The organism is Pseudomonas sp. NFPP12, from assembly GCF_900103205.1.
Lineage (GTDB): Bacteria > Pseudomonadota > Gammaproteobacteria > Pseudomonadales > Pseudomonadaceae > Aquipseudomonas > Aquipseudomonas protegens.
The window spans coordinates 461109-575330 of record NZ_FMWW01000006.1; the positions used below are offsets into that span (position 1 = coordinate 461109).

The 114222-nt window shown below is 64.1% G+C and carries 101 protein-coding genes and 1 tRNA gene (2 of these 102 running past the window's edge); 62 read left to right on the forward strand and 40 right to left on the reverse strand.

Annotated features, from left to right (window positions below; translation table 11 throughout):
* Nucleotides 1–823, forward strand: partial view of a BBE domain-containing protein gene (locus tag BLS75_RS26910; RefSeq protein WP_072452117.1) — the 3' portion only. The gene continues 809 nt to the left of window position 1, outside the view; 823 of the gene's 1632 nt are visible here — the last part of the coding sequence; its start codon lies off the left edge, out of view; the stop codon is at nucleotides 821–823.
* 383 nt (nucleotides 824–1206) lie between these two features.
* Here BLS75_RS26910 and BLS75_RS26915 read toward each other — a convergent pair whose 3' ends face one another.
* Nucleotides 1207–2790, reverse strand: a complete 1584-nt coding sequence (locus tag BLS75_RS26915; RefSeq protein WP_053155970.1) for a zinc-binding metallopeptidase family protein — start codon at nucleotides 2788–2790, stop codon at nucleotides 1207–1209.
* Nucleotides 2791–3073: 283 nt separating this feature from the next.
* On the opposite strand from BLS75_RS26915, the gene BLS75_RS26920 reads away from it, so the two are divergent.
* The 9 genes from BLS75_RS26920 (at nucleotide 3074) to BLS75_RS26960 (ending at nucleotide 13652) form a co-directional block, all read left to right on the forward strand.
* Nucleotides 3074–3991, forward strand: coding sequence for a LysR substrate-binding domain-containing protein (locus BLS75_RS26920; RefSeq protein WP_053155967.1), 918 nt, complete (start codon nucleotides 3074–3076; stop codon nucleotides 3989–3991).
* A 149-nt stretch (nucleotides 3992–4140) separates the two neighbouring features.
* Entirely contained in the window at nucleotides 4141–5232 is a 1092-nt protein-coding gene (locus tag BLS75_RS26925) for an ABC transporter ATP-binding protein (protein ID WP_019093895.1), read from the forward strand.
* Nucleotides 5233–5317: 85 nt separating this feature from the next.
* Entirely contained in the window at nucleotides 5318–6430 is a 1113-nt protein-coding gene (locus BLS75_RS26930; protein ID WP_072452118.1) for an ABC transporter substrate-binding protein, read from the forward strand.
* 10 nt (nucleotides 6431–6440) lie between these two features.
* Nucleotides 6441–7277 carry an ABC transporter permease gene (locus BLS75_RS26935; RefSeq protein ID WP_011058710.1) on the forward strand — a complete coding sequence of 279 codons (837 nt, stop codon included), beginning with the start codon at nucleotides 6441–6443 and terminating at the stop codon, nucleotides 7275–7277.
* Nucleotides 7278–7284: 7 nt separating this feature from the next.
* Nucleotides 7285–8100 (forward strand): ABC transporter permease, encoded by an 816-nt coding sequence (locus tag BLS75_RS26940; RefSeq protein WP_072452119.1) that lies wholly within the window; start codon nucleotides 7285–7287, stop codon nucleotides 8098–8100.
* A 404-nt stretch (nucleotides 8101–8504) separates the two neighbouring features.
* Complete coding sequence (locus BLS75_RS26945) at nucleotides 8505–8981, forward strand: formate dehydrogenase subunit gamma (RefSeq protein ID WP_019093898.1); 477 nt, start codon at nucleotides 8505–8507, stop codon at nucleotides 8979–8981.
* A complete protein-coding gene (locus tag BLS75_RS26950; RefSeq protein WP_072452120.1) occupies nucleotides 8981–10540 on the forward strand; it encodes a formate dehydrogenase beta subunit in 1560 nt (519 codons plus the stop codon). Before BLS75_RS26945 ends, BLS75_RS26950 begins: the two co-directional genes overlap by 1 nt.
* Nucleotides 10537–13434, forward strand: a complete 2898-nt coding sequence (fdhF, locus tag BLS75_RS26955) for a formate dehydrogenase subunit alpha (RefSeq protein ID WP_072452121.1) — start codon at nucleotides 10537–10539, stop codon at nucleotides 13432–13434. Before BLS75_RS26950 ends, fdhF begins: the two co-directional genes overlap by 4 nt.
* Entirely contained in the window at nucleotides 13431–13652 is a 222-nt protein-coding gene (locus BLS75_RS26960) for a formate dehydrogenase subunit delta (RefSeq protein ID WP_072452122.1), read from the forward strand. Before fdhF ends, BLS75_RS26960 begins: the two co-directional genes overlap by 4 nt.
* Before the next feature lie 53 nt (nucleotides 13653–13705).
* Here BLS75_RS26960 and BLS75_RS26965 read toward each other — a convergent pair whose 3' ends face one another.
* Nucleotides 13706–14350, reverse strand: a complete 645-nt coding sequence (locus tag BLS75_RS26965) for a hypothetical protein (protein WP_011058704.1) — start codon at nucleotides 14348–14350, stop codon at nucleotides 13706–13708.
* 198 nt (nucleotides 14351–14548) lie between these two features.
* Here BLS75_RS26965 and BLS75_RS26970 point away from each other — a divergent pair, with 198 nt between their 5' ends.
* The 10 genes from BLS75_RS26970 (at nucleotide 14549) to BLS75_RS27015 (ending at nucleotide 23910) form a co-directional block, all read left to right on the forward strand.
* On the forward strand, nucleotides 14549–15934 hold the full coding sequence (locus tag BLS75_RS26970) for a sodium:solute symporter family protein (protein ID WP_072452123.1): 1386 nt from the start codon (nucleotides 14549–14551) through the stop codon (nucleotides 15932–15934).
* Between the two features lie 29 nt (nucleotides 15935–15963).
* Nucleotides 15964–16920, forward strand: coding sequence for an agmatinase (speB, locus tag BLS75_RS26975; RefSeq protein WP_011058702.1), 957 nt, complete (start codon nucleotides 15964–15966; stop codon nucleotides 16918–16920).
* A 113-nt stretch (nucleotides 16921–17033) separates the two neighbouring features.
* Nucleotides 17034–17109 (forward strand) — tRNA-Thr (locus tag BLS75_RS26980).
* Nucleotides 17110–17373: 264 nt separating this feature from the next.
* Complete coding sequence (locus BLS75_RS26985) at nucleotides 17374–18357, forward strand: helix-turn-helix domain-containing protein (RefSeq protein ID WP_011058701.1); 984 nt, start codon at nucleotides 17374–17376, stop codon at nucleotides 18355–18357.
* Nucleotides 18358–18518: 161 nt separating this feature from the next.
* Complete coding sequence (locus tag BLS75_RS26990) at nucleotides 18519–19553, forward strand: DUF1254 domain-containing protein (RefSeq protein WP_053155951.1); 1035 nt, start codon at nucleotides 18519–18521, stop codon at nucleotides 19551–19553.
* 213 nt (nucleotides 19554–19766) lie between these two features.
* Complete coding sequence (locus BLS75_RS26995) at nucleotides 19767–20618, forward strand: MipA/OmpV family protein (RefSeq protein WP_072452124.1); 852 nt, start codon at nucleotides 19767–19769, stop codon at nucleotides 20616–20618.
* 35 nt (nucleotides 20619–20653) lie between these two features.
* Nucleotides 20654–21481, forward strand: a complete 828-nt coding sequence (locus BLS75_RS27000) for an acid phosphatase (RefSeq protein ID WP_072452125.1) — start codon at nucleotides 20654–20656, stop codon at nucleotides 21479–21481.
* Between the two features lie 13 nt (nucleotides 21482–21494).
* Complete coding sequence (locus BLS75_RS27005; protein WP_011058697.1) at nucleotides 21495–22289, forward strand: hypothetical protein; 795 nt, start codon at nucleotides 21495–21497, stop codon at nucleotides 22287–22289.
* Nucleotides 22290–22368: 79 nt separating this feature from the next.
* A complete protein-coding gene (locus tag BLS75_RS27010; RefSeq protein WP_011058696.1) occupies nucleotides 22369–22755 on the forward strand; it encodes a c-type cytochrome in 387 nt (128 codons plus the stop codon).
* Nucleotides 22756–22779: 24 nt separating this feature from the next.
* On the forward strand, nucleotides 22780–23910 hold the full coding sequence (locus tag BLS75_RS27015) for a lysozyme inhibitor LprI family protein (RefSeq protein ID WP_072452126.1): 1131 nt from the start codon (nucleotides 22780–22782) through the stop codon (nucleotides 23908–23910).
* Nucleotides 23911–23982: 72 nt separating this feature from the next.
* Here the strand turns inward: BLS75_RS27015 and BLS75_RS27020 are convergent, their stop codons facing one another.
* Both BLS75_RS27020 and BLS75_RS27025 read right to left on the reverse strand, forming a co-directional pair.
* Nucleotides 23983–24678: a tetratricopeptide repeat protein gene (locus BLS75_RS27020; RefSeq protein ID WP_053148549.1), complete on the reverse strand. Its 696-nt coding sequence runs from the start codon at nucleotides 24676–24678 to the stop codon at nucleotides 23983–23985.
* 5 nt (nucleotides 24679–24683) lie between these two features.
* Nucleotides 24684–25349, reverse strand: coding sequence for a hypothetical protein (locus tag BLS75_RS27025; protein WP_232643933.1), 666 nt, complete (start codon nucleotides 25347–25349; stop codon nucleotides 24684–24686).
* 136 nt (nucleotides 25350–25485) lie between these two features.
* Between BLS75_RS27025 and BLS75_RS27030 the strand changes: the two genes are divergently transcribed.
* On the forward strand, nucleotides 25486–26334 hold the full coding sequence (locus tag BLS75_RS27030; RefSeq protein ID WP_041774032.1) for a hypothetical protein: 849 nt from the start codon (nucleotides 25486–25488) through the stop codon (nucleotides 26332–26334).
* A gap of 80 nt (nucleotides 26335–26414) precedes the next feature.
* Here the strand turns inward: BLS75_RS27030 and BLS75_RS27035 are convergent, their stop codons facing one another.
* The 3 genes from BLS75_RS27035 to BLS75_RS27045 form a co-directional block, all read right to left on the reverse strand.
* Nucleotides 26415–27698, reverse strand: a complete 1284-nt coding sequence (locus BLS75_RS27035; protein WP_072443798.1) for an OprD family porin — start codon at nucleotides 27696–27698, stop codon at nucleotides 26415–26417.
* Nucleotides 27699–27936: 238 nt separating this feature from the next.
* Complete coding sequence (locus tag BLS75_RS27040) at nucleotides 27937–28326, reverse strand: nuclear transport factor 2 family protein (RefSeq protein ID WP_011058690.1); 390 nt, start codon at nucleotides 28324–28326, stop codon at nucleotides 27937–27939.
* Nucleotides 28327–28353: 27 nt separating this feature from the next.
* Nucleotides 28354–29049, reverse strand: a complete 696-nt coding sequence (locus BLS75_RS27045) for a DsbA family protein (RefSeq protein ID WP_072452127.1) — start codon at nucleotides 29047–29049, stop codon at nucleotides 28354–28356.
* A gap of 262 nt (nucleotides 29050–29311) precedes the next feature.
* On the opposite strand from BLS75_RS27045, the gene BLS75_RS27050 reads away from it, so the two are divergent.
* Nucleotides 29312–31411, forward strand: coding sequence for a TonB-dependent receptor (locus BLS75_RS27050; protein ID WP_072452128.1), 2100 nt, complete (start codon nucleotides 29312–29314; stop codon nucleotides 31409–31411).
* A gap of 82 nt (nucleotides 31412–31493) precedes the next feature.
* Here BLS75_RS27050 and BLS75_RS27055 read toward each other — a convergent pair whose 3' ends face one another.
* The 4 genes from BLS75_RS27055 to BLS75_RS27070 all read right to left on the reverse strand — a co-directional run bounded on the left by BLS75_RS27055 (nucleotide 31494) and on the right by BLS75_RS27070 (nucleotide 37113).
* Nucleotides 31494–31694, reverse strand: a complete 201-nt coding sequence (locus BLS75_RS27055; protein ID WP_011058687.1) for a hypothetical protein — start codon at nucleotides 31692–31694, stop codon at nucleotides 31494–31496.
* A gap of 244 nt (nucleotides 31695–31938) precedes the next feature.
* A complete protein-coding gene (gene aguA / locus BLS75_RS27060) occupies nucleotides 31939–33045 on the reverse strand; it encodes an agmatine deiminase (protein WP_011058686.1) in 1107 nt (368 codons plus the stop codon).
* Nucleotides 33046–33050: 5 nt separating this feature from the next.
* Nucleotides 33051–33929, reverse strand: a complete 879-nt coding sequence (gene aguB, locus BLS75_RS27065) for an N-carbamoylputrescine amidase (RefSeq protein WP_011058685.1) — start codon at nucleotides 33927–33929, stop codon at nucleotides 33051–33053.
* A 265-nt stretch (nucleotides 33930–34194) separates the two neighbouring features.
* The gene (locus tag BLS75_RS27070; protein WP_072452129.1) at nucleotides 34195–37113 is read right to left on the reverse strand and encodes an aminotransferase; all 2919 of its coding nucleotides are present in this window, start codon (nucleotides 37111–37113) and stop codon (nucleotides 34195–34197) included.
* A 232-nt stretch (nucleotides 37114–37345) separates the two neighbouring features.
* Between BLS75_RS27070 and rfbB the strand changes: the two genes are divergently transcribed.
* The 7 genes from rfbB to BLS75_RS27105 all read left to right on the forward strand — a co-directional run bounded on the left by rfbB (nucleotide 37346) and on the right by BLS75_RS27105 (nucleotide 44537).
* Nucleotides 37346–38428, forward strand: coding sequence for a dTDP-glucose 4,6-dehydratase (gene rfbB / locus BLS75_RS27075; protein WP_072452130.1), 1083 nt, complete (start codon nucleotides 37346–37348; stop codon nucleotides 38426–38428).
* Nucleotides 38425–39300 (forward strand): glucose-1-phosphate thymidylyltransferase RfbA, encoded by an 876-nt coding sequence (gene rfbA / locus BLS75_RS27080; RefSeq protein WP_072452131.1) that lies wholly within the window; start codon nucleotides 38425–38427, stop codon nucleotides 39298–39300. The genes rfbB and rfbA overlap by 4 nt, the downstream gene beginning before the upstream one ends.
* The gene (gene rfbC / locus BLS75_RS27085; protein WP_072443790.1) at nucleotides 39297–39842 is read left to right on the forward strand and encodes a dTDP-4-dehydrorhamnose 3,5-epimerase; all 546 of its coding nucleotides are present in this window, start codon (nucleotides 39297–39299) and stop codon (nucleotides 39840–39842) included. The genes rfbA and rfbC overlap by 4 nt, the downstream gene beginning before the upstream one ends.
* On the forward strand, nucleotides 39839–40720 hold the full coding sequence (gene rfbD / locus BLS75_RS27090) for a dTDP-4-dehydrorhamnose reductase (protein WP_015633783.1): 882 nt from the start codon (nucleotides 39839–39841) through the stop codon (nucleotides 40718–40720). Before rfbC ends, rfbD begins: the two co-directional genes overlap by 4 nt.
* 34 nt (nucleotides 40721–40754) lie before the next feature.
* Nucleotides 40755–42563 (forward strand): sensor histidine kinase, encoded by a 1809-nt coding sequence (locus BLS75_RS27095; RefSeq protein ID WP_011058679.1) that lies wholly within the window; start codon nucleotides 40755–40757, stop codon nucleotides 42561–42563.
* A 74-nt stretch (nucleotides 42564–42637) separates the two neighbouring features.
* Nucleotides 42638–44044: a sigma-54-dependent transcriptional regulator gene (locus tag BLS75_RS27100; protein ID WP_041115218.1), complete on the forward strand. Its 1407-nt coding sequence runs from the start codon at nucleotides 42638–42640 to the stop codon at nucleotides 44042–44044.
* 37 nt (nucleotides 44045–44081) lie between these two features.
* Nucleotides 44082–44537: a YiiD C-terminal domain-containing protein gene (locus BLS75_RS27105; protein WP_011058677.1), complete on the forward strand. Its 456-nt coding sequence runs from the start codon at nucleotides 44082–44084 to the stop codon at nucleotides 44535–44537.
* A gap of 141 nt (nucleotides 44538–44678) precedes the next feature.
* Here BLS75_RS27105 and cysQ read toward each other — a convergent pair whose 3' ends face one another.
* A complete protein-coding gene (cysQ, locus tag BLS75_RS27110) occupies nucleotides 44679–45506 on the reverse strand; it encodes a 3'(2'),5'-bisphosphate nucleotidase CysQ (RefSeq protein ID WP_072452132.1) in 828 nt (275 codons plus the stop codon).
* 11 nt (nucleotides 45507–45517) lie between these two features.
* On the reverse strand, nucleotides 45518–46084 hold the full coding sequence (gene nudE, locus BLS75_RS27115; RefSeq protein ID WP_011058675.1) for an ADP compounds hydrolase NudE: 567 nt from the start codon (nucleotides 46082–46084) through the stop codon (nucleotides 45518–45520).
* A 224-nt stretch (nucleotides 46085–46308) separates the two neighbouring features.
* Between nudE and yrfG the strand changes: the two genes are divergently transcribed.
* Nucleotides 46309–46971 (forward strand): GMP/IMP nucleotidase, encoded by a 663-nt coding sequence (gene yrfG / locus BLS75_RS27120; protein ID WP_015633779.1) that lies wholly within the window; start codon nucleotides 46309–46311, stop codon nucleotides 46969–46971.
* 68 nt (nucleotides 46972–47039) lie between these two features.
* Here the strand turns inward: yrfG and lysM are convergent, their stop codons facing one another.
* Nucleotides 47040–47480 (reverse strand): peptidoglycan-binding protein LysM, encoded by a 441-nt coding sequence (gene lysM, locus BLS75_RS27125; protein ID WP_011058673.1) that lies wholly within the window; start codon nucleotides 47478–47480, stop codon nucleotides 47040–47042.
* 136 nt (nucleotides 47481–47616) lie between these two features.
* Here lysM and BLS75_RS27130 point away from each other — a divergent pair, with 136 nt between their 5' ends.
* From BLS75_RS27130 to BLS75_RS27140, 3 genes are all read left to right on the forward strand, one after another.
* Complete coding sequence (locus BLS75_RS27130; RefSeq protein ID WP_072452133.1) at nucleotides 47617–48504, forward strand: LysR family transcriptional regulator; 888 nt, start codon at nucleotides 47617–47619, stop codon at nucleotides 48502–48504.
* 281 nt (nucleotides 48505–48785) lie between these two features.
* Complete coding sequence (locus BLS75_RS27135) at nucleotides 48786–51134, forward strand: FdhF/YdeP family oxidoreductase (RefSeq protein ID WP_072452134.1); 2349 nt, start codon at nucleotides 48786–48788, stop codon at nucleotides 51132–51134.
* 299 nt (nucleotides 51135–51433) lie between these two features.
* Nucleotides 51434–51907, forward strand: coding sequence for a YMGG-like glycine zipper-containing protein (locus tag BLS75_RS27140; RefSeq protein WP_011058670.1), 474 nt, complete (start codon nucleotides 51434–51436; stop codon nucleotides 51905–51907).
* Between the two features lie 174 nt (nucleotides 51908–52081).
* On the opposite strand, the gene BLS75_RS27145 is transcribed toward BLS75_RS27140, so the two are convergent.
* From BLS75_RS27145 to BLS75_RS27165, 5 genes are all read right to left on the reverse strand, one after another.
* On the reverse strand, nucleotides 52082–52516 hold the full coding sequence (locus BLS75_RS27145; protein ID WP_072452135.1) for an acyl-CoA thioesterase: 435 nt from the start codon (nucleotides 52514–52516) through the stop codon (nucleotides 52082–52084).
* A 67-nt stretch (nucleotides 52517–52583) separates the two neighbouring features.
* Nucleotides 52584–53810 carry a 3-hydroxyacyl-CoA dehydrogenase gene (locus BLS75_RS27150; RefSeq protein WP_072452136.1) on the reverse strand — a complete coding sequence of 409 codons (1227 nt, stop codon included), beginning with the start codon at nucleotides 53808–53810 and terminating at the stop codon, nucleotides 52584–52586.
* Between the two features lie 104 nt (nucleotides 53811–53914).
* Nucleotides 53915–55849, reverse strand: a complete 1935-nt coding sequence (locus tag BLS75_RS27155) for a RecQ family ATP-dependent DNA helicase (protein ID WP_072452137.1) — start codon at nucleotides 55847–55849, stop codon at nucleotides 53915–53917.
* Between the two features lie 168 nt (nucleotides 55850–56017).
* Nucleotides 56018–57148, reverse strand: coding sequence for a polysaccharide deacetylase family protein (locus BLS75_RS27160; RefSeq protein WP_072452138.1), 1131 nt, complete (start codon nucleotides 57146–57148; stop codon nucleotides 56018–56020).
* Between the two features lie 67 nt (nucleotides 57149–57215).
* Entirely contained in the window at nucleotides 57216–58373 is a 1158-nt protein-coding gene (locus BLS75_RS27165; RefSeq protein ID WP_072452139.1) for a YfaP family protein, read from the reverse strand.
* Nucleotides 58374–58606: 233 nt separating this feature from the next.
* Between BLS75_RS27165 and BLS75_RS27170 the strand changes: the two genes are divergently transcribed.
* Both BLS75_RS27170 and BLS75_RS27175 read left to right on the forward strand, forming a co-directional pair.
* Nucleotides 58607–58960, forward strand: coding sequence for a DUF1493 family protein (locus BLS75_RS27170; RefSeq protein WP_072452140.1), 354 nt, complete (start codon nucleotides 58607–58609; stop codon nucleotides 58958–58960).
* 40 nt (nucleotides 58961–59000) lie between these two features.
* Nucleotides 59001–59855, forward strand: coding sequence for a DMT family transporter (locus BLS75_RS27175; protein ID WP_176876777.1), 855 nt, complete (start codon nucleotides 59001–59003; stop codon nucleotides 59853–59855).
* Between the two features lie 115 nt (nucleotides 59856–59970).
* On the opposite strand, the gene BLS75_RS27180 is transcribed toward BLS75_RS27175, so the two are convergent.
* A complete protein-coding gene (locus tag BLS75_RS27180; protein WP_011058662.1) occupies nucleotides 59971–61515 on the reverse strand; it encodes a phosphoenolpyruvate carboxykinase in 1545 nt (514 codons plus the stop codon).
* A gap of 179 nt (nucleotides 61516–61694) precedes the next feature.
* On the reverse strand, nucleotides 61695–62597 hold the full coding sequence (gene hslO / locus BLS75_RS27185) for an Hsp33 family molecular chaperone HslO (protein WP_072452142.1): 903 nt from the start codon (nucleotides 62595–62597) through the stop codon (nucleotides 61695–61697).
* 98 nt (nucleotides 62598–62695) lie between these two features.
* Between hslO and BLS75_RS27190 the strand changes: the two genes are divergently transcribed.
* Nucleotides 62696–63508: a phosphatase PAP2 family protein gene (locus BLS75_RS27190; RefSeq protein ID WP_011058660.1), complete on the forward strand. Its 813-nt coding sequence runs from the start codon at nucleotides 62696–62698 to the stop codon at nucleotides 63506–63508.
* 38 nt (nucleotides 63509–63546) lie between these two features.
* On the opposite strand, the gene BLS75_RS27195 is transcribed toward BLS75_RS27190, so the two are convergent.
* On the reverse strand, nucleotides 63547–63951 hold the full coding sequence (locus BLS75_RS27195) for an RNA-binding S4 domain-containing protein (RefSeq protein ID WP_011058659.1): 405 nt from the start codon (nucleotides 63949–63951) through the stop codon (nucleotides 63547–63549).
* A 115-nt stretch (nucleotides 63952–64066) separates the two neighbouring features.
* Between BLS75_RS27195 and BLS75_RS27200 the strand changes: the two genes are divergently transcribed.
* From BLS75_RS27200 to rimK, 3 genes are read left to right on the forward strand one after another with little or no spacing between them, the layout of a single operon-like run.
* On the forward strand, nucleotides 64067–64846 hold the full coding sequence (locus BLS75_RS27200) for a S6 modification regulatory phosphodiesterase RimA (RefSeq protein ID WP_011058658.1): 780 nt from the start codon (nucleotides 64067–64069) through the stop codon (nucleotides 64844–64846).
* A gap of 16 nt (nucleotides 64847–64862) precedes the next feature.
* Entirely contained in the window at nucleotides 64863–65345 is a 483-nt protein-coding gene (locus tag BLS75_RS27205; protein WP_007931742.1) for a retropepsin-like aspartic endopeptidase RimB, read from the forward strand.
* A complete protein-coding gene (gene rimK / locus BLS75_RS27210) occupies nucleotides 65342–66247 on the forward strand; it encodes a 30S ribosomal protein S6--L-glutamate ligase (RefSeq protein WP_007931744.1) in 906 nt (301 codons plus the stop codon). The genes BLS75_RS27205 and rimK overlap by 4 nt, the downstream gene beginning before the upstream one ends.
* Nucleotides 66248–66322: 75 nt before the next feature.
* Here rimK and BLS75_RS27215 read toward each other — a convergent pair whose 3' ends face one another.
* Nucleotides 66323–67636, reverse strand: coding sequence for an ATP-binding protein (locus BLS75_RS27215; protein ID WP_011058657.1), 1314 nt, complete (start codon nucleotides 67634–67636; stop codon nucleotides 66323–66325).
* A gap of 105 nt (nucleotides 67637–67741) precedes the next feature.
* Complete coding sequence (gene ompR, locus BLS75_RS27220; protein WP_011058656.1) at nucleotides 67742–68482, reverse strand: osmolarity response regulator transcription factor OmpR; 741 nt, start codon at nucleotides 68480–68482, stop codon at nucleotides 67742–67744.
* A 359-nt stretch (nucleotides 68483–68841) separates the two neighbouring features.
* Here ompR and BLS75_RS27225 point away from each other — a divergent pair, with 359 nt between their 5' ends.
* The 7 genes from BLS75_RS27225 to tauD all read left to right on the forward strand — a co-directional run bounded on the left by BLS75_RS27225 (nucleotide 68842) and on the right by tauD (nucleotide 77248).
* Entirely contained in the window at nucleotides 68842–71166 is a 2325-nt protein-coding gene (locus BLS75_RS27225; RefSeq protein WP_011058655.1) for a Tex family protein, read from the forward strand.
* Entirely contained in the window at nucleotides 71166–71549 is a 384-nt protein-coding gene (locus BLS75_RS27230; RefSeq protein WP_011058654.1) for a PaaI family thioesterase, read from the forward strand. Before BLS75_RS27225 ends, BLS75_RS27230 begins: the two co-directional genes overlap by 1 nt.
* 215 nt (nucleotides 71550–71764) lie before the next feature.
* The gene (gene gshA, locus BLS75_RS27235) at nucleotides 71765–73348 is read left to right on the forward strand and encodes a glutamate--cysteine ligase (protein WP_026020196.1); all 1584 of its coding nucleotides are present in this window, start codon (nucleotides 71765–71767) and stop codon (nucleotides 73346–73348) included.
* A gap of 173 nt (nucleotides 73349–73521) precedes the next feature.
* On the forward strand, nucleotides 73522–74499 hold the full coding sequence (gene tauA, locus BLS75_RS27240) for a taurine ABC transporter substrate-binding protein (RefSeq protein ID WP_011058652.1): 978 nt from the start codon (nucleotides 73522–73524) through the stop codon (nucleotides 74497–74499).
* 27 nt (nucleotides 74500–74526) lie between these two features.
* Complete coding sequence (tauB, locus tag BLS75_RS27245; protein ID WP_011058651.1) at nucleotides 74527–75321, forward strand: taurine ABC transporter ATP-binding subunit; 795 nt, start codon at nucleotides 74527–74529, stop codon at nucleotides 75319–75321.
* Nucleotides 75318–76157, forward strand: coding sequence for a taurine ABC transporter permease TauC (gene tauC / locus BLS75_RS27250; protein WP_053148493.1), 840 nt, complete (start codon nucleotides 75318–75320; stop codon nucleotides 76155–76157). The genes tauB and tauC overlap by 4 nt, the downstream gene beginning before the upstream one ends.
* A gap of 251 nt (nucleotides 76158–76408) precedes the next feature.
* Nucleotides 76409–77248, forward strand: a complete 840-nt coding sequence (gene tauD, locus BLS75_RS27255; RefSeq protein WP_072452143.1) for a taurine dioxygenase — start codon at nucleotides 76409–76411, stop codon at nucleotides 77246–77248.
* 57 nt (nucleotides 77249–77305) lie between these two features.
* On the opposite strand, the gene lpdA is transcribed toward tauD, so the two are convergent.
* The 8 genes from lpdA to BLS75_RS27295 all read right to left on the reverse strand — a co-directional run bounded on the left by lpdA (nucleotide 77306) and on the right by BLS75_RS27295 (nucleotide 86082).
* Nucleotides 77306–78760 (reverse strand): dihydrolipoyl dehydrogenase, encoded by a 1455-nt coding sequence (gene lpdA, locus BLS75_RS27260; protein ID WP_072452144.1) that lies wholly within the window; start codon nucleotides 78758–78760, stop codon nucleotides 77306–77308.
* Nucleotides 78757–79518: an alpha/beta hydrolase gene (locus BLS75_RS27265; protein ID WP_169892889.1), complete on the reverse strand. Its 762-nt coding sequence runs from the start codon at nucleotides 79516–79518 to the stop codon at nucleotides 78757–78759. Before BLS75_RS27265 ends, lpdA begins: the two co-directional genes overlap by 4 nt.
* Before the next feature lie 202 nt (nucleotides 79519–79720).
* Nucleotides 79721–79918 (reverse strand): rubredoxin, encoded by a 198-nt coding sequence (locus BLS75_RS27270; RefSeq protein ID WP_011058646.1) that lies wholly within the window; start codon nucleotides 79916–79918, stop codon nucleotides 79721–79723.
* Nucleotides 79919–79955: 37 nt separating this feature from the next.
* A complete protein-coding gene (locus tag BLS75_RS27275; RefSeq protein WP_015633761.1) occupies nucleotides 79956–81935 on the reverse strand; it encodes an alpha/beta fold hydrolase in 1980 nt (659 codons plus the stop codon).
* Nucleotides 81936–81953: 18 nt separating this feature from the next.
* Complete coding sequence (locus tag BLS75_RS27280; protein ID WP_011058644.1) at nucleotides 81954–82274, reverse strand: acyl carrier protein; 321 nt, start codon at nucleotides 82272–82274, stop codon at nucleotides 81954–81956.
* 52 nt (nucleotides 82275–82326) lie between these two features.
* A complete protein-coding gene (locus BLS75_RS27285) occupies nucleotides 82327–83283 on the reverse strand; it encodes an acyl-CoA desaturase (protein WP_015633760.1) in 957 nt (318 codons plus the stop codon).
* Between the two features lie 31 nt (nucleotides 83284–83314).
* Entirely contained in the window at nucleotides 83315–84223 is a 909-nt protein-coding gene (locus tag BLS75_RS27290; RefSeq protein WP_015633759.1) for an acyl-CoA desaturase, read from the reverse strand.
* Nucleotides 84220–86082: a fatty acyl-AMP ligase gene (locus BLS75_RS27295; RefSeq protein ID WP_239690693.1), complete on the reverse strand. Its 1863-nt coding sequence runs from the start codon at nucleotides 86080–86082 to the stop codon at nucleotides 84220–84222. The genes BLS75_RS27290 and BLS75_RS27295 overlap by 4 nt, the downstream gene beginning before the upstream one ends.
* A gap of 290 nt (nucleotides 86083–86372) precedes the next feature.
* Between BLS75_RS27295 and BLS75_RS27300 the strand changes: the two genes are divergently transcribed.
* On the forward strand, nucleotides 86373–87419 hold the full coding sequence (locus BLS75_RS27300) for a GlxA family transcriptional regulator (protein WP_011058640.1): 1047 nt from the start codon (nucleotides 86373–86375) through the stop codon (nucleotides 87417–87419).
* A 14-nt stretch (nucleotides 87420–87433) separates the two neighbouring features.
* Here the strand turns inward: BLS75_RS27300 and BLS75_RS27305 are convergent, their stop codons facing one another.
* Complete coding sequence (locus BLS75_RS27305; protein WP_011058639.1) at nucleotides 87434–89029, reverse strand: DHA2 family efflux MFS transporter permease subunit; 1596 nt, start codon at nucleotides 89027–89029, stop codon at nucleotides 87434–87436.
* A 77-nt stretch (nucleotides 89030–89106) separates the two neighbouring features.
* Between BLS75_RS27305 and BLS75_RS27310 the strand changes: the two genes are divergently transcribed.
* A complete protein-coding gene (locus BLS75_RS27310) occupies nucleotides 89107–90294 on the forward strand; it encodes an HlyD family secretion protein (RefSeq protein WP_072452145.1) in 1188 nt (395 codons plus the stop codon).
* A gap of 95 nt (nucleotides 90295–90389) precedes the next feature.
* Here the strand turns inward: BLS75_RS27310 and mgrA are convergent, their stop codons facing one another.
* The 3 genes from mgrA to BLS75_RS27325 all read right to left on the reverse strand — a co-directional run bounded on the left by mgrA (nucleotide 90390) and on the right by BLS75_RS27325 (nucleotide 95307).
* Nucleotides 90390–91427, reverse strand: coding sequence for an L-glyceraldehyde 3-phosphate reductase (mgrA, locus tag BLS75_RS27315; RefSeq protein WP_072452146.1), 1038 nt, complete (start codon nucleotides 91425–91427; stop codon nucleotides 90390–90392).
* Between the two features lie 149 nt (nucleotides 91428–91576).
* Nucleotides 91577–92905 carry an LLM class flavin-dependent oxidoreductase gene (locus BLS75_RS27320; RefSeq protein ID WP_011058636.1) on the reverse strand — a complete coding sequence of 443 codons (1329 nt, stop codon included), beginning with the start codon at nucleotides 92903–92905 and terminating at the stop codon, nucleotides 91577–91579.
* Nucleotides 92906–93048: 143 nt separating this feature from the next.
* On the reverse strand, nucleotides 93049–95307 hold the full coding sequence (locus BLS75_RS27325) for a TonB-dependent receptor (RefSeq protein WP_072452147.1): 2259 nt from the start codon (nucleotides 95305–95307) through the stop codon (nucleotides 93049–93051).
* A 205-nt stretch (nucleotides 95308–95512) separates the two neighbouring features.
* On the opposite strand from BLS75_RS27325, the gene BLS75_RS27330 reads away from it, so the two are divergent.
* Nucleotides 95513–96559: a LacI family DNA-binding transcriptional regulator gene (locus BLS75_RS27330; RefSeq protein WP_072452148.1), complete on the forward strand. Its 1047-nt coding sequence runs from the start codon at nucleotides 95513–95515 to the stop codon at nucleotides 96557–96559.
* Nucleotides 96560–96704: 145 nt separating this feature from the next.
* Here the strand turns inward: BLS75_RS27330 and BLS75_RS27335 are convergent, their stop codons facing one another.
* The gene (locus BLS75_RS27335; protein ID WP_011058633.1) at nucleotides 96705–97595 is read right to left on the reverse strand and encodes a LysR family transcriptional regulator; all 891 of its coding nucleotides are present in this window, start codon (nucleotides 97593–97595) and stop codon (nucleotides 96705–96707) included.
* Between the two features lie 133 nt (nucleotides 97596–97728).
* On the opposite strand from BLS75_RS27335, the gene BLS75_RS27340 reads away from it, so the two are divergent.
* Both BLS75_RS27340 and BLS75_RS27345 read left to right on the forward strand, forming a co-directional pair.
* Nucleotides 97729–98469, forward strand: coding sequence for an SDR family oxidoreductase (locus tag BLS75_RS27340; RefSeq protein WP_019094920.1), 741 nt, complete (start codon nucleotides 97729–97731; stop codon nucleotides 98467–98469).
* Between the two features lie 52 nt (nucleotides 98470–98521).
* Nucleotides 98522–98779, forward strand: a complete 258-nt coding sequence (locus BLS75_RS27345; protein ID WP_015633747.1) for a hypothetical protein — start codon at nucleotides 98522–98524, stop codon at nucleotides 98777–98779.
* 9 nt (nucleotides 98780–98788) lie between these two features.
* Here BLS75_RS27345 and betT read toward each other — a convergent pair whose 3' ends face one another.
* Nucleotides 98789–100750 (reverse strand): choline transporter BetT, encoded by a 1962-nt coding sequence (gene betT / locus BLS75_RS27350; RefSeq protein ID WP_161466434.1) that lies wholly within the window; start codon nucleotides 100748–100750, stop codon nucleotides 98789–98791.
* Nucleotides 100751–101136: 386 nt separating this feature from the next.
* Entirely contained in the window at nucleotides 101137–102063 is a 927-nt protein-coding gene (epsC, locus tag BLS75_RS27355) for a serine O-acetyltransferase EpsC (protein WP_011058630.1), read from the reverse strand.
* A 189-nt stretch (nucleotides 102064–102252) separates the two neighbouring features.
* On the opposite strand from epsC, the gene BLS75_RS27360 reads away from it, so the two are divergent.
* From BLS75_RS27360 to BLS75_RS27410, 11 genes are all read left to right on the forward strand, one after another.
* Entirely contained in the window at nucleotides 102253–103248 is a 996-nt protein-coding gene (locus tag BLS75_RS27360) for a D-cysteine desulfhydrase (RefSeq protein WP_072452149.1), read from the forward strand.
* Between the two features lie 273 nt (nucleotides 103249–103521).
* A complete protein-coding gene (gene tcyJ / locus BLS75_RS27365) occupies nucleotides 103522–104319 on the forward strand; it encodes a cystine ABC transporter substrate-binding protein (RefSeq protein ID WP_011058628.1) in 798 nt (265 codons plus the stop codon).
* Nucleotides 104319–104984 (forward strand): cystine ABC transporter permease, encoded by a 666-nt coding sequence (gene tcyL, locus BLS75_RS27370; RefSeq protein ID WP_015633746.1) that lies wholly within the window; start codon nucleotides 104319–104321, stop codon nucleotides 104982–104984. Before tcyJ ends, tcyL begins: the two co-directional genes overlap by 1 nt.
* Nucleotides 104985–104988: 4 nt before the next feature.
* Nucleotides 104989–105750, forward strand: a complete 762-nt coding sequence (gene tcyN, locus BLS75_RS27375; RefSeq protein ID WP_011058626.1) for an L-cystine ABC transporter ATP-binding protein TcyN — start codon at nucleotides 104989–104991, stop codon at nucleotides 105748–105750.
* 601 nt (nucleotides 105751–106351) lie between these two features.
* Nucleotides 106352–107593 (forward strand): SfnB family sulfur acquisition oxidoreductase, encoded by a 1242-nt coding sequence (locus BLS75_RS27380; RefSeq protein WP_072452150.1) that lies wholly within the window; start codon nucleotides 106352–106354, stop codon nucleotides 107591–107593.
* A gap of 39 nt (nucleotides 107594–107632) precedes the next feature.
* The gene (locus BLS75_RS27385) at nucleotides 107633–108832 is read left to right on the forward strand and encodes an SfnB family sulfur acquisition oxidoreductase (RefSeq protein ID WP_072452151.1); all 1200 of its coding nucleotides are present in this window, start codon (nucleotides 107633–107635) and stop codon (nucleotides 108830–108832) included.
* Nucleotides 108832–110199 (forward strand): LLM class flavin-dependent oxidoreductase, encoded by a 1368-nt coding sequence (locus tag BLS75_RS27390; RefSeq protein ID WP_072452152.1) that lies wholly within the window; start codon nucleotides 108832–108834, stop codon nucleotides 110197–110199. Before BLS75_RS27385 ends, BLS75_RS27390 begins: the two co-directional genes overlap by 1 nt.
* A 112-nt stretch (nucleotides 110200–110311) precedes the next feature.
* Nucleotides 110312–111121 (forward strand): MetQ/NlpA family ABC transporter substrate-binding protein, encoded by an 810-nt coding sequence (locus BLS75_RS27395; RefSeq protein WP_072452153.1) that lies wholly within the window; start codon nucleotides 110312–110314, stop codon nucleotides 111119–111121.
* A 1-nt stretch (nucleotide 111122) separates the two neighbouring features.
* A complete protein-coding gene (locus tag BLS75_RS27400; protein WP_072452154.1) occupies nucleotides 111123–112247 on the forward strand; it encodes a methionine ABC transporter ATP-binding protein in 1125 nt (374 codons plus the stop codon).
* Nucleotides 112237–112881 carry a methionine ABC transporter permease gene (locus BLS75_RS27405; RefSeq protein WP_015633738.1) on the forward strand — a complete coding sequence of 215 codons (645 nt, stop codon included), beginning with the start codon at nucleotides 112237–112239 and terminating at the stop codon, nucleotides 112879–112881. The genes BLS75_RS27400 and BLS75_RS27405 overlap by 11 nt, the downstream gene beginning before the upstream one ends.
* 152 nt (nucleotides 112882–113033) lie before the next feature.
* Nucleotides 113034–113660, forward strand: a complete 627-nt coding sequence (locus tag BLS75_RS27410) for a class I SAM-dependent methyltransferase (protein ID WP_072452155.1) — start codon at nucleotides 113034–113036, stop codon at nucleotides 113658–113660.
* 105 nt (nucleotides 113661–113765) lie between these two features.
* Here BLS75_RS27410 and BLS75_RS27415 read toward each other — a convergent pair whose 3' ends face one another.
* Nucleotides 113766–114222: the 3' end of an efflux RND transporter permease subunit gene (locus tag BLS75_RS27415; RefSeq protein WP_011058618.1), read on the reverse strand. It continues 2630 nt past the right edge of the window; only the last 457 of its 3087 coding nucleotides appear in the window; its start codon lies beyond the right edge, outside the window; it ends in the stop codon at nucleotides 113766–113768.

The window sequence follows — 114222 nt, forward strand, 5'->3', positions numbered from 1 at the left end:
GGTTGGCAATGGTGGATTGTTCACCCTGCTGAAACTGAACCATGTGGATACCTCCGACCATGTGGTGCTGGCGATCCAATACACCGGTCCCAATGGCCTGGTCGGCGGCGCAAACGATGTACCGCTCAACGACTTCATCAGCAAGATGAATGCCGCGGCGGGCATCACGCCGACTATCCATGACGGTTTCATCGCACCCAACATTGCACCGCTCAGGCACCCGCTTGCCGGCAGGAAGTTCAAAGGGGCGGTGGCTGAACACACGGCGATGGATTGGCTGTACGTCACTCAAATGATCAACGGCTCGGGCAACAACCAGCGGGGCAAATACAAGTCTGACTATCAGGTCGAACAGTTCTCCGAGCAGGCCTGCAACGCGTTGCTGACGCACTTGACCGAAGCCACGCCAGACAAACGCTTCAGTCAGTCGCTGGTACAGATCGACTCCTACGGCGGGGCGATCAATAAAAAGGGCATGGGAACAACTGCCGTTCCTCAAAGAAGCTCACTGCTTAAAGCCCAATACCAGACGTACTGGACCAACGCTGCCGATGACGCGGTGCAAATAGCCTGGATTCGCAACATCTTCAATGCCGTACACGGCGGCAAGCCGAAAAGACCCGCCTACGATGGCTGCTACATCAACTACCCCGATGTCGATATGAAGTACACCGCTACAGGCGCTGTAGACCCCGACTGGTTGAACTTGTACTACGGCTGGAACACACCACTCATCAACACACTTTGCAACCTGAAGGCCTCAATTGACCCCAACAACCTGTTCCGTCATGAAATGTCCATCCCGGCCACAAAGGCGGAATAGGTTCCGACCCGGGCACAGCACAACGGCATAAGCACAGCGTGCTCGATTGAGCCTCCAGGCGTCCGTGCGCCATTGGCTCGATGAGCATGCTGTGCGCTTGTGCGACAGGCTGTCGCGACCTGTGGATAAGTCTGTTGATGGAATTCTGGAAAAGCCTTGGATTGCTTGGCTTTGGACGACCTTCACGGACTGGTCATTTTTTGTTCACAAAATAAAATCCCGAAAAAACAGCCAGTTGCATAAAGATGAGAACGGCTCCACAAATTCGACACTTCTCGGCGCTGGCAACCCATCCGTTGTGCATAAACACCTTAGCGAACGGGCATAACGCCATTCGCCCAGGTGCCATGGGACGATCTCAGGCAAGGGCCTGATAGCGGCGGCTACTCATCGGCCCGCGCCGGAATCCACCATTCTTCGCCCCGGGCCGTGCTGATGTACTCCGGCCAGCGGAAATCGTGGGGCACCTTGAAGTCCTCGGGCAGCAGTGGCGCCTGCCAGCGAGTGCCGCCGATACCGCCACCGGTGCGCTCGACAAACTCGGCCTTGGCCGCACTCAACAGGGCTTCGTCGGTCAGCAGGTCCACCAGGGTCGCGGCAATGGTCTTGGCCGCCACTTCGATCATCGGGTCGATGGTCTGGCGGATGCCGCCCAGGGCGTTGGACACCCAGTCCGGATAGACCGTGCCAGCTGGCGCGCTGAGCATCGGCCGGGCCACCAGCAGGCGCACGGTGGGGCAGTGCCAGGTGTATTCCGGGTAGTCATCGGAGGTCAGGTAGTTCTGCCAGGCGGGCATTTGCAGGCGCATCTGGCGCTCGCACTCCTGGGGTTCGATCAAGGCTTCGGTGGCTGGCAGAAATGGCCGCTCCATGGCTTCGAGGCCAAGGTTGCGCTGGATTTCCCGAGCGATCTCCCGGGCTTCTTCGTCCCACTGTGGAGCGCCCACCGCCGCCAGGTTGTCGTAGGTGGCCTGGGCCATGACGTGGTTGGGCAGGCCGCCCCGGGACTTGCACACCCAGGTCTTTTTCCAGCGGCAGCCGGTGGCCATGGCGGCCGCTGCGGCGTTGTTGTCCATGACCTGGGAGATGGTCTCGGCCTGCTCGATGGAATCGCAGCGCAGCAGGTACTGGATCTGCGACAGGTGCGGCGGCAGGTTGTCCGCGGTGGCCTGGCCGGCGGTGAGAATCGCCTCGTTGTAGCTCCACAGGCCGGTGAACGGCAGGGTCGAACGGCGCAGGCTTTCGTTCAGGGTGTAGAAATGCACCAGGGCGTCGTTGGCCCCGGGCGCCCGGGCCGCCAGATGGTTCTGCGGGATCGGGCTGTAGCGATCGGCGGCGATCCAGTTCTGCGGATCCTCGCAGGTAAAGCTGTAGATGTAGGCGTAGGCGATGCCGCAGTGGGTGTCCCAGGTGGTGGTGTTGTTCAGCGGCAACATGTAGGTGGGGTGGAAGCTGATGGCGGCATCCAGGTCATCGTAGTAGCCCTTGGCGGCGTGGACCGGCTTGGAGGCGCGGAGCTTTTCCGCCGGCTCGCCGAAGAACCTGATGCTGCCCTGCAGGCCGAATTCCACCATGGTCGCCTTGGCCGCCAGGGCCCCGCCGAGGGCGCTGATGCCCAGGGCCGAGTGCGGGTCGGTGTGCCCCGGAGCGAAGCGCGACAGGCCATCGCGCGGCTGCTTGCGGGTAGTGGCCGCCTGGCAGTTGCCGGGCACCGCGTCGTATTCGCCGTAGGTAGCCAGCAGCGGTCCCTGGCCCTGGGTGAAGGTGGCGCAGAAGGCCGTGGGCATGCCACCGCTGGCGCGCTCGACGGTGAAGCCCTCGGCTTCCAGCAGTTGCACGTACCAGGCGCTGGACTTGTATTCACGAAAGGCCGGCTCGGCGTAATGCCAGATGATCTGGTGCCAGTCCGACAATTGCTGGCGGTGGCGTTCAACCCAATCCATGGCGAATTCTTTGTAACGGGACATCCGCGGCACTCCTGGTTATCCAGGTTCCGGCCGGCCGGCGCCAGGACGCCACAGCGCCCCCACTCGGCCTGCGGGACCTCTTGTTGTTATTAGGCTTGTCCGGTCGGCTAAAGGCCGGATCGAGGCTCAGTATTGGTGAAGCGCCGATTACATCAATCGAATTTTTTAGGCGGCAATGTCAAAGTAAATTGACCAGTTTGCCGAGAGGTCGGCCCATACTGCGCCGCACTATGTGCGGAACACGAACGCCGTCGAACACAGGTTCCCTTGACCCGGAGGTTGTATGCGCTACCCCTCGATCACCGCCCTGCGCGCCCTCGACGCGGTCGCCCGGCTGGGCAGCGTCACTGCTGCCGCCCAGCAACTGAGCCTGACCCGCAGTGCCATCAGCCACCAGATCATCAGCCTGGAACAGAGCCTGGGTTTTGCCCTCACCGAACGGGTGGGACGCGGCATCGGCCTGACCTACCAGGGCCAGTGCTATGCCCGGGAAGTGCGGCGCATCCTGGCCGACATCCAGGACGCCGGACGGCGCTTCGACGGCCTGGCGGTGTCGGGCAAATTGCGCATCAGCTGCAACCCGGGGTTCGCCAGTTTCTGGCTGTGCAACCACATCAACGGCTTCCTGCGCCAATACCCCCAGGTGCAGCTGCAGGTGGTCAGCCCTCGGGCCCAGGACGACACCAGCGACGCCGAAGCCGACCTGTTCATCGCCTATGGTATCGGCGACTGGCCGGGGCTGCTGGTGGAGCAGATCGTTACCCTGCGCTTCTCGCCGGTGTGCAGCCCGCGCCTGATCAACGCCATCGGCGGCCTGAAGACCCCACTGGACCTCAAGGACTTCCCGCTGATCCACATGAGCGACACCAGCGACTGGCGGGTCTGGCTGGCAGCGGCGGGCGCCAGCCAAGTCAACGCCGACAGCGGCATCACCTTCTCCGACGCCCATTGCGCGCAGTCCGCCTGCATCGCCGCCCAGGGCGTGGCCATCGGCGACAACCTGCTCAGCGGCGATGCCCTGGCCCGGGGGCTGCTGGTGCGCCCGTTCGACATCAGCATCAGCGCCCTGCGCGGTTATTTCCTAGTGATCGATCCGGCCAAGGCCGAGCGCTCGGTGGTCCAGGCCTTCAGCGCCTGGTTGAAGAACCAGTTGCAGACCAGCGCCCAGCACATCTCGGACGCCCCCTCCGGCGAACCCTGAGGCGCTCGCGACTGGGAAATTTCACTCACCAATGAGACAAAAATTATTCCATTGATGTGGCGTTGCTTTTCACAATAATGAGCCGACCGCCTGCTGTTCCGACAATAAAAATTCCATAGCGCAGGCCGGCTTTGCGGGAGATCTCCGTAGTGTCCAGCAGTCCCTCGACTCAACTCAGCGCCCAAGGAATCAGCCAGTTCTACGGCAACTTCACTGCCCTGGACGGCATCGACCTCGACGTTCGCCAAGGCGAATTCCTCACCCTGCTCGGCCCCTCGGGCTCCGGCAAGACCACCCTGTTGATGATCCTCGCGGGCTTCCTCACCCCCAGCGCCGGCAAGCTGCTGGAGCGCGGTGTGGACATCAGCCGGCGCCCGGCGGAAAAACGCAACTACGGCATGGTGTTCCAGGGCTACGCGCTGTTTCCCCACATGAGCGTGGCCGACAACGTCGCTTACCCGTTGCGCATCCGAGGCGTGAAAGCCGAGGAGCGCCAGCGCCGGGTCAAGCACATCCTCGAGGTGGTGGGCCTGGGTGCTCACCTGAACAAGAAGCCATCCGAGCTTTCCGGTGGCCAGCAACAGCGCGTGGCCATTGCCCGGGCCCTGGTATTCGAGCCGGACATGTTGCTGCTGGACGAACCGCTGTCGGCCCTGGACAAGAACCTGCGCGAGCAACTGCAGACCGAGCTGCAGCGCATTCACCGCCAGGTCGGCACCAGCTTCGTCTTCGTCACCCATGACCAGGGTGAAGCCCTGGCGCTGTCGACCCGCATTGCCATCTTCAACCAGGGGCGGCTGGCACAGATCGACACCCCGGAAACCATCTACGACCGCCCGCGCAACCGCTTCGTCGCCGAGTTCCTGGGCAAGATGAACCTGTTCCCGCTGCAGGGCATTTCCCGCAACGGCAGCCAGGCCAGCGGACGCTTTGGCGACAGCCCGCTGCAGGCCACCACGTCCGGGGAAATCAGCAGCCAGCCGCAATTGCTGGCGGTACGCCCGGAACACATGACCCTGCACACCGAGCGCCCGCAAGCCGGCGAGCACAACGTGCTGCCCGCCTGCCTCGGCGAGCGGGTGTACCAGGGCTCCAGCACCCACCTGGCGCTGAACATCAGCCCGGAACTGGCACCGGTGAACCTCTCGGTGCCCGGCGACCACCCCGGTGCCCGATTGCCCAGCGGCACCCCGGTGTGGCTGAGCTGGCCGGTACGCCACAGCTTCCTGCTGGAAGCCTGAGCCGGCCGCTTCCCCATCGCGCACAGCTCTCCCATAACAATAATCGGCCGGCGCGCCCTGCACCGGCCTCGCGAGGACTTGCCCCATGAGCCAGCACCATCAACGCGACTGCATTGAAATCCTCATCGAAAAAGCCCGCGGCGGGCAGGTTAGCCGCCGCACCTTCCTCCAGGCCATGGGCCTGCTGGCGGCGGTGCCCCTGGCATTGCGCAGCGGTATCAGTTGGGCCGCCGACAAGCCCCTGGTGGTGGTCAACTGGGGCGGCGACGCACTCAATGCCTTTCGCAGCGCCTGGACCGACAGCTTCACCAAGAGCACCGGCATCCCGGTACGCATCGACGGCGCCGGCCCCACCGAAGGGGCCATCCGTTCGCAGTTGGCCAGCGGCCGGCCGAGCTGGGACGTGGTGGACGTGGACAGCTACAGCGCCATGACCCTGGGCCGCGACAAGGTCCTGCAACCCCTGGACTACAGCGTGGTGCAGCGGGACCTGGTGGCGCCGTCGCTGTCCCACGAGCACGGCATCGCCGGCTACCTGTTCAGCTACGTGATCGCCTGGGACAGCCAGAAGTTCGGCGACAACGGTCCCAAGGACTGGGCGGATTTCTGGAACGTGGAGAAATTCCCCGGCAAGCGCACCCTCTACAAGTGGATGAACGGCATGCTCGAAGCCGCGCTGCTGGCCGATGGCGTGGCCGCCGAGCAGTTGTACCCGCTGGACGTGCCCCGGGCCTTGCGCAAGATCGATGAGCTCAAGCCCCATGTCCTGTCGTTCTGGGGTTCGGGTGCGGAAAGCCAGCAGTTGATGATCGAAGGCGAAGCCTCCATGGGCGCCATCTGGCACACCCGCGCCACCCTGCTCCACGAAGACAGCGGCGGCCGCATCAAGTGGGGCTTCGACCATGCCTTCCTCAACGCCAGCAGCTGGGGCGTGCTCAAGGGCAACCCCGCGGGCACCGCACCGGCCATGCAGTTCATCCAGCACGCCTTGCAGCCGGCCGGGCAACTGAAGCTGTTCGAGGCCCTGGGCAACGGCCCGTCCAACGCCGCCACCCAGCAACTGATGAGCGCCGAACAGCGGGAGATCAACTGCGCCTCCGAAGCCAACATGAAGAAGCAGATCTTCCTCGACACCCAGTGGTACGCCGACCACTACTCCAGCACCCTGGAGCAGTACCTGACCCACCTGTCCAAATGAGCCGCCGACCATGAGTGCAACCCGAACCGCACGCCTGGAACGCAGCCTGCTGCTGTTCCCGCTGCCGCTGCTGCTGGTGGTGTTCTATCTGTTGCCGTTCTTCGGCGTGGTGAGCTGGAGCTTCACCCTGCCGGAGACAGGCTTCGGGCAGTACCAGCGCATCGCAACCGATCCGGCGATCCACGACATGCTCCTGCGCACCCTGCGCCTGTGCCTGACCGTGAGCCTCTTGGCCCTGGTGATCGGCTACCTGCTGGCCTACTGCTGGGTGTTCAGCCCGCCGTTCTGGCAACGCATGGTGGAGATCTGCGTGTTCATCCCGTTCTGGATCTCGGTGCTGGTGCGGGCCTTCGGCTGGCTGATCGCCCTGCGCAGCAACGGCGTGGTCAACGACAGCCTGCTGTCCCTGGGCTGGATCGATCACCCCTTGCAACTGACCCGCAACGAACTGGGGGTGGTGATCGGCATGCTGCACTTCATGATCCCCTATGCCCTGTTCCCTCTACTGTCGAGCATGCGCCAGCTGGATCAACGGGTGTTGCTGGCCTCACGCGGCCTGGGGGCCGGCGCCCTGCGCACCTTCTGGCAGGTGCTGCTGCCGCAGACCCTGCCGGGGCTGCTGGGGGCCTTCATCATGGTCTTCGTGTTCTGCCTGGGCTTCTTCATCACCCCGGTGCTGCTGGGTGGCGGGCAGACGGTGATGATTGCCGAATACGTGTTCCTGCAGATGTTCCAGACCAGCAACTGGGGCCTGGGCGCGGCCCTGAGCCTGGTGCTGCTGACCCTGGTCAGCGCGCTGATCTGGCTGCTGATGCGCATCACCCGTGTCAATCGACTGGTGGGTTGAGGTCACTATGAATACACATCGCACTGCCCTGAGTACCCGGCTGATCGCCGTGGTCGCCATGGCCTTCATGCTGTTCCCGCTGCTGACGGTGATCCCGGTTTCCTTCACCGCCAAACGCTACCTGTCGATGCCCGACGGCCACTGGTCGCTGCGCCACTACGAGGCGCTGCTGAGCAACCCCGACTGGCTGTCGAGCATCGGCCAGAGCCTGGCCATCGCCAGCGCCACCAGCCTGATCGCCACCCTGCTGGCGGTGAGTTTCAGCCTCGGCATCTGGTACCTGCGTTCGCGCCTGGCAACCCTGCTGATCGGCCTGGTGCTGCTGCCCATGGCCATTCCGCCGGTGATCTCGGCGCTGGTGCTGTACTTCATGGAAACCAACCTCGGGCGCATCGCCCCGGGCTGGGGCTACGACACCCTGCCCGGGGTGGTGATCGCCCATGTGGTGATGGTGGTGCCCTACGGCGTGGTGACCATGCTGGTGGCGCTGAGCCAGGTGGACCGGCGCATCGAACTGGCCTCGCGCAACCTGGGGGCGAGCCTGATGCAGACCACCTTCCTGGTGATGTTGCCGAACCTCAAGCTGGGGATCTTCTCCACCGCGCTGCTGAGCTTTGCCCTGTCCTGGGAGGAAGTGGCGGTGACCCTGTTCATCACCAGTGTCGACGTCAACACCCTGCCGCGGCGGATCTGGAGCGGCCTGCGCGATAACGTCGACCCCAGCGTGGCGGCGATCTCGGTGCTGCTGATCGGCCTGACCCTGCTGGTACTCGTGGGCCGCCTGGCCTTGCAGTACGCCGCCCAGCGCCGCGCCCGCTCCTAGCGCCTGTGGCGAGGGAGCTTGCTCCCTCGCCACGGGGCCCACCCTACTCCCTGGCTATTCGCTTCCGAGCTGACCGAAGTCATCCCTCACTCCCCGCGTTTTATCCGATAGTGCCCCGCTCGCCCACCCGGTTGCCCAGGCTCTTCTAGACTCAATGGGTGGTCGTAGATGGAACCGAACAAGTCGCTTTCGTGCAGATGAACCAGAAGCAGCGTGTCAAGCTGCCCTTTATGCCCTGAACAGGTGCGGCAACGACCGCGCCGGGTACAACAAGATGCCCATTCAGGGTGCATGGCCAACGGCCTGAAACGCCGCGCTACCGTGACGCGGCAACCAGCGCCGCAGCCGACACTTTCGGACAGCCGACAACCACCAGGTGTGTCCGTGACCGTGAGGAATGCTGTATGCCTGATGAAACACTGCACCTGCCTCTGATCCACCGCCTGCTGGAGCGCCACAAAGACTCCCCGGGCGCGCTGCTGCCGATCCTCCACCAGATCCAGGAAGAGCTCGGCTACATCCCCGATCCCGCCATCCCGGAAATAGCCCACAGCCTCAACCTGAGCCAGGCCGAAGTTCGCGGGGTAATCAGCTTCTACCATGACTTTCGTACCTCGCCGCCGGCGCGGCACATCCTGCGCCTGTGCCGCGCCGAATCCTGCCAGAGCCGCGGCGCCGAGCAACTGGCGGCGCAACTGCGCGAGCGCCTGCAACTGGACGACCACGGCAGCAGCGCCGATGGCAACATCAGCCTGCGGCCGGTGTATTGCCTGGGGGCCTGCGCCTGCTCGCCCGCCCTGGAGCTGGATGGCCAGTTGCATGCACGCCTGAGCGCCGAGCGCCTGGACGCGCTGCTCGACAGCTGCCGGGAGGACGCGTGATGCCCAGCCTCTACCTGCCCTGTGATTCCCTGGCCCGCGCCGTGGGCGCCGATGAAGTGGCCAAGGCCATCGCCACCCAGGCCGAACAGCGCCAGCTGCCGCTGCAACTGCAACGCACCAGCTCCCGTGGCCTGTACTGGCTGGAGCCGCTGCTGGAAGTCGATACCCCGGACGGGCGCCTGGGCTTCGGCCCGGTGGGCGCCGCCGACGTACCGGCGCTGCTGGACGCCCTGCAAGGCGATGCCGCAAGCCATCCCCTGGCCCTGGGCCGGGTCGAAGACCTGCCCTACCTGAAGAACCAGCAACGCCTGCTGTTCGCCCGCGCCGGCATTACCCGGCCGCTGTCCCTGGCCGACTACCGAGCCCACGGCGGCTTCGAGGGCCTGACCCGCTCCATCGCCCTGGGCGGCGAGCAGACCGTGGCCGCGGTGCTCGATTCCGGCCTGCGCGGCCGTGGCGGCGCGGCCTTCCCCGCCGGGATCAAATGGCGCACCGTGCGCGACACGCCGCAGCAGCAGAAGTACGTGGTGTGCAACGCCGACGAAGGCGACTCCGGCACCTTCGCCGACCGCATGCTGATGGAGGGCGACCCGTTCCTGCTGATCGAAGGCATGGCCATTGCCGGCATCGCAGTCGGCGCCAGCTACGGCTATATCTACGTGCGCTCGGAATACCCCCAGGCCGTGGCCACCCTGCGCGAGGCCCTGGACATCGCCCGGGATGCCGGTTATCTCGGGGCCAATGCCGGCGGTAGCGGCCAGGCCTTCGACATGGAAGTGCGGGTCGGTGCCGGGGCCTATATCTGCGGCGAGGAAACCGCCCTGCTGGACTCCCTGGAAGGCAAGCGCGGCATCGTCCGCGCCAAGCCGCCGATCCCGGCGCTGCAAGGCCTGTTCGGCCAGCCGACCCTGGTGCACAACGTGCTGACCCTGGCCTCGGTGCCGCTGATCCTGGAAAAGGGCGCGGCGTTCTATCGCGACTACGGCATGGGCCGGTCCCTGGGCACCATGCCCTTCCAACTGGCGGGCAACGTGCGTCACGGCGGCCTGGTGGAACGGGCCTTCGGCCTGACCCTGCGCGAGCTGGTGGAAGGCTATGGCGGCGGCACCGCCAGCGGCCGGCCACTGAAGGCTGCGCAAGTCGGCGGCCCGCTCGGCGCCTGGGTACCGCCTTCGCAGTTCGATACGCCGCTGGATTACGAAGCCTTCGCCGCCATGGGCGCGATGCTCGGCCACGGTGGCGTGGTGGTGGCCGACGACAGCCTGGACCTGGCCCGCATGGCGCGCTTCGCCCTGCAGTTCTGCGCCGAGGAATCCTGCGGCAAATGCACCCCGTGCCGCATCGGCTCGACCCGCGGCGTGGAGGTCATCGACCGCCTGCTGGCCGCTCCCGATCAAGGCCGCCGCGATGAGCAGGCGCTGATCCTCAAGGACCTGTGCGACACCCTGCAATACGGCTCGCTGTGCGCCCTGGGCGGGATGACCTCCTACCCGGTGGCCAGCGCCCTGAAGCACTTCCCCGCCGACTTCGGTCTGGCGCCCTCGGAGGCCGAGCAATGATCACTCTTTTCGACCCAGCCACAGATATCGATCTCAATGCCGTGGACTTCGGCACCCCGGCCCGCGACAGCCAGGTGCAGGTCAGCCTGAACATCGACGGGCGCAGCATCAGCGTGCCCCAGGGCACCTCGGTGATGCGCGCCGCGGCCCTGATGGGCACCACCATTCCCAAACTCTGCGCCACCGACAGCCTGGAAGCCTTCGGCTCGTGCCGCATGTGCCTGGTGGAGATCGACGGCATGCGCGGCTACCCGGCCTCCTGCACCACCCCGGTCAGCGAAGGCATGGTGGTGCATACGCAAACGCCGAAACTGGCGACCCTGCGCCGCAACGTGATGGAGCTGTACATCTCCGACCACCCCCTGGACTGCCTGACCTGCTCGGCCAACGGCAACTGCGAACTGCAGACCGTCGCCGGCCAGGTGGGCCTGCGGGAAGTGCGCTACGGCTATGACGGCGCCAACCACCTGCAGGATCAGAAAGACACCTCCAACCCTTACTTCGACTACGACCCGAGCAAGTGCATCGTCTGCAACCGCTGCGTGCGCGCCTGCGAGGAAACCCAGGGCACCTTCGCCCTGACCATCAGCGGCCGGGGCTTCGAATCCCGGGTTGCGGCGGCCGGTGGCGACAACTTCCTGGACTCCGAATGCGTGTCCTGCGGCGCCTGCGTGCAGGCCTGCCCCACCGCCACCCTGATGGAAAAGAGCGTGGTGCAGATGGGCCAGCCGGAGCGGGCGGTGATCACCACCTGCGCCTACTGCGGCGTGGGTTGCTCGTTCCGCGCCGAGATGAAGGGCGACCAGCTGGTGCGCATGGTTCCGGACAAGAACGGCCAGGCCAACCACGGCCACTCCTGCGTCAAGGGCCGCTTCGCCTGGGGCTACGCCACCCACCCGGACCGCATCACCAAGCCGATGATTCGCAAGCACATCAGCGACCCGTGGCAGGAAGTCAGCTGGGACGAAGCAGTGACCTACGCCGCCAGCGAACTGCGGCGCATCCAGTTCAAGTACGGCCGCGACTCCATCGGCGGCATCACCTCCAGCCGGTGCACCAACGAGGAAACCTACCTGGTGCAGAAGCTGGTGCGGGCGGCCTTCGGCAACAACAACGTCGACACCTGCGCCCGGGTCTGCCACTCGCCCACCGGCTACGGCCTCAAGCAGACCCTGGGAGAATCCGCCGGGACCCAGAGCTTCGACTCGGTGATGCAGGCCGACGTAATCCTGGTGATGGGCGCCAACCCCAGCGACGCGCACCCGGTGTTCGGTTCCCAGCTCAAACGGCGCCTGCGTGAAGGGGCCAAGCTGATCGTCATCGACCCGCGGCGCATCGACCTGGTGGACTCGGTGCACGCCCGCGCCGAGCTGCACCTGGCCCTGCGCCCGGGCACCAACGTGGCCATGCTCAATGCCCTGGCTCATGTGATAGTCACTGAAGGGCTGGTCGACCAGGAGTTCGTCAGCGCCCGCTGCGAGCCCGAGGCCTTCGCCCTGTGGAGCGCCTTCGTCAGCCGCGCGGACAACTCGCCGGAAGTGCTCGGCGCCATCTGCGGCGTGCCCGCCGCCGATATCCGTGCCGCTGCCCGCCTCTACGCCACTGGCGGCAACGCGGCGATCTACTACGGCCTGGGGGTCACTGAGCACAGCCAGGGCAGCACCTCGGTCATGGGCATCGCCAACCTGGCCATGGCCACCGGCAACATCGGCCGCGAAGGGGTGGGCGTGAACCCGCTGCGAGGGCAGAACAACGTCCAGGGTTCCTGCGACATGGGCTCCTTCCCCCACGAGCTGCCGGGCTATCGGCACATCTCCAACCAGGTGGTGCGCCAGCAGTTCGAGCAGGCCTGGAACGTCACCCTGCAGGCCGATCCCGGGCTGCGCATTCCCAACATGTTCGAAGCAGCCCTGGGCGGCAGCTTCAAGGGCCTGTACTGCCAGGGCGAGGACATCGCCCAGAGCGACCCCAACACCCAGCACGTGACCGCGGCCCTGTCGGCCATGGAATGCGTGGTGGTGCAGGACATCTTCCTCAACGAAACCGCCAAGTTCGCCCACGTGTTCCTGCCGGGCAGCTCGTTCCTGGAAAAGGACGGCACCTTCACCAACGCCGAACGGCGCATCTCCCGGGTGCGCAAGGTCATGGAACCGCTGGGCGGCAAGGCCGACTGGGAAGGCACCCTGGCCCTGGCCGCGGCCCTGGGCTACCCGATGCACTACAGCCATCCCTCGGAAATCATGGATGAGATCGCCCGCCTGACCCCGACCTTCACCGGCGTCAGCTACGCCAGCCTGGACCGCCACGGCAGCCTGCAATGGCCGTGCAACGACGCCGCGCCGGACGGCACGCCGACCATGCACATCGACGAGTTCGTGCGTGGCAAGGGGCGCTTCATGCTCACCGGCTACGTGCCCACCGACGAGAAGGTCAACGGTCGCTACCCGCTGCTGCTGACCACCGGCCGCATCCTCAGCCAGTACAACGTCGGCGCCCAGACCCGGCGTACCGACAACGTCGCCTGGCACGCCGAGGACCGACTGGAAATCCACCCCACCGATGCCGAGAGCCGGGGCATCAACGAAGGCGATTGGGTGGGCATCGGCAGCCGCGCCGGGCAGACCGTGCTGCGGGCCCGGGTCACCGAGCGGGTGGCACCGGGGGTGGTCTACACCACCTTCCACTTCCCCGAATCGGGGGCCAACGTGATCACCACCGACAACTCCGACTGGGCCACCAACTGTCCGGAATACAAGGTCACCGCGGTGGAAGTCAGCCGCGTCTACCACCCTTCCGAATGGCAGAAGCGCTACCAGGCATTCAGCGAAGAGCAGCATCGCCTGCTGGACAAGCGTGGCCGCTCCCGGGGCGGCAAGGCGGAGGTGCGCCGATGAGCACCGCCAACCTGATCAAGATGGCCAACCAGATCGCCTCGTACTTCGCCAATGAGCCGGACCAGGTACAGGCCGTGCTCAACGTGCGCAACCACATGCAGATGTTCTGGACCCCAGGCATGCGCAAGGAACTGCTGGCCTGGCAGACCGAGCAGCAAGGGGCCGAATTGCATCCACTTGTGCAACAGGCGGTGCGCGACGCGGGCTGGGAGGCCTAGACCTGCCCTCACCCCCGGCCTGCTACCCCAGGCCGGGGCTACCGTCCAACGGCTCAGCTACCCGGGCACTTGCTGTCCACCGGCGGCTTGGCCTGGACCGCCATCGGCATGACCGCTCCCGGCTTGCCCAGGGGCAACAACTGGTACACCGCAAAGGCACACATGGCTGCGGTTTCGCCGTTCGCCTGGGGGATGTAGTTCAGGCCGACATAGGCCTCGTAGCTCTTGCCCGGCTCGAACAGCACCACCTTCCTCACCTCGGGGCAGGTGCTGTAGGTGCTGCCATAGCCACCTGCCGCCACGCCCCCGCCTTCCAGCAGGAAAGGCCGGCCCGCCGGTACCCGGTACTCGGTGGCGATCTCGTTGTAGGCGCCCTCGCCCCTGCGGATCGCCCCTGCGTAGGCCGGCAGTTTCGGCGCGAACCTGGGCAGCATGTCGATCTGCCGGGGCTGCACCGGGAACTGCGGGTAGTTGATGTTGGCCTGTTGATCGCTGCCGAAACGCCCGGCCTTGGCCAGGCGCTTGCTGTCCCCCAGGCACCCGGCATAGGCGTCCCCGCGCACCTCGCCGTTGGTGATCACCCGCAACTGCGCGGTCGGCACGCTCAGGGGCGGTTCCGAATAGGGCTGTACCGGTTTGACACTGCAAGCGCCGAGCAACGCCAACGCGGCCAGCAGGGTCGGAGTTGCGAGATTCATCACTGAAGTTTCCTTTGACTGAGGCGGCCACCGGGCCCGCACAGGCTATCGGCCGAGAGCCCGCAGCCTTCACTGCCACCCAGGCACTTTCCACAAAACACAAGCCAGCTTGTGCCTGCCGGGATGTACCCGGCAACCCCTGCCACCTACGCTGCGCCGACCTGCCTTCAACAACAAAAACAAAAGGAAGCGACGGTTATGGCACTCGATTATCTGGTAATGGCGATCTACGTCCTGCTGATGGCCGGCCTCGGCTGGTGGGGCATGCGCAAAGTGAAAAGCCAGGATGACTTTCTGGTGGCCGGGCGCCGCCTGGGCCCGGCCCTGTACCTGGGCACGCTGTCGGCAGTGATGCTCGGCGGCGCTTCCACCATAGGCTCGGTGCGCCTGGGCTACAGCTACGGCATTTCCGGGCTGTGGCTGGTGTTCATGCTGGGCCTGGGGATCATCGTGCTGAGCCTGGTGTTCTCCCGGCAAATTGCCCAGTTGCGGGTCTTTACCGTGACCCAGATCCTGGAGCAGCGCTATCAGGCGTCCTCGCGGCTGATCGGTGGCTGCGTGATGGTCGCCTACGACCTGATGGTGGCGGTGACCGCCACCATCGCCATCGGCTCGATCACCGAAGTGGTGTTCGAGATCCCGCGGATCACAGCGATCCTCTGCGGAGGCGGCCTGGTGATCTTCTACTCGGTGATCGGCGGCATGTGGTCGCTGACCCTCACCGACATCATCCAGTTCGTGATCATGACCCTGGGGATCTTCGGCGTCCTGCTGCCCATGAGCCTGGGCCAGGCCGGCGGCCTGGAAGCCTTGCAGGCCAACCTGCCGGCGGGCTTCTTCGAGCTGGGCAATATCGGCCTGGACACCATCCTCACCTACTTCCTGCTGTACTTCTTCGGCGCCCTGATCGGCCAGGACATCTGGCAGCGGCTGTTCACCGCCCGCAGTGAAAGCGTGGTGCGCTACGCCGGGCTTGGCGCCGGGATCTACTGCATGTTCTATGGCGCCGCCTGCGCCCTGGTGGGGGCCGCCGCCAAGCTGCTGTTGCCGGACCTGGCGGTGGCGGAAAACGCCTTCGCCGAAATCACCCGCAGCGTGTTGCCCGCCGGCCTGCGCGGCTTGGTGGTGGCCGCTGCCCTGGCCGCCATCATGTCCACCGCCAGCGCCTGCCTGCTGGCTTCGGCCACGGTGCTCAAGGAAGACATCTACAGCCGCTTCCTTACCCGGGGCGGGGAAAACCACCTGGCCAGCAGCCGCTGGATCACCCTCGGGCTGGGGGCGGCGATGCTGTTGATGGCGTGCCTGGTGAACGACGTGATCGCCGGGCTGAGCATCGCCTACAACCTGCTGGTGGGCGGCCTGCTGGTGCCGATCATGGGCGCGCTGCTGTGGCGCCGCGCCTCGGCCAGGGGCGCCATCGCCTGCATGCTCACCGGCAGCCTGACGGTGATCGCGTTCATGGTCCGCGACGGCATTCTCGCCAACACCCCGATCTACTACGGGCTTGGGGTCAGCCTGCTGACCTTTGTCGGCGTCAGCCTGACAAGCCGGGCGGCACCGGCACTGCGCAGCGCCACCGAATAAATCCTTCACAGCGAACAAGGAACCCCGCCATGTCCAAGCCCTTTCCCCAACCCGTGGATGCCGCCCTGGTCCCACGCTTCGCCGGCATTCCAAGCTTCATGCGCCTGCCGCTGTTCAACGACCCGGCCCAGGTGCAGATCGCCCTGGTGGGCGTGCCCTGGGACGGCGGCACCACCAACCGTGCCGGTGCCCGCCACGGCCCGCGGGAGGTGCGCAACCAGTCGAGCCTGATGCGCAAGGTGCACCATGTCAGCCGCATCGCCCCTTATGACCTGGTCCGGGTCGGTGACCTGGGTGATGCACCGGTGAACCCCATCGACCTGCTGGATTCGCTGAAACAGATCGAAGGTTTCTTCAGCCAATTGCACCAGGCCGGCGCCGTGCCCCTGGCGGTGGGTGGCGACCACCTGGTGACCCTGCCGATCTTCCGCGCCCTGGCCCGCCACCGGCCCATCGGCATGGTGCACTTCGATGCCCACTCCGACACCAACGACCGCTACTTCGGCGACAACCTCTACACCCACGGCACGCCCTTTCGCCGCGCCATCGAAGAAGGCCTGCTGGACCCCAAGCGCACGGTGCAGATCGGCATTCGCGGTTCGATCTACAGCGCCGACGACGAGGCTTTCGCCCGGGACTGCGGGATTCGCGTGATCCACATGGAAGAGTTCGCCGACATCGGCGTCGAAGCCACCCTGGCCGAAGCCCGGCGCGTGGTGGGCGACGGCCCGACCTACATCAGCTTCGACGTCGACGTGCTCGACCCGGCCTTCGCCCCCGGCACCGGCACCCCGGAGATCGGCGGCATGACCACCCTCCAGGCCCAGCAGATGATCCGCGGCCTGCGCGGCCTGAACCTGGTCGGCGCCGACGTGGTGGAAGTCTCGCCGCCCTTCGACGTCGGCGGTGCCACCGCCCTGGTGGGCGCGACCCTGATGTTCGAGTTGCTGTGCATCCTCGCCGAATCGATAGCGCAAGGCTCCTGAGGAGGGCCAGCCAATCGTTTGCCAGCGGACGCGGCCCTGAGCGCTTCGCAAAAATAGTCAGATTTCAGGGGTTTACAGAAGCCCGCCAATCGCTATAATCGTCGCCCTGACACGCCGGTATAGCTCAGTTGGTAGAGCAACTGACTTGTAATCAGTAGGTCCCGGGTTCGACTCCTGGTGCCGGCACCATACAAAACAAAGCCCTCGCAGCGATGCGAGGGCTTTGTTGTTTCCAGGGTCAAACAATCCTCTCCCGATGCCTTCAGCACCTTGCTGGACCCGGTATCGCCGCGCTTCAGCCCCCTCACCCTTCTTCGCAAGTCCCACAAGCACAATGTCCTTCGTGTTTAATGCACATCGCCAGCACGACTCCGGCAGGTGTTTTGCGCTAGTGTTTCCTGCGGACTCGGACGTTCTTCACGTGCACGGCCTTTGAACCAGGTGCAACCGCTCATGACCCATGCAACGCCCTCCATCAAACTCAGCACGCTTCAGCAAATAGCGCCCTACCTGAGCATGCGCGGGGTGTCGCCGCTGGAGTTCTTCCGGCGTTACGGGATTTCCCCGCAGGTTTTTCAATACCCGGATGCCTGGGTGCCGCGAGCGACCTGTTTTCACATCGCCAATGAAATGGCCGCGGTCGCACAGGACCCCTTCGCGGGTGCAACGGTGGGGCATCTGATCGAAGTACGCTCACTCGGCGCCTGGGGCGGGTTGATCCTGGGTTCGACCAACCTTGCCCAGGCGTGCGCAGTGGCAGCGATCCATACGGACTTACTGCATCAAGGAAGTGACGTAAGAATCGTTACCGAAGGCCGTACGACGAAGCTGATCCAGCAATTCACCGGGCAGCACGGGGCTGATCCGAAACAGGTCATTCTCGGCACTCTGGCGCTGCTGAGGAAAGTGCCGCTCATGTCCGGCGAGCCTTGCGCCATACGGGTGCATCTGCAAAACCCGCGGGAGCGAGGAGATGAGGCGCTGGAGGAGTACCTGGGGCCGAATCTGCACATGAACGCGAAGCACAACATGATCGAATTCGATCGTGAGCTGCTCGACACCCCTCTGCAACCTGCCCGGGATGACGCCTGGAAAGTCACCGAGGCCTTGAAGTCGACCGCGCAAGCCGCCGGTGTGCTGATCGAACGGATCGCGGATCAGGATCGATCCAAACTTACCGCTATTTCAAGAAACATCGGCTTGTCTTCCCGAACGCTACAGCGGCGCCTCAAGTACTGCGGCATCGACTTCGAAGACCTGCGTGACGAGACCCGTCGCAGCGAAGCACTGCAATTGATTGCCAGCGGCAAATACACCGCGACCGAGATTGCCTACATGGTGGGCTACAGTGATCAGGCGCACTTTACCCGAGCCTTCAAGCGCTGGACCGGAAGTTCGCCGTCGCGCTACCGCTCGCTCTTGAAAGATGATCGTTAACCTCTTCGCCTGACCCTCTCGCCCTACTATCGGGCGCCTTCAAATAACCCACTTCGCGGTACTTGCCTGTTGTGCTTTTGGCACCAAATGGCAAGTTTCCAGCAGGGTGTTCTTATAAAGTCTGAAAAGGTAATGCCCACTTAAAAGAGCTAGAGGTTTACATGCCCGATTCATCCACGGCCTGCATCGTCGCCCTGACGCTGGCCACTTTTGCCAGTGCACACGCTCAGTCATCCGCTGATGCGCCGGTGCGGGTAAATGTCGATAACTTTGCTCGCGCCGAGTCCGACCTCTACATGGGCAAGAGTGTGAAGAGTGGAGGCTTGGGGCGGTTTGTTCACAGCCGCGAAGCGGTTGCCATCGACGCTCAGGATGTCATCCGCATGAACAGGGACACGCTTTACTCGTCAGCGGTGTTCGATCTCGATGCCGGCCCGGTGACTGTCACCTTGCCTGAAGCCGGTGAGAGGTTCATGTCGATGCAAGTGGTCAACGAAGATCACTACGTGCCGGCAGTCATTTATGGGCCCGGTCCCCATACGCTGGCGAAAGAGGACATCGGCACACGCTATGTATTTGTCGCTATCCGCCTGTTCTTCGACCCCACGGATCGCAAAGACCTCGAGCAGGTGCATGCGCTGCAGGACGCCATCCAGGTCAGCCAGGCCAGGCACGGGGAGTTCGTGGTTCCGAAGTGGGATCAGGCGAGCCAGAAAAAAGTGCGTGATGCCCTGGCTGTTCTGGGTTCGACCCTTCCCGACTACAACCAGTCCTTTGGCCCGAAAGGCAGGGTCGATCCGGTGCGCCACCTGATCGGAACCGCAACGGGCTGGGGCGGCAACCCGAGCAGGGACGCCATCTACCTCGGAGCAGTATTGCCGCACAACGATGGAAAAACCGTCTACCGGCTCAAGGTTGAACAGGTACCGGTCAAGAGTTTCTGGTCTGTGAGTGTTTACAACGCCGACGGGTACTTTCAGAAAAACCCCTATGACGCCTATTCGCTGAACAACCTCACTGCCAAGAAAAGTGCCGATGGTTCAATTGTCATCCAGTTCGGGGGGTGCGAGGCCAAGGTCGTCAATTGCCTGGTTACGACACCCGGCTGGAACTACACCGTCAGGCTCTATCGACCGAGTAACGAAATACTCAGTGGCCAATGGCGTTTTCCAACGCCCGAGCCCGTCGATTTGTAAATTCGATTATTCGAGCAAGTGCAAGTTTGTCGAAACGACGGACTCCTGCCATCGGTACTTGTAAACGCACTGGGGCGATCCATGAGGCCAGCGCTTGCGCCGGGGGTTTACCGGCCTGCACTCGCCTCGGATACCAGCACCTGCAAGTTGAATATTGGTGATCAACTCAGCAATGGCTCTGCACTACAGAGTTCACCCCCAAGGAAATGAACAATGACACTCAAGGATCATTCACATTCTTTCAGGTCTCCCGTGGTGTTCTCCCTAGGTGCAGCCCTTGCATTGATGCTGGCGCCGCCTGCCCAGGCTGCCCCGGCCGATTCAGGCGGCACGCCAGCGGTGACGGTAGGCGGCGGCTTGGCTGTTGGCCCGTTGTACCAGGGCGCTTCTCACTACGCCGCCTTCCCGTCACTGAAGCTCAAGGCGGTCATGCCGACCCAGGACTGGGGCACCTTTACCGCGGCCTTTCCGGAAGGGCTGCGGTGGGATCTGCCGGGGCTGGCGCCTTTCGGCGTGGCCCTGCTGGTGGGTTATGACCCGGGGCGCAAGGAACGCATTCACACCCTGGACGGCCGTGATGACTACCTGCGGGGCATGGGCAACCTGGACAGCACCGCCCTGGTGGGGGCGGAAGCGTACTGGATCCTGCCCGCCGGCCGCTTGTTCGTACGCGGCCTGCAATCGAGCCAGAGGCGCAATTACGGTGGCGAAAGCCTGGGCCGTACGACGTACCTGGAAGCCGGGGTCGCCACCACCTACCCGCTGTCTTCGACCTTGACCCTGGACTCGACGCTGTACGGCACCTGGAGCAACGAGAACGACATGATGGCCCGCTTCGGCGTCACCGCCCAGCAAGCCGCACGCACCCGGTTCGATGAATACCACCCCGGTGGCGGGATGCGCGACGTGACCTTGAAACTGGGCCTGACCTGGCAATGGCAGCCACAGCTGGCGCTGGAAGGTGGCATCAAGACCTACGCCCTGGTCTCCGACGCCCGTGACAGCCCGCTGACGGGGGAAAAGGTCGGTGCCGGAGCCTATCTGGACGCCTTGTACCGGTTCTGATCAGCCGTGGTCATGGATAGAAAAGAGAACGCACGATGAAAAAAATACCTGAACCCTTCGCGGTGACACTGTCCCTGGTCGGCCTGCTCTGGTCGGCATGGGCGCTGGCCGAGGACGCCGCCACGAAGGTCACCGACCCGCACTTCAAGCTGGCGCCAGGCTACCTTGAACCGGCTGACTTGCCTGTACGCCTGGCCTTGCTCGGAGCCCCGCCAAAACCAGGCTCCGCGGCCCTCGCGCGGGATGAAGAAGCACGGCGTGCGGCGCTGGCGCTGCGTGGCTCGAGCCGGGAGAAACTCGCGGCAACCGATGCAGAACTGTCATTCCCCGGCCCGGCGAAAACCTTCTCTTGCGCGCTGGGCACGCAGATCAGCGAAAAGAGCACCCCCCATCTATACACCTTGATGCAGCGCACCCTGACGGATGCGGGGGGCTCCACCTACGCCGGAAAGAATGCCTACAACCGTACTCGCCCCTTCGTGGTGCATGACGAAGGCACGTGCCGCAAGGACATGGAGCCACTGCTGCGCACGGATGGCTCCTGGCCCTCCGGCCACTCCGCCGCGGGTTGGGCCTGGGGCCTGGTCCTGGCCGAGATCAGCCCGGCCCGCGCCACCGAACTGATGACCCGTGGCCTGGCATACGGCCAGAGCCGGGTCATCTGCGACGCCCACTGGCAGAGCGACGTGGACGCTGGCCGCATCATGGGGGCCGCGACGGTGGCCAGCCTGCATGGCAATCCGGCATTCCTCGCCGACCTGGCGGCCGCGAAGGAGGAGGTCAAGGCCGCGCAGCAGGCCGGCCTGAAGCCTGCCGAGGACTGCGCAGCCGAAGGCGTGGCTCTTGGGCTGACCCAGCACTGATCGGAGAAACAGCATGATCCACCGTGACCATCCGCACTCACCGTTGCTGCACCGGCGTACCCGCCTGGCGCTGCTGCTGGGCGCCTTGACGACCGCCGGAACCAGCCTGCCGCCCGTGGCCATGGCGGCAGACGACGATGGCTGGCGGTTCAACGGCGGCCCGTACGTGTGGGGCGCCGGGATCCGCGGGCACGTAGGCCACCGCAGCACAGGGACCCAGTTCATCAAGTCCGACTTCTCGGACATCGCGCGCAGTGTCGACATGTCGGTGATGCTGATGGGCGAAGCGCGGCGCGGCCCCTACAGCGTGCTCGCCGACCTGATGTACATCGACACCGACACCCGCAACCGGCTGCCAGCCGGAGCGCTGGCGTCCAAGCTTGAGGTGCAGAGCAAGACCGCCTCGGGTTTCCTCGGGGGCGGCTACCAGGTGCTGGGGGATGACGATCATCGCCTGGACATCGCCGGCGGCGTGCGCGTCTGGTACAGCAGCACCAGCATCACCCTGCACGGTGGTCCGGCCGGGGGCCTGTCGGGCTCGGACAAGGCCACCTGGGCCGACGCGATGGCGGGGTTGCGCGGGCACTACGCCGTGAACGAGCGGTTCTGGCTCTCCGCCTGGGGCATGGCGGGCGCCGGGCAGTCCCGGGAAGACTGGGACCTGGCCGCACTGGCGGGCTGGGAGTTCCTGCCGGGCTTTTCGGCGGTGGCCGGCTACCGGGCCATGGGGGTCGATTATCGCCATGACGGGTTTGTCTACGACATCGTCCAGAAGGGCCCGCTGCTGGGTATCAGTGGGCGCTTCTGAGCCTTGTATCGCAAGGCTCCCCCCAGGCATGCGCTTCATGCTCCAATAGCCGCCGATTCCAGCTGCACGCAGGCCGCCCATGAAGCCCATCGCCGTATCGATCCTGACCCTGTTGCTCCACTCCCTGCTATTCAGCGCCCCGGCCCTGGCCGGTGATGCCGAAGCCGGCGCCAAGCTGTTCAAGCGCCTGTGCAGCGGCTGCCATAACATCGGGCCTTCGGTACGCAGTTCCTTCGGGCCGCAGCTCAATGGCATCATCGACCGCCCCGCCGGCAGCGCCGCGGACTACCAGTACTCGACGGCCATGAAGTCCTCGGGCATTGTCTGGAGCCGGGACAAGCTCATCCAGTACCTGGAAGACCCCAAGGCCGTGGTGCCCGGTACCCGGATGATTTTCTGGGGGCTGAGCGATGAGGAAAAAATCGATAATCTGCTGGCCTATCTGCAGACGTTCCAGACCCCCTGACCCGTTTTCGACAAGGATGTGTTGATGAAGCTCCCTTTGCTCTCGCTGGCGGCCATGAGCCTCGCCCTGGGCGCGCTGACGCCCGATCTGCAGGCCGCCGGCTTCGACTGCGCCAAGGCCTCGACCCAAGTGGAAAAGACTGTCTGCGCCACGCCGACGCTGTCCGCCAAGGACGAGGAGATGACCCGCCGCTACCAGGCGCTGAAGCACTTGCAGGTGTTCCGCCTGCTGCAAGGCCATTGGTTGAAGAACACCCGCAATACCTGCTCCGACACCGATTGCCTGGAGTCGGTCTACCGGGCCCAGGTGAAAATGCTCACGTCGCTGCCGATTCCTCCCGAGCCCGCCCCGGACGCACTGCGCCCACTGGCTCCCGGCGAGGCGTACCTGGTCTATGACCCGGACGACTGGCAGAACTTCACCCTGGCCACCTTCAACAGCACCCTGCCCCAGGGCGACCAGCAGATCGTCGATGCCCAGGTGATAGCCGGGGTGCTGCATGTGGTGCTGTTTGTCGGGCGCTATCAGCAGGGCAAGCCGGTGTATGTCGGCACCCTGTATGAGTACGCCGATGACCAGCCGGGGCTGCATCCCATCGCCCAGGACATCGCCTTCGCCGGCTGGGCCAATCCCGGGGCCAACGACCAGGGGCCGCGCTACGCCGGGATAGTCGATGGCCAGTTCTACTACCGCGAGCAGCTGGCGGGCCAGTTGCAGCAAAGCATGGTCTACCGCCTGGGTTCGCGCAGCGCGCCCTCCAGCACCCAGCAGGTGTTCCAGGTTGGCTCCAACACCTTCATGCACGCCCGGGCGCGGGTGGAGCAGGACCTCAATCGCGACAGCAGCCAGCTGTCCCTGAACTATGACCGCGCCAACGCGGGCAGCCATTCGGAGAACATCACCGAGCAGAAACAGCCCGATGCCGGATGGGCCATCGTCAACCCGACCTGGAGCACCACGCGCCCGGTGCTGTACTTCGATAACCAAGGGCCCCGGGCCTGTATCTGGCGGGTCGATATGCGGGGCAAGGAGTTGTCGAAGATAGTCACCGATCACGACGCAATGTCGGCCCGGCCGGTGGATATCCATGGCCGTGAAGCGGTGGTCTACCTGCAGGGCAACCAGCTGAAGTTCGCCATCAATCCGGACGACTGACGAACAGCGTTCGCGGATAAAAAAAGGCTCGCGATCAGGCGAGCCTTTTTTATTGCATCAACCACGCTGCATTCAAGGCAGCTTGATCTTGTACTCGGCCAGCTTGGCCTGGTGCTGCGGCTCGACGTACTTCTGGTTCACCAGCTTGGCGAACTTGGCAAAGTCGGCGCGGGCGTCGTCGGTCTGGCCCAGTTTGTCGTAGGCCAGGCCGCGGTGGTAGAAGGCCCAGGCATAGTCGGGCTGCTTCAACAGGCCGGTGCTGTAGGCTTCCGCGGCCTCGCGGTAGCGACCCAGGTCGTACAGCGTCTGGCCCAAGTGGTAGTAGGTCGGCATGTTGAAACCGCTGCCCTTGCCAGCCTCGCCCAGGTTGTTGTCAAGGTTGGACTGCACCAGCTCCAGGGCCTTTTGCGGGTTGCCCGCTTCGCGATACAGACGGCTCAGGTCCAGCACCGCCCGAGCATCGGGCTTGGGGCCCAACTCGATGGATTTTTCCTTGGCAGCGATGGCTTCCGGATAACGCTTGAAGCTGGCGTAGGCATCGGATTTGAGCCAGTACACCAGGCTCTGCATGGGCTGGCTCAGCTGGTTCTTCTCAAGGCACAGGTCGGCCTCTTGCAGCACCACGTCGAATTTTTCGGCCTTGGAAGCCTGGCCCACCATGCGGCAATGGGCGTAGTTGATCTGGTCCTGGCTCTGCAGGCTGGCGCAGCCAGTCACAGCAAGGGCACACACAAGCAGGAGCGACCCGCGTACAGACAATGAAGGCATGTTTTTCAATCCAGCAGATGGGCGTTGAGGTCAGGGCGATATACCTGCAGCAACGGCGCGGTGACCGTACCCTGCAAGCTGCAGAAGATCGTGGTGCGTCCGGCAATCGGTGCGTGGGTGGTACCGATGTCGATGCTCAGGATGCGCTCGACATAACCGAACGGCGTAGCCACGCCACCGCCCGCCAGGCCTTCGGTGCGCCACTGGTCGATGGGGTCGCCGACCCGGCGGATCTCCACCCGGCTCATGGCGCTGCGGTCTGCCTTCAGGCGGCTGTTGTCCACCAGCAGCGGCTTGAGCGCCGCGGCCACGTCCTTGGGCTGGCCCTCGGCGACAAAGCCCCAGAACAGCAGGTTGCCCACCGACTTCAGCGACTGGGCTTCGTTGTAGTAGCCCACCAGGCGCACGCCATTGACCAGCAGCGGCTGTTCGAAGGCCTGGTAGCGTCCGCCCTCCTGCAAAGGGTTCATGACCTTGGGCGCGCTTACCGCACCGTACCGGGCCAGGCTCAAGGTGCCGGTCGGCAGTCGGGCGGTATTCAGGTTCTGGAAGAACTGCGCATCGCAGCGGGAGAAGTCGCTCAGCAACTGCTCGGGCGCAGTCGCTTGCTGGCCGTGGGCGATGCTGGCGACGCTCAGCAGGCACAGGCCGGATAGCAGGGTACGGAACATCGAAATCATCCGTGACGAGACAGGGGGGTGGACTGTAACAAGATTGATATGCACCAACCACTGGCTGAAAATCCCGGCGCCCCGCGACTTGGCCATTCATGCCCTAGCTTTCCCTGCCCCAAGGACCCCCTATCAAATGGAACTCTCGGAACGACTGCTGAATATCCTCAAAAACAACCCCAGCTGGATCGGGCGGGTGTATGAGTCATTCATCATTTCCGCGATCAAGGAATTCGAGCGCAACAATCCGCCGGCCCATAGCCCCGACTTTGATCCAAAGACCAACCAGCGGCCTTACGGATACCGGCACAACAAGCTGTTCGACCCGGCCAGTGAAGACAATGGCGAAACCGATGTGGCGGATATCTATTTTGGCTACCCGCAACCGCTGCTGGATGCGTGCAAGATCACCACAGATCCGTTGGTAGAGGACCAGAGCTGGTTCTGCCGGACAACCTGGAACGGCTGGGCAGTGGAGGTCAAAACCAAGCGCGTCGACAAAACAGATAGGCCGCTGCATCACCTGGCCTTTGCCGGGGAACTGAACACCGCACTGCCCGTGGCGCGCAAGACAGCCTGGATGCAGACCCGCAACGGCGAGGAATTGATCAGCAACCAGCTCAAGCGCCGCTGGGCAGACCTGTACGTCTACATCCTCTACCAACTCGATGACGGGCTTCCCGACTTCACGGGCGCCACCGGCACTTACATCCTGGTGATCCCGACGCTCCTCTTGAATGAAGCCTTGAGAGACACAAGTGAAGACGCAGAAACCATACAGCTGAACAAACTCATGAAGATTCTGGACCTTCATCACCTGCGCTACTTCACCCACCTGACGCAAAACATTCCGGGAAAAATGCTCCAGCTCGCCAGTGAACAGTGGCAAGCAATGTTTGCCTACAAGCGTGAAGGCGACGCCTTGAAACGACAGTGGTACGAAAACACCTACCTGCCCTCGCAGGCAAAACCCCAGAAACAATAACCCGGACATGAAAAAGCCCCGAACCAGTCGGGGCTTTTCGTGTGGCAACCACCTGGTATCAGGCGGTGATCAGGCGTTCATCAGAACACGTTGATCGGGTAGTCGACGAACACACGCAGTTCGTTGCCACCTTTGTTGTACTCATACGACTTCTGCGACACACGCAGAACCGAGCTGCGCACTTTGACGCTCAGGTCCTTGGCCGGGCCGCTCTGCACTACGTACTTGAGCTGGTTGAAGATTTCTCGCTCGCTGCCACCAGTGCTGTTGACGGTGGTGATGTTGTCGCCACGCACGTAGGCCACGTTGTAGGTCAGGCCCGGTACGCCGAAGGCGCCGAAGTCCAGACCGTAGCCCAGTTGCCAGCTGCGTTCGTCTTCGGCGTTGAAGTCGGACCAGTAGGAGTTGGCCAGGTAGATGGTGTTGCCGCCATCACCCACATAGCCGGACTTCTGATAACCGCCATAGGCGTAGCCCAAGTGGCTGTCGCCGGTGCTGCGCTGATGGGCGACGGTGAACGAGTGCGGGCCAGTGGCGAAGGTCGCCGCCAGGCTCCAGATCTTGTTGTCCTGGCCGCCGGCGTTGAGGTCCTTGGCGAAGGATTTGTCCAGCTTGGTGCGGTAACCGTTGAAGTCCAGGGTCAGGGACTGGTCGGTGGCCAGTGGGAACACGTAGTTGAGGTTCACGTATTGTTTCTTCAGCACGTCTTCGACGTCGGATGCGTACAGCGCGCCCTTGAACTGTTCGGTGAACTGGTAGCTACCGCCCAATACGTTGATCGACTTCAGGCCACCACTGTCACGGCCTTCGGCGCTCTTGCGCGATTCGGCGGTGAAGTGACCGGCGTTCAGCTCCAGGCCCTTGATCTCCTTGGAGGTGATCAGGGTACCGGTGTAGCTTTCCGGCAGCAGGCGCGAGTTGTCGTAGTTCAGCACCGGCAGGGCCGGCATCTGGTCACCGTAGGTCAGCACAGTGTTGGAGAAACGGAACTTGACTGCAGCACCGGCCTTGGCCAGGTCGTCTGCAGCGCTACCGCTGTCACCCTGCTTGAAGAAGTCGATGCCGCCGGCACCGCTGCGACCCTTGCCGCCGTCCAGGCGCAGTGCGTACAGGCCGAAGGCGTCAACGCCCACGCCCACGGTGCCTTGGGTAAAACCGGAAGAAAAGGTGCCGATGGCAGCCTGGCCCCACTCGGCCTTGTCCTTGTTACGGTCTTTATAGTCACGGTTGATGTAGGCGTTGCGCAGCAGCACTTTCAGGCTGCTGTCTTCAACAAAACCCTTGGCGTCGGCCTGGCCGTCGGCCATGGCCTGTGTAGCGCTCAAAATCCCCAGTGCAATCAAGCAGATCCGCTGTTTAAACATTTTATTTTCCTTATTACGGTTTGGTGACGCGCTGTGAGCTCCGCGGCTATGGCGATTGAACGCTCTTCTACCGTTGAAACAAAAAAGCCCGACCGCGGGTGAGCACGGTGGGCCTTTTATTATTCTGAAATATGGCTCCTGGCCACAGGCGTTGGGGCGAATCCTATCTGCGCCTTTAACAACGTGTCAATTTCGTGAATCGTCTTTGAATAGCTGAAAATATTCTAAGAACTGCGGGCTAGAGCATTGCCAGCTGCACAGTGTGACTGTCCACGAATTGCTCGAAGTGAGTGACCTTGCCATCTTTAAGGGTCCACAAGTGAGCCACCCGTACATCGATCGGCTTGCCCGAGGCCTTGTAGACGCCCTGGTAATTGCCATAGGCGAACACCTTGTCGCCCTGGGCCACATAGTTCTCGACCTTGAAGGTGAAGTCCTGCCACTCCGAGCCCAGGCGCTTGAAGACGTGCTCCAGCACCGCCTCGAACCCTATATAGGTGCCGGCATAAGGAAAGCCCGCCGCCTCGGTCCAGCGGGCATCGGGGGCCAGGGCCGCTGCGGTGTTGCGCGCATTTTCCTGGGAGTTGGCACCTTCGTAGGTGCTCTTGATCAACGCTAGGTTATCCATGGGTGACTCCACGCAGGTCAGGTGAGTTCAGGGTGTGCAACCGTCCAGGCCACAGGCCTGGACCACGCCATCGTGAGGGCCGCTATCGGCGCCCAGGGAGGTCTTCAGCCAGTCGGCGAAGGCCTCGGGTTTGCCCAGCCAGGGGCTGATGTCGAGCAACTGGTAACGACCATCGCGCTCCAGCACCAGGGTCGGGAAGCCTTGCCCGCCGACCTTGGCCAACAGGGCCCGGCTGGCCTTTATATGGTTGTCCAGTTCATGGGCCCCCGCCTGGTCGAAGGCCGCCTCGAAGGCGGCCGGGGCAAACCCCTGGGCCTGCGCCAGCTCCAGCAGCACCTGCCGGTCGGCGATCCTGCGCCCTTCCAGATAATGCGCCGTCTGCAACCGGCCCAGAAATTCCAGGCCCCGCCCTTCCATAGCCTGGGCCGCCAGTACGGCAGCAATCGGCGGCGCCGAGTCGAAGGTGGCCGTCTCATCCCGCAGCAGGCCCTCGAAATAGGCCTGGCCAAAAGGCTGCCCGGTGTACTCGGCGATCCGCCGGTCATGGGGCATGACGTACTCGCGCAGTTGCGGCGAGACCGGCTGGCGGTTGCGCCCGGTCATCATGCCGCCGGCATGGGCCACCACCGGCACCACCGCCTGGGCGGCCTGCACCAGCGGCTTGGCACCGTAGCACCAGCCGCACAGGGGGTCATAAATATAGTGAAGGGTGGCCAAGGACATATCTGGGCTCCAGCAAGGTCTTGAAAATTCGATGTCACGCAGACTAGGCCGCGCGCGCCAAGGAAAAAACCTCGAATTGGCTTTTAGTCTGTTGCTGTAACCGGTCGAATCCGTCTGTTTAGCCTCAGTATGCGAACCGATACCCGAAAGATACATTCAGAAACAAATAGCCCGGGGAACTTATTAGGGAATATTTAACATCTGTTAATGACAAGCATTACCATTCGCACCCTCGAATTCCCCCTTCTCGGATGCGTTTCAGATGCCTGCCCATTTCCGCCTCATGCCCCTGTCCCTGGGTCTTTGCACCCTGCTGGCCAGCGGTTTTGCCTGCGCTGCCAGCACTACCCTGCCGATGACCTCCATCAGTGCCGAGGCCGAAGCCGACCCCGATGACCCTCGCGTCAAGGAAGTCAGCACTGCAACCCGTACCTCGACCCCGGCGCGCTACGTGCCCCAGGCCATCGACACAATCAAGACCGCCAACGTGCTGGACTACGGCGTCAACGACCTGGGCAGCGCCCTGAGTGGCATTCCCAACGTCAGCAGCGGCTCGGACACGCGCTTCGACAGCCTGCGGATCCGCGGCTTCGATGCCAGTAACGACTTCTACCTGGACGGCATCCGCGACGACAGCCAATACGTGCGCGACCTGCACAACATCGAGCGCATCGAAGTGCTCAAGGGCCCGGCGGCAGTGCTCTACGGCCGTGGCAGCCAGGGCGGGATCATCAACCGGGTGAGCAAGCTGCCGGAATTCGGCCGCCGCTCCAGCGTCGAAGTCCAGGGCGGCAGCCAGGACCTGCGCAGCCTGTATGCCGACCTCAGCGCCGACCCGACAGAGAACATCAGCCTGCGCCTGAACCTGGGCAACGAGGACCGGAACAGTTTCCGCAAAGGCGTCAGCGGCAACCGCCAATTGTTCGCCCCGTCCATGAGCTGGCAACTGACCCCGGACCTGAACTGGCTGGTGCAGTACGAATACAGCCGCTACAACCGCACCCCGGACCGCGGCATCCCCGGGGTCAACGGACGCCCGGCGGACGTCAGCCGCGACACCACCTACGGCGATCACCGCGACTACATCGACGACAAGTCCCAGTCCCTGCGCTCCAAGCTGAGCTACGAGCTCAGCGAGAACTGGCAACTGCGCCACACCCTGGGGGTATTCAAGCTCAACAGCGACTTCGACAACACCTACCAGACCGGCTACAACGCCACGACGGGCAAGGTCCAACGCCAACGCTGGCAGCAGGACCTGAAGACCCGCAACGTCTACAACAACACCGAACTGGAGGGCCGTTTCGACACCTTCGGCCTGGAACATCGCCTGCTCACCGGCCTGGAGCTCGGCAGCCAGCGCCGCGACCCGATCCTCTACAACGCCGCCACTTCCGGGCCGGGCAGCCAGGCGGTGCCCGCCGTCGACCTGTACAACCCCAACCCGTACCAGAGCCACACCGGCCGCATGCAGGTCTCCAGCAACAACCACACCGAGGTCGAAAGCCGGGCCCTCTATGTGCAGGACCAACTGCGCCTGAACGATCAATGGCAATTGCTCGCCGGCCTGCGCTACGACAACTTCGATGTGCAGACCAGCAACCGCAAGAACGGGCTCTCCGAAAGCCGCGAGAGCCATAGCGTCAGCCCGCGCCTGGGGGTGGTCTGGACGCCGCTGGAGCACCACTCGTTCTATGCCTCGTGGAGCAAGTCGTTCTCACCGGTGGGCGGCGGCCTGATCGGCATCACCCCGAACGCCGCCGGTAACGGCAACGACCTGAGCCCTGAGCTCACCCGGCAGAAGGAAGTCGGAGTCAAGAGCGACTGGCTGGGCGAACGCCTGAGCACCACCCTGGCGGTGTATGAGCTGGAGCTCTACAACCGTCGCACCTCCGATCCGCAGGACCGCAGCATCACCCTGCTCACCGGGCTGCAACGCTCCCGCGGCATCGAGCTGACGGGCACCGGCAAGATCGTCGGCAACTGGTACCTGCGCGGCGGCATCGGCCTGCAGGACGCCGTGGTGGTCAAGGACAACAACGGCTTCGAAGACAAGCGCGTGAACAACGTCGCCAAGCGCAATGGCAGCCTGTTCATCACCTGGAAACCGGAACTGGGCTGGTACGCCGAGACCGGCCTGACCCTGGTCGGCGACCGCTTCGCCGATAGCAGCAACACCGTGGCGCTGCCCGGTTATGGCCGCTGGGACGCCCTGGCCGGTTACCGGCACAAGGACTGGGACGTACGCGCCGCGCTGAACAATATCGCCGACCGCGAGTACTACAGTTCCGCCACCAGCGCCTTCCAGATCCAGCCGGGCGACCCTCGCAGCCTGGTGGTCACCGGCAACTACCGCTTCTGACGCCCGGATGCCCGGCATCTGAATGCCAGGCAAAAAAAAAGCGCTGCCATCCCGGCAGCGCTTCGCACAATCCCTTGTTTGTCTATCCTTTCACCACATCCCACAACGCCTGCAGTTCCGCCTCGCTGAGCAATCCAGCGGGGTAACGCTCAATGATGATCCGGCGCGGATCAGGTTCCCTGATCTGACGCGTTCCATTGGACTTCAACCACTGGGCCAGCACCTGCAGCGACTCGTTATTCATTGCCAAGGGATGGGACGCCCGCTCGCTGACCATGTTCATTCCAGCGCTCTCCTGGTATCTGAGCGGCCTAACTTATCCAAGCTTTATGACAGAACAACACCGTTCTCCATGTCTCAGAATCACCCCAGGAGAGATACAAGAGCTATGCCAATGTGCCACCCGTGCCGATATACGGCCATGAAAAAGCCCGCGGCCTGTCTAGGCTGCGGGCTGGCTGGCGAAGCTCAGGCCATGGGCCGGGCCGGCACCGGCAAACAACCGGCATCGGCTGTTACAACGGCACTCAAATCCGCTGTGGCGCGGGCTGTTGCTGGGTAAGGCAGTGGATATTGCCGCCCCCCAGTAACAGTTCACGGCCCGGCACCATCACCACTTCGTGCTCGGGAAACAGCTGCTGCAGGATGGCCTTGGCCTGGGCGTCCATCGGGTCGTCAAAGCTGGGCGCGATGATCCCGCCATTGACGATCAGGAAGTTCACGTAGGAACCCGCCAGGCGCACCGAAGGGTTGCGCTCCTGGCTGCCCTCTACCGCGTCGACCCCGGCGCATTCCTCTTCGGTGGCGTACAAGGGGCCGGGAATCGGCATCTTGTGCACCTTGAAGGTGCGGCCCTTGGCGTCACGGGTGTTTTCCAGCACCTGCAGGGCGGCCTGGCAACGCGGGTAGTTCGGGTCCTGGGGGTCGTCGGTCCAGGCCAGCAGCACTTCGCCCGGGCGCACATAGCAGCAGAAGTTATCCACATGGCCGTCGGTTTCGTCGTTGTACAGGCCGTCCGGCAGCCAGACGATCTGCTCCACCGCTAGATGCTCGCGCAGTACCGCCTCGATCTCTTCGCGGGACAGGTGCGGGTTGCGGTTGTGGTTGAGCAGGCATTCCTCGGTGGTGATCAGGGTGCCTTCGCCATCGACGTGGATCGAGCCACCTTCGAGCACGAAGCCCTCGGTGCGGTACTCCTGGCAACGTTCGATTTCCAGCACCTTGCTGGCGACCTGCTCGTCACGATTCCAAGGCGAATACAGGCCGCCTTCGAAGCCGCCCCAGGCGTTGAAACCCCAGTGCACGCCGCGCACTTCGCCGCTGGCGTTGATGACGAAAGTCGGGCCGGTGTCGCGGACCCAGGCGTCGTCGCTGGACATTTCCACCACACGGATATTGGGCACGTCCAGGCGTGCCCGGGCGTTTTCATACTGGGCCGCGGACACGGCCACTGTCACCGGTTCAAAGCGCGCGATGGCCTTGGCCACCGCGGCATGGGCGGCCTGCGCCGGCTTGCCGCCCAGGCGCCAGTTGTCCGGGCGCTCGGGCCAGATCATCCAGGCCTGGGTCTGGGTCGCCCATTCGGCGGGCATGTAGAAACCGTCGGCGCGCGGCGTGCTGTGCAAAGTGCTCATAGTGTTCAGGACTCCAGGGAACCGTCGAGGGTTTTCAGCGCGCCATAGAGGTTCGGACGACGGTCACGGAAACTGCCCCAGGCGCTGCGGATGTGCTCGAGCTCGTCGAGGTCGAAGCTGTGCACAAGGATACCTTCTTCAGTTTGGTTGAGCTCCTGAACCTTCTCGCCGAACTGATTGGCGATGAAGGACGAGCCGTAGAAGGTGATGTCATAGCCGTCCTGCTCTTCGTTGCCGATGCGGTTGCTGGCGATCAGCGGCATCAGGTTGGCCCCGGCATGGCCCTGCTGCACCCGCTGCCAGTGGTCGCGGGAGGAAATTGTCTGGTCGTGGGGCTCGCTGCCGATGGCGGTGGGGTAGAAGAGAATTTCCGCGCCTTGCAGGGCCATGCTGCGGGCGCACTCGGGGAACCACTGGTCCCAGCAGATGCCCACGCCGATCTTCGCGTAGCGGGTGTTCCATACCTTGAAGCCGGTATCGCCCGGGTTGAAGTAGTACTTTTCGTGGTAGCCGGGGCCATCCGGGATGTGGCTTTTCCGATAAATCCCGAGGTTGCTGCCATCGGCATCGATGATCGCGATGCTGTTGAAACGCGCCCGCCCGGCCAGCTCGTAGAAGCTGATGGGCAGCACCACTTGCAGCTCCCTGGCGACTTTCTGGAAGTGCGCGATGGCGGCGTTGCTGTCCACCGTGGTGGCCAGTTGCAGGTAATCCGGGTTGGGCTTCTGGCAGAAGTAAGGCGCCTCGAACAGTTCCTGGATCAGGATGATCTGCGCCCCCTTGGCCGCGGCTTCGCGCACCAGTTTCTCAGCGGTTTCGAGGTTGGCCTCAAGGTCCCAGGAACAGGCCATCTGGGTAGCGGCGACGGTAACGGTACGGCTCATGGATCAACTCCTGGGCAAGGCGAAGCGGTCGATGACAACGGACACAAGGCACCGGGCACGGCGAGGCCGGGCCTGGATATGGCCACTTTATATCCGATAAATATCGACTTTAAAAGCTGAAAAATCATTATGCACGATAAATTACCGACAAAAAGCCGATAACAATCGAACTATCAAGAAACGTATTCGCCGGCAAGCCGGCTCCTACCAAGCGTTGCAGGAGCCGGCCGGCGAATGGAGGCCAACGCAAAGCAGAGCCCTGCGCCTACAGCTCTTCGCTCAACACCTTGGCCAGCATGTCGACGAAGAAATCCACGCTCTGGCGAGTCGTGACCATCGGCGGCTTGATCTTGAGGATGTTCAGGTGATCGCCGGTAGGTTGCATGAAAATCCCCAGCTCGCGCAGGCGTTCGCACAGCAGGGTGGTTTCCTCGGTGGCCGGTTCCAGGGTGGCGTGATCGCGGATCAGTTCCAGCCCCAGGTAGAAACCGGAACCATGCACCGCTCCCACCAGCGGGTGGTTTTCCTTGAGCGCCTCCAGACGCTGCCGGAAGTGTTCACCGACCACCTGGGCGTTTTCCCAGAGTTTCTCTTCCTGCATCACATCCAGCACCGCAATGCCGATGCGGCAACTGACCGGGCTGCCGCCGGACGAGGAGAAGAAATAGCCTTCGGCCTCCAGCGCTTCGGCGATTTCCCGCCGGGTGATCACCGCACCCAAGGGCTGGCCGTTGCCCATGCCCTTGGCCATGGTGATGATGTCCGGGGTCACGCCCTGCTCCTCGAAGCCCCAGAAGAACTGGCCCATGCGCCCGTAGCCGACCTGGATCTCGTCGGCGATGCACACCCCGCCCCGGGCCCGCACCCGCTCGTAGACCTGCTGCAGGTAGCCCGGTGGCAGCGAAATCCCTCCGGCGTTGCCATACACGGGTTCGCAGATGAAACCGGCCAGTTGGCGTTGCTGCTCATCCAGCTTGTGCAGTTGCTGGTCGACGCTGCGCAGGTAGTGCGGGGTGCTGTCCTGGCCGCGGAACTCGCCGCGATAGGTGTTGGGCGCGGTCACCGGGTGCACCCACTCCGGACGGCTGGTGAGGGCCTGGGGGTTGTCGGCGATGGAGGTGGACACTGCGTCAGCCGCCACCGACCAGCCGTGGTAGGCCTCCAGCACACTGAGCATGTCGCGCCCGCCGCTGTAGGCCCAGGCCAGGCGGATCGCCAGGTCATTGGCCTCGGTGCCGCTGTTGACCAGGAACACCCGGTCCATGGAATCCGGTGCCAGGGCCAGCAGGCGCTCGGAGAACTCGACGATCGCCGCATAGTGGAAACGCGAGTTGGTGTTGAGCAGCGACCATTGCCGCGCCGCTTCAGCGGCCATGCGCGGGTGACCGTGGCCCAGCACCGCGACGTTGTTGAGCATGTCCAGGTAGGAACGCCCCTGCATGTCGATCAAGTGGTTGCGCCAGCCGCGCTCGATCCGCGGCGGGTCGAGGTAATAGTGCTTCTGCGAGCGGGCAAAACTGGCGTCACGACGCTCCAGCAGGGTTTGCGGATCCAGTTCCGGCTCGGCATCGCAGGCCAGCCCCAGCAGCGCCGCCGGCGAGGGGCAAAGGGCTTGCCAGGCCGGGGCTCGGGACGGCGTACAAAACAGCGGCGGATCCAGTTCGGCAGCGCGACACAGCTGCACCTTGAGCCGACCATCCGCCGCCACGGCGCCCAGCACCTGGCCCTTGACCAGCGCCGCTCCCGGATGCAACGAAGGCTCGACGCCCCACAGGTGCACACTCAGGGTCGGGCCGTCGAGGCGCAACAGGCCTTGCTCGCCACGGTGCAGGACCCCGGCGAACGGCGCTTCCACAGCGGTGCCTGGCGGCACTTGCAGTTGTACATGCAAGGGGCAGGTCGAGGGTTCCTCGGCGCTATCGGGACGGGTCTGCGACAGGCGGTACTGTCCATAGCGGCTGGCTGCCAGGCCATGGGCGGCGCCGGCTTCGGCCAACAGGCGATCGTCGATCCCCGGCTGCTCCCAATTGCCCGCCTCGAAGTGCGGGCTGAGCACGCCCAGGTCGATCAGGGCGAATTCGCGCCCCACCAGGCTCGGCAACAGCGGGGCGAACCCCTCACCGCCAATGGCAGGCAGTGCGTGCCCGACAGCGGTGAGAATCGCCGCCTCCATGAACTCGAACGACACCGAGTTGGCGACCTGGAAAATCTCCCACTCGTGGCTCAGGTTGGCACGGCTGTAGGCATTGCCCGGGTCGATGCTGACCTGCTGCTCGCCACTGAGCACCAGCACCGCCGCCCGGGCCACGATCAGAGGCCAGAGCGCCAGCAGCTCCGCCCGTTGCAACGGGTTGACCTGATGGTAGGCCTGGATCGCCGGGAGGATGCGCAGCGGGTCGCCCTCGGCGTGATGCAGCAGCGCCGCGCAGGTCACCGACAGGTCGGTGATGCGCCAGGTGCGGATCAGGTCGCCGAAATCGATCACCCCCTGCACCTGCCAATGCCGTGCTTCATCCCGCTGCCAGACCACATTGTCATCGGTGATGTCCATATGGATGGCCTGCACCGGCAGTTGCTCCAGCAGCGGATGCAAGCGGCGCTCGGCGCGTTGCGCGGCACTGGCGATCACCGCTCGTTGCTGCGGGTCGGCAATGACCGGCAGCAGATGCCCGATCAATGCCTGGGCATGCCGGGCGTCCCATTGCAGGGTGCGCTCCAGGCCCGGATGCTCGAAATCCGCCAGGGCCAGGTCCATCTGCCCGCACAGCCGGCCCAGGCCCGCCACCAGCTCACCGCCCAGGTGCGGCAGCTGGGTCAGGGAGCGGCCTTCTATATAGTCCAGCAGGCGCACGTGCAGCGCTTGCCCGGCGATCTCCAGGGACAGCAGGTCTGCGCCGTTTGTCGCCGGGATGACCCTGGGCACTCGCAGCTCCGGGTGCTGTTGCAGATGCTTGAGGCCGGCGTGCTGCGCCTGCAACTCCAGGACCGAGTAGTCGCCGCGGCAGATCTTCAGGACAAACCGCCCCTGGGGGCTGTCGACGCGGTAGTTGAGGTCTTGCTGGCTGCCCAGCGAGTGCAGGGTGCCGTGCAGGCCGTAGTGGCTTTCCAGCAACTCCAGCGCTTGCTGCGCTAAGACTTGCGGGCTGGGCAGACTGGCACGGTGGATCAAGGTGGCGAGCAACATACAACGACCCCTGGAATTGTTATAGGGCGCTTATATCGCCACTGCCTAGAGCGATACGCAACCCCTCGGGCTATCGCGAGGGTGCAAAGCCACGTCCGTCGCGGGGGGCTGGGGGCGCCAGCTGGGACAAATTCGACTGGTGGTGCCTATTGCGCCTCGGGGGCTGTACCGACAAGCTATGCTGCATTCGCTCAGGTTATTGATCGTTTTCTAAGGATACAGGCCCCCCAACATGCGCATTCTCGTTACCGGCGGAGCCGGTTTTATCGGCTCGGCCCTGGTCCGCCATCTGCTTCAGCACACGGAACACGAAGTGCTGAACCTGGACAAACTGACCTACGCAGGCAACCTGGAATCGCTGCACAGCATCGCCAGCAACAGCCGCTATGAGTTCGTCAAGGCCGATATCGTCGACCAGGCCACCGTCAGCGCCGTGCTGGCGCGCTTCCAGCCACACGCGATCATGCACCTGGCTGCCGAGTCCCATGTCGACCGCTCCATCGACGGGCCGTCCGACTTCATCCAGACCAATATCGTCGGCACCTACAGCCTGCTGGAAGCGACCCGCGCCTACTGGCACACATTGCCCGAGGCGGAAAAAGCCGCTTTCCGTTTCCACCATATTTCCACCGATGAAGTCTATGGCGACCTGCATGGCGTCGATGACCTGTTCACCGAAACCACGCCCTACGCCCCCAGCTCGCCCTACTCCGCCAGCAAGGCCGCATCCGACCACCTGGTCCGTGCCTGGCAGCGTACCTATGGGCTGCCGGTGCTGATCACCAACTGCTCCAACAACTACGGCCCGTTCCACTTCCCCGAAAAGCTGATTCCGCTGGTGATCCTCAACGCCCTGGCAGGCAAGCCGTTGCCGGTGTACGGCAACGGCCTGCAGGTACGCGACTGGCTGTATGTCGAGGATCACGCCCGGGCCCTGTTCAAGGTGATGACCGAAGGCGCGGTCGGCGAGACCTACAACATCGGCGGCCACAACGAGCAGAAAAACATCGACGTGGTACGCGGCATCTGCAGCCTGCTGGAAGAGCTGGCCCCGCAGAAACCCCAGGGCGTGGCTCACTACGCCGACCTCATCACCTTCGTCCAGGACCGCCCCGGCCACGACCTGCGCTACGCCATCGACGCCGGCAAGATCGAGCGCGAGCTGGGCTGGGTTCCGGAAGAAACCTTCACCAGTGGCCTGCGCAAGACCGTGCAGTGGTACCTGGAAAACCTCGAGTGGTGCCGCCGGGTACAAGACGGCAGCTACCAGGGCGAACGCCTGGGTTCCACCGACATCAAGGATCTGATTGCATGATCAAAGGCATTGTTCTGGCGGGCGGCTCCGGCACCCGTCTGCACCCCATCACCCTCGGTGTGTCCAAGCAACTGCTGCCAATCTACGACAAGCCGATGATCTACTACCCGATCTCGGTACTGATGCTGGCCGGCATCCAGGACATCCTGATCATCTCCACCCCCCAGGACCTGCCGCAATACCGCAACCTGCTGGGTGACGGCAGCCAGTTCGGCGTGCGTTTTTGCTATGCCGAACAGCCTTCGCCGGATGGCCTGGCCCAGGCCTTCCTGATTGGCGAGGAGTTCATCGGCAATGACCCGGTGTGCCTGATCCTGGGCGACAACATCTTCCACGGCCAGTACTTCGGCGAACAGCTGCGCGACGCCGCCAAGCGCACCAGCGGCGCCACGGTGTTCGGCTACTGGGTCAAGGACCCGGAGCGTTTCGGGGTCATCGACTTCGACAGCGAGGGCCGTGCCCTGTCCATCGAAGAAAAGCCCAAGAAGCCGAAGTCCAGCTACGCGGTCACCGGCCTGTACTTCTACGACAACGACGTGGTGCAGATCGCCAAGGCGGTCAAGCCTTCGCCCCGAGGCGAACTGGAGATCACCGACGTCAACAACGCCTACCTCAAGCGTGGCGACCTGCACGTGGAGCGTTTTGGCCGGGGCTTTGCCTGGCTCGACACCGGCACCCACGACAGCCTGCTGGAGGCCTCGCAGTACGTGCAGACCATCGAGCATCGCCAGGGCCTGAAAGTCGCCTGCCTGGAAGAGATCGCCTATGAGAACCGCTGGATCAGCCGCGAGCACCTGCTGGAGCGCGCCGCTTATTTCGGCAAGACCGGCTATGGCCAGTACCTGTTCACTCTGGCGGGGGAAGCGCAATGAAGGTCATCCCCACCGACCTGCCCGGCGTACTGATCATCGAGCCCAAGGTCTTTGGCGACGAGCGTGGCTTCTTCTACGAAAGCTTCAATGCCAAGGCCTTTGCCGAGGCCACCGGCATCGACGCGCAATTCGTCCAGGACAACCATTCCCGCTCGCAGAAAGGCGTGCTGCGTGGCCTGCACTATCAGTTGCAGAACACCCAGGGGAAGCTGGTGCGAGTGACCCAGGGCGAGGTGCTCGACATTGCGGTGGATATCCGCCGCAGCTCCCCCCACTTCGGCCAATGGGTAGCGGTACGGCTTTGCGCACAGAATCATCGCCAGCTCTGGGTGCCCGAAGGGTTTGCCCATGGTTTCGTGGTGCTCAGTGATTTCGCCGAGTTCCTCTACAAGACCACGGACTACTACACCCCGTCCGCCGAGCGCTGCATCCGCTGGGACGACCCGACCCTGGCCATCGACTGGGAGCTCGACGAGCCCCCGCAACTGTCCGCCAAGGATCAGGCCGGCGCCCTTCTGACCGAGGCTGATCTGTTCCCATGAACGCTCCTCTGAAAATCCTTATCAGCGGCCAGCACGGCCAGGTCTCCCGGGAGCTGCAGCAGCGCCTCGGCGACCTGGGCGAGCTGGTGGTCCTGGGTCGTGAGCAACTGGACCTGAGCCACCCGGAGCAGATCCGCCAGCAAGTGCGCGCCATTCGCCCGGACCTGATCATCAATGCCGCCGCCCACACCGCCGTCGACCAGGCCCAGAGTGAGCCGGAGCTGGCTTTTGCGATCAACGCCACAGCCCCCGGGATCTTCGCCCAGGAAGCCTTCGAGCTGGGTGTGCCGCTGATTCACTACTCCACCGACTACGTGTTCGATGGCAGCAAGGAAACGCCCTATGTTGAGGACGACGAGCCCAACCCGCTGAGTGTCTACGGCGAGAGCAAGCTGGCTGGCGAACGGGCGATCCGGCTGGTCCAGGGCCAGCATTTGATCCTGCGCACCAGTTGGGTCTATTCCAGCCATGGCAAGAACTTCCTGCTGACCATGCAGCGCCTGCTGCAGGAAAAACCCGAGCTGCGGGTGGTGGCCGACCAGATCGGCGCGCCCACCTGGGCCGGCACCATCGCCACCAGCACCCGGGCGCTGATCGAGCGCTGGCGAGCCGGGCAGCCCGGCGCCTGGGGCACCTACCACCTCACCGCCCACGGCGAGACTTCCTGGTTCGGCTTTGCCCAGGCCATCGGCGAGCAGTTGCTGGCCATGGACAAACCCTGCGCCGTCCTTGAAGCCATCCCTTCCAGCGCTTACCCGACACCGGCGCCGCGGCCGTTGAACTCACGCCTGGACTGCAGCCGCCTGGCACGGGAGTGGGGCGTGGTCCAGCCGGACTGGCACACCGCATTGCGCGAGTGTCTTGCCGAGCAGGGCTAGGCATAATGCGCCTGTATCCACAGGCGCCTTTTCCATGACCCCACCCCTTCCCCGTCGCCCTCGCTGGCGCAGCCTGGCCTTGCTGGCACTGTGCCTGGCGCCGTTGCTGTGGCCGCTGGAGCATCTGGCGGAGCGCTACTACCGCAACGAGCTGACCAGCCAGAACCGCCAGACCCTCGACCTGTACGTGGCCAACCTGCTGGGCACTCTGCACCGCTACGAAGTGCTGCCGCAGATCCTCGGCGACCTGCCGGCACTACGCGCGGTACTCGGCGCCCCGGACGATGGCGTGACCCAGGGCAACGCCAACCGCCTGCTGAAGAACATCAGTGCCCAGACCGGCGCCGAAGTGATGTACCTGATGGACACCAGCGGCAAGACCCTGGCGGCCTCCAACTGGGACAAGCACGACAGCTTCGTCGGTCGCAATTTCGCCTTCCGCCCCTATTTCAGTGAGGCCATGGCCGGGCGCCTGGGGCGCTTCTTCGGCCTGGGCACCACCTCGGCCAAGCGCGGTTACTTCTTTGCTGCCGCGGTGCGCGATGGCGAGCGGATCCTTGGCGTGCTGGTGGTCAAGGTCGACCTGGACCACACCGAAAGCCTATGGGGCAAGACCCCGGAACAGTTGCTGATGACCGACCACAATGGCGTGGTGATCCTCACCTCGCGCCCGGAATGGCGCTTTCGCGCGACCCGGCCGCTGAGCGACGAGGAACGCCAGGCGATCGTCGCCATCCAGCCCTATCCGACTCGCGACCCAAGGCCGCTGAACCTCAACCCCAATGCCTGGCTGACCCAGACCCAGCAGATCGACGAAACCCGCTGGGCCGTGAGCATCCTCGCACCGCGCACTCTGATCGACCGGCCGGTGCGCACGGTAGTGGCCGTGGGCGCCGCCGCGTTGCTGGTGCTGATGCTGCTGCTCGGCCTGATGATGCAGCGCCGCCGCCACTATCTGGAGCGGATCGCCTTCGAAGCCAAGGCCCGACGCGAGCTGGAGATGCGCGTGGCCGAGCGCACCAGCGACCTGGAAAGCCTCAACCGACGCCTGAAGCAGGAAGTGCTGGAGCGCGAAACCGCCCAGCAGGAACTGGTGCGGGCCCAGGACAATCTGGTCCAGGCCGGCAAGCTCTCGGCCCTGGGCACCATGTCCGCGAGCATCAGCCACGAACTCAACCAGCCCCTGGCGGCCATCCGCAGTTACGCGGAAAACGCCGAAGTGCTGCTGGACCACCAACGCACCGATGACGCCCGGGGCAACCTCAAGCTGATCAGCGAACTGACCGGGCGCATGGCCTCGATCATCGCCCACTTGCGGGCCTTCGCCCGGCGCGATCACCACGCCCCGGAAAGCGTGGCCCTGCAACCGGCCCTGGACGATGCCCTGGCTCTGCTGGCCAAGCGCCGCCGGGCCATGGAAGTGGAGCTGATCCGCGACCTGCCGGCCGCCACCCTGTGGGTCGAAGCCGGGGAAACCCGCCTGCGCCAGGTGCTTGGCAATCTGCTGGCCAACGCCCTGGATGCCCTGACCGAAAAAGGCCCCCCGCGCAAACTCTGGCTGAGTGCCGAATCCACCGCCACCGGCGTCAACCTGTACATTCGCGACAACGGTCCGGGCTTCTGCATGGAAGCGCTGGGTCGCGCCGGAGAGCCGTTCTACACCACCAAGACCCGTACTCAGGGCCTGGGCCTGGGGCTGGCCATCTGCGACACCCTGATGCGCGCCTTCGGCGGTGAACTGTCATTCGCCAACCACCGCGAAGGCGGGGCCCTGATCACCCTGCGCCTGCGGGCCGGGGCCCCCGGAGTCAGCCTGCAGCCTTCCGAGGACCGCGGGGTATGAAGCAGAGCGGCAACCCGATATCAACCCTGTCCGGCCCGGCGCTCCCGGCCCCGACACGATCTGGAAAGTGAGCGATGAGCCATCCCGAGAGCCTCGATCCTCAGTTGCAAGTGGTGCTGATCGACGACGATCCCCACCTGCGCCAGGCCCTGAGCCAGACCCTGGACCTGGCGGGGCTCAAGGTGCTGTCCCTGGCCGAAGCCCAGGGCCTGGCGCCGCGCCTGGAGCGGGATTGGCCGGGGGTGGTGGTCAGCGACATCCGCATGCCCGGCATGGACGGCCTGGAGCTGCTCAACCAGCTGCATGCCCAGGACCCGGAACTGCCGGTGCTGCTGATCACCGGCCACGGCGACGTGCCCCTGGCCGTGCAGGCCATGCGTGCCGGCGCCTATGACTTTCTGGAAAAGCCCTTCGCCAGCGATGCCCTGCTGGACAGTGTGCGCCGCGCCCTGGACTGGCGGCGCCTGGTGCTGGACAACCGCAGCCTGCGCCTGGCCCTCAGCGACCGTCAGGAACTCAGTGCACGGCTGGTAGGCCAGTCGGCGCCGATGCTACGCCTGCGCCAGCAGATCGGCGCCCTGGCGGCGACCCGGGCCGATGTGCTGATCCTCGGCGAGACCGGCGCCGGCAAGGAAGTGGTGGCCCGTGCCCTGCACGATCTCTCCGGACGGCGCAACGGGCCGTTCGTGGCGATCAACGCCGGGGCCCTGGCGGAGTCGGTGGTGGAAAGCGAGCTGTTCGGCCACGAGCCGGGGGCCTTCACCGGCGCGCAAAAACGCCGCATCGGCAAGTTCGAATTTGCCAACGGCGGCACCCTGTTCCTCGATGAGATCGAAAGCATGAGCCTGGATGTCCAGGTCAAGCTGCTGCGCCTGCTGCAGGAGCGGGTGGTGGAACGCCTGGGGGGCAATCAATTGATCCCGCTGGATATCCGCATCATCGCCGCTACCAAGGAAGACCTGCGCCAGGCCGCGGACCAGGGACGCTTTCGCGCCGACCTCTACTACCGCCTGAACGTCGCGCCGCTACGCATACCGCCGCTACGCGAGCGTGGCGAAGACGTGCTGATGCTGTTCCAGCACTTCGCCGACGAAGCCAGCACCCGCCACGGCCTGCCGCCCCAGGAACTGCAACCCGGACACCGTGCCTTGCTGCTGCGCCACAGCTGGCCGGGCAACGTGCGCGAGCTGCAAAACGCCGCCGAACGCTTCGCCCTGGGCCTGGAACTGGCCCTGGACAACAACGAGCCAGGTACTCCCGCGGCTGCGGCCCCGAGCCTGATCGAAGGTGGCTTGAGCGAGCAGGTGGAGCACTTCGAAAAGACCCTGATCGCCGCTGAAATGGCCCAGCCCCACAGCTCCATGCGCAGCCTCGCCGAAGCCCTGGGGATTCCGCGCAAGACCCTGCACGACAAGCTGCGCAAGCACGGTTTGAACTTCGCCGACGGCGGCGCCAACCAGCCCGGCGACGAATCGGAATGAAGCGTTCCGTTATTCCCTTGACCCCTGAGGCCCCGGCATGAATCGCGACAGTCGATACCTGGAATCCATCCTCCACCACGACATCCCCCTGACACGGGACATGGGTCTGCAGGTGCTCGACTGGCAGGGGCAAGAGTTGCGCCTGCACTTGCCCCTGGAGGCCAACGTCAACCACAAGAGCACCATGTTCGGCGGCAGCCTGTACTGCGGTGCGGTGCTCGCCGGCTGGGGCTGGCTGCACCTGCGGCTCAAGGAACAGGGCATCGATGACGGGCATATCGTCATCCAGGAAGGCCAGATCAGTTACCCGCTGCCGGTGACCGGCGACGCCGTGGCGATCTGCGCCGCACCGGATGACAAGGTCTGGAACAAATTCCTCGCCATGTATCAGCGCTACGGCCGTGCCCGGCTGACCTTGCACACCCGGGTCGTCAATGCCGGCAGCGCAGAAGACGCCGTGCGTTTTACCGGCCAGTACGTCCTGCACCGCTAACCCGTTTGCGACCCGGCTCAAATCTGTAGGAGCTGGCTTGCCAGCGAAGAGGCCGGAAATGCTTGCACAGGGCCCAAGGGCCCCTTCGCCGGCAAGCCGGCTCCTGCACAAGGGTGGCAGAGGCAAGTCGCCGCGAGGTGATCAGGAGCGAGCCAGTTCCAGCAACTTGGCGCGCCAGGGCGCCTTGGCCGGCAGGGCCAGGAAGAAGCCGTTGAGCAACGACTCCCGAGGTGGATAGCAGAACGGCGCACCGCTGAGATCCAGCACCTCGCCACCCGCGCCTTCGAGCACGCCCTGGGCCGCCGCGGTGTCCCACTGCGAGGTGGGCGCCAGGCGCGGATAGCAGTCTGCCGCGCCTTCGGCCAGCAGGCAGAACTTCAGCGAACTGCCGATATTGGCCAGTTGCAATTCACCCAGGGCGGCACTCAAACCACTGAGCAGACGTTCCTGCTCCGGGCTCGAATGCCGGCGGCTGGCCACCACGGTAAACGCCTCGCCGGCCCCCGGTTGCTCACGCACCTGGATCGCCTGCGGTGCCTGCCCGCGATCCACGCGCCAGGCCCCAAGGCCTGCGCCTCCCAGGTAGCAGCGGCCACTGGTGGGCATCGACACCACGCCGAACACCACCCGCGCCTGCTCGATCAGGGCGATATTGACGGTGAATTCTTCACTGCCGGAAATGAATTCCTTGGTGCCGTCCAGCGGGTCCACCAGCCACCAGCGCTGCCAACTGGCGCGGGTGGCCTGGGGAATGTCCGCATCCTCTTCGGACAGCACCGGGATGCTCGGGTCCAGGGCCGTGAGGCCGGCCACGATCAGGTGATGGGCGGCCAGGTCGGCGGCGGTCACCGGCGACTCGTCGGCCTTGTGATTGACCGCCACATCGGCGCGCCAGAACGGCAGGATCGCTTCACCGGCACGCAGGGCCAGCTCGGCAACCGGCGCCAGCAAGGGATGGGGAAAATTCATTGACGTCTCGCTCATGCTTGAAAGACCCCGCGCTGGCTCAGCAGGTCGCGGGTCAGGTACAGCGCAGCCAGGGCCCGGCCTTCGCTGAACTGAGGGTTCTGCGCCAGGCTCGCCAGTTCGCGCAGGTTGACCTTGTCGACCCGCATCGGCTCCGGCTCGTCGCCTTCCAGGCGCTCTTCATACAGATCGGTGGCCAGCACTACCTGGATCTTCTGGCTCATGTAGCCCGGGGACAGCGACAGCTCGGTCAGGTGCTCCAGTTGCCGCGCGCCAAACCCGGCCTCTTCCTTGAGCTCGCGCTCGGCCGCTGCCAGCACATCCTCCCCCGGCTCGATCAGGCCCTTGGGCAACGACAGCTCGTAGGCGTCGGTGCCGCCGCAGTATTCCTCCACCAACACTGCATGCTCGGCGTCGAGCATTGCCACGATCATCACCGCGCCATAGCCGGCGCCCTTGCCCACCAGGCGCTCATAGGTACGTTCGACGCCATTGGAAAACCGCAACTGCACCTCTTCGACACAGAACAGACGACTGGTGGCGACGATCTCGCGGGCGAGTACGGTGGGTTTCTGGCGCATAGCGGGCTCCTTGGCGATAGCGGGTTACTATACAGCCTGTTTTAAAGTGACTGGGTTGCAGATTGCCGGTGCACGGCACCACGGCGGAACCTATTGTTTACTGCGTGTGACCGCCCTCTTCGAGGCGGCTCCTTTCTATCCGTTCTAGTGACCGGGCCTCCCTGCCCCACTGGCCTTGTCGACCCCGCCGGTCGGCTGTTTTCTTACCACTGGAGAAGTGTTCGATGGCCCTACTGCCCTGGCACCAGATCGATACCGTCCTGCTGGACATGGACGGCACCTTGCTGGACCTGCACTACGACAACCATTTCTGGATGGAACACCTGCCCCAGCGCTACGCCGAGCTGCACGGGGTCAGCCGGGCCATGGCCGAGCTGGAACTGCAGCCCCTGTTCGAACGCAACGCCGGCCAGTTGCAGTGGTATTGCCTGGACTTCTGGAGCGCCGAACTGCAACTGCCGGTGCGCGAGTTGAAGCTGGAAACCGCGCACCTGATCGCCCTGCGTCCGGACGCAGACACCTTTCTTGCAGCCATCAAGCAAGCCGGCAAGCGGGTGATCCTGATCACCAACGCCCATCGCGACTCCCTGTCATTGAAGCTGGAACGGATCGAACTGGCGCCATACTTCGAACGCCTGATCAGTTCCCACGACTATGGTTTCCCCAAGGAAAGCCCACAGTTCTGGGACGCCTTGCAGGCCGATATCCGGTTCGACCCGGCCCGCAGCCTGTTCATCGACGACACCCTGCCCATCCTGCGCAGTGCGCGGGACTTTGGTGTGGCGCAGTTGCTGGCGGTGAGCCAGCCGGACAGCCGCAGAGGGCCGAAAGACACCGCGGAGTTCGCGGCGGTGGGGGATTACCGGGCGTTGATCGAAGGCTTGTGAAGCCCTTCGCGGGCAAGCTCGCTCCTACAGAACCCCGTGGGAGCGGGCTTGCCCGCGAAGAGAACCGATCATTCGGGAATACGCAGCACCTGGCCCGGGTAGATCTTGTCCGGGTGGGACAGCAGCGGCTTGTTGGCCTCGAAGATCTTGTTGTACTTGTTGGCATCGCCGTACTGCACCTTGGCGATGGCGCTCAGGGTGTCGCCTTTCTTCACGGTGACGAATACCGCAGAGACCACCGCCGGACCGGTCACGGTGATCTGGTCCTCGACACTGCCGACGCCGGAAATGTTGCCCAGGGCCAGCAGGATCTTCTCCTTCTCTTCCTGGCTCGCCACTTCACCGCTGACAATCACCTTGTCACCTTCCACCGTGGCATGAACATTGGGATTGCCCAGGCCAACCTTTTCGATGTGCTCCTTGAGTTGCTCACTGGCATTGGCGTTACCCGGGGTCAACAGGTCGATCAGTTTCTCACCGGCTTCCTTCACAAAGCTGAAAATGCTCATGTCGCACACTCCTTGGTTGATAGATCCAGACGCGAAAGACTAGACCAGCCTGGCCGGATGAGGTTCCCGGGCGACCAGTGACCCAAGGTCACAGGCCCGCGGTAGAATCCCGGCCTTTTGCCGCTCCGGAGCGAAGATGGACCTCAAGCAGCTGAAATTCCTCATCGCCCTCGACGAAACCCGGCATTTCGGCCAAGCCGCCGCGCGCTGCCACATCACCCAGCCGACCCTCTCCATGCGCCTGCGCAGCCTGGAAGAAGAGCTCGACTTGCCGCTGGTCAAGCGCGGCCAGCGTTTCGAAGGCTTCACCGCACCCGGCGAGCGGGTGCTGGCGTGGGCCCGCACCGTGCTCACCGCCCATGACGGGCTACTGGCCGAGGCCGCCGCCTGCCGCGGCAACCTGGTGGGCACCCTGCGCGTAGGGGTGGTGCCGCTGTCGAGTTTCAATCCCCAGCCACTGCTGCAGCGCCTGCATGCCGAGCACCCGAACCTGCGCTTCGAACTCTCGTCCCTGAGCTCGGAACAGATCCTCGAACAGTTGGCCAGCAATCGCCTGGACCTCGGGGTTTCCTACCTGGAGCGCCTGGACAGCGAGAATTTCGACTCCCTGCCCCTGGAACCGACCCACATGGGCCTGCTCTACGACCACCGGCACTTCAGCTTCGGCGAGCAGCCCCTGAGCTGGGAGGCGCTGATCGAACTGCCCCTGGGCCTGCTCACCAGCGGCATGCACTTTCGCCAGTCCATCGACCACAACTTCCACATCCGCGGCCTGCAACCGCAGCCGGTGCTGCAGACCGACGCCGTCCATCAGCTGGTGCAGATGGTCCATGGCGGCCTGTGCTGCGCCGTGATGCCTCTGGACAGCGGCCTGGAAACCCTCACCGAGCACCTGCGCCTGCAACCCATCTCCGATGCCCAGACCCTGGCCCGCCTGGGCCTGATCATGCGCCGCAGCGCGCCGCGCTCGGCCCTGGCGCAAGCCTGCTTCGCCCTCTACCAGCAATCCTTCGGCGATTCTTGATCGACGCCATCTATCAATAGATCAGTACTAGCAATTAGACGCGACAGATTGCCGCGCTTAGTCTTGGGAGCCGTTACGCCGCTGGTCACCCCGGCGCGGCGCCAGCCCCGGCGAAACGGGCACCCGCACTCGCTGCCAGCCAGCCCCACAGCATCCCTCGAACGCCAGTACGCGAAGGCATTTGCCCGGCCAGACGTTGGCCGCGCGAGCAGCGTCTCAACCTTGTCCACCTGCCGCCGAGCGTGCGCTGCGGGTCAGCAGCCTGCGATGGAGAGTCGCCCGTGAGTACACATAACCAAGCCGATCAGAAACCCGTAGCCCGCTACAAGCCCTACAAGGGACCCGCCGGTGGCTGGGGCGCCCTGATCAGCGTGGCCCAGGCCTGGCTGACCAGCGACAACGCGCTGAAGAACATCCGCATGATGCTCAAGACCAACCAGAACGGCGGCTTCGACTGCCCGGGCTGCGCCTGGGGCGACTCGCCGGAAAGCGGCATGGTCAAGTTCTGCGAGAACGGCGCCAAGGCGGTCAACTGGGAAGCCACCAAGCGCCGGGTGGACGCGGCGTTCTTCGCCAAGCACAGCGTCACTTCGCTGCTGGAGCAGAGCGACTACTGGCTGGAGTACCAGGGCCGGCTGACCGAGCCGATGAGCTACAACGCCGAGACCGACCGCTACCAGCCCATCAGTTGGGAAAATGCCTTCAGCCTGATCGCCAGGCACCTGCACAACCTGCCCAGCCCGGACATGGCCGAGTTCTACACCTCGGGCCGGGCCAGCAACGAAGCGGCCTACCTGTACCAACTGTTCGTGCGCGCCTATGGCACCAACAACTTCCCCGACTGCTCGAACATGTGCCACGAGGCCAGCGGCGTGGCTCTGGCGCAGAGCGTCGGGGTCGGCAAAGGCACGGTGACCTTCGACGACTTCGAACACGCGGACGCCATCTTCGTCTGGGGCCAGAACCCCGGCACCAACCACCCACGCATGCTCGAACCGCTGCGTGAAGCAGTGAAGCGTGGCGCCCAGGTGGTGTGCATCAACCCGCTCAAGGAGCGCGGCCTGGAACGTTTCCAGCACCCGCAAAGCCCGATCGAGATGCTCACCAACGGCAACCGCCCGACCAATACCGCCTACTTCCGCCCGGCCCTGGGCGGCGACATGGCGCTGCTGCGGGGCATGGCCAAGTTCCTCCTGCAGTGGGAGCGCGATGCGCAGAAAGCCGGCGCGGCGTCGGTGTTCGACCACGACTTCCTCAACGCCCACACCGCCAACGTGCTCGACTACCTGGGCACCATCGACGACACCCCGTGGGAGCAGATCGTCGAGCAGTCCGGCCTGGCCCTGGTGGAGATCGAGCAAGCGGCGCGCATGTATGCCAAGGGCAAGAACGTCATCATGTGCTGGGCCATGGGCATCACCCAGCACCGCCACTCGGTGCCGACCATCCAGGAAATCGCCAACCTGATGCTGCTACGCGGCAACATCGGCAAGCCCGGCGCCGGGCTGTGCCCGGTGCGTGGCCACAGCAACGTGCAGGGCGACCGCACCATGGGCATCAACGAACGCCCGCCAGTGGCCTTCCTCGACTCCCTGGAGCGGCGCTTCCAGTTCAAGGTCCCCCGGGACAACGGCCACAACGTGGTCGAGGCGATCCACGCCATGCTCGAAGGCCGCTCCAAGGTATTCATCGGCCTGGGGGGCAACTTCGCCCAGGCTACCCCGGACAGCCCGCGCACCTTCCAGGCCCTGAGCAACTGCGACCTCACCGTGCAGATCAGCACCAAGCTCAACCGCAGCCACCTGGCCCACGGCAAGGACGCACTGATCCTGCCGTGCCTGGGACGTACCGATATCGACCAGCAGGCGGGCGGCCCGCAAGCGGTGACCGTGGAAGACTCCTTCAGCATGGTCCACGCCTCCAACGGCCAGTTGCAGCCGCTGTCGTCGCAGATGCGCTCCGAGCCGTGGATCCTCGCCGGTATCGCCGCTGCAACCCTGGGCAGCCGGCCGGTGGACTGGAACTGGCTGGCGGCCGACTACGGACGCATCCGCGACCTGATCGCCGACACCATTCCCGGCTTCAAGGACTTCAACGAACGGCTCAAGCATCCTGGCGGTTTCTACCTGGGCAACAGTGCCGGCGCCCGCCAGTGGAACACCCCGTCGGGGCGCGCCAACTTCCGCGCCAACTCGTTGCCCAAGGACCTGATCCACGAGCGCACCCGGGCCACCGGCCAACTGCCGGACCTGATCCTGCAATCGATGCGTTCCCACGACCAGTACAACACCACCATCTATGGGCTGGACGACCGCTACCGCGGGGTCAAGGGCCAGCGCGACGTGCTGTTCGCCAACGAGGCGGACATCATCCGCCTGGGCTTCAAGCCGGGGCAAAAGGCCGATATCGTCTCGCTCTGGGACGACGGCCGCGAGCGCCGGGTCAAGGGCTTCACCCTGCTGGCCTTCGATATTCCGGCCGGCCAGGCCGCGGCCTACTACCCGGAAGTGAACCCCCTGGTGCCGCTGGAAAGCACCGGCGACGGCAGTCACACCCCGACTTCCAAGTTCATCGCCATTCGCCTGGAAGCGGCCAGCGACAGCGGCCTGATCATGGCTCGCTCGGCCTGACTCCTGGCATGAGGGTCTCTTCGCTGGCAAGCCAGCCCCTACGGTTAGCGCGTGAACCGTAGGAGCCGGCCTGCCGGCGACAGCCGCTGCGCAGCCTTGAACCGCAGGCACAAAAAAGGCCGCTTTTGTATCAAAGCGGCCGTTCCGAAGTAGTTAAAGACCTGCAAAAATCACTTAAGTTCCGCATTAAAAACAATAAGTTACGAGATTGTGTACAATTCGTGCTATTCGTCGGATTTCGTTTGTAAGCCCCTCGATACAGCCTCAGGATCGCGCCGTCATCCCTTTGAGGCTCCTCTATGAAGTTCTCCTCGATTCTCTTGTTGTCCCTTGGCCTGGTCAGCGGCGTCGCCTCTGCCGGTGGCACCACTGAAGCAGGTGTGGGCGGCGCATTGGGCGGGGTTCTAGGCTCGGTGGTCGGTCAGCAGATCGGCGGCAATACCGGTTCCGCCATCGGTGCGGCCCTGGGCGGCGCCGGCGGTAGCGCAGTGGGTGCGGACAAACGCAGCCGTGGCCAGGCAGCCATTGGCGGCGCCCTGGGCGCAGCCGGCGGCAACGTGGTGGGCCGCAGCATGGGCGGTAACACCGGCAGCCTGATCGGCGCAGCGGCAGGCGGTGGCGCCGGCGGCGCGCTGGGCAACTACATGGGCAATGAAAGTGCCCGGGAAGATCGCGACTACCGGGGCCGCGACGACCGCCGCTACTACCGCGACGGCCACCGTGGCCGTGGCCATGCCTACGGGCATCGCAAGCACCGCCACTACCGCGACTGATCCCCTGTAGCCGCTGCCGCAGGCTGCGAACGAGGCCGCAGGACTCGCCAGAGCAGGCGCTGCGGTGTGTCAGGCGGCTCGTGGAGACAGGTTAGCGTCTCCTGCGCAGCCGATCGCAGCCTACGGCAGCGGCTACAGATTCCAGATTCCAGATTCCAGATCGACTATCGACGTTCACGCCACCAGCAGCTGTTCCAGCGCCGCCCGCAATGCGGGCGGAATCGGCACCGGCTGGTTCGATGCCCGATCCACGAACACATGGACAAAACGCCCCGCCGCACAGGCATCCGCCTCTCCCGCCTTGAACACCGCTAGCTCGTACTGCACTGAACTGTTGCCCAGCTTGCCGACCCGCAAACCGATCTCGATGCGTTCGGGAAAGGCGATGGATGCAAAGTAATCGCAGGCCGAGCTGACCACGAACCCCACCACCTCGCCGTCATGGATATCCAGCCCACCCCGTTCGATCAGGTAGGTGTTCACCGCCGTGTCGAAGAAGCTGTAGTAGGTGACATTGTTCACGTGGCCGTAGACATCGTTGTCATGCCAGCGGGTGATGATCGGCTGGAAATGGCGATAGTCGCCGCGTTGCAGCATAGGCTCGGACATCAGGGCTCTCTCCCATCGATTGAAGGCCGGGCGATCGGTTGATCGCCCGGCATTTCACCCCAGGCAGCTAAGCCTGGGCAAACCCTTTTCCGGCCGCGGCCAGTTCCTCGATCAACTGCGCCGGGCGCCAATGCGCCCCGTGTTCGGCTTGCAGGTGCAGCAAACGCTGGCGGACCTGCTCCAGCCCCTGGGCATCCGCCCAGCTCATCGGCCCACCCTGCTCCTTGGGAAAACCGTAGCCATTGAGATAGACCCGGTCGATGTCGGCGGCCGACTGGGCGATGCCCTCCTGGAGAATCTTCGCCCCTTCGTTGACCAGCGCCAGCAGGCAGCGCTCGAGGATCTCCTCGGGGCCGATGTCCCGGCGCCGGTAACCCAGCTCCTCGCTGACCTGCAGCACCAGCGCATCCACCTGCAGGTCATGCTCGGCCTGGCGGCTGCCGGGTTCGTAGTGGTAGTAGCCGTCGCCACTCTTCTGGCCGAAACGACCCGACTCGCACAACCGGTTGTCGATCTGCACCTCGGGCACATCCTGGCCCACACCGTCCAGTTGCCGGGCGCGCCAGCCCAGGTCGATGCCCACCACGTCATACATGCGGAACGGGCCCATGGCGAAACCGAACCCCTGCAAGGCGCCATCCACCTGATAGGGAAACGCCCCTTCCAGCAGCATCTTGCGCGCCTCGAGCACGTAGGTGTTGAGCATGCGATTGCCGATGAAGCCGAAGCAGTTGCCCGCCACGACACTGACCTTGCCCATGCGCTGCCCCAGGGCCAGGGCAGCGTCGAGCACCGCAGGAGCGGTATTGGCCGCGCGCACCACCTCCAGCAGTTTCATGATGTGGGCCGGGCTGAAGAAATGCAGGCCCAGCACCTGTGGCGCCCGCTGGGTGACTGCGGCAATCGCGTCGATATCCAGGGCCGAGGTGTTGCTGGCAAGGATCGCCTCGGGCTTGAGGGTCGCGTCCAGCTGGCGAAAGATCTGCTGCTTGAGTTCGAGGTTTTCGTAGACCGCCTCGATCACCAGGTCCACGTCGGCGAGCTGTGAATAATCCGCCGCCGGCTTGATCCGCGCCACCCGCGCATCGGCCTCGGCCTGATCGATACGCCCCTGGCGCACGTTGTGGGCATAGGTGTCCGCCACCGCCGCCAGGGCCTGCTGGAGCATCTGCGGGTTGTTGTCCAGCCACAGTACCGGCAGGCCGGCATTGGCCAGGCACATGACAATGCCACGGCCCATGGTGCCGGCACCGATCACGGCGGCGCGCTGAATATCGAAAGCTGTCTGGCTCATGTTGGCTCTCTTGTGGGCGATCCAAAGACAGTCCCCACCATAGTCAGGCCCTCATCATTTTTGAAATTTATTCCTGTGATGAGCAGCATTCAGCAGATGGATTTTCAGCCTGGCAAATGAGCCTCGCACCACGCCCGCACCGCGGCATAAGGGTAATCTTCCAGTGCCGCGAACCCGGGGATGCTCCGAGCCTTGAGCCGGGTGAACAACGGCACGCTGATACCACAGAGAAAACGGGTCAGGCGTTCCGCCCCGGGTACATCGCCGGTGTGCTGCTGGTGCCTGTGGATAAAGTGGCCACACAGCCCGTCGAAACTCTTATCCACAAGCGCGGGCAGAACCGGCGGCTCCGGCAGCCGCGCCACCTGGCCATGGCACACCGAACAATGCCCGCAACGCTGGGGTGCCTGCCGGTCGCCGAAATACTCCGCCAGGCGGTAACCCAGGCACTGCTCGGTGGCGAACAGGTCGAGCATGGCGTGGATCCGCGCAATTTCACTGCCCTCGTGGCGGGTGAAATAACCGTGCAGGTCGGCACTCAGTGCCGCCAGGTCAAAGTCCGTCTGCAACAGGCTGTAGACCTCGGTCATCTGCTTGCTTTCCAGCTCTACCCAGCCTTTTTCCTGGAAGTAGTCCAGGGCCTTGACCACCCGGTTGCGCGGCGCCTGGTACTGCTCGTAGAGCGCGTCGAAATTCACCGTGGCCCAGGTCCTGGCGCGGCTTGAAGTGTTGATCACGGCCTCGACGAAGTCCCTCCGCTCGCCTTCGAAACGCGCCAGCAGGGCCTCGGTTTCCAGCAGCAGTTTGAAGCGGTATTCCGCGAAATAGGCATAGCGCGGCGCGATCAGGCCCCGCAGTTCCAACTGCACCAGCAAGGTCTTGAGTGGCAGCTGGCGAATGTTGCTCTGGTCCGCCAGGGGGCCGAGCAGGAACTCCCATTGCCCGTCCGCCGCCGATGCCTGCAACTCCTCCAGCACACAACGGATGCCACTCAATTCCGGGGTGTCGCCGTAGACGAAGTTTTCCAGCACATTGAGGCTGTCGCGGTTGGCCAGCACCAGGCAATCCGAAGGCTGGCCGTCGCGCCCGGCACGACCGATTTCCTGGCTGTAGTTCTCGATGGACTTGGGCAGATCGAAGTGCACCACGTTGCGGATGTCGCTCTTGTCGATGCCCATGCCGAAGGCGATGGTGGCGACGATGCAGTGGCTGCGGCCCTCCATGAAACGACGCTGGATCGACTCGCGCTGCTCGTGGGGCAGGCCGGCGTGGTAGGCCTCGGCGGCGATGCCTTGCTGGCTCAGGTGCTCGGCGATCTGCTCGGCGGTTTTCTGCAGGGTCACGTAGACAATGCTCGGCTGCCCGGCCCGGTCGCTCATCCACTGCACCAGCCGCCCACACTTGTCGGCGCCCGGTACCGGCTCCACCAGCAGGTTGAGGTTGGGCCGGTAGAAACCGGTGGTTACTACGTCCTGCTGCGCGATGGCGAACTTGGCCTGCATGTCGGCGATCACTTTGGGGGTCGCCGTGGCCGTCAGTAGCAGGGCCTGGGGGATGTTGAACTGGCGCTGGTAGTCCGGCAGTTTCAGGTAGTCGGGGCGGAAGTTGTGGCCCCACTCGGAAATGCAGTGCGCCTCGTCCACCACCAGCAGGGAAATCGGCACCTGCTGCAGAAAATTGCGAAAGCGTTCATTCTTCAGCCGCTCCACCGAGATCATCAGGATCTTCAGCTCCCCGGAACGAGCCCGGGCCATGACCTCATTGGCTTCATCCCGGCCCTGGGCCGAGTCGATGCTGGCAGCGGCAATGCCGTGGCGCTGGAGGAAGGCCAACTGGTCCTGCATCAGCGCCAGCAGTGGCGAGACCACCAGGGTCAGGTGCGGCAGCAGCAGGGCCGGCAACTGGTAGCACAGGGACTTGCCCGAGCCGGTGGGAAAGATCGCTGCCGCCGAGCGCCCGGCGAGCACCGCGCTGACCGCGGCCTCCTGGCCCGGACGAAACTGTGGATAACCGAAGACCTGTTCCAGGGTGCTGTGCATAAGGGTCACTCCTTGGACCGCTGACCTGTCTTGAAGACTAGCGGGGCAGGTCGGCGGGGCCAGAAAAGGTCGAAGGAAAAGCGCTACCGGATGATACCGGGCACAAGAAGCTTCATCGGCAAGCCAGCCCCAGCGCAGGAGCCGGCTTGCCGCTAAAGGAGGCCACCGCTAGCGCAAGGTCCGGCAATCCAGCCACTGCACGCCGTTGTGCTGATTGGCCTTGAGCAAGGCCGGCACCGCCTGGGCGGCCTTGGCATGGGTGTCATGGAACAGAATGATGCCCCGGCGCCAGAGCAGCATCAGTGTCTGCACCCGCTGCGCGGCCGCCTCGGCGCCGACCTTCTTGCTCCAGTCCTGGGAGTCGATGTTCCACAGCATCACCTGCACCCCCTGGGCCTTGAAGAACCCGGCGCTGTCACTGCGACGCTGCCCGTAGGGCGGCCGGAACAGCGGCAGGTACTCATCGGTCAACGTGCGGTTGGCCAAGTTGGCGCTGCGAATCACCGAGCTTTGCCATTCGCTCCAGGAGGAGTGGGACTTGTGCTCCCAGCCATGTACGCCCACACACTGGCCGTCGTACAACTCGCGCATTTTCCCTGCCGAAGACGGGCTCAGGCGCGCCTGAAACGAGTCCCCCAGGACAAAGAAAAGGCTATGCAGATCGTAGGCCCGCAGCACCTCGACCAACTGATCCGTAGGCCCGTCGCTCAGGCTCGGCCCGTCATCGAAGGTCAGCAGAAACTGCCGGTCTGCCAGTTCGTCGCCCAGGCGCTCTGTCGGGTCCATGCGCTGGATCTCACTGCTGACGGCGGGAAACAAGGCGGCCAGGCGCAGCTGTTCATTGAGGTACTGCTGATGAAACTGCCCACTGGCCTCACCCCAGGCGCCGTAGGCCGCCTTGCTGGCGCCGGTGAAACTGGCCGCCAGTTGCCGCAGCTCCCCAAGGTTGCGTACCTGCAGACAGAAAGGCTGGCCGTCGCAGTCCTGGCTGGCCTGCCGGTAGTTGCCCAGCAATTGGTCCCAAAAACGCTGGCGCAGTCGATCCACCGACTTGCGGTCAAGCTGCCGCACTCCAAGCCGCTGCTTGAGGGCCGTGTCATCCAAGGCCTCGGTGGCCAGCAGGGCTTTGCTGAACATCAGAATCTCGGCCCGCGAGGCGGTATCGAAATCTGCGGCGCTGGTCAGCGGATTCGGCCAGCCACTGCGGTCGATGGTGGCGAACACCAGTGGCCCGGCCGCCTGGGCCACCCCTGTGGTCAGACACAGCGCCAGCAACCAGGGGAAAACACGAATTCGCATACCAACCTCCATAAATGCACAACGCGCCACTGCCGGCGCGTTGTGGAGATAACTTCTGCCTGTGTGATCAGCGGTTCTGCAACCGCTCTATCGCCTTGTCGTACACCGGGTTGGCCTTCTGCTCCCGGGCCTTGCGGTAGTGCTCCAGCGCCGTGACCAATTGCCCGGCATCTTCGTAGATGCGCCCCATGTCGTAGTAGGCGCTGGCGCGTATGGTGGGCGCCGATGGGCCACTGGCCAGGGCGATTGCCTGGCGATCGGCGACCACGGCCTCGTCGGGGCGGCTGTTCTTGCGGTTGGACAGCGCAAGGTTGCTGTAGGCCTGGGCAAAGCCTGGGTCCAGCTCGATGGCTTCGCGATAGTAGATACCCGCACTGCCGAAGTCGCCCTTGCGGTAGGAAGCCTCGCCTTTCTGGTTGAGGCTCTTGGCATCCACCGGCCCCTCGTCCCTGGCCAGCACTTCATCGATGGGCTTGCCATTGGCCAGTAGCAGCGGATCGAGGTTGCTCATCCGCGACTCCACTTCCTCGTTGCCTTGCAGCACCCGATCGATGTCCTGCAGTTGGCCATTGGCCGTCAGGCGAAACACTACCCAGAGGTTGCCCTGGCGGTTCTGTGGCACCCGGTAGCTGCGCATCAGCGTCGGGCCCTTATAGACAAAGACCTGCGCCTGGCTGCGGCCCAGGCGCAAGGATTCGGGATTATTGCCGTTGGTAAAGTCGTGCACGGCATACACGTAGGCATCGCCCGGCACAGGCTGTTCGATAGTGAGGGTCTCCGGCCCGCGGCTGTCGGTGCTATCCACATTCATCCGCGCCCCCGGCCCGGTGCCGGTGGCGTAATACAGCAACCGGTGGGGATAGCTCAAATGCGCATCCAGGTCTTCCCCCGGTGCACTCCAGCTCAACACCACGCGCAGGCTTTGCGGATCCTTGAGCACCGGGCTCATGGCGTAGCTCAGCCCCTGGCACGGGCACTTGGCCCGCAGGTCGGTATAACCGAGCTTGCGGATCAGCAGTTCACTGCCCGGCGAATCGGCGGCCTCCAGCGTCACTCGCCCCTGGGCATCGGTCCGCCCGGAAGCCTGCCCCAACTGCACTTCGGCATCGGCCAGCACCGCGTCCTTGACCACCGCATCCAGCACCTGGAGCGACAACGACTGAGCCTGCACCGGACTCATCAGCATCCCTAGCCAAAGCAACGCCGCCAGGCGGAAAAAAGCCATAACAAGATCCCTGTAGATAACGATGGCCGGACCTCTGTCCCGCCCCACCCATCAGCGGCGAACCATACACAGTTTTGCCCGCCAATGCTCGGCCTGGAGCCGTAAATACAGCGCAAAACGGCAGTCTTGCCTACCCGGAGCAACGCCCCCCGTCCCGACCTCCGAGCACTTGCAAGCCAAACCCCAACTCGCCTTACACTGCAGCTCCTGGAAACCGCAAGTGAACCCCGACCATGCAACTGGCCCCCGGCTTTCCCGACGACGCCATCATGCGCCAGCTCATGCAACTGCTGCATGAGGAAATAGGCCTGCCCGAGCGCAAGACTCTTCGCCTGAACACCGCGATCAATTTCGACCTGGGTTGCGACGGCGCCGACGCCCGGCATTTACTCAACGCTCTGGAAGAACAGTTCGATATCGATTTTGTCGATTTCGACAGCTATCGCTACTTCCAGCCCGAAGGCTACGATGTGTCCCTCAAACGGCGCGCCAAGGGTCGGGGAGACAAGCTCCCGCTGACTATCGGCATGCTGTACCGGGCGCTCAAGGAGCAACGCTGGGATACTCAGGAGCTGGAAGGCCTCTAAGGTCCACGGCAGTACATAAGGAAATGCCGTGGACGTACTGATGGGCTTGCTCGCCGCCCTGCTCTGGGGCGGCACCGATTTTCTCGTGGGGCTCAACGTGCGCGCCGTGGGCGTGAAACGTGCGGTGTTCTTCAGCCAGAGCCTGGGGTTCACCCTGATGAGCCTGCTGCTGGCGATCTTTCCCGCCTTCCTGCTCAAGGCCATGGCCGCGCCCCTGGAGGTCTGGCTGATGGGCGTGCTCGCCGCGGCCTTCACCGTCTCCGGCGCCCTGGCCCTGGGCAAGGCCTTCGCCCTGGGCAAAGCCTCCATCGTCGCCCCATTGGTGACCTCCTACGGTGTGGTCACCACCTTGCTGTCCTGGGCCAGTGGCGAGCAGATCAGCCTGCTGCAACTCATGTGCATTCTGTTGTGCGTTATCGGCGTGATCCTCTCCAGCCTGCACTCGGACTCCAAGCTGCCCCACAGCACCGCCGCCGGCCGCTCGATCTTCTTCGCCCTGCTCTCGGCCTTCCTCTATGGCACCAGCTTCTGGCTGCAGGGCCGCTACACCCTGCCGCAACTGGGGCCGATCAGCATGCTCTGGCTGGGTTACGCGGTGGGCAGCGGCGTGATGCTGCTGATGGTGCTGAAAGTCGCGGACGGGCTGAAGATTCCGCCACTGAAGAACTGCGGCCTGCTGGCCTCCACCAGCCTGATGAACCTGGGCGCCTTCTTTGCCTTTTCCTGGGGTGCCATGAGCGGCTCGGTGTCGGTGGTGACGGTGATCAGCACCCTGTCCGGCGGCATCGCCGCGGTGCTGGGCTATGTGTTCTTCAAGGAGCGACTGACGGCGGTGCAAGTGACGGGCGTGGTGCTGGTGTTGCTGGGGGCGCTGGTGTTGCACTTGAAGACGTGAGGGTGTCTGGCTGGCCCAGGGGATGCCGCGCATCCCATCGCAGCCTGCGCCAGCGGCTACAGCTGCGCACAAAAAAGCCGCCCCGAGGGGCGGCTTTTTCATTGCAGGTCGAGGCTTAAAGCTTTGGACCGGCTGCCTTGATCGCGTCGCTCACGTCGAACTTCTTGAAGTTCTCGATGAACAGGCCGGCCAGGGCCTTGGCGGCTTCGTCGTAGGCGGCTTTGTCAGCCCAGGTGTTGCGTGGGTTGAGCAGGCCGGTCTCGACGCCCGGTACGGCTTTTGGCACGTCCAGGTTGACGATGTCCAGGTGCTCGGTCTCGGCACCGATCAGCGCGCCGCTCTGGATCGCTGCAATCACGCCACGGGTGGTGGGGATGTTGAAGCGTTTGCCCACGCCGTAGCCACCGCCGGTCCAGCCGGTGTTGACCAGGTAGACCTTGGAGCCGAAACCGCGGATGCGCTTGATCAGCAGCTCGGCGTATTCGCCCGCCGGACGCGGGAAGAACGGTGCGCCGAAGCAGGTGGAGAAGGTCGACTTGATGCCCGAGCCCGAACCCATTTCAGTCGAGCCCACCAGAGCGGTGTAGCCGGACAGGAAGTGGTAGGCGGCTTGTTCTTCGCTGAGGATCGACACCGGTGGCAGTACGCCGGTCAGGTCGCAGGTCAGGAAGATCACGGCGTTAGGCTCGCCACCGAGGTTCTTCGGTGCGCGTTTTTCGATCAGCTCGCGCGGGTAGGCGGCGCGGCTGTTCTGGGTCAGGCTGTCGTCGGCGTAGTCGGCTTTCTTGGTGACCGGGTCGATCACCACGTTTTCCAGAACGGCACCGTGCTGGATGGCTTTCCAGATCACCGGCTCGTTCTTTTCCGACAGGTCGATGCACTTGGCATAGCAACCGCCTTCGATGTTGAACACCACGCCCACGCCCCAACCGTGTTCGTCGTCACCGATCAGGTAACGGCTTTCGTCGGCAGACAGGGTGGTCTTGCCGGTGCCCGACAGACCGAAGAACAGGGTCACGTCGCCTTCTTCGCCCATGTTGGCGGCGCAGTGCATCGGCAGTACGTCGGCAGCCGGCAGCAGGAAGTTCTGCACGGAGAACAGGGCTTTCTTCATTTCACCGGCGTAGCGCATGCCGGCGATCAGCACTTTCTTGGCCGCGAAGTTGAGGATCACGGTGCCATCGGAGTTGGTGCCGTCGCGCTCTGGCTCGCAGACGAAGTTCGGCGCGTTGAGGATCTGCCACTCATCCTTGCCACCGGCGTTGTACTGCTCGGGGTTGATGAACAGGCAGCGGCCGAACAGGTTGTGCCAGGCGGTCTCGGTGGTCATTTTCACCGGCAGGTAGTGCGCCGGATCGGAACCTACATGCACATGGGAAACAAAACGCTCGCGCTCGCCCAGGTAGGCTTCAACGCGGTCCCACAGGGCGTCGAACTTGGCCGCCGGGAACTTGCGGTTGATCGGGCCCCAGGCGATAGCGTCCTGGGTGCTGGGCTCTTCTACGATGAAACGATCCACTGGCGAACGGCCGGTACGATGACCGGTGCGAACCACCAGAGCGCCGGTATCGGCAAGCTCGCCCTCACCGCGGTTCAGGGCTTCTTTGACCAGATCATCCACACTCAGATCGGTGTACACGGCGTTATTGGCTTGCGTCATGAGGTTCCCCGTCGGCCATTGGCCGAGTGCTCCAAACGTTTTGTAGTAGAAACTCGCGCACTACTACCGCGAAAAAAGTGCGCCGGATTATGCCAGAAAAGCCCCAAAATAGTAGGGCCCTCCCGTCAGCACGGCGTAATTCCGGCGTTTGCCAGGTGATTTACCTGCGCTGAATCGTTTTAGTGACGAGTATCTGACGGCGTGTCCACGCCCGCCCCCGCGAACAATTGCGCGATATCAGCGGCATCGAACAGGTAGCGTTCGTTGCAGAACTGGCAATCGATCTCGATGCTGCCGCCATGTTCGACCACCAGTTGCTGGGCATCTTCCAGACCCAGGCTGACCAGCGCATTGCCCGAGCGTTCCCGCGAGCAACTGCAGCGAAAACGCAGCGGCTGCACGTCGAACAGGCGCACGGCTTCTTCGTGGTACAGGCGGTGGAGCACGGTTTCGTTGTCCAGGCTCAGCAGCTCATCGGCGGTCAGGGTGCTGGCCAGAGCAGTGAGGTGCTGCCAGCTGGCGTCACGCTCTTCCTGATCACGCAGGCGGTCGGCGGGCAGTTGTTGCAGAAGCAGGCCACGGGCGCTGCGGCCGTCGGCATAGAGCCAGAAACGGGTGCCGGTCTGTTGCGACATGACGAAGTAGTTGGTGAAGCATTCCGCCAGGTTGCTGCCGTCCAGGTCGACGATGCCCTGGTAGCGCTGGCCATTGGTCGGGTCCACGGTCAGGGCCAGGACGCCGTTGGGCATCAGGTCGGCGAGGGTGGCATCAGGGGCGATCTGCTCCGCGTCGTAACGGGCCAGGCCACGGATCTCGCGCTCGCTGGAGCACTCGATCATCAGCAGCGGCACCGGGCCTTCGGAGCGGGCCTGGAGAATCAGCAAGCCATCGAATTTCAGGGTGCCGACCAGCAACGATGCCGCCGCCATCAGTTCGCCAAGCAGCTGTGCAACCGGCTCGGGATAGGGGTGTTTGGCGAGGACTTCCGCGTAACTGCGCTCCAGCGCCACCAGCTCGCCGCGGGTGTCGCTCTCATCGAAGATGAAGCGTTGAGTGAAGTCGGTATCCGGCAAATCAGTCATAGGTCTGGGTATCTGAATGATGACAAAAAGGTGACAAGCACCGAAAATTGCGGCTTTGCACCATGAGGGTGCAGTTTTGCGGTGATTGGAGATATTTTATGAACAATCCGGGTTTGTTCCAAGCAAGGTGGAACCTCGGCAAGCTGGTTCTGTGCAATTTACTCCCTTTGGCCCTGCTGGGTTTCTGGTTGTGGCCCACCGGGCAGGCGCTCTGCACGGTCTTCGACGAATGGCTGTTCCACCACCTCAACGCCCCTCTGGCAAGCAACTCGACCTGGCTGCATATATGGGCCGTGGCCAGCCTGCGGCCGTTCGATATCGTGGTGGGGCTGATCATGCTCGGCCTGCTGATTCGCGGTGACTGGGTGTTCAAGGCGGTGGACGTGCGCCGGGCCTTCTTCGGCTTTCTATCGATCCTGATTCTGATGGTGGTGATTCGCGCGCTGTTTTCCAAGCTGGTGGCCGTCATGAACTGGCAGCACAACAGCCCGTCCATGGTGCTGGAAGGCGCCGTGCACATGAGCGACTACTTCCCGGGCTGGGAAAAGACCTGGGAACTCAAGGACCGCTCCAGCCAGAGCTTCCCGGGCGACCACGCTTCGGTGCTGCTGATCTGGGGCCTGTTCATGGGGATCTTCAGCCGCAGCATCGGCCAGTTCCTGATCGTCTGGGGCCTGACCCTGCTGTTCATGATGCCGCGCCTGGTGGCAGGCGCCCACTGGGGCCAGGACGACTACATCGGCGGTGTGCTGCTGGCGGTGCTGGCCCTGGGCTGGGGCTACTACACCCCGTACGCGGCGCGGATGTCGAACTTCCTGCTGCGCCTGACCCATCCGCTGTTCAACCTGTTGAGCCGGATGCCCGTGCTCTCGCGCATGAGCGTGGTGCGCGCCAGCAGCCTGCTGCGCTAAGCAGCCCCGTAGGAGCCGGCTTGCCGGCTCCTACGGTTTCATTCGTGGTTGCTGCCGTGGAACTTGAACAGGTCCCGGCGCTGTTTCTTGCTCGGTTTACCGTCGGTGCTCACTCCTAGGGCACCAGCCTTGCGCTGGGCCGCAGCGGCTTCGCGCTTGGCGATGCTGGCCTCGGTTTCCGCGTACAGAGCCTGCGCTTCAGGAGCGCCACGGCGGACGATGGAAAGGGCCTGGACCACCACGGTACGTTCGTCGAAACCGGCGCGAATCTGGTATTCATCGCCTACCCGCGGCTCCTTGCCCGGTTTGCAGCGCTCGCCCCGGTGATGCACCTTGCCGCTTTCAATCGCTGTCTTGGCCAGGGCACGAGTCTTGTAGAAGCGCGCTGCCCACAGCCATTTATCCAGACGAACCTTGTCCTCTTCTTCCTGCTTGTGCGCCACTGGAATTCCCCTCGCTGAAAAATGTCGCAACTTTACCGCCTGCAAGCGGGCTCTCATAAACCCTGTCGCTCACCTAAAATAACCCAGGTTGCGCCCTGATACGCGAGGAGTCCCCGTGACTGACTTCCCCACTTCCCTGACCTCGCCCGGCAACCGTTGCGAAGGTTGCCAGCAAAGCCAGCCACTGGGCTTCGATTTTTCCTTCGCCTACCAGCCCATAGTCGATCTGCGGGACCACTCGGTCTTCGCCCATGAAGCCCTGGTGCGCGGGGTCAATGGCGAAGGGGCGGGAACGGTGCTGGGCCAGGTCAATGACAGCAATCGCTACCGTTTCGACCAGCGCTGCCGGACCCAGGCAATCACCCTCGCCGCCCAGTTGGGGATGCAAAGCCACCTGTCGATCAACTTCATGCCCAACGCCGTGTACCGGCCGGAACTGTGCATCCGCAGCACCCTGGAGGCGGCCCGGGCCCAGCGTTTTCCCCTGGACCGGCTGATTTTCGAAACCCTGGAAAGCCAGCACGTAGATAACTATCGCCATTTGACCAATATTCTGCGTGAATACCGCGAATTCGGCTTCAAGACCGCCATCGACGACTTCGGCTCGGGGTACTCGGGGCTGAACCTGCTGGCGGATTTCCAACCCGACCTGATCAAGCTCGACATGGCGCTGGTACGCGATGTGGACCAGGATCGCGTACGCCAGGCGATCATCCGCGCGATTGTCACAATGTGTGCGGAGTTGGGGGTTACAGTCATCGCCGAAGGTATTGAAAGCGCCGGTGAACGGGACTTTCTCAGCGACTGTGGAATTTATCTGATGCAGGGCTACTGGTTCGCCAAACCTGCATTCAAAGCCCTGGCCGAGGTTCCGGCCGCGGCCTGGAACAGCTAATTGCGGATTTTCCTTATTGAAGACTTTTGACCATTTGACCGTTGTCGGTCTGCGCGAGTGGGTGGCGCTCCCGGATCTGGGAGTGGCCGGCCTGCGCGCCAAGATCGACACCGGGGCCAGCACCTCCAGCCTGCATGCCACCGAGATCGAGCCCTTCGAGCGCGACGGTGAGCAGTGGGTGCGCTTCAATGCCCACCTGGGCAGTGTGGTGCAGTTGCGTCACCGGCGCTGCGAAGCACCGCTGGTGGCGATGAAAACCATTAAAAGCTCCAACGGCCAGGCCCAGGTGCGCTACGTGATCAGCACCACCCTGGCCCTGGGCGATCGGGTGTGGCGGGTGGAGTTCACCCTCGCCTGCCGCAAGGCCATGCGCTATCGCCTGCTGCTGGGTTCCAAGGCTCTGATCGACGGCCAACTGGTGGTCAATCCGGGCATCAAGTACGTACAAGACAAACCGGTGTTCCCGGTATCCACTACCTCTGCCACAGGTGTTGCATGAAGATCGCTGTGCTGTCGCGTAACCCGCGTCTGTATTCCACTCGTCGTCTGGTCGAGGCCGGCACCGAGCGTGGCCATGAAATGGTAGTGGTCGATACCCTGCGGGCCTACATGAACATCGCCAGTCACAAGCCGCAGATCCACTACCGCGGCAAGCCCCTGGAAGGCTTCGATGCGGTGATCCCGCGGATCGGTGCCTCGGTGACCTTCTATGGCTGCGCGGTGCTGCGCCAGTTCGAAATGATGGGGGTGTTCCCCCTCAACGAATCGGTGGCCATCGCCCGCTCCCGGGACAAGCTGCGCTCGCTGCAGTTGCTGTCGCGGCGTGGCATCGGCCTGCCGGTGACCGGCTTCGCCCATTCCCCGGACGACATTCCCGACCTGATCGAGATGGTCAACGGCGCGCCATTGGTGATCAAGGTGCTGGAAGGCACCCAGGGTATCGGCGTGGTGCTGTGTGAAACCGCCACGGCGGCGGAATCGGTGATCGAGGCCTTCATGGGCCTGAAGCAGAACATCATGGTCCAGGAGTACATCAAGGAGGCCGGCGGCGCCGACATTCGCTGCTTCGTGGTGGGGGACAAGGTGATCGCGGCAATGAAACGCCAGGCCAAGCCGGGGGAGTTTCGCTCCAACCTGCATCGCGGCGGCAGCGCCAGCCTGATCAAGATCACCCCGGAAGAACGCATGACTGCGCTGCGGGCGGCCAAGGTTATGGGCCTGAGCGTGGCAGGGGTGGATATCCTGCGTTCCAATCACGGGCCGCTGGTGATGGAAGTCAATTCCTCGCCGGGCCTGGAAGGCATCGAGACCACCACCGGCAAGAACGTGGCGGGAATCATCATCGAGCACATCGAGAAGAACGGCGGGCCGAACATGACCCGGACCAAGGGCAAGGGCTAGGGATCGCGTTGCCGGCCTTGCGCTGGCAAGCCAGCTCCTACGGGCTATGTGCTGCCTGCAGGAGCGAAGCCCTGATCAATCCGCATCACGGGGCAGCAGCAAGCCCAGCGGCAGGCGCACCCGCGCTTCCAGGCCACCATCGGGGCGGTTGCGCAGTTCGACATTGCCACCGTGCATGGCGGCAATCCGCTTGACGATGGCCAGCCCCAGCCCGGTGCCCTTGCCGCCGCGGGCACGGTCGCCACGGGTGAAGGGGTTGAAGATCGCTTCCAGTTCCGAAGGATCGATCCCCGCGCCACGGTCCATCACGCTGAGCACCACATAGGGCGCATTGGTGTCACCGGACACATAGGCCGCCACTTCCACTTCCGTACCCGCATGATTCAGGGCGTTACCGATCAGGTTGTTGAGCAGGCGCTTCATCGACACCCGGCGCAACGGGAACGGCTGGATCGGCTCCAGGCGCAGGTGCACCCGTTCTTCGTTCTGGTTGTAGGGCGCCGCCACTTCCTGCACCAGATCGCCCAGGTCCACCTCTTCCACCGATTCGTCGCGCCCATCGCGAATGAAGGCCAGGAACTGGTCGAGAATGGCGTCCATGTCCTCGATATCCCGCACCATGTCGTCGGTCAGGTCAGTGTGATCGCCCATCAATTCCAGGGACAGGCGCAGCCGGGTCAACGGCGTGCGCAGGTCGTGGGACACCCCGGCCAGCATCAACTCCCGTTCTCGCCCTGCCTGTTCCACGTCCTCGGCCATCTGGTTGAACGCGCGGTAGACCTCGGTCATTTCGCTGGGCGTATCGCTGATGGGCAGGCGCACGCTGCGTCCCTGGCCCAGTTGCCGGGCGGCATACACCAGGCGCTTGAGGGGCTGGTTGAGCTGGCTGACGAAGATCCAGGCCGAGGCGGTGGACAAGAGGCCAATGGCCAGGAACCAGCCCAGCACGCTCCAGATCTTCTGCCCCCGCAGCGGATGGGGGTACAGCGGCACCTTGAGCCAGCCGTCCCCCAGGCTCGGCGCCCGCACCCAGAGCGCCGGCGGCGCATGCATGCGCAGGCGCACTTCGGTGTCGGCGCCCAGTTCGGCCTGCATCTGCCGCTGGTAGATCTCGCTGTAGGGCCAATGCTGCTCGCCGGCCGGTACGCCGCTGCCCACCACCTTGATCAGGCCGGCAGCCTCGGCGATCTGGTCACGGTTGGATTCATCGGCGGCCCAGTAGGCGCGCAGGGTCAGGGCCACGCCGTGGCTGTACTGCCGGTCCACCAGCACGTCCTCGTTCATCAACAGATAAACCAGGGTCAATGCCTTGGAAAACAGCACCACGATCAGCACCAGCCACAGGGTGCGGGAGAAGAAACTCTGGGGGAACCACAGCGGGGTTTTCATAACAGCCACTACACACTTTGCAGGAGCGACTCGCGCTCGCACCGTTGCGGAATGCGAACGCCCGGGTCGTTACCGGCCCGGGCGTTGGCTCCTACAAATCAATGATCACTTGGTCGCGGTGCCATCCGGCACAAAGACATAACCCACGCCCCAGACGGTCTGGATGTAGCGCGGCTTGGAAGGATCGGGCTCGATCATCCGACGCAGGCGGGAGATCTGCACGTCAATGGAGCGCTCCAGGGCGTCCCATTCACGACCACGGGCCAGGTTCATCAACTTGTCCCGGGTCAGCGGCTGGCGGGCGTTCATCACCAGCGCCTTGAGCACCGCGAATTCACCGGTGGTGAGCATGTGCACTTCATTGCCGCGCTTGAGCTCGCGGGTGGCCAGGGACAACTCGTAGTCGCCGAAGGTCACGCTTTCGTCTTCGCTGCCCGGCGCACCCGGCACCGGGGCGGACTGGCGACGCAATACGGCCTTGACCCGCGCCATCAGCTCGTCGGGGTTGAACGGCTTGGCCAGGTAATCGTCGGCGCCCAGTTCCAGGCCCTTGATGCGGCTCAGCTCGTCGCCCTTGGCGGTGAGCATGATGATCGGAATCTGGTTGTTCGCGCTGCGCAGGCGGCGGCATGCGGTCAAGCCGTCTTCGCCGGGCAGCATCAGGTCGAGTACCACCAGGTTGAACACTTCGCGACCCAGCAGGCGGTCCATTTGCTCGGTGTTCGGTACTGCGCGGGCACGGTAGCCCTTGCTGACGAAGAAACGCTCCAGCAGGCTGCTCAGCCCCGGGTCGTCGTCAACAATAAGAATTTTTTCGCCTTCAGCAGTTTGTACAGTGCTGCTCATTGGATGCTCCTCTAATCTCGGTGCGCATTATGGCGTAGCTGCCGTTATACGCACCGAGTGCATTGTTAGCAGATTTTTCCTCTATCGCCAGCAAACCCGCTGTCGGCCTGAGGCTGGCGATCACCCCGCAACGGCTAACGCTGGGTATAATGCGCCGCCTTTTGTGTTGGGCAATATCTGATCAGTACGCCTGCGGCCGGTTTATTTTTTTACCCGGGCCGGCAGTATTTTTTCGATTTCACGGGTCAACAGGCAGCCTTTTGATCCAGGTGGCGGCGCGTGCCAGGCCGCTCAACCAGACTCGCCGGGCCTTATTTTCGTGCCCGCGGGCCTGCTTTCACAATTTGTCAGGTGGTTTTATGGACAGCATCAACAGCCGCATTGCCGAGGAACTCGGCGTACGCCCACAACAGGTCGAAGCGGCCGTCGCTCTATTGGATGAAGGCTCCACCGTGCCCTTCATCGCCCGCTACCGGAAAGAAGTCACCGGCAGCCTCGATGACACCCAGCTGCGCCATCTGGAAGAGCGCCTGCGCTACCTGCGAGAACTCGACGAACGGCGGATCAGCATCCTGGCCAGCATCGAAGAGCAAGGCAAGCTGACCCCGGAGCTGGCGCGCGACATCAAGCTGGCCGACACCAAGACCCGCCTCGAAGACCTTTACCTGCCTTATAAGCAGAAGCGCCGCACCAAAGGCCAGATCGCCCTGGAAGCCGGCCTCGGCGAACTGGCCGACGGCCTGTTCAACGACCCGAACCTGGCTCCGGAAACCGAAGCCGCACGCTTCGTCGACGCCGAAAAAGGCGTGGCCGACGTCAAGGCCGCCCTGGAAGGCGCCAAGTACATCCTGATGGAGCGCTTCGCCGAAGACGCCAGCCTGCTGGAAAAGCTGCGCAATTTCCTCAAGCAGGAAGCGACCATCAGCGCCCGCGTGATCGCCGGCAAGGAAGAGGAAGGCGCCAAGTTCCGCGACTACTTCGAACACGATGAACCACTCAAAAGCATGCCGTCGCACCGCGCCCTGGCAATTTTCCGTGGCCGCAACGAAGGCATTCTCAGCTCCGCGCTGAAAGTCGGTGACGAGCTGCCGGGCACCATGCACCCGTGCGAAGGCATGATCGGCCAGCAATTCGGCATCCAGAACCAGAACCGCCCGGCCGACAAATGGCTCGGCGAAGTGGTGCGCTGGACCTGGAAGGTCAAGCTCTACACCCACCTGGAAACCGACCTGCTGGGCGAGCTGCGCGATGGCGCGGAAACCGAGGCGATCAACGTCTTCGCCCACAACCTGCACGACCTGCTGCTGGCCGCTCCGGCCGGCCCGCGCGCCACCCTGGGCCTGGACCCGGGCCTGCGCACCGGCTGCAAGGTGGCGGTGGTGGATGCCACCGGCAAGCTGCTGGACCACGCCACCGTCTACCCCCATGTGCCGCACAACAAGTGGGACCAGACCCTGGGCATTCTGGCTGCCCTGTGCGCCAAGCACTCGGTGGACCTGATCGCTATCGGCAACGGCACCGCCAGCCGGGAAACCGACAAGCTGGCGGCCGAGCTGATCAAGAAATACCCGGCCATGAAGATGACCAAGGTCATGGTCTCCGAAGCCGGTGCATCGGTGTACTCGGCCTCGGAGCTGGCGGCCAAGGAATTCCCGGACCTGGACGTATCGATCCGTGGCGCGGTGTCCATCGCCCGCCGCCTGCAGGATCCACTGGCCGAGCTGGTGAAGATCGATCCCAAGTCCATCGGTGTCGGCCAGTACCAGCACGATGTCTCGCAACTGAAACTGGCCCGTGGCCTGGACGCGGTGGTGGAAGACTGCGTGAACGCCGTGGGCGTCGACGTCAACACCGCCTCCGTGGCCCTGCTGGCGCGGATCTCCGGCCTCAACGCGACCCTGGCGCAGAACATCGTCAGCCACCGCGACGAACACGGTGCCTTCAAGACCCGCGCCGCGCTGAAAAAAGTCGCCCGCCTGGGTGAAAAGACCTTCGAACAGGCCGCCGGCTTCCTGCGTGTGATGAACGGCGACAACCCGCTGGACGCTTCCGCAGTGCACCCGGAAGCCTACCCGCTGGTACAACGCATCGCTGCCGACACCGGCCGCGACATCCGCTCGCTGATCGGCGACAGCGGCTTCCTCAAGCGCCTGGACCCGAAAAAGTTCACCGACGAAACCTTCGGCCTGCCCACCGTCACCGACATCCTCCAGGAACTGGACAAGCCCGGCCGCGACCCGCGCCCCGAGTTCAAGACCGCCGAGTTCCAGGACGGTGTCGAAGACCTCAAGGACCTGCAACTGGGGATGATCCTCGAAGGCGTGGTGACCAACGTCACCAATTTCGGGGCCTTCGTCGACATCGGCGTGCACCAGGACGGCCTGGTGCACATTTCGGCGCTGTCGGAGAAGTTCATCAAGGACCCACGCGAAGCGGTGAAGGCCGGTGACGTGGTGAAAGTGAAGGTCATGGAAGTCGATATCCCGCGCAAACGCGTCGGCCTGTCGATGCGCATGGGCGACACCCCGGGCGAGAAGATCGACGGTGCCCGTGGCTCCCGCCCCGGTTCGGCGCCACGCTCCTCCCAGGGCAATGCACCGCGCAAGGAGAGCGCCGCGCCCGCCCCGAGCAACAACGCCATGGCCTCGCTGTTCGCCAACGCCAAGCAGTTGAAGAAACGCTGATGCAGATCCCTGCCGGTCTGACCGAAAGCGCCTTCAGCCAATTGCTCGGCTGCCGTCTGCAACGCCTGGAAACCGGCGAAGCGGACGTCGCCCTGGAGCTGACCCCGCAACTGCGCAATCGCGGGCAGAAGCTGCACGGCGGGGCGATCTTCAGCCTGGTGGACATTGCCATGGGGCTGGCCTGCTCCAGCACCCACGGCTTCGACCAGCAGAGCGCCACCATCGAGTGCAAGATCAACTACATCCGCGCCGTGGCCGAGGGCGAGGTGCTGTGCCGGGCCAAGGTGATCCACCCCGGCCGCCGCACCCTGGTGGTGGAAGCGGATGTGATCCAGGGCGACAAACTGGTCGCAAAAGCACAAGGCACCTTCGCGGTCCTATAGCTCCCTGTCATGTATTTGGGTTAATTTCGGCGCTGCAAAAGCGGCGTCGGAGTTTTCTGCCCGCGCTAAAGCCAGATTCAGGGATGAAGGATTGGCGTTTTCAGGCGAGTCGGCTTGACTCAAAAACCAGGCGAAAACGCCAGTTTTAACTTCACCCTTGTAGACCGTCCTGCCCACCCCCATATTGGGGCGACTGACGCGTGAAGGAATCCAACTTGAGCGAACTTCTCAACCGCCGCCTGGCTCTGCTCGGCGAGCGCGCTAACCTCTCTCTGCTCGAGCAGTGCCTGCACGGTATCGAACGTGAATGCCTGCGTGTCACCGGCGAAGGCCGCCTGGCACAGACCCCGCACCCGGAAGAACTGGGTTCCGCGCTGACCAACGAACAGATCACCACGGACTACTCCGAGTCGCTGCTGGAGTTCATCACCCCGGCCCTCAAGGACCCGGCGGACACCCTGGCCAGCCTCGACAAGATTCATCGCTTCGCCTACAGCAAGCTCGGCAACGAGTACCTGTGGAGTCCATCGATGCCGTGCCCGTTGCCGGCCGAGGAAGATATCCCCATCGCCTACTACGGCACCTCCAACATCGGTCAGCTCAAGTACGTGTACCGCAAGGGCCTGGCCCTGCGCTACGGCAAGACCATGCAGTGCATTGCCGGGATCCACTACAACTTTTCTCTGCCGGAACAGCTATGGCCGCTGCTCAAGCAGGCCGAGGGCTTTGTCGGCACCGACCGTGACTACCAGTCCTCGGCCTACATCGCGCTGATCCGCAATTTCCGTCGCTACAGCTGGCTGCTGATGTACCTGTTCGGTGCCTCACCGGCCCTGGACGCGGGCTTCCTGCGCGGCCGCTCGCACCAGCTGGAGCAGTTGGACGCCGAGACCCTGTACCTGCCCTACGCCACCAGCCTGCGCATGAGCGACCTGGGCTACCAGAGCAAGGCCCAGGCCGGCCTGACCCCTTGCTACAACGACCTGAACAGCTACACCGACAGCCTGCGCAAGGCCGTGGCCACGCCCTACGCGCCCTATGTGGAAGTCGGCACCCACAAGGATGGCGAGTGGGTGCAACTGAACACCAACATCCTGCAGATCGAAAACGAGTACTACTCCAACATCCGCCCCAAGCGCGTGACCTACACCGGCGAGCGGCCGATCCAGGCGCTGATGGCCCGGGGTATCCAGTACGTCGAAGTACGCTGCCTGGACATCAACCCGTTCCTGCCACTGGGCATCGACATCCAGGAAGCCCGCTTCCTCGACGCCTTCCTACTGTATTGCGCACTCAACGACAGCCCGCTGTTCGAGAACAACGAGTGCGGCAATGCCACCTCGAACTTCCTCGCCGTGGTCAAGGAAGGCCGGCGCCCGGGCCTGCAGCTGCAACGCCAGGGCCAGCCGGTGGAAATGAAGGAGTGGGCCGCCCAACTGCTGGAGCAGATCGCCCCTCTGGCCGCCCTGCTCGACCAGAGCCATGGCAGCGACGTGCACAGCAAGGCCCTGGACGCCCAATTGGCCAAGGTCAAGGATTCGTCCCTGACCCCTTCGGCCCAGGTGCTGGCGGCCATGAGCGAGCACAAGGAGAGCTTCACCCAGTTCTCCCTGCGCCAGAGCCAGGCCCATGCCGAGTACTTCCGCAGCCAGGCCCTGAGCAAGGAAGAGCAAGCCGCGTTCGAAGAAGCGGCGCGCAAATCCCTGGAACAGCAGACCGAGCTTGAACAGAACGAGGTGGGTGATTTCGACGTGTTCGTCGGTGCCTACCAGGCCAGCATCCTGGCCATCAGCAACTGACGCTTCGCCGGCCGGCCGGCTCCTACACCCCTCCCGTAGGAGCCGGCTGGCCGGCGAACAACACGCTGCCTATTCCCCTCATAAGCTAATGCAAATAAGTTATTTATTTCTGCATTCTTAGATCATTTAGTCTCCTCCCACGCCGATCACCGGCCGCCTATGAGGAGCCTCCCATGAAACTGCATTTCCCCCTTCGCCTCCTGGCGGCCGCGTCCCTGGCCGCAGCGAGTTTCTTCGCCCAGGCGGCCGACGTCACCGTCGCCTACCAGACCACCGTCGACCCGGCCAAGGTGGCCCAGGCCGATGGCAGCTACGAAAAAGCCACCCAGGCCAAGATCAACTGGCGCAAATTCGATAACGGCGCCGACGTCATCGCCGCCATCGCTTCCGGCGATGTGCAGATCGGCTACCTGGGCTCCAGCCCGCTGACCGCCGCCATCACCCGCAAGGTGCCGGTGCAGACCTTCCTCATCGCCACCCAGATCGGCGCCGCCGAAGCCCTGGTGGCCCGGGACGGTTCCGGGATCAACAGCCCTCAGGATCTGGTCGGCAAGAAGGTCGCCGTGCCCTTCGTTTCCACCGGCCACTACAGCCTGCTGGCAGCCCTGAAGCACTGGAACATCGACCCCTCGAAAGTGCAGATCCTCAACCTCGCGCCACCGGCGATCATCGCCGCCTGGAAGCGCGGCGATATCGACGCCACCTACGTCTGGGACCCGGCCCTGGGCGTGGCCAAGGAAAACGGCAAGGTGCTGATCACCTCCGGTGAACTGGCCAAGTTCGGCGCACCGACCTTCGACGCCTGGATCGTGCGCAAGGATTTTGCCGAGAAGCATCCGGAAATCGTCACGGCCTTCGCCAAGGTGACCCTGGATGCCTACGCCCAGTACCGCAAGGACCCGCAAGCCTGGCTGGCCAACCAGGGCAACGTCGACAAGCTGGTGAAGCTCTCCGGGGCCAAGGCCAGCGATATTCCGCTGCTGCTGCAGGGCAACGTCTACCCGCTGGCCGCCGACCAGGTGGTCAGCCTCGGTGCGCCGACCACCAAGGCCATCACCGACACCGCCGCGTTCCTCAAGGAGCAGGGCAAGGTCGAGGCAGTGCTGCCGGACTACGCCCCCTACGTCAGCGCCAAGTTCATACCTGAATAACCCGCGACCGGACAGGAGATAGCCGTCATGGCCTTGCTACAACTGGAGCGCATCAGCGCACAGTACCCCGGCGCCGCCGAACCGGTGCTGGCGGATATTTCCCTGACCCTGGGGCCACAGCAACTGCTGGTCGCCCTGGGCCCTTCCGGCAGCGGCAAGACCTCGCTGCTGAACCTGATTGCCGGCTTCGTCGAACCCAGCGCCGGGCGCATCCAGCTCGATGGCGTACCGGTGCAGGGCCCCAGCGCCGAACGCGGCGTGGTGTTCCAGGACGATGCCCTGCTGCCCTGGCAGGACGTGCTGGGCAACGTCGCCTTCGGCCTGGAGCTGGCCGGCGTGGCCCGCGACAAGCGCGAAGCCCGGGCTCGGGAAATGCTTGCCCTGGTGGACCTGGCCGGCTTCGACAAGCGCCGCATCTGGCAGCTCTCCGGTGGCCAGAAGCAGCGCGTGGGCCTGGCCCGCGCCCTGGCGGCCGACCCGCGGGTGCTGCTGATGGACGAACCCTTCGGTGCCCTGGATGCCTTCACTCGCGAGCAGATGCAGGAGCTGTTGCTGCAAGTCTGGCGGCGCACTGCCAAGCCGGTGTTCCTGATTACCCACGACATCGAGGAAGCGGTGTTCCTGGCCACCGACCTGATTCTCCTGGCGCCCAACCCGGGGCAGATCGTCGAACGCCTGAACCTGGACTTCGGCCAGCGCTACGCCGCCGGCGAGTCGGCGCGGGCGATCAAGTCCGACCCGCGGTTCATCGAAACCCGCGAACACGTGCTGGCCCGGGTGTTCTCCCAGCGCAGCGCCACCCAGCAGCAGGAGCGGCCATGAGCAGCTACGAGATTCCCGCCACCGCCACCGGCGAGGCCAACCCCAAAGCGCCACAAATCGCGCGCCGCAGCCTGAGCACCCGCTGGATCAGCGTGCTGACCCTGGTGGTCCTGCTGGCCTTGTGGTGGGCCGTCACCGCCACCGGCCTGATCGAGCCGCTGTTCCTGCCGCCCCCTTCTGCGGTGCTGCAAAAGGGCTGGTTGCTGGCCACCAGCGGCTACATGGATTCCACCCTATGGCAGCACCTGGCGGCGAGCCTGCAACGCATCGGCCTGGCCCTGGGCTTTGCCGTGCTGACGGCGATTCCGGTGGGCATCGCCATCGGCGCCAACCGCATCGCCCGTGGCGTGCTCGACCCTTTGATCGAGTTCTACCGGCCGATTCCGCCCCTGGCCTACCTGCCGCTGATCGTCATCTGGTGCGGCATTGGCGAGCTGTCCAAGGTGCTGCTGATCTACCTTGCGATCTTCGCCCCGATCGCCATCGCCACCGCCACCGGCGTGCGCACCGTGGACCCGGCGAAGCTGCGCGCCGCCCAGTCCCTGGGGGCTACCCGGGCCCAGCTGATTCGCCATGTGATCCTGCCCAGCGCCCTGCCGGACATCCTCACCGGCGTGCGCATCGGCCTGGGCGTGGGCTGGTCGACCCTGGTGGCGGCAGAGCTGATTGCCGCCACCAGCGGCCTGGGTTTCATGGTGCAGTCCGCCGCGCAATTCCTGGTCACCGATGTGGTGGTGCTGGGGATCCTGGTGATTGCCCTGATCGCCTTCGCCATGGAAATGGGCCTGCGCGCCCTGCAGCGCAAGCTGGTGCCCTGGCATGGCCAGAGCCACTGACTGGCGCCTGCCTTGCGTCGATTGCCCCGGTTGTCTGTAGCCCCCGCGAGGCTGCGACCGAGCGCGCAGCGCTCGCAGCGATCGACCAGGACGACCGCGCTGCAAGGGTTTGCGTCTGCTGCGCAGCCGTTCGCAGCCTCGCCAAGGCTCGGCAGCGGCTACAAGAGCCGTGCATGCCAGCGATTTCAAGATTGATGCAGATAAACCGAATCCGACCACGCCGACGTCCGGCGCCGTACAAGAGAACGACCATGAGCCTGACCATCACTCCTCTAAGCTCCGCCCTCGGCGCCCAGATCGGCGGCATCGATATCAGCCAGCCCTTGAGCATCGAACATCGTGACGCCATCGAGCAGGCGCTGCTCAAGCACCAGGTGCTGTTCTTTCGCAACCAGCCGGTCACCCCGCAGCAGCAGGCGCGTTTCGCCGCCTGCTTCGGCGACCTGCACATCCACCCGATCTACCCCAATGTGCCGGAGCAGCCGGAGGTATTGATCCTCGATACCGCCGAGACCGACGTGCGCGACAACGCCATCTGGCACACCGACGTAACCTTTCTGCCGACCCCGGCCCTGGGCGCGGTGCTCAGCGCCAAGCTGCTGCCGGAGTTCGGCGGCGATACCCTGTGGGCCAGCGGCATTGCCGCCTACGAGGCGCTGTCGGAGCCAATGAAGAATCTGCTGCTGGGCCTGACCGCGACCCACGACTTCACCAAGTCCTTCCCTCTGGAGCGCTTCGGCAACACCCCCGAGGACCTGGCGCGCTGGGAAGAAACCCGGCGCAAGAACCCGCCGCTGTCGCACCCGGTGATCCGCACGCACCCGGTGAGCGGGCGCAAGTCGCTGTTCGTCAACGACGGCTTCACCACCCGGATCAACGAGCTGTCGGAAAGCGAAAGCGCAGCCATCCTGCAACTGCTGTTCGCCCACGCCACCCGCCCGGAATTCACCATTCGCTGGCGCTGGCAGGAGAACGACATTGCCTTCTGGGACAACCGCGTGACCCAGCACTATGCGGTGGACGACTACCGTCCACAGCGCCGGGTGATGCAGCGCGCGACCATTCTTGGGGATGTGCCGTTCTTGCGCTGAAACGCGGGGATGCAGCAAACCCCGGCCGCGCTGCGTGAGCGGGGCCGGGGCCACTGGCTATTTGACGCCGGCGGGGGCTTTCTTCTTGCGATTGCCGATATGGATCGCCTGGCCATTCACGGCCAGCGCGGCTTCATGCAGGGCTTCGGACAGGGTCGGATGGGAGAACACCATCATCCCCAGGTCCTCGGCGCTGGTGCCGAACTCCATGCCGATGGCCCCTTCCTGAACCAGCTCCGCCGCGCCCGGCCCGATCACATGCACGCCCAGCACGCGGTCGGTGCCTGCATCGGCAATCACCTTGACCAGCCCGGCGGTGTCGTTGGCCGCCATGGCCCGGCTGCTGGCAGCGAACGGGAAGGTGCCGATGTTCAACTCGACACCCTCGGCCTTGAGGGCCTGCTCGGTCTGGCCGACCCAGGCGATTTCCGGGTGGGTGTAGATTACCGAGGGGATCAGGTCGTAGTTCAACGGGTGCCGATGCCCGGCAATCCCCTCGGCCACCATCACCCCCTCTTCAGAAGCCTTGTGCGCCAGCATCGGGCCGCGTACCGCGTCGCCAATGGCGAACACCCCGGGGACGCTGGTGCAGCACTGGCCATCGACGTGGATAAAACCGCGTTCGTCCAGGTGCACGCCGCTGTCGGCGGCCAGCAGATCGGTGGTCAGCGGGCGGCGACCGACGGCGACGATCAGCCGGTCGAACACCTGCTGCTTGTCCTCGCCGGCCTCACTGAGGCTGACCTTGACGCTGTCGCCCTGCACTTCGCAGGCCGTCACCCGGGCGCCCAGGCGGATATCCAGGCCCTGCTTGCCGAGGATCTTCTGCGCCTCCTTGGCGATCTGCGCATCCACCGCCGGGAGGAAGCTGTCGAGGGCTTCCAGCACTGTGACTTGAGCCCCCAGGCGTGCCCAGACCGACCCCAGTTCCAGGCCGATGACGCCGGCACCGATCACCCCGAGGCGCTTGGGCACCTGGGTGAATTCCAGGGCGCCGGTGGAGTCCACTATCACCTCGCCGGCCAGGGGCGCCGCGGGAATGTCGATCGGCCGCGAGCCGGGAGCCAGGATGATATTGCCGGCGCTGATGCGTTGCGTGCTGCCATCGGCGGCGGTGACTTCCACTTCCTTGTTGGCCAGCAGCTTGCCGTGACCTTCCAGCAGCGCCACGCCATTGGCCTTGAACAGCGAGGCAATGCCGCCGTTGAAATTGCGCACCACGTTGTCCTTGCGCGCCAGCATGGCCGGCACATCCATCTGCGGATTGCTGATGGCGATGCCGTGCACTTCGAATCCGTTGCGCGCTTCGTAGTAGTGGTGGGAACTGTCCAGCAGTGCCTTGGAGGGAATGCAGCCAACGTTCAGGCACGTCCCGCCCAGGGCGGTCTTGCCATCCTTGCCCTTGTAGCGCTCGATGCAGACTGTCTTGAGCCCCAGTTGCGCGGCCCGGATGGCGGCGACATAGCCGCCGGGACCCGCACCAATAACGATCACATCGTAACTTTCACTCATAGGTTGCCGTCCTTTGCACAGACAAACTCGACCACGGCCTCCATGGTCGCGCTGTCCTTGAGAATTTTCAGATGGCCCAACCCGCGAGTCTGCAAGACCCGCCGGTGTCGCAAGCCTTCGGCGAAGGATTGCAGGTCATCTGCCGGGACTTCCTGATCCTGCTGGTCATGCACCAGCAGCACCGGGACCTCCACCTGGCGCCCATAACGGCTGACCGCCAGGCTGGCCATGTCCTTCTGATAGCGTTGCTCAACCAGAAGTTGCATGCGTTGCCTGACGTCATCGTTGATCCACAAAAATGCGCCAAAGCGCCGGACCACGTTTTCGATATCGGCCGGCGCGGCCACCAGGACCGCCCGCTGGAAACCCTTGCCGACCGGAGTGCTCAAGGCATACCCGGCGGCAGCGCCGCCCAGGGAGTGACCAATCACGGTGTCGAAGGGCCCCAGTTGCTTTTGCACCTGGTCGAGCATGCTGACGAAGGTCGGCAGCGAAGCCTGCCGACCGCCGCTGCCGCCATGGCCGATGCAGTCGAAGGAGAGGACCTCGCAGCCCTCCTCCAGCAACAGCGGGATCAGGTACTGCCACTGGGTGCTGGCGCCACTCCAACCGTGCACCAGCACCACCCGGCGCCGGACCTGCGGTGGAGTCCAGCGAAAGCAGCGCAGGCGCCCCTGGTCGGTTTCCAGGTCCTGCACCGTGGCGCTGGGCAAGGTCTGCGGAAAATGCTGGCGCAGCCGTTGTGGCGTCGTGAACATCTTCAGCGCCCGTGCTGCAGCGCGCTGGGGAAAAAGCCGCGACTCGATCCAGAAGCTGCAGCGAAGCAGCCCCAGAACCCCGTTGTAAATGCCCTTGAAGAGCATCTTCCTGAAGCTGTTGCGCCGGCCCCTGGCAGGTGCCGGCCTTGGCTCTTGGGTCGCCATCTTCCTTCCTCATCGACTACAGAATTCAAGCGCTGGGCTACAGCTTCACCATGTTGAAGTCCAACTTGCTCACGCCGCATTCCGGGCAGGTCCAATCCTCGGCAATGTCGTCCCAGGCGGTGCCCGGAGGCACCCCCGAATCCGGATCGCCAAGGCGTTGATCGTAGATCCAGCCACAGATCAGGCACATCCACAGGCCGGATTCGGCCACAGCGTTTTCAGCGTAGGTGCTCATGGGTGGTCAACCATCATCAAAGGGTTATGCGTTGTTCTCATGCGCTGGCCTGAGCCACTTCGGCCACCTTGACGTTCTCCACGAGGAACTGCGCCACCTGCTCCAGTACCGCGGCATCGGAGAGGATCCGCACATGCCCGAGCCCGGACACCGGCTCCAGCTTGGCCCATGGCATCAGCGTGGTGATCTGCTGCGCTTCGCAGAACGGCACGATCGGGTCGTTGAGGTCATGCAGCACCAGGGTTGGCAGTTGCAGGGCGTTGCCCAGCGCCGGGATATCCCAGTGCTCCACCGGCACGCCGTTGCGTTTCCACAGTTCCCGGTGCATGGCCTGGACCACCGCCGGCTTGAGCTTCAGGTAGCCGTTGGCCCAGCGCTGGATCACCACCGGCAGGTTGGCCGGCGAGCCCAGCAGGCACAGGGCCTTGATCCGATGAGTCTCGGCCAGTTCGGCCAGGGCTCCGGTGGCGGCGATCCCGCCCAGGGAATGGGCAACGATACCCACCACGTCACCGAGGGCGACAATCGCCGCTTTCACCGCGTCCTTGAACTCGGTCATGGTGCTCAGCGAGCCCGGCGAGATGCCGTGGGCCGGCGCATCGAAGGTCGCGACCTTGAAGCCCTGGCGCTGCAGGACCCGGGTGAAGGAATACAGGCTGCGGCTGTCCGCACCCCAGCCATGGACCAGCAGGATGGTCTGGTTGCCCGTGCCCCACTGATAGCCATGGGGAACGCCGGGGATACCCTTGATATGGAAACGCTGGGCGCCCAGGGGGCTCATTTCCTTGTCCGGCTGCTTGATGTATTCCCGGGTGTAGCCGAACAGGTCGGTGGCCTTGGCCCCGGCGGTCTCCAGCGACACCGATCCCAGCACGCCCATGTAGCTGCGCAGCATCTGCTGCTTCATGGTCAACGGGCCGTTGGCGGCCCGGGCTCCGGGGGTGCTCGGGTCACCGGCCGCCTGGGCTGGTTGGTCGAAGGACTCATAGAAGCCGTTCACCGGGTCGTACAGGTGGCAGCTACGCGCCACGTGCCACACGTCCTGCACGGTCATGGGCTTTTCCCGGACCATGCCGGGGAAGGCCGTCTTCAACGCGGCCTGGGCTTCGGGCAGGTTGTAGTGGGGAATGATCGGCGCCACATGGTGCGCGGTGTGCACCGAAATGTAGTGGGTCAGGAACAGCAGCCACTTGGGGTACATGTAGTCGGTGGTCAGCAGCAGGCGGCTGCTGTTGAAGCTCCAGTGTTCCTTGGTGAGGAACGGGGTCTCGTCGCTGATGTGGTGCATCATGGTGGTCAGGCTGAACCAGGCATGGGTCGCCAGCCACGGGGCGATGAAGTACAGGAACAGACCGGTGAAGCCGGTGAAGTAGACCAGGGTCGGCAGGTAGATCAGCGCAGCCACCACCATGAACAGGATCGAGCGACGCACTTCGTTGCGCGCTTCGAGCTTGTGGAACATCGACGGACGGAAGCCCGAGTGACGCTGGTAGTTGACCGTGCCCAGCCAGAACAGCCAGGTGCGGGTGCTGCTGTAGACCAGCTTGTCCCACCAGGGCATGGCGTCATATTGCACGCGCAGCACCGGGCGCCAGTCGACGTCCATTTCCAGGTTGTTGGTGTTGGCGTGGTGCATGTTGTGCATGTGGCGCCAGCCGTGGAACGGGTACAGCAACGGCAGCAGCGCGATGTGCCCGAGGATGTGGTTGAAGCTGCGGTTGCGCGAGAACGAGTTGTGCCCGCAATCGTGAGCGACACAGAACAGGCCCCAGCCGCCCAGGCCCGCCACCAGCCACAGCGGCAGGTAGAACATCCAGTGCACGTGGGCGACCGCCACGATGGCACCGATGTAGAGCATGTAGCTGACGACGAAGCTGAGCATCCCGCGCCATACCCGCGGCTGATACAGGTGCTTGGGGATTGCGTCGGTCAGACGCAGGCCCTCGATCTCCTGAGAGCGTCGGAGCAGGTCATTGAATTTATCGTTTTTTTGCGAGGGCATCTGTGCAATGGCCATGGCCAAGCTCCTGCGAAGTCAAACTTCGGATGTGGTCAGTTCATTGGCCAGGTATTTGGACAGGTCATCGATGCTGGAGTATTCGAACAGCAGGGCCGGCGACAGGCGCTGCTCCATGAACTTCTCCAGGTCACCCGCCACCTTCACCGCTACCAGCGAATCGAGGCCGTAGGACTCGAAGCTGCGGGCGGTATCGACCTGGGAAGGATCGATCTTCAAGAGCGCGCCCATCTTCTGCACCAGCCAATGCTTGATGCTGTCCTCGTTGAGTTCGACCGCCGCCTGTTTTTTCTCTGAGAAGCTCAGAGTGCTCAGCAAATTGGAGATGAAATTGGACATAGGATCTTCCTTGATGAGTGAGGTGGTTAATACGATCAGCCGATTGGGCGTTTCAGGACGAGGCCTGGCGCTTGCGGACTTTGTCGATCATTGCCTGGGACGGGGAACGCAGGTCTGAGACCAGTCTCAGCTTGCCCATTAACGCCAGTGTCCAGCCCGACAGGTCGGGCTCCCACCAGTGCACGCCATGCCGGTACCAGGCAGGGAATGCGTGGTGATTGTTTTGCAGCCCCTCGCCAAAGGTGAGGAAGGCCACGATCCAGTTGTTGGTGCTCTGGTCGTGGGTCACGAACGGGCGAGCGCCGTAGCGGTGGCAGATGGAGCCCACACACCAGGCCGCCTGGTTGGCGACGAAGATCCGCGCCAGGCCGCCGAAGATCAGGCCGCTCCAGGCACCGGACCAGCTCTGGCTGACCAGCCCGCCGATCACCCCTGGCAGGATTACCCCCAGGGCCACCCAGAACAGGTAGGTCTGGTTGTAGAAGAACAGCCGGCGGTCGCGCAGGATGTCCGGGGCGAAGAAGTTCCAGCTCGACATGTCCGGGGCCAGCATCCACGGCATGTGCGCATGCCACAGCCCCTTGGCCCGTTGCCAGCGGCTCTGGCCCATGAGGTTGGGGGAATGCGGGTCACCGTGCTGGTCACTGTAGGTGTGGTGCCGGCGATGGGTGGTGACCCAGAACAGGATCGGCCCCTGGGCCGCCATGCAACCGGCGATCAGCATCAGGCTGCTCATCAGCCGCGAGGTCTTGAACGCACGATGGGCCAGGTAACGGTGGTAGCCCATGGAAACCCCGAACATCTGCACCGCGTAGAACACCGCGAAGAGGATGAAATCCAGGGCATGGACCTGGCCGGTGAACCATAGCCGGATTGCCTCGAAAGTCCCGAACAGGGGCACCAGCATGACTGCCAGCGCGATCCGCGCCTTGGTCCTGGCCGCACTCGGGCTCAGCTGGGCAACCCCGCCGACCTCTGGTGTCGCTGTGTTGGTGAGTATCTCGTCCATGAATTGCTTCCTGTGAGGTAGGGACCGGCAATCAGCTTTCTGAAGGTTCTGCAGCCACGGTCGGGCCGGGCCGTTTGACATCCCAGGCCAGGCCGCAGAGGGCGAGCAGCTCGATGAACAGGCCGCCAATATCCAACTGCCAGGGTTTCAGGCCGGCATGGGCCAGCGCCGGGAAGGCGTGGTGGTTGTTGTGCCAGCCGCCCCCTACCGTCGGAATCGCCAGCCAGAACACGTTGCGGCTGGTATCCCGGGTCTTGTGGTCGCGGCCGCCAACCCGGTGGGCAAAGGAGTTGATGCACCAGGTGGCGTGGTCCACCAGGAAGATCCGCACGAAGCCGCCCCACAGCAGGCCGCTGAGCGCGCCCTCCCAGCTGCGGGTTATCAGCCCGCATGCCAGGCTGGGCAGCAGCAGGCCGAGGATGATCCACAGGTAGTAGCGCTGGTTGATCTGCATGATCAGTCGATCGCGCAGCAGGTCCGGCACGAACTGGCTCCAGTTCTGCTTGCGCAGGCTGAACAGCCAGCCCAGGTGAGCGTGCCACCAGCCCTGGATATTGCCGATAAAACCCGCCTTGAGCGGGCGCGGCGAATGCGGGTCGCCTTCCTTGTCGGTGAAGGCGTGGTGCTGGCGATGGGTCGCCGCCCAGAACAGGATCGGGCCCTGCGCCGCCATCGAACCGGCGATGCCGAAGAATGCGGTGATCACCGGGCCGGCCTTGAACGCATGGTGGGAAAAGAACCGGTGCATGCCCACTTCCACTCCCAGGGCGGTCAGCAGGTACATGCTGGCCAGCGCGCCGATTTCCAGCCAGCCGATGCCCTGATGCCAGGCCAGCACCAGGGCCACCACGGTGCCCACTGCCGGAGTTGCGACCGTCAGCCAGGCCAATTGCCGCTCGCGCTGGCCGGTGCGGTCGATATGAGGATTCATGGCCGTCATGACAGGGCATCCGTAGCAGTTTTAAGGGTAGGTGCCGCAGCCGCGCGACTGGCGCCATAGCGCGCCAGCGTGTCGTTGAGCAGGGCCTTGCGGGTGGCCTGGCGCTGGACCTTGCCACTGGTGGTCAGTGGAATGCCGCCCATGGGCGCCAGGTGGATGCGCGCCGGGGCCACGCCGAACTGGCTGACCAGCGCACTGGTGATCACCTGGCGCAGCTGTTCCTGCTGGGCTTCATCGAGTTTTTCGCTGCGCTTGACCTCGGCCACGATCGCCAGTTGTTCCTGCTGGCCGTTATCGATGCCCACCGCCACGCAGCCGTTGCTGCGGATGCGCGGGTCGGCGCTTTCCACCGCCAGCTCCAGGTCCTGGGGATACAGGTTGCGCCCGGCAATGATGATCAGGTCCTTGAGGCGCCCGGTGACGAACAGCTCATCGCGGTGCAGCGCGCCAAGATCGCCGGTGCGCATGAAACGCCCATGGATGCCCGGCAGTCTGGCGCGAAACACCTGCTGGCTCAGCGCTTCCTTGCCCCAGTAGCCGGCGCCCACGTTGTCGCCCTGGACCCAGATCTCGCCGATCTGGCCGTCCGCCACCGGTTGCAGGCTGACAGGGTCGACAATCGCCACGCGCAGGCCCGGGGCGACCCTGCCGCTACTGACCAGCGGCAGGGCCCGGGCATCCTCGGCATCGACGATGGCCAGGGTGCCACTGGCGAGTTGGTCCCGATCCACCTGGGTATTGAACGCCGGCTCATCGTGGCGCTTGCCCGAGACCAGTACGGTGGCCTCGGCCAACCCGTAGCAGGGGCCCAGGGCCGCCGGGTTGAAACCGGCGGCGGCAAAACGTTCGGAGAAGCGTGCCAGGGTGCTCTGGCGCACCGGCTCGGCCCCGCAATAGATAGCCTTGAGCTTGCTCAGGTCGAGCTCTGCCAGTTCCTCGTCGGTGATGTTTTCGACACACAGGTCGAAGGCGAAGTTGGGCGCGATGGTGACGTCGGCGCCGTACCTGGACACCGCATCCAGCCAGCGCAGCGGCCGCTGGACAAAGTGCCCGGGGCTGATGAGCACGGTAGGGAAGGCATCGAAGATCGGCTGCAGGATTCCGCCCATCAGGCCCATGTCGTGATAGGGCGGCAGCCAGCTGCAACCCACGCGATTCCTGGCCGGGCCCATCCACTGGCTGGCACTGCGGCAATTACTGTAGAGGTTGTCGTGGGTCAGCATCACGCCCTTGGGCGCCGAGGTGGAGCCCGAGGTGTATTGCAGCAGGGCCAGTTGGCCGTGGGCGAGCGCCTGCCCGCGCCAGGATGAATCCGCCTCGGCCAACTGCTCCGGGTCAACCCACTGGGGCACGGGCAAATCACCCTGGAGCAGAGCGTTGACCCGCTCCTGGGACCGCATGAAGCGCGAGCTGGTGAGCACCAGTTGCGGATGGGCATCAGCGCAGATCAGTGCCAGCCGCTCCAGCCCCCGGGTCCCCACTGGGGGAAAGGCCGGGATCGCCACGGCACCGGCCAGCAGCAGGCCGAACAGTGAAACGATGTAGTCGATACCGGTCTCGAACAGCATCAGCACCCGTTTTTCACGGGGCTCGAAGATCTGCAGCGCGGCGGCCAATCGTTGACTACGCTTCCACAGTTCGGCGTAGCTGATCGACGCCTCCTCCCGCTCGCCATCGAGCAGATGGATGAAGGCAATGGCATCGGGTTGCCGCCATGCGCGATAGGCCAGTACTTCGGTAACCGAACTTAAACATTCGATGCCCGGGACTTCGGCCAACGGCAGATCATCAACTGCTACATGCGCTGAGATGGCTGGATTGACATCATTGAGATAATCACGAGGCACGGCGTAGTTCATTCAAAATCCTTTTTAAATGGAGAGCCATATATTGACCTGAAGGTCGTTTATTATTTTCAGCACTAAGGAACCGAACAAACGCCCCTAAGAAGGGGAGCTCTTACTAGGCAGTAGACAAAGATGTCATTTTATTGACAGAGCAACGCATTCACTTGATGAATGCATATTTTTTTATGTCCCACAGGGAATAGCGTGGGCAGGAAAGTGAAATCTGGATGCGTTGAGAAGTCTGCCACCAGCTTGTATATTTTGCTAATGCACAAATGGACACTTACAGGGAGAAAATGGACATGGATGTGCTCACGCTTATTGCGCTGGAAGGTGCCATGGGATCGAGTGTCGCGATCACCCTGGATGTGCTGCGAACAGCTAACCAGGTCGCCGAAGTCATGGGCCGGCCAACCATCACCTGGAAGATTATCGGCAGCAGCGAATCGGTTCGCATGCGCAACGGCATGCGTCTGGATGCCCAGCCACTGGACAAGGTCCAGGCCATCGAAGGCAGCATGCTGGTGATCCCGGGACTGGGGCTGGAGAACACCCAGGAGCTGGATTTCTTTGGCTGTCGCCGGGAAAAAAGGCTGCCTGGGCTCAGCCTGTCCAGCGAACTGATCACCCGGCTCGGGCACGCCGATATCCGCAAGCTCAGCCAGCTGGTGCATGACCATCACCGCCGCGGGCAGCAGACGGCGGCGTCCTGTTCAGCAGTTTTCGTCCTGGGTGAGGCGGGGGTTCTGGAGGGGCATACGGTCACCACTCATTGGCAACTGTATGAAACTTTCAAAGAGCGTTATCCCGAAGCGATACTCGACACAAAACGCATGCTTATTCATGACGGAAATATGATTACAGCAGGCGCAGGCATGTCGCAAATGGATCTAATGCTCTACATATTGCGTAATAAGATGGGCAATCAGATTGCTGAATTGACCATGCGTTATCTGTTGATAGATGGTCGACCGGCGCAATATCACTACATGGCCCTGTCCAACTTGCAAACGGAAAACCGTGAAGTTTTGTTAATGGAGAAGTTCATCGAGGATTGCCTGCCCAACGTTCCGCCACTGAGCACCATTGCCGAACATTTGCGTATAACCGAGAAGACCTTATCCCGCAGAATTCGTAGCGCCACGGGAAAGCCGCCCATGGCCTTCATTCAGAAAGTTCGCCTGCAACATGTTCAAAGCCTATTGGAAACCACCAATATGAGCATTGAAGAAGTTGCCTTCAAAGTAGGCTATGCCGATTCCACCGCTCTACGCCGCCTGATGTGGAAAAACATGGGCTGCACCCCCAGCCAGTTGCGCAAGACCCGCTCCGGGCCGCCGATCATCTAGGCCCCGGTTGCTTATCACTTCTCCTCCTCGGCTGCGCCTGGCGCGGCCGGGGGCACCTTGCACAACGGCACCAGCAACAACGCCACCACGAACATCATCGCCATCAGGCGGAACACATCGCCAAAGGCCAGGGTCAGCGCTTCACGCCCCACCAGGCGGCCGAGAATGCCCTGAGCCATCAGGAAAGCGTGGCTGGCATCCGGTGTATCGGCGGCAATCTTCAGCGCCAGTTGGCCCATGAGTTCCTGGGCGGCGACAGCCTTGCTCCCCAGCGACTCGGACAGGCGCAGGACCTGAGTCCGGGCATCGTCCTGCAGCCAGGTGTTGACCGTAGCAATACCAATGGCGCCGCCCAGGTTGCGCATCAGGTTGAACAGCCCGGAGGCCTGGCGCAGTTCAACCCCCTGGAACGAGCTCAAGGCCATGTTCACGCTCGGCACGATGCACAGCATCAGGAACAGCCCACGCGCCACCTGCGGCACCAGCAACTCATCGAACCCCCAGTTGGAGGTGACCCGGGAAGTCAGCCACAGGCTCAGCGCCAGGCCGAGGAAGCCCACCGAGATGATCAGGCGCCGATCAACTTTTTCCGAGGCCCGGGCTGCAATAATCGTACTGACCAACTGCCCGATGCCCACGACAAAAACCGTGGTGCCGATTTCCAGGCTATCGAAGCCACGCACCCGGCCAAGAAACACCGGCACCAGGTAGGTCGACGAATAAAGGCCAAAACCGATCACCAGGTTCAACAGGCAGGCAATGGAAAAGGTGCGGTCGCGAAACGGCACCAGGGACACGATCGGGTTGTTCGAATACAACGAGCGCTCGATGAACAAACCAAAGGACACAAGGGACACCCAGGCCGCGATGACGATCCCGGTATCGCTGAACCAGTCCTTGCGCGGCCCCTCCTCCAGCACGTATTCAAAACACCCCAGGGCCAGCGCCATGGCGACGAAATGCAGCCAGTCGATACGCCGCAGCATGGACAGGTCCGGGCGATCCACATCGATCAGCAACGCCGCGCCGATGCAGATCACCAGCCCCGGCAACACGTTGATGAAGAAGATCCAGCGCCAGTCCAGGTAGAAGGTCACCAGGCCGCCCACCGTGGGGCCCAGGGTCGGTGCCAGCACCGCGGTCATGCCAAGGATTGCCGGGACCATCGCCCGCTGCTTGCCTTCGAACAACACGAACCCCACGGCGAATACCGTGGGCACCATCGCCCCGCCGGCAAAGCCTTGCAGGGCCCGCAGCACGATCATCGACTCGATGTTCCAGGCCATGCCGCAACCCACGCTGAACAGGGTAAAGAACGCCGCGCTGGCAGCGAACAGCCAGCGGGTGGAAATCGCCTGGGCGAGAAACGCCGAGAAGGGAATCATGATCAGTTCGGCAATCAGATAGGCGGTCTGCACCCAGCTCACTTCATCAGGGCCGGCACTGAGCCCGGCCTGCACGTCGTTGAGCGAGGCCGCCACGATCTGGATGTCGATCAGCGCCATGAACATGCCGAAAGCCATGATCGTGAAGACCAGAAACTTGCGCTTGGTGGACTGTTGGCCGGGCTGGGCACCCGCTTCGGAGAGGTCAGTTGCGCTTGTCGTCACGGTAGGTACTTCCCTGTAGTATTGCGACCGACATGTGAATATTATGATCGTAATTCAAAACAGCATGGAGCTTCAACATGGAGCAGAGCACCCAGACTCAGAACGCCATCCTGCAAGCCGCCCAAGAGTCCGAGAAGCCGCGCAAGCGTTCCAAGCGCCCGCTGATCGCCGGCGCTATCGCCCTGACATTGGTAGCAGTCGGGGTTGGCTGGGTGCTGATGGCGCCGTCGACACAGGCCACGGACGATGCCTACATCGCCGCCGATGCGACCTCCGTCGCGCCGCGGGTCCATGGCCTGGTGACAGAGGTGCTGGTCAAGGATCACCAGAACGTCACCGCCGGGCAGCCCCTGGTGCGCATCAACAGCGAAGAGTTCGACAGCCGGGTATCCCTGGCCGAAGGCGATCTGGCGGACAACCAGGCCCAGGTCGCCCTGGCCGAGGCCGCGCTGACCATCCAGGACGCCGAGCAGCGCCTGGCCAGTGCCCGCGTGCAGGCGGCGCGCACCTCGATCCGCACCAACCAGGCCGAATCCAAGCGTGCCGGTGCGGAGCGCAATCGCTTCGATACCCTGGTCACCACCGGCGCCGTGGCGCGCAATGAAGTGGAGAAATACAGCACCCAGGCCATCTCCGCCGAACAAGGCCTGGCCTATGCCCAGGCCATGTTGCAAGTGGCGGAGAACGACCTTGCGGTCACCACCGCGCAACGGCAACGCCTGCAAGCGCAATTGCAGATGGCCAAGGCCAAGGTGGTAACCGCCAAGGCGCGGCTGGAACTGGCCCAGCAGGACCTGCGCCACACAACCATCTATGCACCGATGGACGGCACCGTCGGCAATCGGCAGATTCAGGTCGGCGATTACGTGCAACCGGGTTCGCGCCTGCTGACCCTGGTGCCGCTGCATGACCTCTATGTCCTGGCCAACTTCAAGGAGACCCAGACCCAGCACATGTACCCGGGGCAATCGACGCAGATCAAGATCGATGCCCTGCCGGGCGTCAGCATCACCGGCACCGTGGAAAGCCTGGCTCCGGGTTCAGGCTCGACCTTTGCCCTGCTGCCCTTCGAACCGGGCACCGGCAACTTCACCAAGATCGTCCAGCGGGTGCCGGTGCGCATTCGCTTCGACGCCAACCAGTCCGGCCTCGAACGCCTGCGGCCGGGCCTGTCGGTGACCGCCAAGGTCGACCTCGATGCCCCCCAGGACCGCACCGTGGCCGGCAATCCGTCTTCCTTGAAAGTCAGCAGCACGACCAGGTAACGACGCCTGCCGCCCCGCTCCAGGCGGCAAAGCCAACAGCCCCCGGCAGATCGCTCTGCCGGGGGCTGTTTTATCGGTGCAGGGGCAGACTTACCTCACTCTGCCGTCGAAGGTTTTTCCCACAGGTTGATGCGCCCTTCTTTGGCGAAATGATCGATTTCCGCCAGTTCCTCGACACTGAAGCTCAAGTTCTGCAACGCCCCGACGTTCTCGATGATCTGCTCCGGCCGGCTGGCGCCGATCAGCGCCGAGGTCACCCGCGGGTCGCGCAGGGTCCAGGCCAGGGCCAGTTGCGCCAGGCTCTGGCCGCGGTTCTTGGCGATCTCGTTGAGCGCGCGGACATGGGCGATATTGGCATCCGACAAGTGCGAAGCCTGCAACGAGCCGCCCCCCGGACGATTGACCCGCGCATCCTCGGGAATGCCATTGAGGTACTTGTCGGTAAGCAGGCCCTGGGCCAGCGGCGTAAAGGCGATGACCCCGGCGCCGAGCTCCTCGGTGGTGTCCAGCAGGTCCTTCTCGACCCAGCGGTTGAGCATGTTGTAGGCCGGTTGATGGATCAGCAGCGGCACCTTCCACTCCTTGAGCAACGCGGCGATTTCCCGGGTCTTGGCCCCCGAATAGGAAGAAATACCGATATACAGCGCCTTGCCCTGCTGCACGGCGGCGGCCAGGGCGCTGGCGGTTTCCTCCAGCGGCGTATCCGGGTCGAAGCGGTGGGAATAGAAGATATCCACATAGTCCAGGCCCAGGCGCTGCAGGCTCTGGTCGAGGCTGGCCAGCACGTACTTGCGCGAACCGCCGCCCTGGCCGTAAGGCCCGGGCCACATGTCCCAACCGGCCTTGCTGGAGATGATCAATTCATCGCGATAGGCCTTGAAGTCTTCACGCAGCAGGCGGCCGAAGTTGATTTCGGCGCTGCCGTAGGGCGGGCCGTAGTTGTTGGCCAGGTCGAAGTGGTTGATCCCCAGGTCGAAGGCGGTGCGCAGCAGGGCACGCTGGGTGTCGATCGGCGTGCTGTCGCCAAAGTTGTGCCACAGCCCCAGGGACAGCGCCGGCAGTACCAGGCCACTGCGGCCGACACGGCGATAGGGGATGGAGTCGTAGCGGTTTTCAGCAGCTATGTAAGTCATCGAATCCTCTCTGAGTCAGGTCTTTCCAAAACGACTAACGTCGATCAAAGCGCCCCACGGTAGGAGCCGGCTTGCCGGCCAAAGGCCCGCAAGCCTTGGCCACCACGAGCGCCTTCGCTGGCAAGCCGGCCCCTGCGCCAGCCGCGTTGTCACACAAACTGATTCTTCGGTCGCGCCAACCCCAGGTTTTCCCGCAGGGTTCGGCCCTCGTATTCAGTTCTGAACAGCCCGCGCCGCTGCAGTTCCGGAATCACCCCGCCGGCAAAGTCCCGTAGCCCGCCAGGGAGATGCGGCACCAGCACATTGAAACCATCGGCCGCGCCCTCCTCGAACCAGGCTTGCAGTTCGTCGGCTATCTGCCCGGGCGTACCGATCAGGCTGTAGTGCCCACGGCCACCGGCAATCCTGCGCCCCAGCTGGGCCAGGGTCAGGTTGTCCTTGCCGGCCAGCTCGGTGAGCAATTGCTGGCGGCTCTGCTGGCCGCTCTCGGTCAGTGGCAGCGCCGGCAACGGTGCATCCAGCGGGTAGCCGGACAAGTCGAAGTTGCCCAGCATCCTCCCCAACAGGGCCACGCCCACTTCGGGCTCCACCAGGTCCTGGAAGGCTTCGAACTTTTCCCGGGCCTGACTTTCGCTGTCCCCCACCACCACGAATACCCCAGGCATTATTTTCAGGGATTGCGTACTACGATCGTACTGCTTCAGGCGTCCTTTCAGGTCGGCATAGAAGGCCTGCGCGGCGGCCATGGAAGGCTGGGCGGTGAATACCACTTCGGCGGTCTGGGCCGCCAGCTCACGACCGCTCTCGGAAGAACCGGCCTGGACGATCACCGGGTATCCCTGGGGTGGGCGCGCCACATTCAATGGCCCTTTGACCTGGAAGAATTCACCGCGATGGTCCAGTAAATGCTGCTTGTCTGGGTCGAAATACTCGCCACTGGCCTTGTCGCGGACAAAGGCGTCGTCCTCCCAGCTGTCCCAGAGCCCGGTGACCACCCGATGGAACTCCCGGGCCCTGCGATAACGTTCCGCGTGCCCAAAATGTTCCTCCCGACCGAAATTCCGCGCTTCGGCGGCATTGTCGGAAGTCACCAGGTTCCACCCCGCCCGACCACCTGAAAGATGGTCCAGCGACGCGAACTTACGCGCTACGTGGTACGGTACGTTATAGCTCGTAGTGCTAGTGGCAATTAGCCCTATCCGCTCGGTCACGGCCGCCAGGGCCGCCAGTAACGTCAAGGGTTCGAAGTAATCGGAGCGGGCCATGCGGCTGGCGATGGGGCCGGTAGGGGCTGCCAGGCTGTCGGCGACGAACAGTGCATCGAAGCGCGCGGCTTCGGCGATCTGCGCCAGTTCTTTATAGACGGCAAAATCCAGCCCTGCCTGGGCCGGAACATCCGGATGACGCCAGGCGGCAACGTGGTGACCGGTGGCCATGAGAAAGGCGCCGAGCTTGAGCTGGCGAGTGGAACGGGACATGGATCACTCCTTGTTTCATGCTGCAAAAAGGGCACCGCCAAAGCCCGCTGTAGGAGCTGGCTTGCCAGCGAAAGCGCCCTCGGGACATGCTCCCAGCTCGCCGACCCATTCGCCGGCATGCCGGCTCCTACAACGGCAGGGCATCAGAAATCCTTGCGCAACTGCACGCCGAAATAACGTTCGTCATCCCGGGGCACGGCGCGGTAGATGTAGTTGCCGCCACTGGCCAGCAAGGGCGAATAGGACTTGTCGGCGAGGTTCTTGCCCAGCAACGCCACGCGCCAGCCATCGTTGTAGTCAGCCAGGGCAATGCTGGCGTTCCAGATGCCGTAGGCGCCCTGCCGGGTGTCGAGGTTCTGGCTGATGTCGTACTGCACTTCGCTTTGCCAGCTGTAGTCAGTGCCCAACTCGATATCCAGGCCGTTATCCAGGGGAATGCTGTAGTCGGCGCGCACGTAGCTTTTCCAGTCCGGGCTGAAGGGCAACGGCTTGCCGTTGACATTGCACGAAGCCGCCGCGCCCGCCGGGCAGGCGAATTCGTCGATGCGCGCCCGGGTGTAGGCCAGGGCCCCGGAGAACTTCAGTTGCTGGGTGGCCTGCAGGGCGTAATCCAGTTCCACGCCCTCGCTGCTGACGCTCCCGGCATTGATCAGGCGGGTCACTACCTGCCCGGCCACGGTGTCGAAGAAGTTGGCCTGGTAGTTGTCGTATTCGCTGTGGAACACCGCGAGGTTGGTGGTCAGCCGGTTGTTCCAGCTGCTGGCCTTGATCCCCACCTCCCAGGTGTTGGAGGTTTCGGGTTTCAGTGCTTGGGTGTCCCGCGGCTGCATGTTGAAGAACACGTTGTAGGCCGGGCCCTTGTAGCCCCGGGAATAGGTCAGATAGCTGGTGACCGTGGCGCTGAGGTCATATTGCAGGCCCAGGCGCCCGGACCAGCCATCCTCGTCCACCGAGCCGGAACTCTGGGTGCCCGGCTGGATACCGCTGACCGTGGTCGCCGAAGTCGAGACCCGGCGGTGATCGTACTTCAGGTCATCGTGGGTCCAGCGCAGGCCGGCGATGCCACGAAAGTCCTCGGTGAAATTCAGGGTGCTCTCGCCAAATACCGCGTAGCTGTCGTTGGTGGTGCTGTAGTCGGCAATGCCCCGGTTGGCGCCGGTGGTCGTGGTCAGGGTGCGCTGGTAGGTTTCTTCATCCTTGCCGTGCATGTAGAACAGACCACCGACGTACTCCAGGAACCGCCCCTTGGGCGATGCCAGGCGCAGCTCCTGCGAGTACTGGTTGTAGTCCAGGTCACCCTTGTCGGCGGTCCCGGGGAAAGCCGCAGTGACCGTGCCAAGACGGTCGCCGTCCTGGTACTGGGTATTGTTCCAGCCGCGCCAGGCGGTGATCGAGGTCAGGGTGTAGTCGCCCAGGCTCCAGTCCAGCTGGCCGGAAAGGCCCTTGTTGATATCGTCCACATGGGTACGGGTGTCGGTGTTGATGTCCCGGTTGTCGCTGCTGGCCCGGACCGGGTTCAGGGCATTGGCGAAGGCGGGTGTCAGGGCCTTGCTCACCACCCCGTTGGGGGCGTCATCATGGGATTGCATGTAGTCCGCCGCGAAGGTGAACTTGAGGTCCTCGCTGGGGGTGAACTCCAGCTTGCCGCGCACGCCCTTGCGGTTGTAGCCGTTGACCTCCTGGCCGTTGTGGCGGTTATCCACATTGCCGTCGTAACCGCCGAACAAGGTGGTGAACGAGCCCTTGAGGGTGTCGGGAATCAGGCTGCCGCCAATGCCGAAACGGGAGCGGCTTTCGTTGCCGCTGTAGTAGGCCTGGTCGATGTAGCCATGAGTCTCGGCGGTAGGTGCCTTGGTGATGACATTCAGCACCCCGGCCGAGGCGTTCTTGCCGAACAGGGTGCCCTGGGGCCCGCGCAGGACTTCGATCCGTTCCAGATCCAGCAGGTCCAGGGTGGCCTGGCCGGGGCGGCCGTAGACCACGCCGTCGATCACCGTCGCCACCGTGGGCTCCACCCCCGGTGAGGTGGAAATGGTGCCCACGCCACGGATGAACAGCGAGGTGTCCTTGTTCGAGGCACCCGTGCGGAAGTTCAGCGATGGCACCTGCTGCACGATGCTTGCAACGCCGTTGCGGTTATCCCGCTCCAGTTGCTCGCCCTCCACCACCGAGACCGCCACCGGGACTTTCTGCAGCGATTCCTCGCGGCGGGTGGCGGTGACGGTCACCGACTTCAGGGTCGGTTCCTGATCCTGCGCGCTGGCGCCGCTGTCAGCGGCATAAGCCGCCGGCAGCGGCAAGGCGGCCAGCCCCGCCAGCAACCAGCCCAGATGGGGTCGCAATGGCGTGCTACCACGGATCGACTGCGTGAGACTGTGCTGTTCCCCAAGAAAGTTCTGCATGCTGCACCTGCTGAAAAATGCCCCGAACCGCTGCCGATCTGTGCCGGCAGCGCCTGAAAACTGTCTTGGGCATTCGCTCGAGCGAGTAGCAGACATGGCGCTTTGTTAGCGCTAACATCGCCAGTATCGACAGGCTCCTGATAGAGCGTCCAATACTGAAAAATTACTTTTATATGCCTTTTTGTTCAGCCAAAGGAATGCGCTCATGAGCTCTGACCAAGCGCCTGGCCGCAAGCGCCGCGGCGCCGGCCGCGTAACCCTGAACACCGTGGCGCGCCAGGCCGGGGTGTCGGCGATCACTGTTTCGCGCTATTTCAACCAGCCCGACAGTGTTTCCCCCGAGCGCCGTGAACGCATCGCCGCGGTGGTCGCCGAACTCGGCTATGTACCGAACCTGGTGGCCGGCGGGCTGGCCTCGGCCCGCGGGCGGATTGTCGCCATGGTCATCCCGAACATTTCCGGGCCGATTTTCGCCCAGACCATCCAGGGCTTCAGCGACACCCTCAGCCGCCATGGCTACCAACTGCTGCTGGCTTCCAGCTACTTCGACGCAAGGCAGGAGGAGAGCGCGGTAAGGGCCTTTCTCGGCTGGTCGCCGGCAGCCCTGGTACTGACCAGCCACTTCCATAGCCCGGGCACGGAAAAGATGCTCGCCGACACCGAGATCCCGGTGATCGAAACCTGGGACTACCAGCCCCAGCGCCAACCGCTGCAGATCGGCTTTTCGCACTTTCAGGTAGGGGTCACGGCCGCTCGCCACCTGCACGCCAAAGGCTACCGGCGCATCGCCTTCGTGCAGAACAGCGCCCCGGGAGACTTCAGTGCCCTGGAGCGGCGCGACGGCTATCTGGCAACGCTGGCCGAGTTGGGGCTGGCGCCCCGGGTGTTTGCCCCGGATGCCGACCGCGCGCCCTTCGAGGCCGGCAAACAGGCCATGGAAGCGCTGATGGGCAGCCCGGAACGCCCCGACGCGATCATCTTCGCCAACGACAACCTGGCGGCCGGCGGCCTGCTGGCGGGGCAACGAGCCGGGCTGAAGATCCCCGAGGAATGTGCGGTGCTGGGTTTTGGCGACTACCCCTTTGCGCAGATGCTGCTGCCCAGCCTGAGCACCATCCAGCCACCGGCGCTTCAGATCGGCGTACTGGCCGCGACCCGGGTGCTGGAGAGCCTGGGAGTGCTGCCAGTGGAAGGCACGGTGCAACGCCTGAACCTGCTGCAATGCCGGCTGATCGAGCGCGAAAGCAGTTGAGCCCACCGCCCCTCAGGCAGAGAGCTCGCGCAGCGCCCCATACGCCACCGGCGTAGTCGGGGTTGTCCAGGTGATCCAATGGGTTGATCAATACGCTGGCGGCCCATAGCCCCACCCTGCAGGAGCCGGCGTGCCAGCGGGGGCGTCAATGCGCCTCGGTAAACACCTGCGCCAGCCAGTCGACAAACACCCGCACCCGCGGCGACATGTGCCGGCTATGGGGGTAGACCACCGACACCGGCATTGCCGGGGGCGGCGTGTGGCAGAGAATCTCGCGCATCGATCCCTGCTCGATCTGCCGCGCCACGTGATAACGCGGACACTGGATGATCCCCAGCCCCGCCAGGGCCGAGGCGCCGTAGATCTGCGCACCGAACACCGACAAGGCGCCATCGATGGCCACTTCGCGCACCTGCCCCTCGACCAGGAACTCGAAGGGGAACGAGCGGGTGGCGGTACGCGAAACGTAGTTCACCGCCCGATGCGCGCCGAGTTCGTCCAGGCTCTGCGGTTCGCCGTATCGCGCCAGGTAGGCGGGGCTGGCGCAGGTCACCTGCTGCAGGTTCGCCACCCGCCGGGCAATCAGCGAGGAGCCTTCCAGGTTGCCGGCACGCAGCACGCAGTCCACGCCCTCGGCGACCAGGTCGACAAAGTGGTCGGCCTCGCTGATGGCCAGTTCGATCTGTGGATAACGTTGCATGAACTCCCCCAGCCGCGGGATCACGAAGTGCTTGGCCAGGGTGCCGTGCATGTCCACCCGCAAGCGCCCATGGGGCTCCACAGTGCGAAACGCCAGTTCAGCCTCTTCCAGCTCCGCCAGCAGTTGCACGCAACGGGGGTAATAGGCCTGGCCATCCAGAGTCGGGCGTACCCGGCGGGTGCTGCGCTCCAGCAGCCGGGTACCGAGCCAGGCCTCGAACTGGTTGAGGGTGTGGGTCAGGGTCGCCCGGGGCAGGTTCAGGTCATCGGCGGCTAGAGTGAAGCTGCTGCGTTCGTAGATCCTTACGAACACTTTCATCCCTTTGACTTGGTCCACAGGTGGCTCCAGAAGCTCGATTGTTGGCGAATATTGAACAGTCAAGGCAACTCTGGCGCATTTATCCAGCACGGTAAATCCGTGAACCTGTTGCCCAGACAAGCCGTTCAACCTCCGAGAAGGACTGACCCCCATGACCGCTCAAGCCGCAAAAGTCGCCATTGTCACTGGAGCCTCCCGAGGCATAGGCGCAGTGATCGCCCGCCAGTTGGCCAAGGAGGGTTACGCCGTGGCGATCAACTACGCCAGCAGCAGCGAGGAAGCTTCCCGGCTGGTGGTGGAATTGCGCCAGGCCGGGCACCGGGCCATAGCGGTCAAGGCCGACGTGGCCAGCGCCAGCGATGTGCGCCGGCTGTTCGAAGAGACCGAGACCCAACTGGGCAAGGTCGATGTGCTGATCAACAACGCCGGCATCCTCAAGGTGCTGCCCCTGGCCGAGCACAGCGACGAGCTCTACGAGCAGACCTTCGCCATCAACACTCGCGGTACCTTCAACACCCTGCGCGAAGCCGCCGGGCGCCTGAATGACGGCGGCCGTATCGTCAATTTCTCCAGCAGCACCGTCGGCCTCAACCTGCCGGGCTACGCGGTGTACATCGCCAGCAAGGCGGCGGTGGAATCCCTGACCCAGGTGTTTGCCAAGGAGCTGCGCGGGCGCCAGATCACGGTCAATGCCGTGGCGCCGGGGCCGGTGGCCACCGAACTGTTCCTCAAGGACAAGACTGCCGAGCAGGTGGCCAGCTTCGCCAGGATGCCACCCCTGGAACGCCTGGGGCAGCCGGAGGATATCGCCAGCATCATCAGCTTCCTGGCGAGCCCGGCGGCGGCCTGGGTCAACGGGCAGATCCTGCGGGCCAATGGCGGGCTGGTTTGACGCCTATGCTCGATACATGCGCCGGCACACCGGCTCCCGGGGAGTACCCATCATGCACACCACCATCATCATCACCTTTGGCCTGATCCTGCTGGCACTGGTGCTGTTTATCGGCGAGCGGCTGGGTTTCAGCCGCCAGACCCTGGGCTATGGCTTCTCGGGGCTGTGGCTGGCGTTGACGGTCATCAACGGTGCGGTGGGCATGGTCACCGCCCACCAGCCCCTGCGTTCGGAGCTGGCGGTCGGCAGCCTGGTGTTTGCCGTGCCGGTGCTGGCCCTGGTGTTCTACCTGTTGCTCACCAAGGCCTGAGCGAACGGCTCAGCGCACCAGATGCAGGAACTGCATATGGCGTTCGTACTGGTCGAGGATGTCGTTGATGATCTGTTCCTTGGTGTAGCCCATCAGGTCGTAATCCTGACTGCCCTCGGCCAGATGCACCTCGGCCCGGTAGTAACGGCGGTTGCGCAGCTCCTTGGGCCCCATGCCGCCACGGGCGAAGGACGGGGTGAAGTAACCGCGCATCTGCACCTGGTAGATGAACGGGTGCTGGTCGCCATGGCCGATTTCCAGGCTCACGCTGTCGTTGGCCGGGTCGGGCTGGGTCACCACGTTCAAGCCCTTCTCGACGAACACCGCGGTCACCTCTTCGATGGCCGGGCGCACTGTCTGGTCGAGGAAGCGATACACCTCATCCCGTGACGGGAAATGCACCGCCTGGCTCAGGCGCTGGCGCCAGCCACCCTTGCCCCGCCGCGAAGGCGCAACCGGCGCCAGGGAATGCAACTGGGCGATGCGCCGCTGGGATTCCAGGTAGAACGCCTTGTGCAGCCCCCACATCATCAACAGCAGGATCAGCGAGAACGGCAGCGAGGTCAGCACCACCGCCGACTTCAGCGAGTCGATGCTGCCGGCGAACAACAGCGCGCTGGTAACCAGCGCCGTCATCGCGCCCCAGAACACCCGCAGCCATTTCGGCCCGTCTTCATCGGCGTTGCCGCCCTTGGCCGACAGGGTCGAGAGCACCACGGTGCCGGAATCCGCCGAGGTGACGAAGAACACGAAGCTGATGAACACCGTGACCGCAATCACGGTCTTGCTCCAGGGGTAGGTTTCCAGCAGCAGGTAGAGGGTCATCGACGGGTTGTCGATAGCCGACATGCCCAGGGCGCTCATACCGTGGTTGAGCACCTGGTCGATGGCGCTGTTACCGAAGATCGACATCCACGCCAGGGTAAAGCCCAGGGGAATCAGCAGTACGCCGAACACGAACTCGCGGATGGTCCGGCCCCGGGAAATCCGCGCGATGAACAGGCCCACGAACGGCGACCATGCAATCCACCAGGCCCAGTAGAACACCGTCCAGCCGCCCAGCCAGTCGCTGGGCTTGTTGTAGGCGTAGACGTCGAAGCTCTTGGTGGGCAAGGCGCCCAGGTAGTCGCCCAGGTTCTGGATCAGGGTGTTGAGCAGGTGCTGGGTGGGCCCGGCGAACAGCACGAACAGCAGCAGCGCCACCGCCAGCAGCATGTTGATGTCGGACATCACCCGCACGCCCTTGTCGACCCCGGACACCGCGACAATGATCGCCGCGCCCATCATCAGGGTGATCAGGCCAACCTGGATCCACTGGGTGTGGGCGATGCCGAACAGGTAGTCGAGGCCGGAGTTCAGGTGCAGTACGCCAAAGCCCATGTCGGCGCCCAGGCCGAACACCGTGGCGATGATGCCGAAGCCATCCACCGCGTAGCCGATAGGGCCGTTGATGCGCTTGCCGATCAGCGGGTACAGCGCCGAACGCAGGGCCAGCGGCAGGTTGTGCCGATAGGCGAAGTACGCCAGGGCCATGCCGACGAAGGCGAACACGCCCCACCCGTGCAGGCCCCAGTGCAGGAACAGCAGCTGCATGCCCTGGCGCGCCGCCTCGGCGGTGCCGGCCTCGCCCTGGGGCGGTTGCAGCATGTGGGTCAGGGGCTCGGAAACGCAGAAGAAGAACAGCGTGATGCTGATCCCGGCGGCGAACAGCATGCCGGCCCAGGACAGGTAACTGAACTCGGGTTCGTCGTGGTCGGCACCGAGCTTGATCTTGCCGTAGCCGGACAAGGCGGTGACCACCACGAAGACCAGGTACAGGGTCATCGCCAGCATGTAGTACCAGCCGACCGTATTGGCCGCCCAGTTTTGCGCCGCCAGCAGCCAGGCGCCGGCCTGTTCCGGCATGGAAATGACCACCACGCCGAAGATCAGGATAAAGCTCGCGGCGAAGTAGAACACCGGAGGGTTCATGCGAATCAGAGCATTCGCGGAGGTGGATGGTGCACTCATGAACGGTGCACCTCGAAGGGATGAAACATGGCTGAAATAGACGGACTCAGCAAAGGCAAGCCTCCTGTTGTGAGCGGGCAGCGAACCACCGGTTTAACTTGAACAAGCGTTCAAGTTAAACATGGATAGGGGGCTCAGGACTAATCGCAGGGCTCAGCGGTACCTTTTGTACGCTAGCTCAGGGAAGGGTATGACGTATGGCGGACGCAATCGTTCAGCAGAAAAAGCCCCTTGCCGGGCCGGCCTCTCTCCCGTAGGAGCCAGCTTGCCGGCGAAGAGGCCCGCAAGCCCTGCATCGCCCTCAGGGACGCCTTCGCTGGCAAGCCAGCGCCTACATAAGCCAACGCCTACTTCTGCGAGCCGTCGTCGTGCTGCAGGTTGGCCTGGGTCAGGTTGCAGCCGGCCGGCACGCTGCGGGTCAGCCAGACGTTGCCGCCAATGGTCGAGCCCTTGCCGATGGTGATGCGCCCCAGGATGGTCGCGCCGGCGTAGATCACCACATCGTCCTCGACGATCGGGTGGCGCGGGTGGCCCTTCTGCAACTGGCCGTCCTCGTCCGCCGGGAAGCGCTTGGCGCCCAGGGTCACCGCCTGATAGATGCGCACCCGCTCGCCGATGATCGCGGTCTCGCCGATCACCACGCCGGTACCGTGGTCGATGAAGAAGCTGCGACCGATCTGCGCACCCGGGTGGATGTCGATGCCGGTGGCCGAGTGGGCGATTTCCGAGCTGATCCGCGCCAGCAGCGGCAGGCCGGCGCGATACAGATGGTGCGCCAGGCGGTGGTGGATCACCGCCAGGATGCCGGGGTAGCACAGCAGCACCTCATCCACGCTGCGGGCCGCAGGGTCGCCGTGATAGGCCGCCAGCACATCGGTGTCCAGCAGCACCCGCAGGCCGGGCAGGGCCAGGGCGAAATCCTGGATCAGGCGGATCGCCCGGGCGTTGACTTCGGCATCGGCCTCGCCGCTCTGCCGGGCCACATAGCGCAGCTCCAGGCGCGCCTGGGCCAGCAAGGCGTTGAGCGCCGCGTCCAGGGTGTGGCCCACGTAGAAATCCTCGCTCTCTTCGCGCAGGTCCACCGGCCCCAGGCGCATGGGAAACAGGGCACCGCACAGGGCCTCGAGGATTTCCGCCATGGCCGCCCGCGACGGCAGCTCACGCCCGCCCTGCTCGCCGCTGACCCGACCGTTGCGGGTACGCCACTGGTCACGGGCATCACGCAGTTGGCCAACGATGGTCTGCAATTGCCAATGGCTGGAACGCTCGCTCACGATAAGACTCCTTACTCGGGCGGCCGGACAATCGGGCCGCGCAAACGGCGATCACTTTACGCCCGGCGACGGCGGCGCTTAAGAACTAATTGTCTGGCTCCAAGCACTTTTTCGCATAAGCGATTGGCGGTTGCCCGGGCAAAAAGGGCTGCCTATAGTCCTTGCACCTTCCCTGTTCCGTGCGGCCCCATGATCAAACAACAGCTCGCCCGCTTTAATCGTCTCGACCTGCTCAGGTCTACCACCGCCCTGGAAAAACTCGAACGCCTGTCGGCCTGGATCGGTCGCGATGTCTACGTCAAGCGTGACGACAGCACACCCCTGGCCATGGGCGGCAACAAGCTGCGCAAGCTCGAATACCTGGCCGCCGATGCCCTGGCCCAGGGCGCCGACACCCTGATCACCGCCGGTGCCATCCAGTCCAACCATGTGCGCCAGACCGCAGCCCTGGCTGCCAAGTTGGGGCTGGGCTGCGTGGCCCTGCTGGAAAACCCCACCGGCACCCAAGACCCCAACTACCTGGGCAATGGCAACCGCCTGCTGCTGGACCTGTTCGACACCAAGGTGGAGCTGGTGGAAAACCTCGACCAGGCCGACGAGCAACTGCACGCCCTGGCCGCGCGCCTGCGCAGCAACGGCAAGAAACCCTACCTGGTGCCCATCGGCGGCTCCAACGCCCTGGGGGCCCTGGGCTACGTGCGCGCCGGCCTGGAGCTGGCGCAGCAGATCGAAGACAGCGGCCTGGAATTTGCCGCCGTGGTCCTGGCCTCCGGCAGCGCCGGCACCCACAGCGGCCTGGCCCTGGCCTTGAGCGAAGTGCTGCCGCAACTGCCGGTGATCGGGGTCACCGTGTCGCGCAGCGAAGAAGACCAGCGGCCCAAGGTCCAGGGCCTGGCCGAGCGTACCGCCGAGTTGCTGGGAGTGAAGCTGCCCGACGCTTTCAACGTGCAGTTGTGGGACGAGTACTTCGCCCCGCGCTACGGTGAACCCAATGCCGGGACGCTGGCGGCGGTCAAGCTGCTGGCCAGCCAGGAAGGCCTGTTGCTGGACCCGGTATACACCGGCAAGGCCATGGCCGGTCTGCTGGACGGGGTCGGCCGCCAGCGCTTCGACGATGGCCCGCTGATTTTCCTGCACACCGGCGGCGCCCCGGCCCTGTTCGCCTACGCCGGCGCCTTCTCGTAGCAGCGCAAGCCTTGCATCGCCCTCGACGCCGCCTTCGCTGGCAAGCCAGCTCCTGCGGAAGGATGGTGCGAGGAGAACCAAACAAAAAGGAATAACAAAGTAAATTTATATTATTTTTAAACCTATAAATGCCGTCTTATAGTCGCGCCGCAGGCCCAATTGCCACGAGACGCGCCACGCGCATTTAAGGCAGGATAAAGCACAGTTCGCGCCTCATCGATTGACCTGCAACTCCACCCGCATCGTGCATAAGAAAACACACAGGGGCTTGTCATGAATTTTTCCGTACTGCGTCGCAATCTGCTGATTGGCACACTGGGCCTGGCCTTGGGTGCCGGACTGATGGGGCAAGCGGTTGCCGGCGAGCAACTGCAGAAAATCAAGGATGCCGGAGTCATCAACGTCGGCCTGGAAGGCACCTACCCACCGTTCAGCTATGTGGACGAAAACGGCAAGCTGACCGGCTTCGAGGTGGAATTCTCCGAAGCCCTGGCGAACAAGCTCGGGGTCAAGGTCAAGCTGCAGCCGACCAAGTGGGACGGCATTCTCGCCGCCCTGGAGTCCAAGCGCCTGGACGCCGTGGTGAACCAGGTGACCATCTCTGAAGAGCGCAAGAAAAAGTACGATTTCTCCATCCCCTATACCGTCTCCGGCATCCAGGCCCTGACCCAGAAGAAGGACGAAGGCAAGTTCAAGACCGCCGCCGACCTGGGTGGGCACAAGGTCGGCGTGGGCCTGGGCACCAACTACGAGCAGTGGCTCAAGGACAACGTGCCCACCGCCATCATCAAGACCTACGACGACGATCCGACCAAGTACCAGGACCTGCGCGTAGGCCGTATCGAAGCCATCCTGGTGGACCGCCTGGCGGCCTTCGAGCTGATCAAGAAAACCAAGGACACCCTGGTGGTATCCGGCGAACCCTTCTCCCGCCAGGAAGCCGGCGTGGCCCTGCGCAAGGGCGAACCTGAGCTGCTGGCGGCGGTGAACAAGGCCATCGAGGAACTGCGGGCGGACGGCACGTTGAAAAAACTCTCGGAAAAATACTTCAACGCTGACGTCACCCAATAATGGAAGCAGGCCTGCAACTGGCGCTGGAATCAGCGCCATTTCTTCTCAAAGGCGCGTACTACACGGTCATCCTCAGCCTCGGCGGCATGTTCTTCGGGCTGCTGCTGGGCTTTGGCCTGGCCTTGATGCGCCTGTCGCGCCTGGCCCTGGTGAGCTGGATCGCCCGCATCTACGTGTCGTTCTTTCGCGGCACGCCGCTCTTGGTGCAGCTCTTCGTGATCTATTACGGCCTGCCGCAACTGGGGCTGGAACTGGACCCGCTGCCCGCGGCACTGATCGGTTTCTCCCTGAACATGGCGGCCTATGCCTGTGAAATCCTCAGGGCTGCCATCGGCTCCATCGAACGTGGCCAATGGGAAGCCGCCGCCAGCATCGGCATGACCCGCGCGCAGACCCTGCGCCGGGCGATCCTGCCCCAAGCCATGCGCACGGCCCTGCCGCCGCTGGGCAACAGCTTCATTTCCCTGGTCAAGGACACGGCCCTGGCCGCCACCATCCAGGTGCCTGAACTGTTCCGCCAGGCGCAGCTGATCACCGCCCGCACCTTCGAAATCTTCACCATGTATCTTGCCGCCGCCCTGATCTACTGGATTCTCGCCAGCGTGCTCGCGCACCTGCAGAACCGGCTTGAAGAGCGGGTCAATCGGCACGACCAGGAGTCCTGAAGCCATGATCGTGGTGGAAAAACTGACCAAGCAGTTCAAGGGCCAGACGGTGCTCAATGGCATCGACCTGGAGGTCAAGGAAGGCGAAGTGGTCGCCATCATCGGCCCCAGCGGCTCGGGCAAGACCACCTTCCTGCGCTGCCTGAATTTTCTCGAAGAACCCACCAGCGGCCGCATCCGCATCGGTGACATCAGCATCGACAGCAGCATCCCCCTGAGCCATCAGCAGGGCCGGATCCGCCAGTTGCGCCAGCAAGTGGGCTTCGTGTTCCAGAACTTCAACCTGTTCCCCCACCGCACCGCCCTGGAGAACGTCATCGAAGGCCCGCTGGTGGTGAAGAAGACCCCGCGGGAGCAAGCCGTCGCCCTGGGTCGCGCGCTGCTGGCCAAGGTCGGGCTGGCAGGCAAGGAAGATGCCTACCCCAGGCGCCTGTCCGGCGGCCAGCAACAGCGGGTAGCGATCGCCCGGGCCCTGGCCATGGAACCGCGGGTGATCCTGTTCGACGAACCCACCTCGGCCCTGGACCCGGAGCTGGTGGGCGAAGTACTGGCCACCATCCGCAGCCTGGCCGAAGAGAAACGCACCATGGTCATCGTCACCCACGAGATGGGCTTTGCCCGGGACGTGGCCAACCGGGTGATCTTCTTCGACAAGGGGGTGATCGTCGAACAGGGCGAAGCCAAGGCGCTGTTCGCCAACCCCCAGCACGAACGCACCCGACAGTTTCTCAGCAAGTTCCTCGGCGCAAGCCACGCCCCCTTGTAGGAGCCGGCTTGCCGGCGAAGAGGCCCTTGAGCCTTGCACCGCCCTGGAGGACGCCTTCGCTGGCAAGCCAGCTCCTACAGCAGATCACGCCCCCTCCCCCCGTAGGAGCCGGCTTGCCGGCGAAGAGGCCCTCGAGCCTTGCATCGCCCTCGCGGACGCCTTCGCTGGCGAGCCAGCTCCTACAGCAGATCACGCCCCCCTACCCCGTAGGAGCCGGCTTGCCGGCGAAAGGGCCCTCAAGCCTTGCACCACCCTCGCGGACGCCTTCGCTGGCAAGCCAGCTCCTACAGCAGATACGTGTAGATACGGGGTGGTTTTGGGGGACGTTCGTCGCTAAAACCACAGCCGTGGAAGCACGCTAAGGCCTTGATCCATAACGCCTGCGGGCTTCGATTCAACCCTTCTATTCATATTCCTAAAAGTTAGTTTATTTAATTTTTATACGCGCATAGGGTATATGCACCGGACCACCGGACATTCTTGATTCTGATTTCGCCGCATGACGCGGCCTATCCAAAAGATGTGAGGTAGGTATGGTCCGGAACACAATCACCCCAGTGCAGATCGCCAGGGCATTGCGTGCAGCCAAGGAGTGGCACTGATGTCCAGTCTGATCGAAGCCCAGGTCCAGAGTGACCTGGATATCGCTCCCCTTTTGCTGCCCGCTCGGGTTCTGCGCAACGACGCCGAAGCCCTTCAGGCTGCCCATGAACTGGCCGACGCGGCCCGCCAGCAGGCCGCCCAGCGCGACCGCCAGCGCAAGCTGCCCTGGGCGCAGATCGAACAATTCACCCGCAGCGGCCTGGGCAGTATTTCCCTGCCCCGGGCCTACGGCGGGCCACAGGTTTCCTTCGTCACCCTGGCCGAAGTCTTCGCCATCATTTCCGCGGCCGACCCGGCCCTGGGGCAGATCCCGCAGAACCAGTTCGGCATCCTCGGTCTGATTCTCGGCTGCGGCACCGAGCGGCAGAAGAAACAGCTGCTGCAGAGCGTCCTGGAAGGCTGGCGCATCGGCAATGCCGGCCCGGAACGCGGCACCAAGAACACCCTGGAACTCAAGGCACGGATCACCGCCGACGCCGACGGCCACGTGATCAATGGCCAGAAGTTCTACTCCACCGGCGCCCTGTTCGCCCACTGGGTGGCGGTCAAGGCACTCAACGAGGAAGGCCGCCAGGTGCTGGCCTTCGTCCGTCGTGGCACCCCGGGGCTGCGCATCGTCGACGACTGGTCGGGCTTCGGCCAGCGCACCACCGCCAGCGGCACCATCCTGCTCAACGATGTGCGGGTGGACGCCGAGCTGGTGCTGGACAACTGGCGGATCAATGAAACACCGAATATCCAGGGCGCGGTATCCCAGCTGATCCAGGCCGCCATTGACGCCGGCATCGCCCGGGAAGCCGTGGCCGACGCCATCCGTTTCGTTCGTGAACGAGCACGCCCGTGGATCGATGCCAACGTCGAGCGGGCCAGCGATGACCTGTATGTGATCGCCGACATCGGCAAGCTGCAAATCGAACTGCACGCCGCCGAAGCCCTGCTGCGCAAGGCCGGGCAGGTGCTGGACCAGGTCAGCGCGGCGCCGATCACTGCCGAGTCCGCGGCCCGCGCCTCCATCGCCGTGGCCGAAGCCAAGGTACTGACCACCGAGATCTCGCTGCTGGCCAGTGAAAAGCTCTTCGAGCTGGCTGGCAGCCGCGCCACCCTCGCCGAATTCAACCTCGACCGTCACTGGCGCAACGCCCGGGTGCACACCCTGCACGACCCGGTGCGCTGGAAGTACCACGCCGTGGGCACCTATCACCTGAACGGCACCTTGCCTGCCCGGCACTCCTGGATTTAACCGCCCAGAACGCTTTTGACCAGATCTCTGGAGAAACACATGTCTCTTTCCCAACACGTCGCGGTCATCACCAGCGATGAGCAAGCCCTGATTGTCGCCAGCGACCTGGCGGAAGATTTCAAGCGCGACAGCGCCCTGCGCGACCGCGAGCGGCGCCTGCCGCACCCCGAGCTGGAAGCCTTTTCCCGCTCCGGCCTGTGGGGCATCAGCGTGCCCAAGGAATACGGCGGCGCCGGGGTTTCCAACGTCACCCTGGCCAAGGTCATCGCCCTGATCGCCGAGGCCGACGCCTCCCTGGGGCAGATCCCGCAGAACCATTTCTACGCCCTGGAAGTGCTGCGGGTGAATGGCAGCGAGCCGCAGAAGCAGCGGCTGTATGCCGAAGTCCTGACCGGCCGGCGTTTCGGCAACGCCCTGGCCGAGCTGGGCACCAAGACCGCCCACGACCGCACCACCCGCCTGAGCCGCGACAGCAACGGCCCGGGCTACCGCATCGACGGGCGCAAGTTCTACGCCACCGGCGCCCTCTACGCCCAGCGCATCCCCACCTCGGTGGTGGATGAACACGGCGTGCAGCAACTGGCCTTCGTCCCCGCCGACGCCCAGGGCCTGGACGTGATCGACGACTGGAGCGGCTTCGGCCAGCGCACCACCGGCAGCGGCTCGGTGCAATTCGACAACGTGTGGGTGGACGAGGCCGACGTGGTGCCGTTCCAGAGCGCCTTCGAGCGCCCGACCCCAGTCGGGCCGCTGGCGCAGATCCTCCACGCCGCCATCGACACCGGCATCGCCCGCGCCGCCTACGAGGACGCCCTGCGCTTTGTGCGCACCAAGACCCGGCCGTGGATCGACTCCGGCAACGACAAGGCCACCGACGACCCGCTGACCATCAAGAGCTTCGGCCACCTGAGCATCCGCCTGCACGCCACCGAGGCCCTGCTGGAGCGCGCCGGGGAATTCCTCGACCGGGCCCAGGCCGAGACCAACGCCGACACCGTGGCCGCCGCGTCCATCGCCGTGGCCGAGGTCCGCGCCCTGAGCACGGAAATCTCCCTGGCCGCCGGCAGCACCCTGTTCGAACTGGCAGGCAGCCAGGCAACCCTGGCCGAACATGGCCTGGACCGCCACTGGCGCAACGCCCGGGTGCACACCCTGCACGACCCGGTGCGCTGGAAGTACCACGCGGTGGGCAACTACTACCTGAATCAGCAGAACCCGCCGCTGCGGGGGACCATTTGATGGCCGCGCCTGAAACCGCCAAGAAAAAGATCCTGCTCAACGCCTTCAACATGAACTGCGTCGGGCACATCAACCATGGCCTGTGGACCCACCCGCGGGACAATTCGACCCAGTACAAGACCCTCGAATACTGGACCGAACTGGCTCAGTTGCTGGAGCGCGGGCTGTTCGACGGGCTGTTCATCGCCGACATCGTCGGGGTCTACGACGTCTACCAGAACTCGGTGGACGTACCCCTCAAGGAGTCGATCCAACTGCCGGTCAACGACCCGCTGCTGCTGGTCTCGGCCATGGCCGCTGTCACCAAGAACCTCGGTTTCGGTCTGACCGCCAACCTCACCTACGAGGCGCCCTACCTGTTCGCCCGGCGCCTTTCCACCCTTGACCACCTGAGCCGTGGCCGGGTCGGCTGGAACATCGTCACCGGCTACCTGGACAGCGCCGCCCAGGCCATGGGGCTCCAGGAGCAGATCGAGCACGACCGCCGCTACGACCAGGCCGACGAGTACCTGGAGGTGCTGTACAAACTCTGGGAAGGCAGCTGGGAAGACGACGCGGTCCTCAATGACCGCGAGCAACGCATCTATGCCCAGCCGGAAAAAGTGCACAAGATCGAGCACCAGGGCGAGTTCTACCAGGTCAGTGGTTACCACCTGTGCGAACCGTCGCCGCAACGCACCCCGGTGCTGTTCCAGGCCGGCAGCTCGGACCGCGGCCTGCTGTTCGCCGGGCGCCACGCCGAGTGCGTGTTCATCAGCGGGCAGAACAAGGCCGCGACCAAGGCCCAGGTGGACAAGGTCCGCGCCAGCGCCGTGGCTGCCGGGCGCAATCCCGAGGACATCAAGGTGTTCATGGGCCTCAACGTGATCGTCGGCGAGACCGAGGAACTGGCCTGGAAGAAGCACGCCGAATACCGCAGCCATGCCAGCGCCGAAGCCGGGGTGGCGCATTTTTCCGCGTCCACCGGGATCGATTTTTCCCAGTACGAGATCGACGAGCCGATCCAGTACGTGAAGAGCAATGCCATCCAGTCGGCCACCAAGAACCTGCAGAACAACGACTGGACCCGACGCAAGCTGCTGGACCAGCACGCTCTGGGCGGCCGCTACTTCACCGTGGTCGGCTCGCCGCAGCAGGTGGCCGACGACCTGGAATCCTGGATCGCCGAAACCGGCCTGGACGGCTTCAACCTGACCCGCATCGTCACCCCGGAAAGCTACGTCGACTTCATCGACCTGGTCATCCCCGAACTGCAGCGCCGCGGCTCCTACAAGACCGCCTACGACGACGGCACCCTGCGGGAAAAGCTCTTCCGCCAGGGCCGCAAGCTGCCCGAACAACACACCGGCGCGGCCTACCGCCGCTAAATGCTTCGCCGGCAAGCCGGCTCCTGCACACCTCACTGTAGGCGCTGGCTAGCCAGCGAAGAGGCCCGCAACCACACCCCATTCCCTGGCCCCGACTCGGACCCTGACCCCTATGAAAACCAAACGCCTGCGCCACCCGCTCAAAGCCCTGGCCCTCGCCCTCGGCCTGTTCAGCAGCGCCGTCTTCGCCGCCGACGCGCCGCTCAAGGTCGGCACCACCGCTGCCTTCGCCATTCCCCTGGAGGCCGCCGTGGAAGAGGCCGGCAAGCAGGGCCTGAAAGTCGAGCTGGTGGAGTTCACCGACTGGATCGCGCCCAACGTCAGCCTGGCCGCCGGCGATATCGACGTGAACTACTTCCAGCACATCCCGTTCCTGGAAAACGCCAAGGCCGCCGCCGGTTTCGACCTGGTGCCCTTCGCCCCGGGCATCATCAACAACGTCGGCCTGTACTCGAAGAAATACAAAAGCTTCGACGAACTGCCACAAGGCGCCAGCGTGGCCATCGCCAACGACCCGATCAACAGCGGGCGCGGCCTGCAACTGCTGGCCAAGGCCGGGCTGATCACCCTCAAGCCGGGCGTGGGCTACAAGGCCACCGAAGAAGACATCGTCAGCAACCCGAAGAAGATCAAGATCCTCCAGGTCGAAGCCGTGCAGCTGGTGCGCGCCTATGACGACGCTGACCTGGTCCAGGGCTACCCGGCCTACATCCGCCTGGCCAAGACCTTCGATGCCGGCTCGGCGCTGCTGTTCGACGGCCTGGACCACAAGGAATACGTGATCCAGTTCGTGATCCAGCCCAAGAGCAAGAACGACCCGCGGCTGATCAAGTTCGTCGACATCTACCAGCACTCGCCTGCCGTTCGCGACGCTCTGGACAAAGCCCACGGCAAGCTCTACCAAGCCGGTTGGGAAGGTTGAGATGAGTGTCGCGACGCTACAGCGCAAGCTGCCGGAAGCGGCGCCCCGGCGCGCCGGGCAGACCGAGCTGCACCCCGAACTGAATCGCGCCCAGGTGCGCTTTATCGGCCTGGGCAAGACCTACCAGGGCCAGCAGGGTCCGGTGCAGGCCTTGCACGATATCGACCTGTCGATCCAGCGCGGCGAGGTGTTCGGCATCATCGGCCGCAGCGGCGCCGGCAAGTCATCGCTGATCCGCACCATCAACCGCCTGGAGCAGCCCAGCAGCGGCCGGGTGCTGATCGACCAGGTGGACATCGGCGACTTCGACGAAGACCGCCTGGTGGCCCTGCGCCGGCGCATCGGCATGATCTTCCAGCACTTCAACCTGATGTCGGCCAAGACCGTATGGCACAACGTCGAGCTGCCGCTGAAGGTGGCCGGGGTACCCAAGGCCGAGCGCCAGCGCAAGGTGCGCGAGCTGCTGGAGCTGGTGGGCCTCAAGGACAAGCACCGGGCCTACCCCGCGCAGTTGTCCGGCGGCCAGAAGCAGCGGGTGGGGATCGCCCGGGCCCTGGTCCACGATCCCGAGATCCTGCTGTGCGACGAGGCCACTTCGGCCCTGGACCCGGAAACCACCCAGTCGATCCTCGGCCTGCTGAAAGAGATCAACCAGCGCCTGGGCCTGACCATCATCCTGATCACCCACGAGATGGCGGTGATCCGCGATATCTGCGACCGGGTGGTAGTACTGGAGCACGGGCGCATCGTCGAGCAGGGGCCGGTCTGGGAAGTCTTCGGCAACCCGCAGCACGAGGTCAGCAAGACCCTGCTGGCGCCCCTGCAGCACGGCCTGCCGGAAGAACTGCAGAACCGCCTGCAAAGCCATCCGACGTCTTCCGATGCGGCGCTGGTGCTGAGCCTGCGCTTCACCGGCAGCAGCCATGAGGAACCGGACCTGGCGGCGCTGTTCGGCGCCCTGGGCGGCCGCGTACGCCTGCTGCAAGGCGGAGTGGAACGCATCCAGGGCCACGCCCTGGGGCAATTGCTGCTGGCGGTCCAGGGCTCGTCCCTGGGGGCGGCGCAACTGCGCCAGCGCGCCGGGCAATGGGCACAACAGGTGGAGGTACTGGGCTATGTGGTTTGATCGCTTGTTGCAGGGCATTCTCGACACCCTGCTGATGGTCGGCGTGTCCTCGCTGATTGCCCTCCTGGCGGGGATTCCCCTGGCGGTGATCCTGGTCACCAGCGGCAAGGGCGGGATCTACGAGGCGCCGAACCTGAACCGGGCGCTGGGGGCCTTTGTGAACCTGTTCCGCTCGATCCCGTTCCTGATCCTGATGGTGGCGCTGATCCCCTTTACCCGGATGATCGTCGGCACCACCTACGGCGTGTGGGCCGCCGTGGTGCCGCTGACCATCGCCGCCACGCCGTTCTTTGCGCGGATCGCCGAAGTCAGCTTGCGAGAGGTCGACCACGGCCTGATCGAGGCCGCCCAGGCCATGGGTTGCCGGCGCTGGCATATCGTCTGGCACGTGCTGCTGCCCGAGGCGCTGCCGGGCATCGTCGGCGGCTTCACCATCACCCTGGTGACCATGATCAACTCCTCGGCCATGGCCGGGGCGATTGGCGCGGGCGGCCTGGGGGACATTGCCTACCGCTACGGTTATCAGCGGTTCGACAGCCAGATCATGCTCACGGTGATCGTGCTGCTGGTGATCCTGGTAGCGGCGATCCAGCTGGGTGGCGACCGCCTGGCGCGGGTGCTGAACAAGCGTTGAGGGCTGTGGTGTAGGTTCGGACGCCTTCGCGAGCAAGCTCGCTCCTACCAAGGACCGTGATCATCCCGTAGGAGCGAGCTCGCTCGCGAAAAGGCCGCCAGGCCGTCATTGGCGGTATATTGGCCGCCTCCTCTCTAGCCACGCAGCCCGCCATGAAACTCGCCCCCGACGATCTCGACAGCATCACCGCCACCACCCTCGGCCACTACCAGCAGGTGGCCGAAGGTTTTCGCGAAGGCACCCGCGACCACGATGTGAGCCAGAACATCGACGCGCTGCTGCGGCACATTCAGGGCCCGGCGCCATTCACCGTGCTGGATTTTGGCTGCGGCCCCGGCCGCGACCTGCAGGCCTTTACCCGCCTGGGCCATGTCGCCGTCGGCCTCGACGGCTGCGAGCGCTTTGCCCAGATGGCCCGGGAAGACAGCGGCTGCGAGGTGTGGCAGCAGGACTTCCTCAAGCTCGACCTGCCGGCTGAACGCTTCGACGGGATCTTCGCCAACGCGGTGCTGTTCCACATTCCCCGCCAGGAACTGCCGCGGGTGCTCAAGCAACTGCATGCCAGCCTCAAGGACGGCGGCGTACTGTTCAGCTCCAATCCCCGGGGTGACAACCAGGAAGGCTGGAACGGCCCGCGCTATGGTGCCTACCACGACCTGGCGGCCTGGCAGGCGTTGCTGACGGATGCCGGGTTCGTCGAGCTGGAACACTACTACCGCCCCGCCGGCCTGCCTCGGGAACAGCAACCGTGGCTGGCCAGCGTCTGGCGCAAGGCCTGATCCCCCTGCGAGGAGCCGGCTTGCCGGCGAAGGCACTTGCGAGTCAGGCGCCTGTCTCTCGGGCCTCTTCGCTGGCAAGCCAGCCCCTACGGAAATAGCCAGCGCCTACGAGGCCGTGGGCCGGGTGCGCTCGGTGTCCTTGCTCGGTTCCTTGATCTTGTACCAGGCCACGTACAGCGCCGGGAGGAACAGCAAGGTGAGCAAGGTGGCAACGATGATGCCGCCGATCATGGCGTAGGCCATCGGCCCCCAGAACACTTCCCGGGCAATCGGGATCATCCCCAGGCTGGCCGCCGCCGCGGTCAGCAGGATCGGCCGCCGTCGATGGTGGGTGGCTTCCAGCACCGCGTCCCAGGGGTGATAGCCCTCACGCTCGTATTCGTCGATCTGGGTCACCAGGATCACCGAGTTGCGGATGATGATGCCGATCAGCGCCAGGATCCCGAGGATCGCCACAAAGCCCATGGGCGTGCCCGTGGGCACCAGGGCCAGGACCACGCCGATCAGCCCCAGGGGCGCCACGCTGGCCACCAGGAACAGCTTCTGCACGCTGTGCAGCTGG

Excerpts from the sequence above, each read along its gene's own strand:
- BLS75_RS26915 (WP_053155970.1), bottom strand. The coding sequence starts at position 2,790 with ATGTCCCGTTACAAAGAATTCGCCATGGATTGGGTTGAACGCCACCGC.
- BLS75_RS26920 (WP_053155967.1), top strand. The coding sequence starts at position 3,074 with ATGCGCTACCCCTCGATCACCGCCCTGCGCGCCCTCGACGCGGTCGCC.
- BLS75_RS26930 (WP_072452118.1), top strand. The coding sequence starts at position 5,318 with ATGAGCCAGCACCATCAACGCGACTGCATTGAAATCCTCATCGAAAAA.
- BLS75_RS26935 (WP_011058710.1), top strand. The coding sequence starts at position 6,441 with ATGAGTGCAACCCGAACCGCACGCCTGGAACGCAGCCTGCTGCTGTTC.
- BLS75_RS26940 (WP_072452119.1), top strand. The coding sequence starts at position 7,285 with ATGAATACACATCGCACTGCCCTGAGTACCCGGCTGATCGCCGTGGTC.
- BLS75_RS26945 (WP_019093898.1), top strand. The coding sequence starts at position 8,505 with ATGCCTGATGAAACACTGCACCTGCCTCTGATCCACCGCCTGCTGGAG.
- BLS75_RS26950 (WP_072452120.1), top strand. The coding sequence starts at position 8,981 with ATGCCCAGCCTCTACCTGCCCTGTGATTCCCTGGCCCGCGCCGTGGGC.
- fdhF (WP_072452121.1), top strand. The coding sequence starts at position 10,537 with ATGATCACTCTTTTCGACCCAGCCACAGATATCGATCTCAATGCCGTG.
- BLS75_RS26960 (WP_072452122.1), top strand. The coding sequence starts at position 13,431 with ATGAGCACCGCCAACCTGATCAAGATGGCCAACCAGATCGCCTCGTAC.
- BLS75_RS26965 (WP_011058704.1), bottom strand. The coding sequence starts at position 14,350 with ATGAATCTCGCAACTCCGACCCTGCTGGCCGCGTTGGCGTTGCTCGGC.
- BLS75_RS26970 (WP_072452123.1), top strand. The coding sequence starts at position 14,549 with ATGGCACTCGATTATCTGGTAATGGCGATCTACGTCCTGCTGATGGCC.
- speB (WP_011058702.1), top strand. The coding sequence starts at position 15,964 with ATGTCCAAGCCCTTTCCCCAACCCGTGGATGCCGCCCTGGTCCCACGC.
- BLS75_RS26985 (WP_011058701.1), top strand. The coding sequence starts at position 17,374 with ATGACCCATGCAACGCCCTCCATCAAACTCAGCACGCTTCAGCAAATA.
- BLS75_RS26990 (WP_053155951.1), top strand. The coding sequence starts at position 18,519 with ATGCCCGATTCATCCACGGCCTGCATCGTCGCCCTGACGCTGGCCACT.
- BLS75_RS26995 (WP_072452124.1), top strand. The coding sequence starts at position 19,767 with ATGACACTCAAGGATCATTCACATTCTTTCAGGTCTCCCGTGGTGTTC.
- BLS75_RS27000 (WP_072452125.1), top strand. The coding sequence starts at position 20,654 with ATGAAAAAAATACCTGAACCCTTCGCGGTGACACTGTCCCTGGTCGGC.
- BLS75_RS27005 (WP_011058697.1), top strand. The coding sequence starts at position 21,495 with ATGATCCACCGTGACCATCCGCACTCACCGTTGCTGCACCGGCGTACC.
- BLS75_RS27010 (WP_011058696.1), top strand. The coding sequence starts at position 22,369 with ATGAAGCCCATCGCCGTATCGATCCTGACCCTGTTGCTCCACTCCCTG.
- BLS75_RS27015 (WP_072452126.1), top strand. The coding sequence starts at position 22,780 with ATGAAGCTCCCTTTGCTCTCGCTGGCGGCCATGAGCCTCGCCCTGGGC.
- BLS75_RS27020 (WP_053148549.1), bottom strand. The coding sequence starts at position 24,678 with ATGCCTTCATTGTCTGTACGCGGGTCGCTCCTGCTTGTGTGTGCCCTT.
- BLS75_RS27025 (WP_232643933.1), bottom strand. The coding sequence starts at position 25,349 with ATGTTCCGTACCCTGCTATCCGGCCTGTGCCTGCTGAGCGTCGCCAGC.
- BLS75_RS27030 (WP_041774032.1), top strand. The coding sequence starts at position 25,486 with ATGGAACTCTCGGAACGACTGCTGAATATCCTCAAAAACAACCCCAGC.
- BLS75_RS27035 (WP_072443798.1), bottom strand. The coding sequence starts at position 27,698 with ATGTTTAAACAGCGGATCTGCTTGATTGCACTGGGGATTTTGAGCGCT.
- BLS75_RS27040 (WP_011058690.1), bottom strand. The coding sequence starts at position 28,326 with ATGGATAACCTAGCGTTGATCAAGAGCACCTACGAAGGTGCCAACTCC.
- BLS75_RS27045 (WP_072452127.1), bottom strand. The coding sequence starts at position 29,049 with ATGTCCTTGGCCACCCTTCACTATATTTATGACCCCCTGTGCGGCTGG.
- BLS75_RS27050 (WP_072452128.1), top strand. The coding sequence starts at position 29,312 with ATGCCTGCCCATTTCCGCCTCATGCCCCTGTCCCTGGGTCTTTGCACC.
- BLS75_RS27055 (WP_011058687.1), bottom strand. The coding sequence starts at position 31,694 with ATGAACATGGTCAGCGAGCGGGCGTCCCATCCCTTGGCAATGAATAAC.
- aguA (WP_011058686.1), bottom strand. The coding sequence starts at position 33,045 with ATGAGCACTTTGCACAGCACGCCGCGCGCCGACGGTTTCTACATGCCC.
- aguB (WP_011058685.1), bottom strand. The coding sequence starts at position 33,929 with ATGAGCCGTACCGTTACCGTCGCCGCTACCCAGATGGCCTGTTCCTGG.
- BLS75_RS27070 (WP_072452129.1), bottom strand. The coding sequence starts at position 37,113 with ATGTTGCTCGCCACCTTGATCCACCGTGCCAGTCTGCCCAGCCCGCAA.
- rfbB (WP_072452130.1), top strand. The coding sequence starts at position 37,346 with ATGCGCATTCTCGTTACCGGCGGAGCCGGTTTTATCGGCTCGGCCCTG.
- rfbA (WP_072452131.1), top strand. The coding sequence starts at position 38,425 with ATGATCAAAGGCATTGTTCTGGCGGGCGGCTCCGGCACCCGTCTGCAC.
- rfbC (WP_072443790.1), top strand. The coding sequence starts at position 39,297 with ATGAAGGTCATCCCCACCGACCTGCCCGGCGTACTGATCATCGAGCCC.
- rfbD (WP_015633783.1), top strand. The coding sequence starts at position 39,839 with ATGAACGCTCCTCTGAAAATCCTTATCAGCGGCCAGCACGGCCAGGTC.
- BLS75_RS27095 (WP_011058679.1), top strand. The coding sequence starts at position 40,755 with ATGACCCCACCCCTTCCCCGTCGCCCTCGCTGGCGCAGCCTGGCCTTG.
- BLS75_RS27100 (WP_041115218.1), top strand. The coding sequence starts at position 42,638 with ATGAGCCATCCCGAGAGCCTCGATCCTCAGTTGCAAGTGGTGCTGATC.
- BLS75_RS27105 (WP_011058677.1), top strand. The coding sequence starts at position 44,082 with ATGAATCGCGACAGTCGATACCTGGAATCCATCCTCCACCACGACATC.
- cysQ (WP_072452132.1), bottom strand. The coding sequence starts at position 45,506 with ATGAATTTTCCCCATCCCTTGCTGGCGCCGGTTGCCGAGCTGGCCCTG.
- nudE (WP_011058675.1), bottom strand. The coding sequence starts at position 46,084 with ATGCGCCAGAAACCCACCGTACTCGCCCGCGAGATCGTCGCCACCAGT.
- yrfG (WP_015633779.1), top strand. The coding sequence starts at position 46,309 with ATGGCCCTACTGCCCTGGCACCAGATCGATACCGTCCTGCTGGACATG.
- lysM (WP_011058673.1), bottom strand. The coding sequence starts at position 47,480 with ATGAGCATTTTCAGCTTTGTGAAGGAAGCCGGTGAGAAACTGATCGAC.
- BLS75_RS27130 (WP_072452133.1), top strand. The coding sequence starts at position 47,617 with ATGGACCTCAAGCAGCTGAAATTCCTCATCGCCCTCGACGAAACCCGG.
- BLS75_RS27140 (WP_011058670.1), top strand. The coding sequence starts at position 51,434 with ATGAAGTTCTCCTCGATTCTCTTGTTGTCCCTTGGCCTGGTCAGCGGC.
- BLS75_RS27145 (WP_072452135.1), bottom strand. The coding sequence starts at position 52,516 with ATGTCCGAGCCTATGCTGCAACGCGGCGACTATCGCCATTTCCAGCCG.
- BLS75_RS27150 (WP_072452136.1), bottom strand. The coding sequence starts at position 53,810 with ATGAGCCAGACAGCTTTCGATATTCAGCGCGCCGCCGTGATCGGTGCC.
- BLS75_RS27155 (WP_072452137.1), bottom strand. The coding sequence starts at position 55,849 with ATGCACAGCACCCTGGAACAGGTCTTCGGTTATCCACAGTTTCGTCCG.
- BLS75_RS27160 (WP_072452138.1), bottom strand. The coding sequence starts at position 57,148 with ATGCGAATTCGTGTTTTCCCCTGGTTGCTGGCGCTGTGTCTGACCACA.
- BLS75_RS27165 (WP_072452139.1), bottom strand. The coding sequence starts at position 58,373 with ATGGCTTTTTTCCGCCTGGCGGCGTTGCTTTGGCTAGGGATGCTGATG.
- BLS75_RS27170 (WP_072452140.1), top strand. The coding sequence starts at position 58,607 with ATGCAACTGGCCCCCGGCTTTCCCGACGACGCCATCATGCGCCAGCTC.
- BLS75_RS27175 (WP_176876777.1), top strand. The coding sequence starts at position 59,001 with ATGGGCTTGCTCGCCGCCCTGCTCTGGGGCGGCACCGATTTTCTCGTG.
- BLS75_RS27180 (WP_011058662.1), bottom strand. The coding sequence starts at position 61,515 with ATGACGCAAGCCAATAACGCCGTGTACACCGATCTGAGTGTGGATGAT.
- hslO (WP_072452142.1), bottom strand. The coding sequence starts at position 62,597 with ATGACTGATTTGCCGGATACCGACTTCACTCAACGCTTCATCTTCGAT.
- BLS75_RS27190 (WP_011058660.1), top strand. The coding sequence starts at position 62,696 with ATGAACAATCCGGGTTTGTTCCAAGCAAGGTGGAACCTCGGCAAGCTG.
- rimK (WP_007931744.1), top strand. The coding sequence starts at position 65,342 with ATGAAGATCGCTGTGCTGTCGCGTAACCCGCGTCTGTATTCCACTCGT.
- BLS75_RS27215 (WP_011058657.1), bottom strand. The coding sequence starts at position 67,636 with ATGAAAACCCCGCTGTGGTTCCCCCAGAGTTTCTTCTCCCGCACCCTG.
- ompR (WP_011058656.1), bottom strand. The coding sequence starts at position 68,482 with ATGAGCAGCACTGTACAAACTGCTGAAGGCGAAAAAATTCTTATTGTT.
- BLS75_RS27225 (WP_011058655.1), top strand. The coding sequence starts at position 68,842 with ATGGACAGCATCAACAGCCGCATTGCCGAGGAACTCGGCGTACGCCCA.
- BLS75_RS27230 (WP_011058654.1), top strand. The coding sequence starts at position 71,166 with ATGCAGATCCCTGCCGGTCTGACCGAAAGCGCCTTCAGCCAATTGCTC.
- tauA (WP_011058652.1), top strand. The coding sequence starts at position 73,522 with ATGAAACTGCATTTCCCCCTTCGCCTCCTGGCGGCCGCGTCCCTGGCC.
- tauB (WP_011058651.1), top strand. The coding sequence starts at position 74,527 with ATGGCCTTGCTACAACTGGAGCGCATCAGCGCACAGTACCCCGGCGCC.
- tauC (WP_053148493.1), top strand. The coding sequence starts at position 75,318 with ATGAGCAGCTACGAGATTCCCGCCACCGCCACCGGCGAGGCCAACCCC.
- tauD (WP_072452143.1), top strand. The coding sequence starts at position 76,409 with ATGAGCCTGACCATCACTCCTCTAAGCTCCGCCCTCGGCGCCCAGATC.
- lpdA (WP_072452144.1), bottom strand. The coding sequence starts at position 78,760 with ATGAGTGAAAGTTACGATGTGATCGTTATTGGTGCGGGTCCCGGCGGC.
- BLS75_RS27265 (WP_169892889.1), bottom strand. The coding sequence starts at position 79,518 with ATGTTCACGACGCCACAACGGCTGCGCCAGCATTTTCCGCAGACCTTG.
- BLS75_RS27270 (WP_011058646.1), bottom strand. The coding sequence starts at position 79,918 with ATGAGCACCTACGCTGAAAACGCTGTGGCCGAATCCGGCCTGTGGATG.
- BLS75_RS27275 (WP_015633761.1), bottom strand. The coding sequence starts at position 81,935 with ATGGCCATTGCACAGATGCCCTCGCAAAAAAACGATAAATTCAATGAC.
- BLS75_RS27280 (WP_011058644.1), bottom strand. The coding sequence starts at position 82,274 with ATGTCCAATTTCATCTCCAATTTGCTGAGCACTCTGAGCTTCTCAGAG.
- BLS75_RS27285 (WP_015633760.1), bottom strand. The coding sequence starts at position 83,283 with ATGGACGAGATACTCACCAACACAGCGACACCAGAGGTCGGCGGGGTT.
- BLS75_RS27290 (WP_015633759.1), bottom strand. The coding sequence starts at position 84,223 with ATGACGGCCATGAATCCTCATATCGACCGCACCGGCCAGCGCGAGCGG.
- BLS75_RS27295 (WP_239690693.1), bottom strand. The coding sequence starts at position 86,082 with ATGAACTACGCCGTGCCTCGTGATTATCTCAATGATGTCAATCCAGCC.
- BLS75_RS27300 (WP_011058640.1), top strand. The coding sequence starts at position 86,373 with ATGGATGTGCTCACGCTTATTGCGCTGGAAGGTGCCATGGGATCGAGT.
- BLS75_RS27310 (WP_072452145.1), top strand. The coding sequence starts at position 89,107 with ATGGAGCAGAGCACCCAGACTCAGAACGCCATCCTGCAAGCCGCCCAA.
- mgrA (WP_072452146.1), bottom strand. The coding sequence starts at position 91,427 with ATGACTTACATAGCTGCTGAAAACCGCTACGACTCCATCCCCTATCGC.
- BLS75_RS27320 (WP_011058636.1), bottom strand. The coding sequence starts at position 92,905 with ATGTCCCGTTCCACTCGCCAGCTCAAGCTCGGCGCCTTTCTCATGGCC.
- BLS75_RS27325 (WP_072452147.1), bottom strand. The coding sequence starts at position 95,307 with ATGCAGAACTTTCTTGGGGAACAGCACAGTCTCACGCAGTCGATCCGT.
- BLS75_RS27330 (WP_072452148.1), top strand. The coding sequence starts at position 95,513 with ATGAGCTCTGACCAAGCGCCTGGCCGCAAGCGCCGCGGCGCCGGCCGC.
- BLS75_RS27340 (WP_019094920.1), top strand. The coding sequence starts at position 97,729 with ATGACCGCTCAAGCCGCAAAAGTCGCCATTGTCACTGGAGCCTCCCGA.
- BLS75_RS27345 (WP_015633747.1), top strand. The coding sequence starts at position 98,522 with ATGCACACCACCATCATCATCACCTTTGGCCTGATCCTGCTGGCACTG.
- betT (WP_161466434.1), bottom strand. The coding sequence starts at position 100,750 with ATGAACCCTCCGGTGTTCTACTTCGCCGCGAGCTTTATCCTGATCTTC.
- BLS75_RS27360 (WP_072452149.1), top strand. The coding sequence starts at position 102,253 with ATGATCAAACAACAGCTCGCCCGCTTTAATCGTCTCGACCTGCTCAGG.
- tcyJ (WP_011058628.1), top strand. The coding sequence starts at position 103,522 with ATGAATTTTTCCGTACTGCGTCGCAATCTGCTGATTGGCACACTGGGC.
- tcyL (WP_015633746.1), top strand. The coding sequence starts at position 104,319 with ATGGAAGCAGGCCTGCAACTGGCGCTGGAATCAGCGCCATTTCTTCTC.
- tcyN (WP_011058626.1), top strand. The coding sequence starts at position 104,989 with ATGATCGTGGTGGAAAAACTGACCAAGCAGTTCAAGGGCCAGACGGTG.
- BLS75_RS27380 (WP_072452150.1), top strand. The coding sequence starts at position 106,352 with ATGTCCAGTCTGATCGAAGCCCAGGTCCAGAGTGACCTGGATATCGCT.
- BLS75_RS27385 (WP_072452151.1), top strand. The coding sequence starts at position 107,633 with ATGTCTCTTTCCCAACACGTCGCGGTCATCACCAGCGATGAGCAAGCC.
- BLS75_RS27390 (WP_072452152.1), top strand. The coding sequence starts at position 108,832 with ATGGCCGCGCCTGAAACCGCCAAGAAAAAGATCCTGCTCAACGCCTTC.
- BLS75_RS27395 (WP_072452153.1), top strand. The coding sequence starts at position 110,312 with ATGAAAACCAAACGCCTGCGCCACCCGCTCAAAGCCCTGGCCCTCGCC.
- BLS75_RS27400 (WP_072452154.1), top strand. The coding sequence starts at position 111,123 with ATGAGTGTCGCGACGCTACAGCGCAAGCTGCCGGAAGCGGCGCCCCGG.
- BLS75_RS27405 (WP_015633738.1), top strand. The coding sequence starts at position 112,237 with ATGTGGTTTGATCGCTTGTTGCAGGGCATTCTCGACACCCTGCTGATG.
- BLS75_RS27410 (WP_072452155.1), top strand. The coding sequence starts at position 113,034 with ATGAAACTCGCCCCCGACGATCTCGACAGCATCACCGCCACCACCCTC.